The organism is Halopseudomonas sp. T1L2 (assembly GCF_055397385.1).
The window spans coordinates 561,921-674,487 of sequence record NZ_AP040865.1; the positions used below are offsets into that span (position 1 = coordinate 561,921).

Genomic DNA, 112,567 nt, shown 5'->3' on the forward strand with positions numbered 1-112,567 from the left:
GTGTGGGACTGGTACACCTCAACGGCTTACACCCGTCTGGCCCCAGGCGGCGGCGTGCTGCTGATCCTGACTCGTTGGCATGACGACGATCTGGCCGGCCGGTTGCTGCGCAAGATGGCTGAGGGTGAGGGCGACGAGTGGGTTGTGGTTGAGTACCCGGCTGAGGCGGTGCATGACGAGCTGTTCCGCAAGAAGGGCGAGGCGCTGCACCCGGCGCGTTATGACGAGGTGGCGCTGGCACGCATCAAGCGTGCAGTCGGCCCGCGTGACTGGCAGGCCCTGTACCAGCAGAACCCGACCCCTGACGAGGGGGACTACTTCAACACGACCATGTTTAAGTGGTACGGGCCAACGGAGCTGCCGCCGTACTCGGACATGAACTTCTACACCGCGTGGGATTTGGCCATCGGCGAGAAGGAGCAGAACGACTACTCGGTCGGCATCACGGTAGGTGTGGACCAGCACGACCGCACCTATGTCGTTGACATCCAGCGCGGGCACTGGGGGCCGTTGGAGCTGGTGGACAAGATGCTTGAGGTCTATAAGACGTGGCGCCCGGCCATCACCGGCATCGAGCGCGGTCATATTGAAATGACCTTGCGCCCGTTCCTCGACAAGCGCATCCGCGAGGAGCGCCTGACCAGTTTCTTCATCGAGGAGCTGAATCCGGGCAAACGCGACAAGGTAGCCCGCGCTCGATCCATTCAGGGTCGCATGCAGCAGGGGCTGGTGTACTTCCGCAAGGGTTGTAACGCCACGGCACAGCTGGTGGCGGAAATGATGCGCTTCCCCAACGGGGTGCATGATGATGGTGTAGATGCGATGGCGTGGCTGGGTCAGATTCTGGCCCTGATGGTTCGCCCCCGTGAGCAGCCGGCACCGCCGAAGAAGAGCTGGAAAGACAAGCTGAACAAAATTGCCCGAGGCACGAGCGGACGGCGCAACTACATGAGCGGATGAGGAATGCCCAGATGGATAGTTCATTTGTTGATCGTTTGGAAGCAGAGCAGGCTCAGTTGGCAGAACGGGTTACCAAGCTGGCGGCGTTCATCACCGACAACGAGCTGTACCTTACCCTGTCGGACGAGCACCGCAGTCTGATGAATGACCAGCTACGGGCGATGGAGGAGTATCTGATGATCCTTGAACGCCGCTGCCGGCTACACGCCCGCAATAGCGCGTGATAATATAAGCACTGCTGATATTCGAGGATTTGTCAATGGCCGTTTCTGACCCTATCTCTGTTGCGCGACACAATACTGCTCGCTATGTCCGCGCTCGCGATAGCGGCCACATCGACTACACCACGCAGGCCAAGAAGTTTGATGGCATGTACACCGGCGACGGGCAGTGGGACGAGGCGGTTAAGGCCAAGCTGGAGAAAGAGGGTCGCCCTGCGCTGACCTTCAATATGATCCTGGCTGTGATCAACGCGGCACTCGGCGAGCAGATTCGCCGGGATGTCGCGATTTCCTTCAAGCCGCGCCGCAATGCCTCCCGTGAGGTGGCCACTATCCTCAGCAAGTTGACCATGCAGATTCAGCATGCCAACCGCTATCGCTTCCTTGAAACCTCGGTCATGGCTGACGGCCTGATTCAGGATCGTGGTTTTTTCGATGTGCGCATGGATTTCAGCAACCACATGCAGGGTGACGTGAAGATCACGTCGCTCGACCCGCTTACTGTGGTACTCGACCCGGATGCGAAGGAGTATGACCCGGCCACCTGGAACGAGGTGACGGTCACCCGCTGGATGTCACTGGAGGAGATTGCCGGCCTCTACGGGCAGGACAAGGCGGATGAAATCAGCACGATGGCGCTTTCCGGTGAGTACAACCGGTTTGACAGTATTCGCTTTGAGGAGGCCAGCTTTGGCGAGACCTCTGGCACAACCTTCGTCTATGACCAGGACGACAAGGACAACCGCGACATTCGATCGGTTCGGGTCGTAGAGCGTCAGCACTATCGCTGGACGATGGAGCAGATGTTCGTTGACCCTGAGACAGGCGATATGTCTGAGGTGCCGAGCGGCTGGAGCAAGAAGAAGGCGGCGGCCTTTGCCAAGAAGATGGGCCTGTTCCTGCACAAGCGCCCTGGCCGGCGTGTCCGCTGGACGGTATCCGTCGACTCTGTACTACTGTTCGATGACTGGTCGATCTACAAGACCTTCACCATCGTGCCGTTCTTCCCGTATTTCCGCCGGGGCAAGCCCTTCGGCATGGTGCGCAACCTCGTCGGCCCGCAGGAATACCTGAACAAGACCCGTAGCCAGGAGCTGCACATCGTCAACACCACCGCCAACAGCGGCTGGAAGGTTGAGGAAGGCACTCTGGTCAATATGACGGTGGACGAGCTGGAGCTGCGCGGGGCCGAGACTGGTTTGATCATCGAGTACGCCCGTGGCGCCCAGGCACCCGAGAAGATCACCCCGAACTCTGTCCCGAGCGGTTTGGATCGCATCAGCGAGAAGGCGGCGTTCGCCATCCGTGAAATCAGTGGCGTCAATGATGGCATGCTGGGCTTCGCCGCAGCATCCGTGTCGGGTGTTGCGCTCGACCGCAAGACGCAGCAGGGCCAGGTCCAGCTGGAGGTTGTTGCGGCCAACATGGAGCTGACCCGGCATCTGGTGGCGAGCAAGATTCTGGAGTTGATTCAGGACTTCTATACCGAGGAACGCATCGTTCAGGTCACTTTCGATCCGAACCCGAACATGGACCCTGAGGAGCTGGTGATCAATCAGATCGACGCTGCCGGCCGCATCGTAAACGATGTGACCGAGGGCGAGTATGACATCGCCGTGACCACTACCGCCCGCCGCAACAACTATGACGAAGGTCAGTTTGCCTCGCTCATGGATATGCGCCTCAACGGTCTGGCGATCCCGGATCAGGTCATCATTCGCCACAGCGATCTGGCCGAGCGCGACGAGATTGCGGCCCAGGTGGAGAAACTGCTGGGTCAGGCGGCGCCGACCGAGCAGGAAATGGAACTGATGATGATCCAGCAACAGCTGGCTATCGAGACTGCTCGCGGCGAGCTGGACAAGCTGATGGCCCAGGCCGAGAACCTGCGTTCGTCCACCGCTGTGAATATGGCCAAGGCCAGTCAGCTGGCCGGCGGCGACGAGGCCCCGGAGATTCAGCTGGAGCGCGACCGCCTGGAAGCGCAGATCGTGCTCAAGCGCGAAGAACTCCAAACCCGTCTGATGCTGGCGCAGATGACCCACGGCGCTCGGGCGCGTGGCGAGCAGACCCGCATCGCCGCCGATCTGGCCCGTACCAAGTTCCAAGGCGACGTTCAGGTGGCTACTGCCGCTATGGCTCGCCAAAAGCAATCCCCAACGGAGTAAACAGGAGTCCTTATGGATACCAACAACGGCCCGGCTATTGATATGGGCGATTTCCTCGAAACAGGCAACATTGAGGAGCTGCCAGATACCCTCGACTTCGGCCTTACCGGCGATGAGCCTGAGGTAGAAGAACCTGATACGGGTGAGTCCGATGCAGACGAGTCCGATGCAGACGAGTCCGATGCAGACGAGTCCGATGCAGACGAGTCCGATGCAGACGAATCCGATGCAGACGAGACCGATGCAGACGAGACCGATGCAGACGAGACCGATGCAGACGAGGCCGATGCAGACGATCAAGACGGTGATGGCGAGGACGAGGACGAGGGCGAGGACGAGGACGAGGGCGGTAAGCCCAAGGCCAAGGGCAAAGCGCCGATGGTGCCGAAGGCCCGCATGGATCAGGCCCTGCGCCGAGCCCGTATGGAAGCGCAGCGCGTCCAGGAGCTTGAGCAGGAGCTTGCCCGCGTTCGTCAGGAGGCAGCTGAGGCGAGTCGGCCCAAACCGCTGACCCGTGAAGAGATTGCAGCCCGCATGGCGGAAGCCAATGAGGCGCTGGTTGCTGGCGACTCAACCAAGGCGGCTGAGATTCAGGCTGATCTGATGGCCTCACTGACTCCGCAGCAGGCCGCGGAGGCTTCGCGTGACGCCGGTATGAGCGAGGACGTAATCAGCCAGGTCGAAGAGCGCCTGGAAATGAAGGCCACGCTGCGCGAAATCAACGAGCGCTTCCCGGAGCTGGACGATAACGGTGAGGCTTTCAACGAGGATATCTCGGCCGAGGCTGTGATGTACCAGCGCACTTATATGGCCAACGGGTACACCTTGGCCGAGGCCACTCGTAAAGCTGCCGATACCGTCGCCAAGCTGCATGGTTTGCAGGACCGCAAAGCCCCGGCTCCGCAGCCCCGGACGAAGCCTGATGTGGCTGCCACTCGCCGCGCGGTCAAGACCAAAGCCAAGGTGGAGAAGGCCACTCGCGCAGCGCCTGAGTTGACCGGTAATCGCGGCGAGGACGATGCGGCCGCTTCCTTCGACGTGTTCAAGGCAACGCCGGAGGAGTTTATGGCTCTGCCCAAGTCTGTCCAGGATAGGCTTTTGGGTATCGCATAATTCCCTTGCAAGCCCCGGCCATCCGGGGCTTTTCTTTGGGTATCAGCAGTGCTAATATTTAGGCATCTTCGGGTGTCTCCACGATAGCGAGACGGGGTACGCCACCCTCAAGGGCGCACATTTCGGTAGCTCCCACGACACGGGCGCAGGCAAGCAAATCAACTTTTTTGCTGCCGCGCTGGCTGTGCGCGGTAGAGGGGAAACCAAAATGGCAATGACCGATTTTGCTGCTCTGACGAACGAGCAGAAAACAGCGTGGAGCCTCAAGTTCTGGCACCATGCCCGCACTCACTCTTTCCTGAACCGTTTCACCGGTAAAGGCCCGAACGCCATGATTCAGATGGTCACTGAGCTGACCAAGACGAAGAAAGGCGCCCGAGCAGTAATGACCCTGCTGGCTGACCTGCAAGGCGACGGTGTTACCGGCGACTACCAGCTGATCGGTAACGAAGAAGCCCTCAACAGCTTCGAAGACGTGATCCAGATCGACCAGCTGCGTCACGCCAACCGCAACACCGGTAAGCTGAGCGACCAGAAGTCCATCGTCAATTTCCGTAACGCCTCCTCTGATGCGCTGGCGTACTGGATTGCAGACCGTATGGATCAGCTGGGCTTCCTTACCCTGTCGTCCCTGCCGTACACGCTGAAAACCAACGGTGCTCTGCGTCCGGTACTGCCGACTGGTCAGAACCTGGCCGACCTGGAGTTTGCTCCCGATCCGGCTACCGTCGCACCGACCGCCAACCGTTGCTTCTACCTGACTTCCAACGGTCTGAGCCGTGGTACTGGTGACAACGCCGCTGATGGCGTGATCATCCCGCTGACCTACAAGGCGCTGGTGCAACTGAAAGCTGCCGCCAAGGACAGCTTCATCCGCGGTATCAAGGGCAAGGGCGGCGAGGAGGTTTACCACGTCTTCGTAACCCCGATGGGCATGGCTGACCTGCGTCTGGACCCGGACTTCCTCGCTAACGTCCGCGCTGTCGGTGTTCGCGGCTCCGGTAACGAGCTGTTCTCCGGCGTTTCCAGCGTGATGGTCGACGGCATGATGATCCACGAGTATCACCACGTTTTCAGTAACGAGGGTGCTGCTGCGGGTTCCCGCTTCGGTCTCACCGGTAACGACATCGGCCAGCGTGTACTGCTCTGCGGTGCGCAGGCTATGGGTATGGCTGACATCGGCATCGCCGAATGGGAAGAAGAGGATTTCGACTACAAGAACTCCTACGGTATTTCCATCGGCAAGATGTTCGGTCTGAAAAAGCCGCAGTACAAGGGCAACCTGTCCAGCTACAACACCAAGGAAGACTTTGGTGTTCTGACCATCGACACTGCGGTATCCGCACTGTCTTGATTGGGGATTGGCCCCCTCCGGGGGGCCTTTTTTCACTGATGGAGAATCCCGATGTCTGACAAGCAGTACGTTTCCCCAAAAACACAGATGATCACCCACTTCGGCAAGCAATTTCGCATGGTGGCAGGCGAGCCTTACACGCTGCCCGAGGGGCTGATCGCCCCGGCCTTGGCAAAAGGCGTTCGTGAATACGACGCAGAATCTTCCGCCGAAGAGCCCGTTGATACCGAGGCCCCGGCGGGTATCGAAGATGTCATCGGCGCTATCAAGGCGTTGATGGAAAGCGGTGACCCCAAAGCGTTCAGCGAGCGCACTGGCGAGCCCAGTCTGGTCGCGCTGCGTAAGCAGCTGGGTCGCCAAGTGACTGATGCCGAGCGCGATGCGGCCTGGGCTTCTGTCAAAGCAGAGGAGTAAACCATGCCGATTTTGGCCAGTTCGATTATTGATCGCGCACAGACCATTGTGCAGGACAAAACAGGCGTCCGCTGGCCATATCGGGAGCTTCTCGACTGGCTGAATGATGGTCAGCGTGAGGTGGCGATCTACAAGCCGAGTGCGACGGCGCAGAACGTAGCGCTGCCGCTCCAGCAGGGTACTCTCCAGTCCATCGGCCCCGGTGGACTGGCGTTGCTGCGCGTCATCCGCAACCTGAAAACACCGGTGACCAACCCGCGTGTGGGTACTCGTGCCTGCCGCCTGGTCGCGCGTGAGGTGCTCGATGCGCAGCATCCCTCTTGGCATGACCCGTCCGTGTTTCCCTACGAGCAGAACGTGAAGCACTTTTGCTTCGATGAAACCGACCCGACCCACTTCTACGTCTTCCCCGGTAACAATGGGGCTGGCGCGGTCGAGGCGGTTGTGTCTGTTAGCCCGGACGATGTGACCTTGGCTTCTGGTGCAGACGAGAATCTGCTGGAGTCGTACCGAGTGGGAATCCGCATCCCGGATATCTACTCCAACTGCCTGCTGGATTACGTCCTGTTCCGCGCGTACTCGAAGGATGCAGACTATGCCGGCAATGCAGAGCGCAGCGCCACGCACTACACCCTGTTCGTGAACACGCTGACTGCCAAGACCACGAACGAGGCCACGTTCAACCCGAACGCTGGTCAGTCTACCGGTGAGCGAGCGATCCGATGAACTACGTCGAGGAGCTTCTCGCCGAGGCCCTGATCACGGCCCCCCAGTGTCCCGAGACAATCGTTGAGCGGATGCTGCGGGTTGCCTGCGTCGATTTCTATCGCGAGACGAAAGCGTGGCGGATCACTACCGATCCGCTTGCTGTCATTCAGGGTGTGCAGGAAGTTGACCTGGAGCTGCCGGCCGACACCAAGCCTGTCCACATCTACTGGTCGCGACTTGATGGTGTTGACCTCCGCGCTGTGTCCCCGCGCTCGCTGAAAAGTATTGTGGGGGAGCCGGAGGGTTTTGCGTTTTCGGGATACGCCCCTGTGTTGACGCTGGATCGAATCCCGGAGCGCACTTACACCGTCGATGGCCTGGTCGTTCACATGGCGGTGGCACCGACAAACAAGCTGGATGTCCTGCCGGACGAGCTGTATGAGTCGCACCGTGACGGCATCCTCTATGGCGCCCAGGCTCGGCTACTGGCCATGCCCAATGTGCTTTGGGGCAATTTGCAATCGGCGATGGCGATGGCTTCGTTGGCCAGTGCCGAGCAGCTCAAGGCCAGCCGTGAGGCGGAGTCGATGCAGGCGAATGTTACCCGGGTTGTGAAGTACGGAGGTTATTGATGAGTGGCGGCGGCAGCAAACCGGAGGAGGTGCAGGCCTCGGCCGGCGAAAAGATGCAAGCTCAGCTGGCTAAGGATCAGATCGCGCATTACCGATCTACTTACGCTCCGCTTGAGGCTCAGTACCGGGATGTGGCCGGCCAAGACCCTTCTGCCCGTTTTTCCGGCCAGAATGCGACGGCATCGGCCCGCGAGGTGACCGATCTGTACCGCGCCACCGGTATGACTGGCTCCAGCATGGATACCACCAGTTTGGCTGAGGCCATGACCACCAGCCGTGTTTCGGGTTTGGCGCAGGGTCGGCGAGAGCGTGACGATGGCCGCCTGGACTCGCTTGAGGTGGGCCTCGGGGTGAGTGCTGACGCCACCAAATCGCTGTCGCAGGCAGGCATGATCCAGACCCAGGCTGCTATCGACAAGACCCGCGAGGAAATTGCCAAGCAGCAGGCTAAGGCCGATATGAAATCAGCGGTGGTTGGCGCAGCTGCAACCCTTGGCGGTGCCTATGCGGCCCCCAAGCTGGCGGAGTACAAGCAGCGCCTTACTGATCAGCGCGAAGTCTCTACCTTGCGCAGCGCCAATCCGCAGTTTGCTGATGCCGAGCGTCGGCTTGGCACTTCAACCGCGCTGATGCTTGCTCGCGGCGAGCAACTGGGCGCCGCTAAGGCACTTGGCGGCACCCGCAATATGTACCGGGGGCGTTAATCCATGAGCCAGACACCTCTAGCTGACGAGTTGGGCCGTATTTCGCGGGATGAGTTTGAGCGGTATCTGAACGAGTTCCGCCCGGTCGAACAACAGGTCATCGGTTCGCTTGGCGAATCTACTGTGGGCGCGTCGATGGATGCGGCCCAGGCAGATGCTGTGCGCAGCCGGGCGTCGCTTGAACGCATGCGCGAACGCTACGGCACTACCGTTACACCGGCGGCAGCAGCCGGCGAAGCCCGCCAGCAGAACCTCGGCTCGACGCTTAACACCGTGACCGCAGGCAACCTCGCAGCGGATGCAGACCGCGACAACAAACGCCAGACGCTCGCCGGGTTGATGAACGCAGGGCAATCGCTTCGCCAGAACGCACTTAACGGCTTTGGCTCGGCAGCGCAGATGGAGGGCGCTCGGGCGTCGGCCAATAGCGCGAACAAGGCCGCATATACCCAGCAGAAGTCCCAGCAGCGGACACAGATGATTGCCAGTGCCGCCAGCCTGGGCGCAGCACTGCTGTTTATGTAAACGAGGGTCACTCGATGAGCAATGCACTATCAGCCGTACTGCAAGGCCTTGAGCGCGGCAGCACTATCGGCCTGAACTACTATCAGGCGATGAAGGACGAGGCCCGGGCGAACCGCAACGAGGCCCGTACTCTTGCGCGGGATGCTGAGAGCGACCGCCGCTATGAGCAGGAGTTTACCTACCAGGTCGGCCGCGACCGCGTGGCTGACGACCAGTGGGAGCGCAATTTCACCCGCGAGGGCGAGCAGTGGGAAAAGGATTACGAGGTTTCCAAGCGGCAAGTGGCAGTAAGTGAAGGTAACCTTCGCCTGGGCCGTGATCAGTTCAACTACAACCGGGATACTGCCGAGCGTCAGCGCCGCGAGGCGAACGATACTGCTTTGTTCAAGACCTCGTTGATCGGTGACGACGGGCAGTACATTACTGACCAGTACGCTTATGCGGAGCGGGCGAACAACAACCCGCAGATAATCAAATCTATGATAGGGGTGGCTGTTGCCAACGGGATGATCAGTGCCGAACGGGCCGCCATGCTTACCGGCGGACAGGTGGTGCCGACTCCCAACGGCCTGGTGCTCCGTGTTGCGGGCCGTGATGCCACCGGTGCCCCGATCAAGCCCGGCGGGGCACCGCTGACCGTCAATGGCACCAGCGACCCGGATGATCTGGTCGTCGAAATCAACATGACCCAGTTGCGTAATCTGGCCGATCCCAATTTCCGCGAAGCCCAGCGTTCCGCGTCGCTTGCCGATGCGCAGGTGCAGGGCCTCCAAACACGGGCCGAACAGGCACTGGCGGCTTCGGCCCCGGGCCAGCAACGCGCGTTGGCTCAACAGGATGCGAAGATTGAGCGTATTCAGGCTGAGCTGGATGCAGCGAAGCAGGATGAAGCCAGTTCGCGTGTTTCGCTTGGTGGCCCGAACGCATCGCATGTCCAGTTTTCTCCGGCTACCGGAAGGGCGCAAACGCTGTCTGCCGAGCTTGAACGGGCACAGTCGGAGCGGGCCAACTCTGCCCGGGAGTATGAGAACTCCAACAAGTACATTAGGGATTCTACGCAGGCCGGCATTGACAGTGTGCGTAGCCAGCACATGCTGTACGGTGAGGGCTATATCACCCGGCAACAGACGCTCAGCCAGGCGTTGCCGGGTCAACAGGATGCGGCCTACAAGAACTTCGACACTCGGATCAAGAACATCGCCGGGACGCTTCCGTCTTCGCGCAGTAAGAACTACGACGGGATGACGCGGAACGAAGCGATGACACTTCTGAGCCAGTTCCCGCCTGAATTTCAACTAAGGCTGGGCGACCCGACCAACCGGGAGGCCGACAGCGTACTGTACGGCATTATGGACACCATGGCCCGGACTGGATACAAGGGCAACCCGACATTCTTGCTGAACGCTGCCGAAGCTGGCGGTGATCTGGATGCCTATGCCCAGGCGGCGATGTCTCCGCAGCTGGCAGATCGGAAGCCGGAAGAGCGCGACGCCATTGCGCTGGAGATTTCCCGGCGGCTGAAAGCCAACCCCGAGCTGGATTTTGAGACCGTGGCAGGTGAGGTGGTGGCGGGGTTCGGTAAATAAGCAGTGCTGATAAAAGCCTCGCGTGGCCTTATAATGGGGCATCGACACGCGAGGTTTTTTTATGAGCGAACGCTTTTTCTGGTACGACGGGGACACCACCTACACTGGCGCGGGTGAAGGAACCCGTCTTGCCGGGGCAAACGCCCCCGAGGCGAAAGATGTCGGGGGCAGCTCCACCCGCGCACTTTCTACCCACGCTACCACGGTCGGCGGTTTTGAACGTCAAGGCACCGTCACTCAGGGCGTATACGGGCGGGATGTAGCCCAGTTCACTGACCCCAACGGCAATACGCTTTCTCAGACGTTGGTCGACGCAGGTATGGCATCGCCCATGTACGGCGAAATGTCGTCCGGAACCAACTCGATTCAGGGCGCAGTCCGCCGCACACTCGGCACAGCACCGACCGGCATCGAGGCCGATCCAGCCTTCCAGCAGCTCGCAGAATACGCTCGCGCCCAGCGCCTTGAGGCGATCAACGCCAAGATGGCAGCCGGCGGTTTTCGTATGGGCATGCCATATGTAGCTGACCCCCGCGAAGAGCGCGGCGTCATCGACCGTGCATGGGACCGCGGTGTCGATAACACCCAAGCGACGTTCTACGGCTTCGCCAATGCTCTCGGCAGCGCGACCGGCATCAACGCGCTGGAAAAGTTTGGCGAAGAGGGCATGGCGCGGAACATCTGGGAAGCGATGGCCAGCCCTGCCACGGTGTCGACGTATGAGGATATCGACAGTCTTGCCGATGCTGGTATCTACGCGCTGGAGGCACTGGTCGAATACTCCCCTCAGCTTGCGATGGATGCCGCGACGTATGCGGCCTCCGGCGCACTTGCATCCACGGGTGTCGGTGCTCCGGCTGCTGCCGGTCTGGTTTTGAGCCGGGCGGCACTGGCGGGGATTGGTAAGTCGGCTTTGCGCCGCTTCGGCGGTAGCCAGGCGGTGGCTCGGTCGTCCAGGCTCGCAGGTGAGGGGCTTTCCGCATTTGATCGGTTTCATGCTGGCGGTAAGTTCGGGACACTCGCCTCAATGTACATGCAGGGTGCTGGTGAATCGCAGATGCAGTTCGCCACCGAAGGTATCGACAACCCGGAATTGGCCCTCACCCTCGGCGTTGGTAAAGCGGCGCTCGACTATTACGGTTTTGAGAAGGTGCTGGGGCAGACGTTCAGGGGCTTGACCCGCGACGGCGTTACCCCGGACGGTGTAGCTGATCTGCTCAAGCGTACAGCCGCGTCTGTTGGCATTGCCGGGTCCGCCGAGTCTGTGACTGAGGCGACTCAGACGCTCATGGACGAAATGGCCATCAGCGCCCAGAAGCCTGATTACGAAATCGAGTGGGCGAACGTCATCGACGCCATGCTTAAGGGCGGCATCGCTGGTGGCGGCGTAGCCGGTGCCGGTAATCTGGCCGTTGGCGGTTTGCAACTGGCCAACAAGGGCTACGACGATATGCTTCCGGGTGCCAGTGACCCGGTACAGGACACGGCGCCTGAGCCGGAGCGCGACATCCGTGCACAGATCAGCTCTACCCCCACAGGCGAAGCCAACTGGTTCACCGCCGAGAACGCTGAGCAGGCTAAGGCGATTGCAGCGGAGGCTGGCAAGCCTGTCAAAGAGCTATCTGATGGCAGTGTTCTGGTCGCTGAACAGCAGGTACTCGACAGCATCCCGGATCAGCCGACCCAGGATGATTTGCGTCGTGCCAATGGCTACGCGCAGACCAAGGACGAAGCGGCGGCTGACCCTGAGGGGGTAGTGGTCGTCGAGACCCGCGATACTGATGGTGCGGTATTGCGAAATCAGCTCGTCGGCAAGTCTGTTGTCGATCAGGTGATCCTCGACCAGCAGGCCAAGTTTCCCGGGGCTACTGTTGAGACCAAGGCACCGGAGGTCGTCATTGCTGAGCGCAAACAGGCCGTTGAGGCAGAACGGGCAGAGAAGGCTGAGCTGCTGTCTCGTGAGGTCAAGCCCCATGAATGGCGCGGTAATCAAAAACTGGCCGAGCGTGATCGGCAGGCCTTGACTGAACAGGCGAAGAAGGTTGGCATTGAGGCGGAACGCTTTAAGAAAACCGGATTCGGCGAGGCGTTGCTCGCCCGCCTGACAGGTGGGTTGGCGACCCCCGTAACCAACAACAAGATGCGCCGTCTCGATGACGTGCAGGCGGTTGCCGATCTTCTCGGGCTGAGTGAAGCCGAGGCCACTGCCCGGTACTACAACTCCCGCAATCTGCTGAAAGGCCGCAACGAGCTGCACTCTGTAATCCAGGCGAAAATCAAGGAGCGTTTCGGCTCCACGCTGGCTTTCGCGAAGGCTATCGACGATCTGCCCTCGACAGAGGTGACGAAGATCGCGGAAGCCTTGGGTATGCCCCAACGTGGCGGCTTCAATGTCGGCGCTCTGGTGGCAGAGATTGCCCAGCGCCAACCGAAGGGGGTCGAAAGCGAGAGTTTCAGTGCAGCGTTTGACGAGCCTGGGCAGCAGGGCGAGGCGCCCCAAAAACCGACGCCGCCTTCCGAGCGCCCGGACAATCTGCTTGGCGCGTTGATGCAGGGCAAGCTGTTCAAGAAGGCGCTGTTCGGCAAGCGGGGTGAGGTTCTCACCGGTCAAGCGCTGGAGGACAACCTCAGCCGTCTGGAACCGAAGGAAATGCTGCTGCTGTTCAAGGAGCTTGAGAGCTGGGGCGTTGACCTCAACGGTGAACGTCGCGCCGAGTTTTTGGACATGCTCGGCTCCGTCGTGGGTGAACAGGCGACCTACGGTATCGGCAAATCCCGCTTTGACGACACGAACGTGGAGAGCGACGAGGATGTGGTCGCCACCGTGGAGTATGAGCCCTCGGCGATGGACTCCCCACTGACCCGGCTGTACAAGCTGATCGAGCAAACGCCGTTGACCGACCAGGCTGCGGATGGCTGGCCGGCGGGCACTGCATTGTATCTGGAAGGGATCGCGCAAGTGCTCAAGGCAGAGGGCCGACCGACCGCACTGTCCGAATCCGAGGCGGTGTCACTCCACTACGCCCGCGCTATGGCGTCGGTCGCTATCGGGGTGATGAAGGCGCTTCCGGGATATAACGCGCAGGCACTGATGCCCGCGATTGTTACCGAGTTCGGAATCACCGACGAAATGATGTCCCGTGCTGCCGGCCGGCAGGTGAGCGCGGAAGATGCCCTGCTGGCGATGGCAATGCGTGAAGACCCGCGCGTCTCCCGCATGTTGGCCCTGCAAGTCGCCAACCGCTATGGGCTGGAGGATGACGGCACGGCGCTGACCGAGGACGAGCTGCTGGAAGTGCTGGCCGAGGCGCTGGCAGATGACCCGGCACAGGCGCTGTCGGAAATGACCCGCGAGCTGTATTCAATCTACGGTGCCGATGGCGTGAATCGGATGACGTTGATCGGCGCCTATGAGCGCAGCCGTGGCGACCGCCCGTTGACGGCGACGGATAAAGGCCACGACTCTGGTCGTGGTGAAGATGGTGTCTCCATCGACCCCAACTCACCTTTTGGCGAGCAGTCCATGTCGGACGCGAGTTTCTTTGGGGCGCTGCGCAGCATGTCCCTCAAGCACTGGAACTTCGCCATACTCCCCAGCGCAGAGCAGCTGAAACAAGCCAGCTTTCCGCAGCGCGGCGGCGTTTCACAGGAAATCACCCGCCGCTTCGATGGCCGTAACCTGCTGGCGGTGCCGCGCGTACCCGGCTCGATTTACGGCTCCGTCGTGGATGCGGTCAGCTTGGCGCTGTACGCACAGGGCGGTGAGCGCGTACCAGCCACGGCGGTGGAGGCGGCCGGCAACCTGATGGAAAACCTGTCGCGCATCATGGCGGGTGCCCAGTCGAGTGAAATCCCGAATGCGTTCGGGGTTGCTCGCGGCTTTATCCGCACGATCCCTGATGACTTGATCATTTATGTCCGCCGCGAGAACGGGGAGCCTGTCACGTTCGGCGAGGCGATGGCCGCTATGCGCGAACAGCAGGATGCAGGCCATCTGGATCATGTGTTGACCCGACAGCTGGACGATGTTGTCGACCAAGCAAACCTGCTCGCCGACGAGCTTATCGACGCGCTGGAACCGGGCAGTGTTGTCGAGCAGGCGGTAGCCAAGTACACCAAGCGTGTCCCTAATATCAGGGAGGCTATCGCCCGCTGGATCGACATGGTGAACGGTGAAAAGGTCACTGTCGCTGGCCAGTCATCGTATGTCCGCAAGCCGAGCCCGAAAAGTGATAAGCCCCTGCGCGATGCCGTGGATGTAGTTGGCCGGGTAACGATTCCCAGCCTCGGCGTAACGCTGGATGAAGCATTCGGTCGATACCTCGGTTTGCGCGGTGAAACGAAGCAATTGGCTCGGCGTCGCCGCGACGCATTGAACTCCCGCGCCCGGATGGCAAGCAACCGCGATGACACGGATGCCATCGTGGAGCAGCTGGAAGATGCGGATTTGATGAATGGTGACGAGGCGAGTACCCGCCGAATTGATGAAGCAGAGCGCAGCGGTATCGGCACTCACTTCATGGCAGAGGATATCGACAATATCGACCATGTGGCCGAACGCGCTAATTCGCTTGATGAAATCGAGCCGGCCTATGACCCCCATGCGTTCGACCCTCTTGCCGGTTTGAGCGTTGAAGACCTGATGGATGGCGAGGATGCTGCGCAGGACGCCGCGATCCGCGCGTGGTACGAAGCCAATAAGGAAGTGCAGTCGCGCCTGAATGAGGCCAAAGAGCTGGCGGCGGCGCGTAATGATGCTGCTACCCAACGGGAGGCGCGTCTTGCTGAGATTGACGATGCCATTGCAGCCCACATGGCGAAGGTGAATCAGTGGCTCAAGGCGCGTATTGGGGAGACTGATGGTCTGAGCCGAGATCAGCTCCAAGCACTTCGACTGGAGAAAATTGAGCAGCTTCGTGCATCCAACAACAGGATCGACAAGAAGGCCAAAGCGCATCTGGCGGAGGTGGACAACCTGCGCGATGAGCGTCGTGAGGTTGCCGGCTCCAAGGATATTGACCCTACGCTCAAGACGCCTGCCGCGCCGCCGAGGGAGGATGCGGCAGCTGACGGTGCGCCCCTGACTGATCAGCGCAATGAGGCTACTACCCGCACGCTGAGCTGGCGTCGCGCCGAGCTGCCCCCGGCAAAGCCGCCGAAGTCCCATCCGCTGTTTCGCCTGGAATCCACAGTGTTTGGCGAGAAGCCCGAGACTTCGCTATCGGTTGAGGAAGTAGAGGCCATTGCCGAGGAGTTTGTGGCTGCGTATAACGGCAACATCGAGCTGGTGTTCACCGTGAAACAGACTCAGGAGGAAGTCTATGGCCCAGAATCACTCACCGACGAGAACGGACGCCCCCGAATCATCAAAGGGGCATACCATGCCGCAGGAGGCCGATTCAATGCGCGACTCGATAATGGACGCACCCTATCTCGAAACCCCAACTCGGTTCCGGGGCGAATGGTACTCATCGCCGAAAACGCCTCCAGCCGGGAAGATGTTCTGGAAACGCTTCGCCACGAAGTGCTCGGCCATTTTGGCCTCAATACGTTCCCAGCTCAGGTAAAGCGCCGCATCCTCGATGCAATCCTGGCATCAAAAAAGACGCTCGGCATGCGTTCTTTGTGGCGCGAAATCGAGACGCGGTACGCGGATAAAAGCGCCGATGAACAGGCGGAGGAAGTCTTTGCTCTGGTCACAGAGCGCGAGCCTTCGGCAGCGCGTTCCTTGTGGGATCGTCTGCTTGCACTGCTCGACGTTGCCCTGCGCAAGGTGGGGCTGCGTCATGGAGAGGTTGGTCGCACTGAGCTGGAGGCGCTCGCCAGACAGATCAGTGGCGGTATTCGTAGTGGCCAAGCCCGCCAGCGCAACTTCCCGCAAACCGATGGTGCGTCGTTTCGCCGCGCCGTACCGGATGCGGGCATGTTGGTCGCCCGTGGCCAGCGTTACTGGAAGCAGGGCGTTGGAGTTGTGGCTCCTGTCGTCAGCATGGTCTACAGCCGCATTGCCCGCTATTCCCCGGAACTCTCACGGATGCTGTTCCAACCGACGAACTCGGAGGCGTCAGTGCATGGCCGCAGCTGGCAGCAACAGTCCCGGGCCTTGCAGGATCGCATGATGGCGCACGTCGATAAGCTGATGATCGAGCTGCGCAAGCAGACCACTGGCAGCAAGGCACAGCGCCGTGCCCAGTTGCAGGCGATGTTTGAGGATGGCTATTCCGATTCGCCGAAGACAGAGCAGGGTAAGCGTATTCGGGCGTTGCTCAATGCGCTGTCGGCGGAGGCCAAGCGGGCGGGTTTGCAGTCCGTTGAGCTGGACGAGAAGTTTGCCCCGTTGGTATTCGACCGTCTTGCGGTTGGTGCCCGTCAGGCCGACCTGGAGAAGTTGATCGCGCAGAAGGTCACCAACCCTGACGGTACGCCAATCGAGCCGGCGGAGGTGAAAGAGATTATGCGCGGTATCCTCGACGGCCCCGGTTTCATGGAAGGCGTCATTGCCCCCGGCATGCCCGTGGGTATGCATGCCAACACGTCGCTCATTGTGGATGCCATCGGCAAAGAGCAATTGCTCAAGGATGGCTGGCTGCTGCGTCGCCATGAAGCAGCCCTGTTCCACTGGGTTAGTGGCATCAGCAAACGCGCCGCATGGGAAGGCCTCTTCGGCGATGAGGACTTGACCCGCTATGCGTTTCGCAATGGCCGCAAGGTTGCTGGCTTTTCGCCGAATGCCAAGTTCCACGAGCTTCTGGATGGTGTTCGCGAGCAGCATGGCGAGCAGGCAGCGCAGGAGATTCTGGTTCTGGTCAACGGCGCTTTGGGCCGACACCCTCAGGGCTACAGCATGCCGGGCTGGCTCCGCACCACGCAGGAGTTTGTTACCGGTTGGGTGGGGATGACTGTACTGGCGTTTTCCGGCATCGCGTCTATCCCTGAGCTGGCCTTGCCGTTTGTCCGTGCGGGCGGGCGAGTTGGTATCGGTGAGTTGTTCACCGACATGCAGCAGGCCAAGCGTTTTGCGCGTGATATGGGGATTGTGCTTTCGGATGCATCCGAGCAGGTGGTCTGGCAGATGACCGGGGAGCAGTATCGCAGCCCGCTGATTCAAAAGGCGCAGTCGATCTTCTTCAAGCTGAACCTCAACGACGCCATCGTCCGCACCAGCCGCACCTTTGCCACTGCAATCGGCATCCGCTACCTGCTGAACGCCGCTGCGACAGGTGACACGCAGGCATTGGCCCGGCTGAACATCGACGCAGGCACCATCCACGCCTGGGAGCAGGCCGGACGCCCAACTTGGTCACCTGACCTGGATGCAGTTACGGCAGACATTGCGGCCAAGGTGTCGGATGCGGTCAGTCAGTTTGTGAACGAGGCGACGCTTAACCCGAGCAAGTTCCAGGCTACCGGCTGGGGCAACAACCCGTGGTTCAAGATGATTTGGCACTTGAAGCATTTCCTGTACACCTACGCGGACAACGTGCTGCTGGGTATCTACCGGGATATGCGCCGCCGTTTCAAGCACATGGACCAGATGACCTTCGCTCAGTTTATGGCGGTGTCGATGCCGCTCATTGTGTTTGGTATTGCCGTACTGCCGCTGGCTGCCGCTTCCCTTGAGGCCCGCGATTGGGTTCGCCGCCTGAACGGTAAGCGCGGCCAGGAGTACGAGGATGCGCTGGAATATTTCAGCGCTGTCTTCACTCGTGCTGGCGGTTTTGGCCCGCTGGATGCCCTGATCAACATGAGGCAGCAGCAGGAATACGGGGTCAGCGTCTTTGGCGCCCTCGGCCCGGTGCCCGGTAAGATCGACATGCTGTTTGGTGGGGGCGAGTGGACATCCAAGGCCCGTCAGTTGATACCGGTCGTGAGCCAGAATCCGGGGCTGGCGCGGGTCTTGGAATGATGTAAAATATCAGCACTGCTAATTTATGCGCATGGCGGCGCCATCCTTGATGCTTTTGGAGGCCTCCCATGTCGGGTTTTTCTGACTATCTTGAAGATGCACTGTTCAACGCCACACTCCGTGGCGGCAGCTACACCGGCGGTGCCGTGTTCGCGGCACTGTTCACCAGCGATCCAACCGATGCCCGTACTGGTGCCGAGTTGGCGGACAGCGCTTATGTTCGTCAGCGGTGCCACGCTACTGTAGCCTCTGACGGCTTCACCGCGCCGGCCAACGGCAGCGGCAGCAATACCCGCACTCTGGTGTTCCCGGCCATTGCCAACACTCAGGTGACCATTACCCACTGGGGTCTGTTCGACGCCCAGACTGGCGGTAACCTGCTGTACCACGCTCCGCTGACTAACCCGAAGACACTTGACCCGTCCGACGTACTGTCGTTCCCGGTCGGTTCGCTCGTGGTCACGCTGAGCTAATCCAGCGATGCTATTTGGTCGCTCGCTTTTTGGTGGCGCTCTATACCCTCGGCAGGTAACTGCCGGGGGCGTAGTTGCGGCCACGAGCAGCGCCCGCGTAGTTGAATCTGCAAATCGTAAGTCTGGAGCCAGCGCGGCGGCGTCTGCCGTTGCTGCTCAGGCTTCGGCGGTAAGGGTCGTAATCCCTACGTCGCCGGTAGTCTCGTGTACTTCGGCCGCGACTTCGACGGCGAAGGTTAATTTCTCGGGCTTTGTCGATGGCCACGCCGCTTCTTCGGTGCTCGGCCAAGCCCGCGTTGATTTTACCGCTGATGCGGTTGCATTGGCGGTTGCAGGTGCGCTGCCCAATCCCGAGCGCCGGGTGCGCATCAACTTTCCGTCTGTTGCCCAGGGTGTTGCCCTCGGCGAAGCGGAAGGTGCCGCTTGGGTTTATGCCAGATTGGCGGCAGTCGCGGCGAAGGCCTTTACCTTCGGTACGCATTGGTACGTCGGACGTGGCTGGGCTGTAGCGGCTGCATCCGTTGAGGCCACGGCTACCCAGAATCTCAACGCCGAGGGTCATGCCACTGCCTCTGCCACGCCGACTGCGCTGGCCCAGTTGGAGGCCTACGGTCAGGGTGTTGCAGAACCTGCCCAGGCTCTGCTCGATAGCGATCCCATCCTTGAGTCCGACGGGGTGTTGTACCGGTTCGGTCGTTCCAACGTCCGCGCTGCTGCCGAGCCTACGGCGACCTGCTACGTCTACTCGGTAATGCTGGCTGTCGGCTTTGCGAACGTAAGCGCCCAAGCCCAGGCCCGGCGGGCTGCTTCCGGTCGCACTTCGGGCGTTGCGCTCGGGGTTGCGGATACCGAGCGTGTGGTTCCGTTTGAAGGGGCAGTTGTCGTCGGCGCTGCGGCTCATGGCTCGGCCCGCGCCAAAGCCAGTGTGCTCGGCCGCGTGAGAACCAACACCCGCGCTGAGGTTGCTCCGGCGAACATCGTCTACATCGTGAGCGGTTCTGTGAACGTCGATTCGCAGGCCGGCGCGGTATCCACGCGCGTTGTGATCGAGACCGCCCCCGGCACTGCCGGTGGCACTGCGCTGGCCGCACCGGCCAAGGCAGCAAATGCCGCTGTTGGCAGAGCCCAGGCGACAACTTCGGGCGCTGCCGGGACTGGCGCAGTTGTTGCCCGCTTTGCGGCAATCGGCGCATCGGGCGGGCATTCACTCCCTTCGGCTACTGCGGCGTTGCATCCGAAGATTCCTGTTTCTGGTACGGCTACCGCAGAAGCCTTCTGCGAGGGCACCAATGTCGTCGGCTTTGCCGATCAACCGTTGGGCGCTCGGGTGATCCGCGTCGAGTCTGCACTCCGAACTACCACAGTCCAATCCTCCACGCGCGTGGTCGCGGTGGCGGGCTTTAATCGTCAGCTTGCGGCGTGATGGAGGCGTATGAGCGTTTTCAATAAGCAACCCGGCGACGTGCTGGATTACGACGTGGATATGAGCGGCTGGTTCGCTGATATCCCTGGCGATGATATCCAGAGCGTTGACATCACCATTACCAGTCGCACCGAGCCCGTACCGGCGTTGGTTGTCGGCCCCGCACCGCATCCAGATGTGGTGCTGGTCGGCGAGCAGCCCACGCGCTTCAAGGTGTGGCTCGGCGGTGGCACGGATTTCACTGATTACAAGGTTACCTGCCTCGTCCGAACTGAGCAGGATCGCGCCAAGGAGGTCGAGTTCCAGATTAAGGTACGAAATAAATGAGCCGAGCGAACTTTGTTCAGGTACAGCTGGCTGCGGCTGCTACCGACACCCAAACCACGCTGTCTGTCAAAGCGCCAGTGGGCGGCTTCAAGGCACCTCCGGTTGACGGCGGTCGCCTGGTACTGACTGATTCTCCCGGTCGCCCTATGGCGTTTGAGGTGATCACCTATACCGGGCGCACTGGCACTGGCCCTTATACCCTGACCGGGGTGACCCGCGGTCTGGAGGGTACAGTCGGCTTGGCCTGGGGCATCGACACCTTCGCGATGATGACTCTCACCGTGGCGGAGTTCGATGCGGCGATCCAGGCGGCGATTGACGGTCTTACTGCGGCTGATATCCCTGCACTCGATGCATCGAAAATCACCACTGGAGTGCTGGCGGCGGCTCGTATCCCGACGCTAAACCAGGATACCACCGGGTCTGCTGCGAGGCTGACGACTGCCCGCACGATCAACGGCACCTCTTTTAACGGCACCGCAGATATTACAACCCAGAAGTGGGGTACGTCGCGCTCACTGGTATTTACTGGCGATGTATCTGGGGGGGCGTCAGTTGACGGCTCAACTGCGGTAGCTTTCGCAATGACTCTCGCTAACAGCGGTGTAACGGCGGGCACATATCCGAAGGTGACGGTTGACGCCAAAGGGCGAGTGACTGGCGGGGCGGCGTTGTCGGCGTCCGACATCCCATCGCTCGATGCCTCCAAGATTGTCTCCGGCACCCTCAATGCCGCTCGCATCCCAACGCTGAACCAGAACACCGCCGGATCAGCCGGCGCCTTGGCCCGGAAGGACACACGGAGCCAGGACCCAATCCCGGCTGAGTACGAAAACGATGGCGTTACGTATCACTTCAAGTACAACGCGACAACCGGCTTTACCGCTGGTGGCGGCACCTACCACCGGCTCCTAAACCTCGATGCGTGGGTCGGCACCAGCGGCGGTTTGTCCTCCCAGCTGGCGTTCGGAGACAACGGGGCGGTAGGCATTCGCACAGCCACCAGTGACACTGTTTGGGGGCCTTGGCACACTTTCTACACTACGGCCAACAAGCCAACCGCGGCTGATGTCGGTCTGGGTAACGTGGATAACATCGCTGACAATGAGAAGAGTGTGCTCAGCGCTGCAAAGCTGGCGACTGCTCGCACTATCGGCGGCGTGAGCTTCGATGGCTCTGCCAATATCAACCTGCCGGGTGTGAATGTTACGGGGAACCAGAACACCACAGGTAACGCGGCGACTGCGACCAAGCTGGCGAGCATCGGCACCTCGTTTTCTGGCGAATACCCGCTGACGATCAATGCCGGTGGCGTCATCTACAGCCATACCGATATCACGTTCAAAGGGTCAACAGGCGTTCTTACTGCGCCGAAGTTCTCGGGTGACGGTAGCCTGCTGACTGCGATCAACGCGAGCGCTCTCACCGGCACAATCGACACCGCGCGACTCCCGGCTGCCGCTTTGATCGGCGACACAACCTATTCAGCCGGCACTGGGTTGTCGCTTGCCGGCACCACTTTTTCTCTCGCAAGACCGCTGTTCCCTATCGGTCTGGCAAGCTATTCGACCTCGACCGCTGACGTGTCGGCCGCAGGTGGCTTTAGCGTGAATTACCTGTCGTCCGGCGCGACTGATAAGCCTACCGGCACCGATCATGCCCTGCTTACTATGGCCTACAACTCTTCCTTCATGTTCCAGTTTGCCGGCGACTGGAGGACGAACAAGCTGTACACCCGAACCAAGAACTCAGGGGTGGTTAGCTCTTGGAAGGAGCTTCTGACGACCGATGGTGATGGCAGTCAGTTGACCAACATTAACGCCTCCAACATCGCGACCGGAACCATCAGTGCTGCGCGTATCCCGACACTGAACCAGAATACTACCGGCAATGCAGCGACAGCGACCAAGCTGGCGACTGCTCGCACTATTGGCGGCGTGAGTTTTGACGGCACGGCAAATATCAACTTGCCGGGTGTGAATACTGCGGGGAACCAGAACACGACTGGCTCTGCTGCATCGCTGACTACCGCTCGCAGCATCACAGCGACGGGCGACGGCAGCTGGACGGTATCCTTCAACGGGTCGGCCAACGTGTCAGCAGCGTTCACTTTGGCGAGCACTGGCGTGGTCGCGGGCACCTACCCGAAGGTGACTGTGGACGCCAAAGGGCGTGTTACTGCCGGCGCTGCGTTGGTTGCTGGGGATTTGCCCTCGCATGGCCATAGCGCATCAGACATTACCTCCGGCGTACTTGACCCTGCGCGTTTGCCCGCTGAGGCACTTGTCGGCGACACCACATATTCAGCGGGTGTTGGTCTGTCGCTGTCCGGCACCATATTTTCGATTGCTCCGGCTACTGCGGATAACCCCGGCGGCGTAAGGCTTGGCTCTGATGTGGAGCAGACTGTCGCGCCTGTCGCGGTGACATCCAGCGCATCGCGTACTTACGCGGTTCAGATGAACGCGGATCAGCGGCTGGTGGTCAACGTACCGTGGTCGAACACCACTTACAGTGAAATCAGTGAAGCGGAAATTACCACTGGTACGGCGTCTACTGCCCGAGCTATTAGTGCTCGCCGGTTGACGTTTGCTTTGGCGGGTAAGGCGGATGCTTCACATACCCATGACTATCTGCCGTTGGCCGGTGGCACTGTGACGGGTGACGTAGTGCTCTCCAGCGCTACCGCTTCGACCAGCCCGACTACCGGTGCGCTGAAAGTCACTGGCGGTGTTGGCGTAGGCGGCGCTATCTACGCGGCAGGAAACATCGGTGGCTTGTCCGATATTCGGGTGAAGACCAACATTGAGGTGATCGAGAACGCGCTGGATAAGGTAGATCAGCTGCGCGGTGTGGTGTTTGACCGTACCGATATCGACCTCCGTCAGACCGGTGTGATCGCCCAGGAGGTGCAGGCTGTACTGCCAGAAGCCGTAAGTGACGACGGTGAGCACCTCACGGTGGCTTACGGCAACATGGTCGGCCTGCTGATCGAGGCGGTGAAAGAGCTGCGGGCGGAAGTGAATCGCCTCAAGGGAGGTGCGTGATGGCACTTCCCAGTTCTGGGCAGATCACGTTTCAGGACATTGCTACGGAACTGGGGCTGACCGGCCCCATTTCCCTCGATCAGGCCGAGGTGCGAGCGCTGGCCGGCATTCCCTCTGGCCCGATTAGCTTGGCGGACTTGCTCGGGAAGAGTGCTTTGCTCTTCTCCGGCACTCTGACTATTGGCTACCAGCCCTATGTGGCCGACAAGCTCTCTACACCGGAAATGCGTGGGTGCTTTAGCCGCTACAGAAGTCCGTTCTACGTCCCCAACAACAACCCGATAGGCGCTATCGCCCCTTCGACCGTAGAGGGTTCTAGTGTCTACATACTGGGTGAGGAGCACAACGATCTAGCGGCAACTAAGCTGTTCATTTTTGCCGTGTCGGGGCAGACAATCCCGCTGGATTTCTTCTCCGTACTTCGCGTTAAGAACGGGTCTACGGTAGTCGCAGAGCTGCTGCCGGCCAACGCGACCGCTGAGCGGGTTAATTTGGCTCAGATAAATGATAACCAAACGCTCTATCCGGCAACCCGGTGGACTTGGACGCTAACTAGCAAGGGGCAAATCCTCCCCACCTCCGGCACACGAACCATTGAAATTGGATAACCTCAAATGACCCAGAAAGGCACCTTTATGACGCTGATGCAGCTTGGTCTGCTGGCGTTTATCCCTTACGCGGTGGCCACGGGCACCGCAGCACACTGGCTGTTGGCCGTTTCCATGTACGCCCTCTACGCCGGTGTCGGAACCGTAGTCACTATGCACAGGTTGCTGGCTCACCGGGCTTTTGAAGCGCCGCTGTGGTTCCGCTGGTTTGGTACGTTTTTTGGCACCGTGGGCAGCCTGCTGACGCCGCTGGAGTGGGTGCAGCAGCACGTTGACCATCACCGTTACGTCGATACACCGAAAGACCCCCATTCACCCGTGATCCTCGGCTGGAAGGCGCTGTTCTTCTGCTTCCACAGCCAAGGCACCGGGACGATTGCCGTGATGCGTTTGGCCAAGGAGCCGTTTATGCGCTTCATGCACCGCTGGTTTTACCCCATCCTGGCCGGGTATGTCGCGCTGCTTTGGCTTTTTGGCGGTCTTGAGCTGGTGACCTTTGCGTGGGCTATCCCGTGCCTCGGCGCTCTATGGGGACAAATCCTGATCGTGTTCGCCCATGATGACATGGGGCCGAAGAACTCGGGTTCGTTGAACGGCCTGCTGACGTTTGGTGAGAACCGCCATGTCCGCCACCACGAAGACCCGAGGGACATCACCCAGGATGGCTTGGCCTACTGGTTCATCCAAAAAATCAGGACTGACAAATGATTACTGAGCTGCGTCGAATGCCGGTTGTAGATTCCGCCGGGAAAAAGGTCTGGATTATCCCCGACCTTTGGCTTGCCTGCCTGCGCGTGGAGCTTGCTGTCGGGGAGCCATACGAGGTCTACAACCCGGACGGTCATCCGTTCGTGTCTTCCGGTTTTGCCGATGGTGATATCGGGCCTTTGCGCTCGGCCACGGTTATTGCCCCCGGCGGTCGTATCAAGGTGCATAACGCGCTGCTGGAGGGGCCTACGATCTGGGAAGGCTCGCTTAACCCCGTCTGCAACGGCGTTTTTATCAAGGCGAGGGTCGAGTTTGAGGCCGAAGTGCCCAGCCTACTGCTTTGCGCCAGCCCCGCGCCTGACCTCACTCGGTTTGAGGGCAAAATCTTGGAGCGATTGATCATCCGCGCGGGGGAAAGCTACACCTTCGCCCCGGGTGCTGTTGGTTTTGCTGTGGTTTACGGTCCAGATGAAATGCGCGGCTTCGGCGTTTTGCCGGGTGATACCCTGGCCCCTGACGAGGACATGGTTATTGCGCTTGTGAGTGAAGGGGGTGCGTAATGGCGTTGTCACTGCGGCGTTTGGACATTGCGGCTGGCGATCAGGTTGTGTTGGCTTACGCAGAGGGTGCTCGCGCGGTTTACCTTATCCACGGCGAGCACCCACAGCTGATTTACGGTAACCCGGCTCCACTTAGTCCGGGCGAAGTCAGGACTGTTACTGCTGACACTGCCATCGGGATCGGCGTATTTGAGGAGCAGGGTGATGGCGTTCGTTGACCCTACGGCGCATCCTTTCACCCGGGAGTTATGCGCCGAGCTTACCGGCGAGCTGGAGCCGCTTCGGCAGGCCGCTGCGGCAATGCGCTTTATCGAGTGGCCTGAGCCGATCTATTCAGGCCAGTGGGATGTGTCTTCGTTCAAGTACAGGCATCGGCTTTTTTCTGACGAGTTCGGGGCTGTTGACCCCGGCCAGTTTGCCGCGATTCAGCGCCCTGAGATTCAGACTTTCGGCTTTTCGCTACTCGGCGCAGGGGCCGAGATTCGTTGGCATCAGGGCAATGCCGGGGATATCTGGCGTTTGCACCTCGGGCTGGACTGCCCGGACGGTGATTGCGCATTACAGGTGATGGGTGAGATTCGTCATTGGTGCAACGGTGAGTTTTTGATGTTCAACGACCAGGACGCGCACCGCGCCTGGAACCGGACGGATCGTGATCGCCTCATTCTGCTCGTGGATATCTCGAAGGCCGCATTGGCTCTATAGCTGGCGGCGTCATTTCGTGTAAGGTAGAATATCAGCACTGCTAATATGCGCAGGGCGGCGCGTTATGACGAGGTGCCCTGTGGCTATCCCAGCATTGCTTCTACCTATCCTTTCGCAGCTTGCATCCAACGGATTGCAAGTCGTGGCGGATGCTGTGCAGGCGAAGGGGAAGGCGTTTGTCGAGGACAAGCTCGGCGTCGAACTCAAGCCTGACATGACCGCCGAGGAGCTGGCGGCTATCCGTAGCGCTGCACTGGCGCACGAAGCCGAACTGACTCGGGCTCTGGAGCAGGCGATTACTGCTCGACATCAGGCCGACATGACCAGCGACAGCCGTCTGTCGAAGAACATCCGCCCCATTTCCCTCATTTACCTCATGGGCCTTTTCACGATGGCCTTTCTCATTGATGTCCCCGAAACCGTATTGACCATGTTGCGTGACCTGCTGATGTCCGTGTTCATGTTCTATTTCGGCAGCCGCACCGTCGAGAAACTGTTTTTGAATTACCGGAGCAATCGCAATGATCGAGCATGAAGGTCGAACGTATTTCACCGACAAGGAACTGGGTTGCAAGCACTGCGGCAAGGTGATTCTTGCTGACGGGTTCGCTGAGGCGCTGCTCGATCTGCGTCTGGAGTATGGCAACGCGATGATTCCCAGCTCCGTGTGCCGGTGTAAGGAACACAACAAGGCTGTGGGTGGTCACCCGCGCAGCCTGCACGTCTGCGATTTCCCTGCGCATCCCACTGGCGGGTGCTGCGCGATGGACGTTCGCTGGCGACATATCCCCGACGAAGACAAGTTGAAATTCGCCCGCCTCGCGTGGAGCAAAGGGTGGGCTGTTGGCTTGCACGATGGCTTTTGTCATATCGACCGCCGCGCTGACCACGGTCTGCGTAAGGCTTGCTTCCTCTACGGCGCCTGGTCGCGCGGTTTTGGCCCTGCGGAGGTCGTGCGCTGATGGAAAGCGGATGGATGGACAAATTCTGGAACCTGGTCTCGGCCACCCACATTGGGTGGATGTGGTTCCTTCTTATCGCGGCGTGGGGCGGCACCGCGAACTATATCTCCCGCCTCAAGCGGCAGGGGGCGCCTTTTAGCCTTATGGAACTCATCGGCGAGTGGACAGTATCAGCCTTCGCGGGCGTGATCACTGCATACGTCTGCATGGAAATGAACTTCTCGTTCTACGCCACGGCAGCATTGGTGGGTGTAGCCGGCCACATGGGTGGTCGCGGCATCGCCCTGATGGAATTGTTCATCGAGAACGAACTCCAGCGTCGTTTTGGTGGTAAGAAATGAGGTTGCGACTCGTTGACTTCGGCGGCATGGCTCCGGCGATTGAACCCCGCCGATTGGCCGATAAACTGGGCACTTTGGCTCGGAACACGGGGTTTGAGTCAGGCACTCTCGGCCCCGCAACCATTGGCGTTCAGCCTTCGGCGGCTTTCTCGCCGCTGACATCTTCCGTGCGCAGTATTTTGCGTCCGGCCAACGGTGATACCCGGTTGGCGTTCACTACCGACACCACAGGCGAGGCGTTCGCTTCTATCGTGGCCCCGAGCGACGCCTGGGGGCGGGTCTACTACACCACGGCTGCTGGGCCGCGCTTTACGGTGGCGGAGAACTACATTCAGGGCGGGCTGAAAATCAACCCGGTCAGCTACAAGCTGGGGATGAAAACGCCGCAGGTGGCGGTAATCGTCGGGGTGCCCCAGTTCACGCTGGACGAGGGGGTTACTGCCGACACTGTGCGGGTGGCTTACATCTATACCTATGTCGACAAGTTCGGACATGAGGGTGCCCCGTCGCCGGCTTCTACCCTTGTGGAGCTGCCGTACAACGCTGATTTCTCGTGCAAGCTGACTTTCACCGCTGAATCGTTGCCCGACACCAACGTCACCGATGGCAAGCGGCGGATTTACCGCGCGGCCTATGACGGCACCGCTTCGCGTTGGCAGTTCATCGCGGATGTCCCGCTGCCGACGCTGGAGTGGAACGATACCGTCGCGCTGGGTGAGGAGGGCGAGGAGCTGATCAGCATGGATTGGGTGCCGCCGCCTGTATTGGCGCAGATGGTGCCGGTCGCTTCCAATTTTGTCGCGGGCTTCCACGACAACATCCTGTGTTTCAGTTCGCTTCGCCTGCCGCATGCTTGGCCGGAGGCGTATCGCTACCCGCTCAAGTACCGCATTGTTGGGCTGCGGCCTACCCAGAACGGTTTGCTGGTGGCCACTTCGGGCAAACCATACTGGGCGTTCGGTGCCGACCCCGAGTCGGCCGTGCCGGTTGAAATCGACGCGAACCACCCATGTTTGTCGGCCAAGAGCATGGTGGATATGGGCAGTTATGTCGTTTACGCCAGCACTGATGGGCTGGTCGCGGTTACCGGCCAGGAAGCCCAGGTGCTGACCAAGGATTTCATCGACCGCAACACCTGGCTGCGTGATTTCAACCCGAGCGCGATTGTTGCCTTTGCCTACGAGGGCCGCTATGTGTTCAGCGTCGGCTCGGCATGGTGGATGTTTGATCCGAATGACGGCAATGGTTTCTCGACCCTAACCGATATCCCGGTGGCACCTACTCAGCTGCGCCAAGCGTATTACGACGCCAAGCGCGACGTGACTGTGCTGCTGGACACTTCGGGCAAGGCCTTTGATGTCGTGTCGAAAGATGGCGGCAGTTTCACTTGGGCGTCGAAGCTGTTTGAGACGCCGCCGGTTAATTTCTCCCGCGCTCGCGTGTTGAGCACCCGGTATCCGGTGACACTGACTGTTCGCGGTAGCGCCGAGCATTCCTATCAGGTCCAGAATGAGCAGCCGATTGTGCTGCATGGCGGTCAGCCTTCGCGCACTTGGCAGGTTCAAGTGTCAGGTGACGGGCGTGTCACCGAAATCGGGCTTGGGCAGAATCCGAGGGAGCTGCTGGAATGATCAAGAAGCCTTTGGCGTCTATCCCGGAGCCACCGCGCAATACCGATCCGGCGCTGCGCAACATGCTTATGGCGATCAAGGAGGCGGTCGAGGTGCGTCTCGGTCGCCGCGGTGACCCCCTGGAAGAAGGGGTTACCAAGCGGGATTTGATCGAGTCTGGCATTGCCAAACTGGGCTCGCCGGCCAGGGCTTCGTTGGAACCGGTTGTGGTGGTGGACGAGGGGACACGGATTGTTCCCCCGGCCCCGCTTGGCTTTACCGCCGAGCCGGCTTTCGGCGGTATCCAGTTGTCGTGGGAGGACCCGTTCGCTGCATACGGTGTGCATGGCTACACCGAGATTTGGCGAGCGGAGAGCAACAATCCGCTGGAGCGAGTGTTGCTTAACAGTTCGCGCGGGTCGGCGTACTTTGACCGCTTGCCGGATACCGAAATCACCGAGTATTGGTACTGGATTCGGTTCGTCAGCATCCACAATCGCATGGGCGCATTCTCGCTGCCTTTTAATGTACAGCGCCTTGAAGACATCGGCTACCTGATTGAACAGTTGAGCGGCCAGATCGACCAGTCGATGCTGGCGGAGGAGTTCAACCAGAGCGTTTCGCTGCTCCAGAATAGTTGGTCGATCAAACTCGATCCGAGCGGCAATTACGCTTCCGGGTTTATCACTTACAACGATGGGCTCTCGTCCAGTTTTGCTGTTTTGGCTGACGAGTTTTCAGTCGGCTCGCCTGCGGTGGGTAAGGTGAAGCCCTTCATCATTTCCGGCGGTACGGTCTACATCGACACGGCGATGATCCGCGATGCTTCTATCCAGCAGGGTAAGCTCGGGCCTATCACGTTCGGCAAGATCACTGACGCCGCCGGCAACCCGGTCACTACTTTGTCGGGCAAACTGCGGGCAGATGCCATTGACGTTGAAAATCTGCGCGTGACTGACGCCAATATTGCCGGGGTGATCAAATCCAACACGGTGGCGAGTAATGGTCAGCCTCGCTGGCTGCTGGACAAGAACGGCGGCATGACCTTGAACGGCTCCGGCGCTGGCGGGCGCATGGAGATTCGTGACTCGGTGATCAAGGTGTTCGATGCGCGGGGGCGGTTGCGTGTGCAGATCGGGGATATGAACGCATGAATCTTGCGTCGATTACGACTTGGGATGCCGCAGGCAATGTCACATTCTCCACGGAGATTCGCACTGTCCGCCTGACTGGCGTTCTGGACATCCCATCCGGTAGCACTGGTTCGGTGCCACTCAGCGATTTGCCCAGTGGGCTGGAAGGTCTTGGGTTGTTCCCTTCGAACCCATCGCTTGCATCGAATATGGCTCCCTATTGCTGGACGGCGAACGGTAATTTCAACTGGCGCGGGGGCGTCGGGGATTTCTACTTGGCGGTGCTCGACATTGCCGGTCTGGGCGGTTCCCTCGATATCAGCAACACGGGGGGTTGAGGATGACGTTCGGCCTCTTGATCGAAAATCCGAACATTAACCGCGTGATCTTGGACGAAAACCATCCGATCTATGTGGCCCCGCCACTGCGGGTGGTGAACTACAAGTCGTGGGATAGCTTGTTTGGCGATTGGAAATACTCGCCGTCAGGTGGTAGGTGGGGGCAGTGGCAGCAGTTCGAGTTGAGGTTCCAATTCCCTCTTACCGGCGAATTACCGCCCATGCTTATGGTCAGCAGTAATCATCCGCTTCCGGCAGTGGAGGGTAACTCTAGCTGGTCGGTCTCCCGTCCGTGGCCTGCGACGTTTGAGGCGTGGCCACTTGGTGTGCCGGGCGCCTGGAATGGATTTTTCGTCCGTACTTGTCACCCGCGACTGAACCTTGGCGCCGGCCGCCTCCCTAACCTGAGTCGGTATTTTATGGTTGTCGGGTATGGAGTGGAACCTCGCCCTGGCGATTATGGGATTCTGGTCCGCAACGCCGACGGGGTGGTTGTGTTTAACTCCAACTCGAACGTTGTTTTCGGCGCTGGTGCCAGTTCCGACTGGCGGTACATCCAGCGTACCGGGGCCGGGAGCATTGGGTACACCGCGACTTATCAACTCCCAGTGTCTATCCCGAGCGATTGCTATTGTTCAGTGATCCCTACCCAACGCTACCGACGCTACAACGGGGAGTACGGTGAAGTCGGCATGTTTACCTACCGTGGACGCACCCAGCGATACATCTGGGGCGGTCGCTCCGGCACTCCGGCCTTTACCCCAATGATCTGGGTAAGGCCGTCTCGTCCTGTCGAGTGGTGGTGATCGGCTCGTACCAATTTTTGTACCAAAAGAGGGTGCCGGGGGGCGATCAAGGGTGAATCCCCTCCTGGGAACCCTTGACTAGATACCCCCCGACACCCGAACATACCCATCTGAGGACGTACACGGTCTCGCAGATGGTTCCATAACCGATTGATTATGAAGCGGTTTTCGAGTTGTTGCTGTTGTCCTGTACCAAATCCGTACCAAAATAGCTGTTTTCCAGCTTTTCGACCTCGGCCCAGTCGTCAACTGTATTGATCCATTTCGCGTAATGACGCAGCAAAGTTCGGACGCTGTGGCCGAGCTGTTGAGCGATAAAAGCGGGCTTGGCTCCAGCCATCAAAGCGAGCGTTGCAAATGTGTGGCGAGTGTCTCGTTGGCGGCGGTCGCGCAGGCCGAGTTTTCGCAACGCTTTTTTGAAGTTGTACCGGGTCAATTCTGTGTTCGTGAAATAGCCTTCATCCCTCGCCAAATGTTGATTGGTTATTGGCGGGCAAAAAACGAACTCGCTGCGCATCATTGACAGGGGCTTCATTACTTGCAACGCATGCAGTGCTCTGCCGAGCAATCTGACTGTCCGTACACGCTTGGTTTTTGTCCGCTGGTGAATCTGTTTTTCAGCGAGGATTGCGCGAACCGTAACAGTGCGGCTGGCGAAGTCCACATCGGCCCAGCGTAAGGCGAGTAATTCTGTGATCCGCATGCCGGTGAAAAACGCGAACTCGAAAAAGGCCCCGTAGGTCGGGTCAGAGTTTGCGTAAAGCCACTCGATAATTTTGTCGCGTTCCTCAACCGTGAATGGGTCGATGTCGCGCTCGGGTTCGGGTGTTTGCGTGAGCACCCGCATCGGGTTGTTGTCGATGATCCCGTCTACGACAGCCGAGTTGAACACCTGCTTGGCGACGGTCAGCGCCCGGTTGGCCACATTGCCTGAGTACCAGTCGTTTGCGGTGAACACCTTGCGGGCGTCCACTGGGGTTATCTGGTCTATGCGTGTTTTGGCCCACGCCGGAATCCAGTGGGCGTTGAGGAGCTGTTTGTACTTTTTCCGGGTGCCCGGGGTCACTTTCAGGCTATCGAGCCAGATTTGGGCATATTCCAGGAAAGTGGGGGTGGTGTGCTGGAGCTTGCTGCGCGAACGGGGGAACAGCTCGGCATATTTGTCCTGGTCAAATACACCGAGCTTGATCAGTTGGATTACCTGAGTTCTAAGGGCTGCGGCGGCCTTGATCCCGGCGGGAGTTGCCGGGTAGGGGAGCGTCTCGCAGTACCGTTTCTTGTTCCAGGTGAAGCGGATACGGAGACTTGCCCCCACCGTTTCGACGCCGGCCACTGACTTTCTACCCATTCGTCATACCGTTTGAGGCTGTATGTGATACGGCCGTCAATTAAAGCATAGACGCCTTCCGGGATCACCCCGCGCTGGCGCTTTCGCTCCAGTGCTTTTGGGGTGCTGCCAATGAGTTCTGCGAGCTGGGCCTCTGTCACTTTGTCGATTGGCGCCTGCACGATCAGCAGTTTATCGGTTGCCTCAGCCATTTGCCGCGTCCTCAAGGTAGTCGGCCATCGCTTCGGCTTGGAAAAACATCCGCGCTTCCAGACTGTGTGCCCGCATGTGCCCCCACCCGCCGGTGATGAACATGCAGGCGCTGACCAGTTCCATGTACCAATCGCGCAGGAAGAACGCCCAGCCACGCCAGTTGGCATCCTTGTAGCGTTCCAGAGTGTTGGCATCCAGCCAGCTGTTGACGCCGGCCACCATCAGCGGGTGCAGGAACGACTGGTTCTGGGCGTAGAACGGGTCTGTCGGTAGCACGAGAAGCGCTCGCGTGAACGCATCGTTGATGTCGCTATCGTCGATGGGCTTGTCGCGGTCGATCAGGTCGTCCCACACTTCGGCTATTTGAAAGAGGTTGAGCAGGAAGCGCACTGCGGTTGCGTCATCACACATCCAGGCGAGCAGCTTGGCGTCGCGCGTTTCCCGCCACTCCGGGCTGTCAAAGGGCGTGTTCATTCGATTGGTTTCCTTATGCGCTGCCAACCTTGGCAAATGGTGCAGAAAATCCAGCCGGTGCTTTGGTAAAAAACGGCACCCGTACCCGCGAGCTTATGATCGCACTCGCAGGTTTTGTGGTCCTTCGGGGGTTCGGTGGTATATCCCGGTTCCTTGCTCATTTCGGTGCCTTCGCCGAGAAGTATTTTTGCCAAAGGTCGGGGTGGTCTTGCTTAAACCGCGCAATGCGGATGGACAGGACGCTTTGCGCACTGGCTGCGGTCTGAAACCGCAGGTCCAGTTCTGCCAAGGCTTGCCTACATCTGCCGCAACGGTGGGGTTTTTTCCCGAACAGGCGCAGCAGGAGTGCTTTCATTGGGTCAGCTCCTTGTAGGGGAAGATCACAGCAATTACCTCAGCGATGGCCAACGCGATATCGCGGTGTTCAGCTTGAGTACCGTTGGCACCGCGCAGCTCCAGGTAGTGAATCCACGACCGGATGCTCATTTTCATGTGCAGGTCGGTGAGGGTCAGGCCTTCCGGCAGCACTACACGGGCGCACTCTTTGGCGATCTTGTTACGACGCGCCCATTCGTAAGCGCGGCGGGCAGCGGAGAGCACTTCCATCTGATACAGCGCCCACTCGTTGTCCAGCTCAGGGTTGTTGGTCGGGACGCTGGACTGGCGGTCGGTCGGATGCTCAAGGCGAGCTTCGCGCAGACAATGGCGATCACCCTCGACGTTGGCATAGCGCTGGCTGAACTCTTGGAACACCGCAGAGCGGTGACGCAGTTGCTGACGCGAGATATCGCGGGCTGTGGTGATTTCGAGGGTCGCATCGACCATTTCTAGCGGTGACCATTCTTTGCGGTTGATCAGGCTGCGGATCAGTTTGGCTGCTGTCGCGCTGTTGAGCTGGTTTGCCGGGTTGCTGACGCGGGCACAGAAGGCGATCAGTTCGAGCGGGGTATTGACCCCGAGTTTGCTCATTTCTTCTGTGGGCCGGGTGTAGCTGATGAGTCGGATTTTCGGGGACAGATAATCGGGGAGTTCGATGTCCATTTTATTAGCTCTGCTGATATGGTTTGGCAATAGAAAGCCCGGGGGTGCCGGGCTTTTTTCCTATTCGGCTGCTTTGGCCCGCAGTCGAATAGGGCGATTCACAATGGGGCGTTCGACGCTGACGATGGGGTCGAGCGTGGTTACCCTGCCGGCATCCAGCTCTTCGACTTCCTCTGAGGTCAGGCCTTTGACCACGATAACGCCGCGGGCGTTGTCAGTGGCTACAAAGCGCTTGATCAGGTGGATGTCTTTCTCGCCCATTTTGTAGACGATGAACACTTCGTCTCCCGAAATGGGTTCTTCGTCAGTGCTGACAATCAGGTGCGATCCTTTTTTGGCAAAAGGCTCAAACCCGTCAATGTCGACAGAAACGCTATACATTTGCCTTGTCATCCTGGTAACTATCTCCACTGTCTCGGATGCGCCGGGGGCAGCCCCCGACATAGTTGTTACCACTCGGACCCGTGTTCGGCGTAAGGTCGCGTCCGCAATGCCGAAAGTCCCAAGGGTCGGGTCGATTTCGCTTGCGGGCACTTGCAGCAAATGCGCCCATTTGAGGATGGCCTCGGTGTTCAGGGCCACTTTGCAGTGCAGTTGCTGGCTGACCATCGACTGAGAAGCGTAACCCAGCAGGGATGCTGCTTTTTTCTGGTCGAGGTTCAACGGTCCTTTCTTCGCCTTCCACAGCATGAAAAGACGACGGGCGTTTTCACGGTCTTGGTCGGTGGTGGTTCGGTTGATCATGTCCCCTCCTGGGCGGTGCAGTTACGAATGCATCTGTTTGGATGCAGTATCCACAATATAGGCGAGCACTTTGTCTTTATCAACACTGCGAATGCAGAAATCTTCCCTGCTTATGCGGGTTTCCCACTCCAGATTTTCCAGAATGAGACTTCCTTGGTCGGAGCCCACGATTACAGCTACCTTTCTTCCTTGCCTGTGACGAGCCGCGAGCCAAAGCAGCTGGAGCTGGCTGAGGCCGAGGTTTATCACGGTGTCGGCGCGTTTCGGCAGCTTGACATATTTGTACTCTACCCAGTGATCAGACGAACCTGAGTAATAGGCGTCCGCTACGCCCCCTTGGTAGTTGTCATTGATTTTCCACGCATAGATGGAGGGGTGCTTGGTGGCGAGGGAACGATGTATGGATCGGACGTAGGAGTGTTCGTTCATGCGTAGGAGTCGCCCCCTCCCTGGGGCGTTCCCTGTCAGTGGACGGCGTTGCCAGCGATGCCTTGATAGAGCTTCTTGGCTTCCTGGTACAGCTCGTCGCCTGCCCAGCCGGCGAAAGTGATCTTGAGGTTCTGATACGGCTGACCCTGACGGTTCTTCTCGCCTACCGCCGAGAGGGTCCACACAGAAGCGAAGCGATCCGCCCGTGGGTCTTTCAGCGTGATTTCCGAGTTCCATGCACGGCTTACCTTCTGCTTGGAACCGCTCATGTAGATGATTGCCGGGGACTGCGGCATACCGGTCTCGTCGAGCAGCAGAACCTTGTGGATACCGGTTTCCGACACGTCATACTGATCACGCGGCAGGCCTTGGGAATCCAGGTGGGCCAGTGCTTCCGCTTCGGTGTCGAAGCTGCCTTCAAAACCGCCACCAAACTTGCGCTTCTTGAAAATCTGGTACTTGGTTTCGTAGTGCAGGTTGACGACAAAGCAGTGGTCGTACAGGTCACCGGTCAGGCTGTTGAAGATATGGCCCAGCTTGGCGCCCTCGATGTAGCGAGCATCGCTCGGGTCCAGTTGAGGGGACAGTTGCTGGATCACGTCCAGTCGCGGGATCGACATATCGGAGGTCGATACGTTCTCGTTCCCGGCGCCAGTGCCGCGTTGCAGGTGTTCGGGGAGTTGGTCACCGGCTACGAAGCCGACGATGGATTTGGTTTCAGCGGTAGCTACTTCGTTCTTGGCCATAATGGCGTCTCCTTCGTGGCCCTTTCGGGCATTTTTTAGTGCAGCCTTTGCAGGCGTCGGTCGGAATGACCTGTTAATTATATCAGCAGTGCTGATATTGTCACGCGCTCGCGCGCATGTTGATGGAGCGTTTTACGAACGGCACAACGCCGGGGAGGTCGTTCCCGTCGTCGAGCATTTCCTTGAACGCCGCGTTGGCGAGGCGGCGTTGGAGCAGGTAAAACGCGTCGTTTTCCTTGATGTACTCGTACACCTTGTCCCAGTCTTCGACGCTGCCGACGACGTTCTCGCTGACTGAGAAGCTCAGCTTGCCGACTGCGAAGCGCTTCATGCCGAGGGCATCTGCAACCTCAAGAATCTGGATTTCGTTTTCGTCCAGCTCGCGGTCGATCTCGGCGATCTCATTGTTCAGGGCGCGTTTCCTTTCGCGCAGCTCGAAGCGCTGCTGTGCCAGGTCGTCGAGCCGGGGTAGGGTTTGGTTGCTCATGGATAATTCACCGTGCTTTGGATGCAGTCGTATACCCAGCCCCAGTAGTCTTCTTCGGTGTCGCATTCCTGCCACATGCTCCGAGTAAACACTGGGTGTCCGTCTGGATACGCCTGCTGGAGTTCCCGGGGCGACCGCTCAGTGTCGATCCCGAGGATGAATGGGGGCGGGGTGATGGCCCCGTACCCCTCGCTTCGCTGGTACATCAGTTGTCCAGTGCGCGAATCTGCACCGAGACTTCGGCCAGTGTGTCGCGGACTGTATCCACACCGGTGCGCAGGGTCTCCAGCAGCTTTTCGCGTTGCTCGATGGTCTTGTCCAGCTTGTTGTTCAGTTGCTGGAAGGTTTTGATGGCGGCTTTGAAGTCGCCGTTCGTGTCCATCGCTTCGGTGACAGCTTCTCGCGCGGCTTTGACCTTGAGGTGCATGTCGGCCAGTGTGTCGTCCATGCCCTCCAGCTTGTCTACGACCTTGGCTACGGCTTTGGCCGAGTCCAGCAGGGCTTGGGTCGGGCGGATGGTGTCAGTGGCGATGTCAGTCATTGCGTTCATGGGTATTTCCTTTCGGTTGGGGATTACAGGTTGAGAGCCAGGTGGAGCAGGTTGTCCATCCGGCCGAGTTTGCCTTGCAGCTTTTCGTACATGAGGATTTCCCGTGTATCGCGGGCTGCAATGCAGATGGTTTCGGTACGTTGCGTTTGGCCGGCGCGGTAGATGCGGCGGTCGAATTGACGGAAGTGTTCTGCGTTGGGTGTTGGGCTGACCCAAATCGTGGCTGTGCCCCGGGTGAGGGTGAGGCCGTGACTGGTGCTCTTGGGTTGGCAGAACAGGGTTTGCAGGTCGCCTTGCTGGTAGCGTTCGACGAGGACATCGCGTTCTTTCGGCTTAACGCTGCCGTCGATGACGGCGTAGCGAATGCCGCGTTGCTCGGCGCCGCGCACAAGCAGGTCTCGCTGGTGCCGCCAGATGAACGCCGTGACACTGTGCTGGCGTTGCTCGATCAGATCGAGGGCGAGGTCGGTACGGCTGGTGTCGAACACCTTGTATTCGCCTTCGCCTTCATCATCGCCATCCACATAGACGGCCCCGGCGCACAGTTGCAGCAGTTTGTTGCCTTTGGACGCAGCGTGTACCGCGGTGACCCGGGCACCCGACTCGTGCAGCAGCGCTGCTTCGCGCATCAGCTCGTTGTACTGCACCCGCAGCTTCTTCGGCAGCTCGACTTCCAGCGTGTGGAAGGTGTGCTCGGGCATATCCAGACAGTCTTCCAGACAGACGCGGAAGGTGATGTCCTTGAGCCGGTCGGCGACGATTTCCTCGGCGTGGGGCTTGTCCTGCCACTGGATGTACTCGCCGCGCGGGCCAGTCGGCATGGGGGTGCAGACCTGTGAGCGGAAGCCGGCGAACGAGCGGCCGAGACGAGCGCCGTCGTCGCACAGGAACGCCGGGTGCCAGATGTCACAGATACCGTTCGGGTTTGGCGTACCGGAGAGCAGCCAGCGGATATCGAACAGCGACCGCATTTTCGCCATCGCCTTGCTGCGCTGGCTGGTGCGGTGCTTGTACACCGTGAACTCGTCGATGCACAGCGCCCAGCGGCCTGTCGGCTTCCACTCTTGCAGCCACCGCACACTGTCGTGGTTGGTGACGAACACTTGCCCTGTGGCTGTTGGCGGCAGGCCATTGAACTTGTTCTTCGCCGTTACGACCTGACACCTGAGGTGCGGGGTGAACGACGCGCAGTCTTTGGCCCAGCTTGGGTTGAGGATCGACAGTGGTGCCAGCACCAGCAGGTAGTCGACTTCCCCCGCTTCGTGCAGGCGCGAGAACGCTTCCAGCACGGTGCGGGTTTTCCCAGTGCCCGGGTCAGATTCATCGAGCACTCGCGGGTGTTCGACTTTGAATTGGACACTGGCCTCTTGGTGATCGAACAGAGGCGGGATATCAGCTCTGCTGATTCTGTCGGGCGTAGGGAAAGTGGTCATGGTTATTCAGCGTCAGGCAACGCTGCCTCCATTTCGGCTTTCTCGTTACGGTGGATGGCTTGCTTAGCCGAGAACTTTTCCGGGTATCGGGCTTTGAGCTTGTTGATGTTCGCTTCCAGCACACCGTCGAAGTCTGGGTAGTCGCTGAGTTGGGCACGGCATTCGCGGGTTACTACGGTCAGGCCAATGACCATTTCCAGCAGGATGGTTTTCAGCCCTTCCTTGTCGAGGGTAGCGCCGTAAGCATAGGCCTTTTTCACTTTGCTCACGAAAGCGTGGATCATCTGCGGCAGCGGTCTCAGACTTCCCAGCTGGATGTCGTCCAGGCCGTCGATGCGTTTGGCTGCGGTGAAGGGATCGTAGTCGAGGGTTTTGCCGGCCAGGGCTATGAACCAGCACAGATCGCCGCTTTCGGTAGCTTGCTCTTGCCAGTTTTCGGCCATGTGCAGCTCGAACAGCTCGTCGGTCATACCGAGCGTTGCATGGATCAGGTCTGGCGAAATGCCGAAAGTGCCGGTCAGTGGGGAGTTGGTGCGCATTGCGTTGTCGATATAGTTCATGGTTTTAGTCCAGAAATGCGTAGATCGCGGAAGTGTCGAGGGTTGACCCGTCTCGGAAAGCCCAGGCATGCAGCTTGTCCCAGTGGGCTTGCAGCGCTTGGGCGCGTTCTTGCTTATGGAGGTGGAAGTGGTGCCATACCAGGCGGTTCAACGCCATCAATGTAACTGCCACCCCGAATGATTCGGCGTCCATGTCGTTGTTTTCGTAGTAGTTACCTTCGCAGGACACGGCCACCGAGTCGCAGTCCGGCACCCAGTAGCCCACTTCACCGTTGGAGTGGAAATGCCAAACACCCCCTTCGTAGTCGGGGCAGCAGGCGGCTGCCAGATTGAAAATCGTCGGCTCGATAGACATGGACTCGCCCCCATAAATCGCATGGATGGCGTTCATCATCTGAAAAGAGCGGTCGGGGGTGTACGTCTGCATGGTTGTCAGTCCTTTCCTAGAGAGTGTGGCTGTCCGCATAACGGCAAGCTGGTTCGTCCCGGCCTTCCTGAATCTTGGCGTGGGGGCACCAGCGGCAGGCATGGAACGAGGGTTTGGGTTCAAAGTCGGTGCAGGTAGTGAACTTGTCCGCGCGGGTTGTCAGGCCGGGGCGCAGCAACTCGGCCTGGGCACGGGTATAGCTGCCTTCCAGCGTGTCGTTCTTGTCGAGGTACACGAACTTCACCTTGACAAACTCCAGCTCGGGGTACAGTGCGAAGGCTGAAATGGCGTAACCCATACCCTGTTGGTTGTGCTTCATTTCGTTGCCAAACTTGCGACCGGTTTTCCAGTCGTAGACGATGGCGGAAGTGGGCGATTCCGTGTGGAATGCATCGAGCTTGAAGCGGCCCCAGGCGTCTTTGGCATTCCACTCGGTTGGCGTCCAGTCGCGCTTGACGGCCCAGTCACCTTCCAGCTGCACTTCACCGGCGTTGTAGCCGTCGCGCAATTGGTCGATCAGCTTCTGGAAGCCGTGCATTTCCTTGATCACATCGCTGTGATTGCCGTTAATGTAGTTCTCGATGTGGTCGTGGATTTGGGTGCCGCGCTCGGCTGCCGGCCCGCTTGGGTCCGGCATTTTTTCGACCTTGGAGAGGTACACCTTGTAGGGGCATTCTTCAAAATCGAACAGGCGGCTCATCGACCACGTTGGGACAGGCCCAAGCGGCGCGGTGCGTAGGTCGACGAGCTGCTGCTTTTTTTCCTGCATCTTGGCGTTGATCGCCTGCGGGTTGAACTGGGTTGTGTCCCGTTCTACCGGCGCCGGGGTTACTTTCCCGGAGCCGAACGCAGACGGGTCGAATACAGGTCGATCAGTCATGGGATGTCCTCAATGGAAATTGGCGTGTGCCGGTTTTGCGCCGGGGGGCGCGGTCAAGGCGTCAATGTCTTCCTGGCTCAGCGTCGTGTACCACTCGATATCCACGCAGCTCAGCTTGGAGTTGCCCAGTTTCTTGCGCTCTACGTTCACGTCATTGCGCCCGAGCATCTGGGTGAACTTGGTCTGGGTCATGCCCTTGGAGTCATGCAGGGCGATGTACACCGTGAACAGGTCAGACGTGGGAATGCGCGTCTTGCCTGAACCCGAAGAACCAAGCCAGGAGCGGACGTATTTCTGCGCAGTGGTGATCTGGGTGGATTTCGTCAGGTCGTTGGCGATATCCATGTCGAACACGTCGAGGAAGTAATCGAGCTGGCCATGGCGTACCGCCATGCAGAAGCGGGCGTTGTAACCCATCGCCAGCTGTTTCATCCTGGCCTTGTGTTCGTTTTCGATGCAGGTACGCGCGTCATGCTCGCTGATGTTGAACGCCATCAGGAAGCCGGCGAACGTGCCCAGCTCGGTGTCGATCAGATCAAGCTCTTCCGTGATCTTGGGCCACACTTGGCGCAGCGGCACCAGCTGCGGCGGCGCTACGTTGAAACGCCGGTCGCCATCCTCAATCCGCATCACGTCGTGGTGGTTGGAGAAGAAGATGTAATTGGTGAAGTTGGCCTTGTCGACCACATCGGTACGCATCGCCCGGATGTTGCTGGTCGCCCCGGTGATTTCGTCTTTGAGCTTGTTCAGCAGCCGCTCGTCATGCTTTGAGTCGGACAGGCGGAACTCGTCATAGACGAGGAACAGGGTCTCTTCCAGGTAGGCGTTGAACTGCTCTTCCAGATGGTCGATGCGTTTGCGTGTCGCATAGCGGTCGCCGATCAGCGGGCGCAGGATGCGCTCGAAGAACAGCCCTTTACCGGTGCCGGGTACGCCGCTGAAAATCCACGCGGTGTGCGCTTTCTTGCGGGTCTGCACCGTGTAGGCCAGCCAGTTGATGAACCACTCGTATTCCAGATCACCGTTGCCGCAGATGTGGTAGAGCAGCCGGTGAATGTTCGGGCATAGCTGCGGGAGCAGTGTGACCGTCTCACCGATCTTGCACTTGCTGTACTGCGGCAGGACTGCTGGCGGGTTACGGATCAGATCAGTCGGTTGGAACGTGTTGAGGATATGGTTATCCCAGTCGATCACCGTGGTGGACTGGGGGTTGAACGTCAAATCCCATTGCGGCAGTGGATCGGGTGCGGGCACCCCGTAGGATGCGCACCAGTCGCCAATGTTGGGTTTGGCGATTTTGGCAATGCGGATGATCAGGTCGTCGCGCGGGTTGTACTCCACCGCGTAGTGCTGGTCGCTGGTCTGCTCGCGGAAAACCAGAGGTCGCGGGTCGCTGGTCTGGCGAATCTGGGTTTTGAACTGCTCGCAGTACCAGTTGTAGACATCCTCGTTCGCCCGGCGCAGCTCAAAGGGCGGTTCACCCTTGAAGTTGTAGATGATTTCCGGGTTGCCGATGGGGTTGTAGTAGGCATTGGAGTCGCCACCGTTGATATTCCAGTAGGCGAAGGCATCCGTTGTCCGTACCAGGGTCATTTGCAGCTGATCCGGGTTGGTCAGCACCTGAATACGCTCGCCGTCTACTTCCAGTCGGCGGTAGCGGGGCACGATCTTTTTCAGTCCGACGCTGCGGCGGGCCTCGGCCAGTCGCTTTTCGGCAGCGGCTTGCACTGCTGCCGGCATGGTGTCATCCAGCAGGGGTTGCAGGTCGGTTACCCAGCGGTCCCCCTCCAGCATCACCCAGCGGTCGGCGTCGGACGCGAAGGAATCGGTTACGCCGTCGGCCAGTTGCGGCGGGGCGATGTAGATGATCTGCGCGTTACGGGCGACTACCGGGTCAACGACGTACTTGAGGCTGATACCGCTGCGGTTCAGGCCGACCTGTTGGTTGAATGCGTCGATGGAGAAGTTAAGCCAGGTCAACCAGTGGCTCAGCTGACTCGGGGATACCGGGCGTTCCAGGATGAAAAACAGGTGCATGCCGATCTTGCCGCCGTGTTTGAAGCCAGTCGAGGCCGAGGCGTTGGCTATGCAGGCGGTGGTGTTCAGTGGTTCCGGGAGGTATCCGCGGATTTCCCTCGCCAGTTCGGCCAGATCGGTGGCGGTGGTCGGGGTCGGCAGCTTGGTCTGCGGGATGAAATCATCTACGTCGATCACCAGCAGCGCAGTCGGGGCGTTGGCATCGGCCTTCCCGCGGCGCGGCTCTTTGATGATCGGCTCTTTCAGCACACCCTTGTGGATCGCATGACCCATCGAGGCATGTTTTTGCATGGCGGCGAACGCTTCTCGCAAGCCCGCCTCGTCGGGCGAAAGATACAACTGGTGGCTGGTGAATCGCTTCGCCAGCGGGTACGGCAGCGACCCGTCTTTGGTGATGGTTTTTGCTAGCCGTAGGTTGCGGGCAGGCTCAAGGAAGACGAGAGGCACTGACATCTGGAAACTCCTATATTAGCAGTGCTGATATTAAAGGGGGTGGCCTTCCTTGGCTAGGGCAGTACGTCAGCGGGCATCACTTGCTATAACTGAAATCAAAACCGCCTTCGGAGTCGAGAGGCAGGTCTGGCGCCCATTCCGGCGGGGTGCGCATGATTCGCAGCATGTCCGAAAAAAGTGTGTCCGCACCTTCGCTGTCGATCCAGACATCTTTACCCTTGGCATCTTTCCCCACCCATTTGGCACCGAACGAGGGGCCGACAGTGATCACTTCGTCGTGGACGTTCAGTGCCACCCGGCCATCGTGCTCTTGGAACAGGTCGTCGATGTCGAGCATCTGCCCAAACAGGGCGATTCGCGACAGCGCCTGGATGATGTTCTCCACCAGCTTGCCGCCGTAGATGTTGGTCCAGAACTTGCCGTTCCAGTATTCCCACCCGCCGAAGGTGGTGCCGTCTTCGCTCGGTTCGACCGGGCGCAGGCCGGGGTACTGGAGCGCCATCCCGTTGGGCATGACCAGGCAGTTTTTGTGGATGGTCAGGACACCCCACTGGCGGGTGTTGCCGAGGTACATATCGGCAATGGCGGCGTCGGCTTCGCGCCAGAAGTTGACGATGGCCTGGTTGGCCGCGCGGTAGGTGTTGACCGCGTTCTGGGCCTCGACCTCGGAGAAATACACCGGCGGGCCGCCCAGTGCCCCGGCGGCCAGGGTGTCGCGGAACTTGCGCCACCCCATACCGTAGCCGAGGCCGAGCACACAGACCTTGCCGATGAATCGCTCAAGCGGGTGGTCATGTTTGTTGACCGGGAAACCGAACAGGATCGAGGCGAAGTTCGAGTACACGTCACCGTTGTTGCGAAAAATCTCCAACAGGTTGTCCTGGCCGGCAACCCACGCCAGCATGCGGGCCTCGATGTTGGAGGAGTCTGCGACGTAGATCAGCTCGTCGCCCGTGATGTAATAGTCGAGGACTTCATCTACCAGTGTTGTGTCAAAGGGGACGGTCATCGGGTGTCTCCGGTGTAATGGTGAAGTCGTTTCGGTTAAAGGCATGCCAGCCGAAGCCCATGCGATCTCCGCCCCATGTCAGGTTGCGGTCGTCGAATTGAGCCAGCAGCAACCCGTGGTTGCCCCCTTCACAGGTCACGGGGTCATCTCGCAGCAGGGCGGTCTTACCCCGCAGCAGTGCTACGAGGCCGCAGTAGGTTCCGTGCTTCACCATTTCACTCTCCGCGAAGGTACGCTCAGTGATCGACGCAGCTCAGAGCCACGGCCGAGGTTTTGTAGGTTGAGCTTCTCGCCCCCGCCATACCGCCCGGTGTGCGCCGAGTAGTAGATCAGGGGCACCGGCATCATGCCGTTGCACTGCTCATGGGTTTCGAGGAAGCGTTCTGCTCGGGCGATTTCGCCAACACTTTTGGCGGCGACCCGCGCTGCCCAGATCGGTTCCATGTCCGGGTAGGTGCGGCGCAGGTCGAGGAACCCGAGGTCACTTTTTCCGAGTGCCGCGATCATCACCGGTTCGTCCGTGGGGTTGCCGTTTTCGTCCTTGACCTTGGCGGTTGGCGATGGCTTCAATGGGATGGGGATATCCCGGTCGCGCAGGAACTTCTCGAACTGGGTGTTGGACGACAGCACTGACTCCGCTACGCCCGACGCGCGGATCACTTCCTCGCGCTTGGTCGAGGCTTCCCGATGGCAGTTTTCGACCCGCTCCTTGTCGATGTACAGCACAGGCTCGCACATCATCCGCAGGGTCAGGTCGATCAGCCGCAATTCGTCGTCGGGGTAGAACTCCACCATCCGCATGAATGCGGCGTGGGTCAGGCCAACGTCACCCAGCGAGCGGTTGTTGCCTATGCAATAGACCCGCATGGTGTCTTCCAGCGCCGGCGTGGACCACAGCTGTTCGGTGGTGACCCCCTTGAACTGCACCAGCTCCTTGCCTTTGCGCATCTTGGGGTCATTCGGCCAGAGCCGCTCGGCCAGTGCCCCGAGCCCCGCTGATTCTGTCGGGAACATCCCGCGTGACATGCACATGGTGTCCAGGTACAGATCGGGGTGCCAGTCGAACAGGTGGTGGAGAATCCAGCCGTCGAAATAGGTGTTGTGGCACAGCAGGGCAATGGGCAGGTTCTGCTCGTTCAGACTGTCGATGTAATCGAGCGCATCCTGAGTGTTGCGGAACCACTGGCGCGGGTAGGTTTCGACCTGGACTCCGACGCCATGGATCGAGAACAGCGGGTGTGCGACGTAGGCGAAGGTATTCATTACGGTGAGGCTGTACTTCGGGGCGTAAAACGTCTCGAAGTCCAGCGTCACCAGTAGGTAGTCTTGGTCGAAAATGCGCATCAGTGGACAACCTCCGGTCGTGCGTGTTCAGCTGCCAGGGCTTCCACGTCGATGCTCATAATGTCGGTGATGATGGTATGCATCAGGTGAGCAATTGGCTCCCGACCCTCGGGCCGTGCCATTGCTGCCGCGGCAGCGGCTGCGTGGAATGTCAGCGCCATGACGGTGGCGATCTGCGGTTGGATATCGGCCGCTTTGGCCGCTTCGATGATGCTGGTGGTCAGTCCATCGCACTGGCTGACGATCTGCTCCTGCTGGAGCAATTCTTTTACGGCGGGGGACAACGCGACCAGGGTGAGTGAGGTCATAAGGCTCATGGTGATACTCCTTTATGGCGGTCGATATCAGCCCTGCTGATATCGGCGGGTACGGTTTTACCGGGATACGTCTTGGGTGGTGAAGTGTTTCGGGTTTTTCCCGGAATGCAGCTGTTTGAGCCGCGCGACGTGCGGCGTCAAACGGGTGACCAGTTCACGATAGCCGGGTGTTTCGGCGTACATGCGGTCATCGACCAGCTTTTCGTTGGCGTCGGCGTCAACGAGGATGGCCAGACAGGCCAGAGCATGTGCAAGGTGGGGCAGGCCGCTGTCGGGGTCGAAGTCTTCGCCTTCAAACCATGCGTTGAGGTGCCGTTTGCAGGCGTCAACGTAGATGGAGGCGCGTACTCCGCTTTCCCGCCAGTTGCTGCGGCCGTACTTGAGCATGCCGTCGAGCAGCCCAAGGCAACCCATCAACGTGGCGGTTTCCGGCCACAGGTGCAGTGGCAGTTTGTCGCAGCCGATCAGGTCTTTCGGGTTGGTCGGTTTGGACTTATGCGCCGCCATATCCTTGTCGGCGTTTTCGAGCGGGTCGGTTACACCGTCGATCATGCGTTTGCTTCCGTGTGGGTGGACAGGGGGGCCAGTGCCTTGAGGGTGGCCATTACAATGCGGGCTTGGAAACGGGCATCATCGAGGGCGTTGTGATGGGTGCCTGCACGCTCGACATTTACCTCCACGCCAAGGCGCAGGTGCAGGTCACGCAGAGTGCGCATGTCGCGTACTTTGCGGAAATCCCACGGTACGAACGGGCCGCGTTCTTTGTAGGCGTGTTCCAGGATGGCTACGTCGAATGCCGCCCCGTTGCCCCACGGGTAAATGTCGTGGGTTTCGCCGATATCGCCGAGCCACTGGGTAAAGGCATCCAGCGCTTCGTCGAGGCTGGGTGCGTTTGTCGATTTGGCCTGGTCGAGCACTTCACGGGCTTGGTCGGATTGGGATTCCCACCAATCCAGTGTGGATTGGCTGACATGGCGATGCGGTTGTGATTCGAGATTGCAAACGGTGTAGAACGCAATCTCGTTCCCTTGGGTTTCGCAAACGGCTACTGCCCCGATGGACAGTATCGTGGCCGCAGGGGAGGTGCTGAGCGTTTCGAGGTCAATCGAGACGTGGGCCTTGGGCTTCATCATGGAGTTCCTTCAATGCAATGTTGATCACCCGCCTCGGGTCAGACGACATCTGCACGATGGCGCATATCCCGCGCTGGCTTTTGGGGAGTCGCCGGGCGACCCTGCGGGCGACCCAGCGGATTTTTTCTGGTGACGTGTGGAAATGGGCTGCTAGCGCGAGGCACAGCAACCCATCCAGCAGGGAATACTGGCGTTTCACTGTTCTACGAGTAGTTCGGTTCGAATGATCTTGATGTTACGCGGTGCCAGCACCATGACGCGGTAGGTGGCGTTGGCGTCTGGCCGGTGCTTGCGCAGCTCGACTACGACGTTGGGCATTACTTCAACGGGCTGGTCAGGCCTGATCGGGGTCGTTTTTCCCCCTTCGGGGGTTTCGACTTTGATGCACAGCCCACTCTGGTTGCGTAGCAGGGTGACTTTGTGGGTATCGCCTACCAGGAAACTTTCGCCGATGCGGCGGGTGATGATCAGGCGGCTTACATCCGCTGGTTTGGGGGTCATGGTCGATCCTCGCTGTGACATACCGCCCAATATATCAGCAGTGCTGATATCGTGCGAGGGTTTTTGGTGGATCATGGGACTCCTTTCTTTGACAAACGGTAATTGTTGGTTGCTTATTGTAGGGCGAGGCCCGGCCGGGTTTATGAAGGTTCCGCCTTTCATCCCCCAAAGGGCCGGGCCTCGGTTACAGGTCAGCTGTCCAGATCGGCGAGCTGCTGGCGCAGTTGGTCCGCAGACAGGGCGTGGATTGCCTCGTTTTCCTTGGCTTCCAGCGCTGCCAGCAGCTGCTGGCGCTTGACCGCTTTCTGCGCCTGTTCGGCCTTGGCGGCGTTCTCGGCCATCTTCGCTGCGATGATGTGCTTGATCAGCTCCATGCGCAGGGACAGCTCGGGGTTGGCCTTCTTCGGCGCGACGAAGCTGTCGTCTTCCTGGTCGCGCAGGGCACGGGAGGTGGCTTTCGCCAGTGTGTCCAGGTCGAAGCCGGATTTGGATTGCAGCGGCATGTCCCACAGCTGTTCAACCATCAGGTCACCTTTGGGGCTGGGGAAGCGCAGTTTGGTGCGGCAGGCTTGTTCGAAGATGTTCACCGGCTTACTCCTTGTCGAGGATGGCAACGACGTTTTTCAGCATGCCGTTGAGTTCATCAATACGGGCGTTGATCGCCTTGGACGGGGTGCGGATCGCTTTGAGGTTGTCGATTTCCGCTTCCAGGTTCTTGATCGCACTGATCAGTTCGCCTTGGGTCATTTTGCTGGCGTCTTGGCCGAAGATCATGTGCTTGGTTTCAAATGCTGGTGCAGTGTTGGTCATGGTTTTTTCCTGTTCGTTCGTGTCGAGTTCGGTGCAGGCCACTCCAGGCGGGAGCATGGTGCATAGTTCAGGTGGGATTGGCGGTGTTGGTGGCGGGAAAAGATCCAAGTACGTTCCCCATTCGGTCATCCCGCCGTTCTTTCGAAAGTCCATCAGCGGGTGACCCTCGTCCATCCACATGCGAGCGAGGATGTACGGCCAATCGAGCTTGTCCGGGTTATCATGGAGCCCCGTTCGTAGCTTTTGCACATACGGCCAGGTAATGGTGCGGAAACGGCTTAGGGCTCTTTCCTCGACGGCGGCTCGTGTATCGCGATACCAATTGCCGTCATTTTTCAGGGACAAGATGTACTGGGTCTCCAGCCAGTCTTTACGGGCTTGGCTGAGTTTTGCCATCAGGCCTCCTAGAAGTTGATCTGGTAGGTGCGCTCACGCTGTTCCTTAATCACTGCTGACATGGGCTTGCTCCTTCACCAGGTTGATATGCGTTTTTGCTGCGGCGGCTCTGAGCAGTGCGTCGTTAATCAGGCCGACGTCAGCCACGATGTGCTTTGCACCGGGGAGCAGGTTCTCGATGGCTTTGGCACACAGCTCCAGTGCGTTTCGGGCGGCGTCGAGCGCGGTGGCGGTTTCCACCGGAGGGGCTGCGCTTCGCAACTCCGCGAACATGGCTGCTTCCGCTGCGGAAACCTCATCAAACTCGTTCCACTTTGCAACGGCCCCATTCAAGTGGTAGCCGGCCACGCCCGTTGAGTCTGAGACGATTGCCAGAAAGCCGGACAACGCTGCTTCTAACTCGGCGATCCGCGCCTTGTCTGCTTGCTTGCTCATGGCATGCGGCCCTCCGCGTTAACTAGGAGCATCTGCTCCATTTGCTGTTCGGTCATGCTGATGACCTTCCGGTTGTTCACTTCCGTCAGCTCGGCGCCGAACGCCATCGCCAGGTCTTTGGTACTGACGGATCGCGGTGGCAGGCCGTTTTCGTTCCAGTCGAGGAACACGATTTGGCCTTTGGCGATGCCCAGGACGCCAACTGACGTGGGGTTGCAGTTCCACTTCTCCGCTGCTTTACGCACAGCGAAGTACATCGCCAGCTCAGGGGTCAGCGTTTTTACCGACTGCACATGCACACAGTCGGTCATCCTGTGGAACAGGACGACCACATAGTCGGTGTTCCCCGTTGCCGGGGCGTTGCGCAGTGGCAGGTTGTTGTCCCGTGCCCACTTTTTGATGAGGGCGTCGAGGTTTTCCGGCAACTTGTAGTTGGTCGCCAGCTCGATCCACTCATCGTCGTCCATCCACCGTAACAGGACGTGGGGTAGGGCGGCCGTGCTGTCCAGTTCGCAGTAGTCGTAGGCGAAGACGCCATCACACAGGGCCGTGTCGACCGTCTCGTACACCAGTTCGATCGTTCTGTGGGCCAGTCGCAGGCAGGCAGCGGCCAGGTGGTCGCAGCCGAAGTGGTTACCGACCAGCTCCTTGTTGCGCTGATCAGCGACCGGCGAGTTCCACCAGCCGAATAGGGCGGCGAACAGGATGCTCACCTCCCGGTCGTTGCGGGGCGTCAGTTCATACGCGTAAGTCATCAGTCGAGTCCTCGGTAGGGGTTGTAGTCATCGACCGCGTTGGAGGGCAGGCCGGGGTAGTCGTCAATGGCGTCGTCGGGCTCACCGTAGCGGTGCAGCTCGCGCTCAAGGAAACCGCTGTCGTAGCCCAGGTCGCAGAGCAGCGCTGCTGTTTCGAACGGGAACTCCTCGATCAGAGCCACGATTTCGTGCAGCTCTGCTTCCCCTGCGCTGAGTTGTTTTCCGCCGAGCCGGTAGTTGTTCCAGTTGTAGAAATTGTCCGGGTCTTCCTCACCTGGCTCGCGTTTCTGCGGCAGAGCGGCGAAGTTGATTTCAATCAGGCGATTGACCAGGCGGGTGATGAACGTGATGTCCTGACACTCGTCCATGGTGTGCTGGTCGTAGTAACCCACCGACAGGTTGGTGCATTCCCCAATCAGGTCGATGTAGTTGGCGCTGTCGGTGAACGAGCCGCCGTCGTCGGCTTCGAAGTCGAACAGCCCATCGGCATTGAGCTGGTCGGCAAAGGCATCGGCGAAGTCGTCAGAGCAGCAGCGGCCGCAGCCCTGATGGGTGATGATGTCGCGGGTGCCCTTGCGGTCGAAGGCGATGCAGTGCTTGATACCCATGCCCGTGATGACCGGCGCATGGTGCTGGGCGATGTACGAAGAGCCCCGGCCACCGATTTCTTCGTCACGGTGGAAAATGTAGAGCCCCGGCACACCGGCCTTGATCAGGTTGAGCATGATCCACATGCCGGAGCCATCATCGGCGCCCAGCACCCCACCGCCTTTCACGCTCAGCCAGCCGTTGCGATACGACAGCTTGTAGGGGGTGTTCTCGGCCTTGGCCTTGTGAACCGTGTCAGTGTGCGAACTGAACATGGTCGAGGGCGGGGTGCCATCGGGGTTGTGGATGGTCAGCCAGTAGTTGCCGTGGGCATCCGGCGTGATGTCGGGGATGGTGGCGATGTACTGGTCGATGATGTACTTCTCGCCTGCCGAGCCGGCGAAACGGGGCCTGCGGCAAATGTCGAAGAGCACTTCGACCGGCACCGGTGTTTTTACCGGCTTGGCAAAGGCCGTCGACATTTCGGTCATTGAGGTGTTGAAAGCTCTCATGCGGCTTCCTCCTGAGCAGGGGTGATGTAGGCGGTGAGCATGCTGTACTCGTCGCTGTCGTTATCCACTTCTTCCAACGCTGAAATATCAACACTGCTGATTTCGACAGGCTCGTCGTCAACCAGGCAGTAGTCGTCGACCCGTTCCAGGTCGCCGTCCAGCATGAAAAGGCCCAGCTTGTCGATGTCCTCGTCGAGGATGTAAGTGCCGTCAGCGGCGTAGTAGGTTGCGTCATCACTGAGCGCGGCCTCGTTGCCGTAATACTCGCTATCGAGCGCGACGAAGCGATCGTTGTCGATCAGCACATGGTCGGCATAAGCGACGCGGCGGCTGGGGATATGTGATGTGCCGTAGAGGTCGGAGCTATCGTCTGGTACATACATGCAGCAGCCATCACTCGGGATATAGGCGTAGACGTAGTGGTCGCTGAGGCAGCAGTCGCAGACTCGATCACCGCTCTCTACCGTGGTCAGGTCATCCTCGCCGGTCGTTTCATCGCAATAGTCGCAGAGGGCTGAGTCGATGTCGTATGACTCAAGGCATCCCGTCGCGTGGTTGGCCTCATAACTACCGCCGATGATCAGGTGGTTGTCGTGTATCTCCACGCCGCGGTTGCCCGAGTCGATGTAGGGGCAGATGATCGCCTCGCTGTTGCGATCCGGGGACACCAGGAGGATTTTCTCGCCATCCAGCCCCTCACCGTCCTGGTAGAAGCCTTTCTCGCTCAGGTACTCGGTGAACTTGGAGTGCGCATTGTGCAGCCAGTCGCAGGCATAGATCGTCGGGTAGGTCTTGTTGCGCAGGTTGACCACCGCCCGGGCGGCGATCTTACCCTCGGACTCCATCCAGACGATGCGCAGGTTGTTCTCCGGGTGGGCATAGACCCGCACCGGGTGGAAAAACTCCCCGTTAACGTGCAGGTGGCCGAACTTCTCCTCGTCATACCCCATGCAGCTGCTCGGCCCGTGCATATAGACCCGGGCGAAGTCCTCCTGGTCATGGCTCATGTGGAAGGTCAGTTGGCCGATGCTCTCGAACATCGCCGTCAGTTCCTTGACATACTGGTCGCTCGCCTCGGGCAGCACCATGCGGAAGAAGCGGCCCGGTTTCATCACCTGCTGGCGGTCACGCACGCCGGCGTTGACGTTCTGGGTGAAGGCGATTTGCCCTGCGTTGCCGCTCTTTTCCGGCAGGTGCGGGAACAGGGTAAACAGCGCCTGGGCGGGCAACTGTGACTCCAGGTCCCGTGGCAGTCGGTCGTATCGGCCATACGTCAGCCGTGCGCCCTCGCGCAGACGCCAAGCCGCCACGTTGGGGGTTGCGCAGATGTATTCCAAGTTGCCAAAACCAATACCATCGACAAGCTCAGTCTGGTTGAAATTGTACCAGCTAATTTGCAGCGGGCTGCCGGCAAGCTGGCAGACCGCCGGGCAATCTGTCCATGCGGTCGGTTCAATGTTGTCGTCTATGGTCGGGCGCAGGTACAGCGGGCCTGTGCGGCTTTCCACAGGACGGGGGTCGAATGACTCAATGCAGTCGTCATCGAAGCCCAGTGTATGCAGCATTGCGATGGCTTCGGCTGTTTGCTCATCCATATTGCCGGCCAGCATTTCCCCAAATACCCGCAGCAATGGGCGATACAACATCAGCATAGTGCTGGGGATGCCGAGGTAGGCGTAACCACCGTGGTGGTTCAAATACATCCTTGAGCGGTGGTACACGTCGTCCCACGCGTTTGACTGACCCGTCAGGCTTTTGAAATGGATGCTGAACTGGCCGGGCGTGGCGCCACTGAGCCGGGTACTCGTGAAGTGCCGGGCATGCCATTGCAGTGTGCCCCTCAGATCAGAGGTGCAGAAATCACCCTCCAGCACTCGTGCTTTGATGGTGGCAAGCGCCGGGCTTTTCATCATGTCGCGGCAATACTCACGCAGCGCGTCCAGATAGCTGTACTCGGTCACTTTAAATTGGTCAGGTTGCATAGCTGAATATCCTTTCATAACTACAAGGCACCTGCGGCCTTGAGGAAGTGGTAGGCCAAGGCGGCGGTGAACACCGCCAAGGCCAGTGACCCGCAAATGGCATCGCGCATTACGCTACGCGGGCCATGCTGGGGTTGCGGGTGTTCGCTGCGGCTGTGGTGAACAGCTGATCCGCGGTGAGACTTGGCACCACGTCCTGTGCCGCGAACGCCTGCAACAGGGCACGGTTCTGTGCCAGTTCGGCCTGGATTCGATCCAGACTGTTCTGGATGGACGGGGTGGGGTTGGGGAAGGCGCGGTTGATGTCGTCGAGGAACACCTCGACTCGATCGAAGTCCACACGCTCCGGCTCAAAGCCGTAGGGGGTGAACAGCCGAGCGAGGCGGTACTGTTGCTCTGCGACCTTGATCGCGGCTTGGTTGACGATGATCTGCAACGGGTTTTCAGTGGTTTTCATGGTGATTCTCCGATGATTGTGTACAAAGGTGACAAGTGATGTTTATCAGCGGTGCTGATACGGTTAGGCACGCCGATCCCACACACGGGATTGGCGCGTGATTTCCTCAGCCAGTCGAAGGTCGATCTGGCTCAGGGTTTTACCTCTGCCGAGGTAAAAGGTGTCCCCAGCGTTGGGGTTGTTGAAGCGGGCTACGTCATGGAACTGATCAGACGTGACCTCCCGTAACGCAGCATTACCCCACAACAGGGTTTCGCTGGGGCTGTTGATCTTGTGGAACCAGTACGCGACCAGTCGCAAGGGCAGGTCGTGCTCGATGATGAACTCCTGCACTCTGGCAGGGTTCATCGTGGCGAGAGTGCGCTCCCACCATTCCTTTTTGTCCGCGTAGCTGGCCATGTTCAGGCGCATGCCCAGCTGGTACGCATGGTGTTGCAGCGAGCGGGTGTGCAGGTTGTGGCGGGCCGCATACAGATCGGGCGGTAACCCCGAGGCACGTTGAGCCTTTACATGCTGTTCTGGGGTGTTTCGCAACCGTTCCCGGTCACGCAGCGAGAGGCCATTGTCATTCAGCGCACGATAGATGCGCATGGGCTTTACATCCCAGCTTTCAGCCAGTTCTTTTACGGTCAGGCTCGGGTCCGCGATAAGGGCCGCGTGGGCCTGTCTGATTTCGTCACGCGTTAGCGGCATCGGTCTTCTCCACAAGGCGGATGAACTCGGCCAGGTCAACCGCCAGGTCAATGATTTGCTCGGCCTTGGCCTTGTCCTCGCCACAGGCCGCTTTCAACACAGGGGCTGACGGCTTTCCGTGCCGCCAGCACAGGATCAGGGCAGTGATGGTCTCCGCATCATCACTGCTGATATTCAGTCCCACAGGGTGACCTCCTCGCCATCTTTGTCGGTCAACGACCACCAAAGGAGGAAGGGTTCATAACTGGCGTGGAGTGCCCGGGCCTGTTTGAGGGTCAGCGGGCCGACCTCTTGCTCATTGCCGGGGTCGTCCATCAGCTCGAATGTTGCTATCAGGCCGTACATGGGGCGTACTCCACGCTGACGGTTGATGGGCGGGTGTCCTTTGGCACTTCGACGAGGGCCAGCATGAAGTGCAGCTGCCGGCCTTGTTTCAGCAGCATGGAGCGCAGGCGCATTTCAGCATCGAGCGGATTGGCCGCTTCGATGGTCTTGGTCTGCTTGCGAGGGGCGTCCGGGACGTAACGGTCCCGATGGGTGAACGAGGCGCGATATTTGGCCATGAGTCCTCCTGACTGAATGCGAAGGGGAATATAAGCCCTGCTGATATCTATATCAACAGGGCTGACTGGTAGGTGGCATTTTTGCCTGTGACGGTGGTTCTAAAAATGCCACCCTGAAACCCCCGTTCTAGAGCGGTTGACGGGGGACAGGGGGCACTTTGGGGGCAGCAGGGGGCACTTTGGTGGCAAATAAGTGCCACCGCTGGAGGCCGCGTGGTTACTGGGCTGTAGGGGTTTTAGGGGGTGTTTTTCTTAGTTTTTAACTAAGTTGAGCCACAAAATGATATTCAATCACAAAATATTGTTGTATGGCTCCGCCAACCCCATTGTGTGAAGTGGGGAATGCTATGCAATATTTTGTGATTTTATTCCCGTTGCTGGGCCAACTGGAAAAAAAAGTAGTCCAAGTGCCACCTTTTTCCCTGTAGCCCACGGATGGCGCGGGTTCTGGCGGTGGCATTGTTTTTTTGAAAGTGCCCCCAAAGTGCCCCCTAAATCTGGCGAAGGCTCTAGGACGGGCCTTTCCAGGGGGCAGTTTTGAACCCCTTAAAATTGGTAAGACCAATTTTTCCACGCATTTTGACGATTTACGTCTCGTCAATGAGACACTTTGGACTTTAGTATCGTCCCTTGCCGCAGGTCATCCCACTCCGGCACTCGCCAACTGACAGGGGGCAAGTGACCCTTGTCGAGCAGATAGCGATGAACGCCCTCTGCCTGCGCGTTGGCAGCCTCAAGGTGTATTGTACACCCGAAGGCCTTACCCTTCATCTGCACTTTCCACACGCCGTCTGTTTTGCTCCAGGTGACGCCTTTCGCGGGTCGGATGTCCCCTGTATCGGGTTTAGGTTTACCCATCGTCTGTACCCCGCTGCGTTCGCTTGGTTGGCAGCAACCGCCAAAGGTCACGGGCCAATGCGGGCCAGAGCACCCGCCGTGGGACACCGTACAATCGTGCCAGCCGGTAGCAGGCCAGCAGCACCCTGAGCTTACGACTCATCGACCACCTCGCAATACTCGTTGGTGATTTCGTACCAGAGCGCCCATTCGTGCTGGGCGAACACCTGAGCTTCTTCCAGTGTCGGGAAGGTGGCGCTCTGTTCCCCAACGCCATCAACTGCCTGATATCTGACAGTGTATTCAGGTTGCATGGTCTTTCTCCTGTGATCTGTGATCTGTGATCTGTGATCTATGCCAAGTGGCAAGTGACCCGTGATTCAGGGCAAGTGGCAAGTGGCAAGTGTCGAGTGCCAAGTGACCCTCGTCCGTCCACCCAGTGAAGCCAAGTGACTATTGACATTCGTCATCTGACAGCGCACACCTGTCCCATCACGAATGGCAATACAACCCGACGCAGACGCAGACGCAGACGCAGACGCAGACGCAGACGCAGACGCAGACGCAGACGCAGACGCAGACGCAGACGCGGACGCGGACGCAGACGCGGGTGTTAGGGGTTAATCGGAGGGGTTAGCCCGCACTCACGCGGCGGTCGCGGCACTGACATGGCAGACCGGGCCAGCGCCTCGCACCCGCCCGAGGTAGAAGGCCATGTCTCGTGCATCGAGACGACCCTTGCCGTTGCAGCGGAAGCACCGCTCGTTCCGGCGAGGGTCTGTGTGGAACAGGTAGCGCCCTGTCCCGTGGCAGTGGGGGCAGCTGCCACCCTCGTGGTGGTCAGCGACCTTACTTTCCAGCCAGCGGGCCAACTGGCCCACTGCCTTCGGCTTGAGGCCAAGTGCTTCGCGCAGCATGTCCTCGGTGACGGTGCCGCCGGACACCACGCGGATGCGCGGCTTGGCGGGCTTGGCGGGCTTGATTGGCTCAGCTGCTACAGCAGCCTTGAGCTTTTGGACACGCTGCTTGGATGCAGCCATTCGATCTTGCATAGACATAGAACCTCCTGCCCGGGGCATGTGCCCCGGGACTTGGTGAGTGAGTTGATTACTTCGAAGCCAGCATCAGCTGGATTGCAGCGAGGGCCGCATCGTCATCCATCATGCGGGTCTTGGCCTTCCACTCAGCCTGCTCGACGAGCAGTGCATCCTGAGCTTCTTGCTCGGTCAGATACCAGCCGTGCTTGTTCCAGTACACCGGCGGTGCAACCGGCATCGCGTCGCGGGCGAACAGCTCCCACATCTTGGCCAGCGACAGGTCAAGCTCGCGCAGCTCCTTGTACACCGGGGTGATTGCATCGCGCTGTGCCTCGCAGGCCTCGATCACCGCGTTGAACCAGGCGCGGTCACGATCTTCCTGAGTGCCAGTGTCCAGTTGATGCCCACCACCAGTGTGGAAGTGAACGCCATCCGCCCCCAGATGCGGCATGGAGTCGATTACCGCGCTCGCGGACCCGTCCCCGAACACTGACATCCGTACCAGCTCGGAGCCGAAGCCCACATCCGCCTCGCTGATATCGCCGAAGGGCAGGTATTGCACCCGCGACAGCTCAGTCGCTTCGCCCATGCCCACGCGAGTGACGCTGGCCGGTGCGTTGTAGCGTTCCTCGGCGAATGCCTGACGATCCAGACGCTCCAGCTGCTGCTCAAAGCGTTCCTTGGTCATCTTGAGAGCCTGAATGTCACGCCATACCCGGCGGGTGACGTGGTTGATGGCCCAGCGGGCGTACATCGGCTTGCTGTGAAGATCATCGAGCGAAGTCATGCGGCGCTCGATCTTCTTCTGCATTGCCTCCTTGTCGTCCGCGTACTCCAGCGCTGCGGCCCAGCTATCAGCGAGGCGATCTAGCACCAGGTCCCAGGCAACGCTTGGCTGCGGCCACTGCTTCCCGATCAGTGCGACCTTGGCCGTTGCGGCCTCGATCCAGTCGATATCGGTGAACTCCATATCCCAGAGCTGGCTAGGATCGTGAATTGCGGTGATCAGCTTGCCTTCGTCCTCGGACATGCTGCCTGCCCGTTCCCCGCTGTTGTGCGAGGCGAGCGCGGCTTCCTGCATTTCGAGGATTTCTTCGATCTGCTCGTAGTCGTAACCCGACTCCAGCAGCTCCTCCTCTGTATACAGCTCGGGAGCCCCCGATGTGGCTTCATCGAAGCAGCCATCCTTGACTGCCAGCGTGACCTCAGCGAGCACCAGCTCGCGGTGGTTCTCACCCCGGTGGGCAGCGAAGCCCATCGAGACCTTCTCAATCAAGCGGTGCGCATCGCGCATGTGCTTGACTGCCTTGGTGTATGGCAACAGCCCCAACTCATTGGCTGCACGAAGCGCCAATGCGATGTTGGTCATCGCCATTTGGCTCTTGAACATGGTGTCCCGGAACAGGGACATCTCATATCCGTTGCGTGTTGTGACGCTCTGGCCGAGCATCGGTTTTACCCATTCAAGCAGGTCAGCGTCCTTGGTCAGGACAGGCAACCATACCTCGCTACCGTAGGCAGTGGACATTACATCGTTAACAGTGATAGTTTTCATATCGTGACTTCTCCAAGTTACAAGTGGTAGGCCCATCACCGGCTGCAACCAGTGATGGGCTTTTTTATGGCAGATGCGGGCACACAGCCATTGCCGTGCGACGCGTACTGCGAACTGCTGTTTGGCAGACTCATCAGTAGCGGCATGCCAAGCCGCTAGACACCACATCCTTGTGGTGTTTCGTCTTACATCCAGTCCTTTTCCTGCTGGATGTCGAACCTGTGAACGGAAGACCCGTCGGCTCCCTCCCACCACCAGTCCACGTCGATACCGCCCTCGCGGGCGATGGCCAACGCCTCTCTGTGTTTCCCCTCATCGAGGAGATACTTCATTTCGCTTATCTCCCCCTCACTGCCCCCGTGCAGGTGGAATGACTCTGTGCTGGAGTCGTTCTGGTTCTTGATGCTTACTACGGTCATGTTTTTCATCGTGTATTCTCTCGTGTAAAAGTGGCAGACTCATCAGTGGTGGCATGCCAAGCCACCAGACACCACGTCCTTGTGGTGTTTCGTCTTATGCGCTGAGTACAACCCACCCCTGTGAGGTGGACATGATGCGGGCATAGCGCCCAGTCATGCGTAGCTCGCTGCACAGTGCGCGAGCCACGGCTTGCGATGACACTGGGAAGAGCTTCATACTGCACCCCCCAGTATTGCGCCCAGCACTGCGACGCCTATCACCAGCGCCGGTATCCCTACCAGCTGACCCAAGCCCATGTGCGCTTGGCGCATGGCCTTGGCTTTGGCATAGCGGTTAGCCCTGTGCGCTACCATGTAGAGGTGGGCCACGCCTACTGCGGCAGCAGTGAAGTAGATCGCGATGAGCACAAGCGCGAAGATGATGTGTGTTGCGTACATAGGTATCTCCTAACCCCCCGGGGAGGGGGTAAAACAAGGTTCCTTGGGTTTGAAACTGGAATCGCCGGAACCTGAGAAGCGAATCCAATCGGGAGTCCCTGAACCGCGCACCCCCATACCCCCCTGCCACCCGCGCCCTGTGACAATTGCCACTCGACTTTCACCCCTTGCCCCCCGCCCCTTGCCCCTTGCCTTGGCCAGGACAAATCGACTTTTGCCCCTTGACTTTTTTCCCCGGGAAATCGACCCTTTTCGAAAAAGCGAAACGGAATTTTTTTCTATGAAATTTTTGCTAGGCCTTTTCCTCCTGACCGCCGCCACTTCGACCGTTGCCGAGAGCTACAACGGCGCCCCTTACCCGACGCTCAACGGGGGCGTCCCTGACCACGGTTCGGATGGCTACCGCCAATACCGGCTGCACGAGCAGCAGCGCTTAAACGACTCGCTAAACCAGCAGAACATGGCGGCTGCACAGGCTCGGGAGGCAGAGGCGAATGCCCAGCGCCGCCACAACGAACTGATGCAGCAGCTTCAGCAGCTTCAGTCACCGGCCCAGGAAGAAGGCTGGCGCCCGCGCTGACCTGATAAGGGTCCAAGTGGCCCTTTTCTTTACCGGCCAATATCAGCAGTGCTAATATTCCCGGCATGGCTGCTACCCCAATCCTTGACCCTGACGCTCAGCTCGCCTCGATAGAGGCCGACGAGAAGCTCAACCTGCTTGATCTGCCCCGCATCACTGCGCAGCAGAAGGTGTACGTCGCTGCCCGTGTTTCAGGGCTCAGTTCCCGCGCTTCCGCCGAGAGGGCGGGCGCTTGCCGCGCTACCGGGTTGAAGTGGGAGCGCGACGAGGTGATCCAGGCCTACATCGCCAAGTATGAGGAGGAAATGGAGAAGCAATCGCTTCCCCGAGTCCGCTTCGGCATTGAGGATGCGCATGCGATGTACATGCAGGCGTACCACATGAGTGCCACCGCCGCTGAAATGGTCAAGGCCACCGACTCGCTGGTGAAGCTGCACCGCCTCAATGAGGTTCCGACCAAGGAGCTGCCGACCGACGTGACCCCGCAGCAGCTGGCCGACTTGCCGGTATCCGAGCTGATGCGCCTCGCAGGCTTGAAGGTCCAGAGTTTGCAGCCAGAGCTTCTCGAAGGGCAGTTTGAGGAGGTCGAAGATTGACCGTCGTTGCCCGAGGTAAGCGCGTCGAGCTGCGCGAGTGCCCGAAGTGCTCCAAATCACATCCCCATACCCTGTTCAATGCACAGGGATTTTGCATCTACTGTGTGCAGAACGCAGTTCAGGCCACCAACGAGGAGGTGGCGAAGCAGACCTTCACAGACCCGGGCGATTCGCTGGCCAAGAAAAGGGCCGAGTATCAGCGCATTCAGCGTGAGAAGAAGAAGGCGCTAAAACGGATCAAGCAGGATCGCGAGGACAAGGTTGCCGAAGCCGCTGCTATGAGCGCAGCAGAAGCGGCCAAGCAGGAGCTGGCCCGCCGCGAGCTGGCCCGCAATCACTTGTTGCCCTTCATCCTGCGTTTCAATGACAGCTATGACCCGGGCTGGGTGCATCAGGACATTTGCGACAAGCTGGAGTGGTTCAGCGCCCAGGTTGCAGCCCAGCAGTCCCCGCGACTGATGATTTTCATGCCGCCGCGTCATGGGAAATCGGAAATTGGCTCCCGGTCCTTCCCCGCGTGGCACCTCGGCAATTACCCGAAGCACGAGTTCATCGGCTGTTCCTACGGCTCTGACCTGGCGAACGGCTTTTCGCGCAAAGTCCGTGACCTTGTGCGCGACCCTGCGTACTCGGCGGTTTTCCCGGAGTGCCGTATCAACAAGGACTCTCAGTCGGTTGAGAACTGGCTGACGACCGAGGGCGGCGGCTATGCGGCGGCGGGTGTTGGCGGCCCCATCACTGGCCGGGGCGCACACGTCCTGGTAATCGACGACCCGATCAAGAACCGAACCGACGCTGAGTCCGCCACCAACCGCGAGGCGGTGTGGGACTGGTACACCTCAACGGCTTACACCCGTCTGGCCCCAGGCGGCGGCGTGCTGCTGATCCTGACTCGTTGGCATGACGACGATCTGGCCGGCCGGTTGCTGCGCAAGATGGCTGAGGGTGAGGGCGACGAGTGGGTTGTGGTTGAGTACCCGGCTGAGGCGGTGCATGACGAGCTGTTCCGCAAGAAGGGCGAGGCGCTGCACCCGGCGCGTTATGACGAGGTGGCGCTGGCACGCATCAAGCGTGCAGTCGGCCCGCGTGACTGGCAGGCCCTGTACCAGCAGAACCCGACCCCTGACGAGGGGGACTACTTCAACACGACCATGTTTAAGTGGTACGGGCCAACGGAGCTGCCGCCGTACTCGGACATGAACTTCTACACCGCGTGGGATTTGGCCATCGGCGAGAAGGAGCAGAACGACTACTCGGTCGGCATCACGGTAGGTGTGGACCAGCACGACCGCACCTATGTCGTTGACATCCAGCGCGGGCACTGGGGGCCGTTGGAGCTGGTGGACAAGATGCTTGAGGTCTATAAGACGTGGCGCCCGGCCATCACCGGCATCGAGCGCGGTCATATTGAAATGACCTTGCGCCCGTTCCTCGACAAGCGCATCCGCGAGGAGCGCCTGACCAGTTTCTTCATCGAGGAGCTGAATCCGGGCAAACGCGACAAGGTAGCCCGCGCTCGATCCATTCAGGGTCGCATGCAGCAGGGGCTGGTGTACTTCCGCAAGGGTTGTAACGCCACGGCACAGCTGGTGGCGGAAATGATGCGCTTCCCCAACGGGGTGCATGATGATGGTGTAGATGCGATGGCGTGGCTGGGTCAGATTCTGGCCCTGATGGTTCGCCCCCGTGAGCAGCCGGCACCGCCGAAGAAGAGCTGGAAAGACAAGCTGAACAAAATTGCCCGAGGCACGAGCGGACGGCGCAACTACATGAGCGGATGAGGAATGCCCAGATGGATAGTTCATTTGTTGATCGTTTGGAAGCAGAGCAGGCTCAGTTGGCAGAACGGGTTACCAAGCTGGCGGCGTTCATCACCGACAACGAGCTGTACCTTACCCTGTCGGACGAGCACCGCAGTCTGATGAATGACCAGCTACGGGCGATGGAGGAGTATCTGATGATCCTTGAACGCCGCTGCCGGCTACACGCCCGCAATAGCGCGTGATAATATAAGCACTGCTGATATTCGAGGATTTGTCAATGGCCGTTTCTGACCCTATCTCTGTTGCGCGACACAATACTGCTCGCTATGTCCGCGCTCGCGATAGCGGCCACATCGACTACACCACGCAGGCCAAGAAGTTTGATGGCATGTACACCGGCGACGGGCAGTGGGACGAGGCGGTTAAGGCCAAGCTGGAGAAAGAGGGTCGCCCTGCGCTGACCTTCAATATGATCCTGGCTGTGATCAACGCGGCACTCGGCGAGCAGATTCGCCGGGATGTCGCGATTTCCTTCAAGCCGCGCCGCAATGCCTCCCGTGAGGTGGCCACTATCCTCAGCAAGTTGACCATGCAGATTCAGCATGCCAACCGCTATCGCTTCCTTGAAACCTCGGTCATGGCTGACGGCCTGATTCAGGATCGTGGTTTTTTCGATGTGCGCATGGATTTCAGCAACCACATGCAGGGTGACGTGAAGATCACGTCGCTCGACCCGCTTACTGTGGTACTCGACCCGGATGCGAAGGAGTATGACCCGGCCACCTGGAACGAGGTGACGGTCACCCGCTGGATGTCACTGGAGGAGATTGCCGGCCTCTACGGGCAGGACAAGGCGGATGAAATCAGCACGATGGCGCTTTCCGGTGAGTACAACCGGTTTGACAGTATTCGCTTTGAGGAGGCCAGCTTTGGCGAGACCTCTGGCACAACCTTCGTCTATGACCAGGACGACAAGGACAACCGCGACATTCGATCGGTTCGGGTCGTAGAGCGTCAGCACTATCGCTGGACGATGGAGCAGATGTTCGTTGACCCTGAGACAGGCGATATGTCTGAGGTGCCGAGCGGCTGGAGCAAGAAGAAGGCGGCGGCCTTTGCCAAGAAGATGGGCCTGTTCCTGCACAAGCGCCCTGGCCGGCGTGTCCGCTGGACGGTATCCGTCGACTCTGTACTACTGTTCGATGACTGGTCGATCTACAAGACCTTCACCATCGTGCCGTTCTTCCCGTATTTCCGCCGGGGCAAGCCCTTCGGCATGGTGCGCAACCTCGTCGGCCCGCAGGAATACCTGAACAAGACCCGTAGCCAGGAGCTGCACATCGTCAACACCACCGCCAACAGCGGCTGGAAGGTTGAGGAAGGCACTCTGGTCAATATGACGGTGGACGAGCTGGAGCTGCGCGGGGCCGAGACTGGTTTGATCATCGAGTACGCCCGTGGCGCCCAGGCACCCGAGAAGATCACCCCGAACTCTGTCCCGAGCGGTTTGGATCGCATCAGCGAGAAGGCGGCGTTCGCCATCCGTGAAATCAGTGGCGTCAATGATGGCATGCTGGGCTTCGCCGCAGCATCCGTGTCGGGTGTTGCGCTCGACCGCAAGACGCAGCAGGGCCAGGTCCAGCTGGAGGTTGTTGCGGCCAACATGGAGCTGACCCGGCATCTGGTGGCGAGCAAGATTCTGGAGTTGATTCAGGACTTCTATACCGAGGAACGCATCGTTCAGGTCACTTTCGATCCGAACCCGAACATGGACCCTGAGGAGCTGGTGATCAATCAGATCGACGCTGCCGGCCGCATCGTAAACGATGTGACCGAGGGCGAGTATGACATCGCCGTGACCACTACCGCCCGCCGCAACAACTATGACGAAGGTCAGTTTGCCTCGCTCATGGATATGCGCCTCAACGGTCTGGCGATCCCGGATCAGGTCATCATTCGCCACAGCGATCTGGCCGAGCGCGACGAGATTGCGGCCCAGGTGGAGAAACTGCTGGGTCAGGCGGCGCCGACCGAGCAGGAAATGGAACTGATGATGATCCAGCAACAGCTGGCTATCGAGACTGCTCGCGGCGAGCTGGACAAGCTGATGGCCCAGGCCGAGAACCTGCGTTCGTCCACCGCTGTGAATATGGCCAAGGCCAGTCAGCTGGCCGGCGGCGACGAGGCCCCGGAGATTCAGCTGGAGCGCGACCGCCTGGAAGCGCAGATCGTGCTCAAGCGCGAAGAACTCCAAACCCGTCTGATGCTGGCGCAGATGACCCACGGCGCTCGGGCGCGTGGCGAGCAGACCCGCATCGCCGCCGATCTGGCCCGTACCAAGTTCCAAGGCGACGTTCAGGTGGCTACTGCCGCTATGGCTCGCCAAAAGCAATCCCCAACGGAGTAAACAGGAGTCCTTATGGATACCAACAACGGCCCGGCTATTGATATGGGCGATTTCCTCGAAACAGGCAACATTGAGGAGCTGCCAGATACCCTCGACTTCGGCCTTACCGGCGATGAGCCTGAGGTAGAAGAACCTGATACGGGTGAGTCCGATGCAGACGAGTCCGATGCAGACGAGTCCGATGCAGACGAGTCCGATGCAGACGAGTCCGATGCAGACGAATCCGATGCAGACGAGACCGATGCAGACGAGACCGATGCAGACGAGACCGATGCAGACGAGGCCGATGCAGACGATCAAGACGGTGATGGCGAGGACGAGGACGAGGGCGAGGACGAGGACGAGGGCGGTAAGCCCAAGGCCAAGGGCAAAGCGCCGATGGTGCCGAAGGCCCGCATGGATCAGGCCCTGCGCCGAGCCCGTATGGAAGCGCAGCGCGTCCAGGAGCTTGAGCAGGAGCTTGCCCGCGTTCGTCAGGAGGCAGCTGAGGCGAGTCGGCCCAAACCGCTGACCCGTGAAGAGATTGCAGCCCGCATGGCGGAAGCCAATGAGGCGCTGGTTGCTGGCGACTCAACCAAGGCGGCTGAGATTCAGGCTGATCTGATGGCCTCACTGACTCCGCAGCAGGCCGCGGAGGCTTCGCGTGACGCCGGTATGAGCGAGGACGTAATCAGCCAGGTCGAAGAGCGCCTGGAAATGAAGGCCACGCTGCGCGAAATCAACGAGCGCTTCCCGGAGCTGGACGATAACGGTGAGGCTTTCAACGAGGATATCTCGGCCGAGGCTGTGATGTACCAGCGCACTTATATGGCCAACGGGTACACCTTGGCCGAGGCCACTCGTAAAGCTGCCGATACCGTCGCCAAGCTGCATGGTTTGCAGGACCGCAAAGCCCCGGCTCCGCAGCCCCGGACGAAGCCTGATGTGGCTGCCACTCGCCGCGCGGTCAAGACCAAAGCCAAGGTGGAGAAGGCCACTCGCGCAGCGCCTGAGTTGACCGGTAATCGCGGCGAGGACGATGCGGCCGCTTCCTTCGACGTGTTCAAGGCAACGCCGGAGGAGTTTATGGCTCTGCCCAAGTCTGTCCAGGATAGGCTTTTGGGTATCGCATAATTCCCTTGCAAGCCCCGGCCATCCGGGGCTTTTCTTTGGGTATCAGCAGTGCTAATATTTAGGCATCTTCGGGTGTCTCCACGATAGCGAGACGGGGTACGCCACCCTCAAGGGCGCACATTTCGGTAGCTCCCACGACACGGGCGCAGGCAAGCAAATCAACTTTTTTGCTGCCGCGCTGGCTGTGCGCGGTAGAGGGGAAACCAAAATGGCAATGACCGATTTTGCTGCTCTGACGAACGAGCAGAAAACAGCGTGGAGCCTCAAGTTCTGGCACCATGCCCGCACTCACTCTTTCCTGAACCGTTTCACCGGTAAAGGCCCGAACGCCATGATTCAGATGGTCACTGAGCTGACCAAGACGAAGAAAGGCGCCCGAGCAGTAATGACCCTGCTGGCTGACCTGCAAGGCGACGGTGTTACCGGCGACTACCAGCTGATCGGTAACGAAGAAGCCCTCAACAGCTTCGAAGACGTGATCCAGATCGACCAGCTGCGTCACGCCAACCGCAACACCGGTAAGCTGAGCGACCAGAAGTCCATCGTCAATTTCCGTAACGCCTCCTCTGATGCGCTGGCGTACTGGATTGCAGACCGTATGGATCAGCTGGGCTTCCTTACCCTGTCGTCCCTGCCGTACACGCTGAAAACCAACGGTGCTCTGCGTCCGGTACTGCCGACTGGTCAGAACCTGGCCGACCTGGAGTTTGCTCCCGATCCGGCTACCGTCGCACCGACCGCCAACCGTTGCTTCTACCTGACTTCCAACGGTCTGAGCCGTGGTACTGGTGACAACGCCGCTGATGGCGTGATCATCCCGCTGACCTACAAGGCGCTGGTGCAACTGAAAGCTGCCGCCAAGGACAGCTTCATCCGCGGTATCAAGGGCAAGGGCGGCGAGGAGGTTTACCACGTCTTCGTAACCCCGATGGGCATGGCTGACCTGCGTCTGGACCCGGACTTCCTCGCTAACGTCCGCGCTGTCGGTGTTCGCGGCTCCGGTAACGAGCTGTTCTCCGGCGTTTCCAGCGTGATGGTCGACGGCATGATGATCCACGAGTATCACCACGTTTTCAGTAACGAGGGTGCTGCTGCGGGTTCCCGCTTCGGTCTCACCGGTAACGACATCGGCCAGCGTGTACTGCTCTGCGGTGCGCAGGCTATGGGTATGGCTGACATCGGCATCGCCGAATGGGAAGAAGAGGATTTCGACTACAAGAACTCCTACGGTATTTCCATCGGCAAGATGTTCGGTCTGAAAAAGCCGCAGTACAAGGGCAACCTGTCCAGCTACAACACCAAGGAAGACTTTGGTGTTCTGACCATCGACACTGCGGTATCCGCACTGTCTTGATTGGGGATTGGCCCCCTCCGGGGGGCCTTTTTTCACTGATGGAGAATCCCGATGTCTGACAAGCAGTACGTTTCCCCAAAAACACAGATGATCACCCACTTCGGCAAGCAATTTCGCATGGTGGCAGGCGAGCCTTACACGCTGCCCGAGGGGCTGATCGCCCCGGCCTTGGCAAAAGGCGTTCGTGAATACGACGCAGAATCTTCCGCCGAAGAGCCCGTTGATACCGAGGCCCCGGCGGGTATCGAAGATGTCATCGGCGCTATCAAGGCGTTGATGGAAAGCGGTGACCCCAAAGCGTTCAGCGAGCGCACTGGCGAGCCCAGTCTGGTCGCGCTGCGTAAGCAGCTGGGTCGCCAAGTGACTGATGCCGAGCGCGATGCGGCCTGGGCTTCTGTCAAAGCAGAGGAGTAAACCATGCCGATTTTGGCCAGTTCGATTATTGATCGCGCACAGACCATTGTGCAGGACAAAACAGGCGTCCGCTGGCCATATCGGGAGCTTCTCGACTGGCTGAATGATGGTCAGCGTGAGGTGGCGATCTACAAGCCGAGTGCGACGGCGCAGAACGTAGCGCTGCCGCTCCAGCAGGGTACTCTCCAGTCCATCGGCCCCGGTGGACTGGCGTTGCTGCGCGTCATCCGCAACCTGAAAACACCGGTGACCAACCCGCGTGTGGGTACTCGTGCCTGCCGCCTGGTCGCGCGTGAGGTGCTCGATGCGCAGCATCCCTCTTGGCATGACCCGTCCGTGTTTCCCTACGAGCAGAACGTGAAGCACTTTTGCTTCGATGAAACCGACCCGACCCACTTCTACGTCTTCCCCGGTAACAATGGGGCTGGCGCGGTCGAGGCGGTTGTGTCTGTTAGCCCGGACGATGTGACCTTGGCTTCTGGTGCAGACGAGAATCTGCTGGAGTCGTACCGAGTGGGAATCCGCATCCCGGATATCTACTCCAACTGCCTGCTGGATTACGTCCTGTTCCGCGCGTACTCGAAGGATGCAGACTATGCCGGCAATGCAGAGCGCAGCGCCACGCACTACACCCTGTTCGTGAACACGCTGACTGCCAAGACCACGAACGAGGCCACGTTCAACCCGAACGCTGGTCAGTCTACCGGTGAGCGAGCGATCCGATGAACTACGTCGAGGAGCTTCTCGCCGAGGCCCTGATCACGGCCCCCCAGTGTCCCGAGACAATCGTTGAGCGGATGCTGCGGGTTGCCTGCGTCGATTTCTATCGCGAGACGAAAGCGTGGCGGATCACTACCGATCCGCTTGCTGTCATTCAGGGTGTGCAGGAAGTTGACCTGGAGCTGCCGGCCGACACCAAGCCTGTCCACATCTACTGGTCGCGACTTGATGGTGTTGACCTCCGCGCTGTGTCCCCGCGCTCGCTGAAAAGTATTGTGGGGGAGCCGGAGGGTTTTGCGTTTTCGGGATACGCCCCTGTGTTGACGCTGGATCGAATCCCGGAGCGCACTTACACCGTCGATGGCCTGGTCGTTCACATGGCGGTGGCACCGACAAACAAGCTGGATGTCCTGCCGGACGAGCTGTATGAGTCGCACCGTGACGGCATCCTCTATGGCGCCCAGGCTCGGCTACTGGCCATGCCCAATGTGCTTTGGGGCAATTTGCAATCGGCGATGGCGATGGCTTCGTTGGCCAGTGCCGAGCAGCTCAAGGCCAGCCGTGAGGCGGAGTCGATGCAGGCGAATGTTACCCGGGTTGTGAAGTACGGAGGTTATTGATGAGTGGCGGCGGCAGCAAACCGGAGGAGGTGCAGGCCTCGGCCGGCGAAAAGATGCAAGCTCAGCTGGCTAAGGATCAGATCGCGCATTACCGATCTACTTACGCTCCGCTTGAGGCTCAGTACCGGGATGTGGCCGGCCAAGACCCTTCTGCCCGTTTTTCCGGCCAGAATGCGACGGCATCGGCCCGCGAGGTGACCGATCTGTACCGCGCCACCGGTATGACTGGCTCCAGCATGGATACCACCAGTTTGGCTGAGGCCATGACCACCAGCCGTGTTTCGGGTTTGGCGCAGGGTCGGCGAGAGCGTGACGATGGCCGCCTGGACTCGCTTGAGGTGGGCCTCGGGGTGAGTGCTGACGCCACCAAATCGCTGTCGCAGGCAGGCATGATCCAGACCCAGGCTGCTATCGACAAGACCCGCGAGGAAATTGCCAAGCAGCAGGCTAAGGCCGATATGAAATCAGCGGTGGTTGGCGCAGCTGCAACCCTTGGCGGTGCCTATGCGGCCCCCAAGCTGGCGGAGTACAAGCAGCGCCTTACTGATCAGCGCGAAGTCTCTACCTTGCGCAGCGCCAATCCGCAGTTTGCTGATGCCGAGCGTCGGCTTGGCACTTCAACCGCGCTGATGCTTGCTCGCGGCGAGCAACTGGGCGCCGCTAAGGCACTTGGCGGCACCCGCAATATGTACCGGGGGCGTTAATCCATGAGCCAGACACCTCTAGCTGACGAGTTGGGCCGTATTTCGCGGGATGAGTTTGAGCGGTATCTGAACGAGTTCCGCCCGGTCGAACAACAGGTCATCGGTTCGCTTGGCGAATCTACTGTGGGCGCGTCGATGGATGCGGCCCAGGCAGATGCTGTGCGCAGCCGGGCGTCGCTTGAACGCATGCGCGAACGCTACGGCACTACCGTTACACCGGCGGCAGCAGCCGGCGAAGCCCGCCAGCAGAACCTCGGCTCGACGCTTAACACCGTGACCGCAGGCAACCTCGCAGCGGATGCAGACCGCGACAACAAACGCCAGACGCTCGCCGGGTTGATGAACGCAGGGCAATCGCTTCGCCAGAACGCACTTAACGGCTTTGGCTCGGCAGCGCAGATGGAGGGCGCTCGGGCGTCGGCCAATAGCGCGAACAAGGCCGCATATACCCAGCAGAAGTCCCAGCAGCGGACACAGATGATTGCCAGTGCCGCCAGCCTGGGCGCAGCACTGCTGTTTATGTAAACGAGGGTCACTCGATGAGCAATGCACTATCAGCCGTACTGCAAGGCCTTGAGCGCGGCAGCACTATCGGCCTGAACTACTATCAGGCGATGAAGGACGAGGCCCGGGCGAACCGCAACGAGGCCCGTACTCTTGCGCGGGATGCTGAGAGCGACCGCCGCTATGAGCAGGAGTTTACCTACCAGGTCGGCCGCGACCGCGTGGCTGACGACCAGTGGGAGCGCAATTTCACCCGCGAGGGCGAGCAGTGGGAAAAGGATTACGAGGTTTCCAAGCGGCAAGTGGCAGTAAGTGAAGGTAACCTTCGCCTGGGCCGTGATCAGTTCAACTACAACCGGGATACTGCCGAGCGTCAGCGCCGCGAGGCGAACGATACTGCTTTGTTCAAGACCTCGTTGATCGGTGACGACGGGCAGTACATTACTGACCAGTACGCTTATGCGGAGCGGGCGAACAACAACCCGCAGATAATCAAATCTATGATAGGGGTGGCTGTTGCCAACGGGATGATCAGTGCCGAACGGGCCGCCATGCTTACCGGCGGACAGGTGGTGCCGACTCCCAACGGCCTGGTGCTCCGTGTTGCGGGCCGTGATGCCACCGGTGCCCCGATCAAGCCCGGCGGGGCACCGCTGACCGTCAATGGCACCAGCGACCCGGATGATCTGGTCGTCGAAATCAACATGACCCAGTTGCGTAATCTGGCCGATCCCAATTTCCGCGAAGCCCAGCGTTCCGCGTCGCTTGCCGATGCGCAGGTGCAGGGCCTCCAAACACGGGCCGAACAGGCACTGGCGGCTTCGGCCCCGGGCCAGCAACGCGCGTTGGCTCAACAGGATGCGAAGATTGAGCGTATTCAGGCTGAGCTGGATGCAGCGAAGCAGGATGAAGCCAGTTCGCGTGTTTCGCTTGGTGGCCCGAACGCATCGCATGTCCAGTTTTCTCCGGCTACCGGAAGGGCGCAAACGCTGTCTGCCGAGCTTGAACGGGCACAGTCGGAGCGGGCCAACTCTGCCCGGGAGTATGAGAACTCCAACAAGTACATTAGGGATTCTACGCAGGCCGGCATTGACAGTGTGCGTAGCCAGCACATGCTGTACGGTGAGGGCTATATCACCCGGCAACAGACGCTCAGCCAGGCGTTGCCGGGTCAACAGGATGCGGCCTACAAGAACTTCGACACTCGGATCAAGAACATCGCCGGGACGCTTCCGTCTTCGCGCAGTAAGAACTACGACGGGATGACGCGGAACGAAGCGATGACACTTCTGAGCCAGTTCCCGCCTGAATTTCAACTAAGGCTGGGCGACCCGACCAACCGGGAGGCCGACAGCGTACTGTACGGCATTATGGACACCATGGCCCGGACTGGATACAAGGGCAACCCGACATTCTTGCTGAACGCTGCCGAAGCTGGCGGTGATCTGGATGCCTATGCCCAGGCGGCGATGTCTCCGCAGCTGGCAGATCGGAAGCCGGAAGAGCGCGACGCCATTGCGCTGGAGATTTCCCGGCGGCTGAAAGCCAACCCCGAGCTGGATTTTGAGACCGTGGCAGGTGAGGTGGTGGCGGGGTTCGGTAAATAAGCAGTGCTGATAAAAGCCTCGCGTGGCCTTATAATGGGGCATCGACACGCGAGGTTTTTTTATGAGCGAACGCTTTTTCTGGTACGACGGGGACACCACCTACACTGGCGCGGGTGAAGGAACCCGTCTTGCCGGGGCAAACGCCCCCGAGGCGAAAGATGTCGGGGGCAGCTCCACCCGCGCACTTTCTACCCACGCTACCACGGTCGGCGGTTTTGAACGTCAAGGCACCGTCACTCAGGGCGTATACGGGCGGGATGTAGCCCAGTTCACTGACCCCAACGGCAATACGCTTTCTCAGACGTTGGTCGACGCAGGTATGGCATCGCCCATGTACGGCGAAATGTCGTCCGGAACCAACTCGATTCAGGGCGCAGTCCGCCGCACACTCGGCACAGCACCGACCGGCATCGAGGCCGATCCAGCCTTCCAGCAGCTCGCAGAATACGCTCGCGCCCAGCGCCTTGAGGCGATCAACGCCAAGATGGCAGCCGGCGGTTTTCGTATGGGCATGCCATATGTAGCTGACCCCCGCGAAGAGCGCGGCGTCATCGACCGTGCATGGGACCGCGGTGTCGATAACACCCAAGCGACGTTCTACGGCTTCGCCAATGCTCTCGGCAGCGCGACCGGCATCAACGCGCTGGAAAAGTTTGGCGAAGAGGGCATGGCGCGGAACATCTGGGAAGCGATGGCCAGCCCTGCCACGGTGTCGACGTATGAGGATATCGACAGTCTTGCCGATGCTGGTATCTACGCGCTGGAGGCACTGGTCGAATACTCCCCTCAGCTTGCGATGGATGCCGCGACGTATGCGGCCTCCGGCGCACTTGCATCCACGGGTGTCGGTGCTCCGGCTGCTGCCGGTCTGGTTTTGAGCCGGGCGGCACTGGCGGGGATTGGTAAGTCGGCTTTGCGCCGCTTCGGCGGTAGCCAGGCGGTGGCTCGGTCGTCCAGGCTCGCAGGTGAGGGGCTTTCCGCATTTGATCGGTTTCATGCTGGCGGTAAGTTCGGGACACTCGCCTCAATGTACATGCAGGGTGCTGGTGAATCGCAGATGCAGTTCGCCACCGAAGGTATCGACAACCCGGAATTGGCCCTCACCCTCGGCGTTGGTAAAGCGGCGCTCGACTATTACGGTTTTGAGAAGGTGCTGGGGCAGACGTTCAGGGGCTTGACCCGCGACGGCGTTACCCCGGACGGTGTAGCTGATCTGCTCAAGCGTACAGCCGCGTCTGTTGGCATTGCCGGGTCCGCCGAGTCTGTGACTGAGGCGACTCAGACGCTCATGGACGAAATGGCCATCAGCGCCCAGAAGCCTGATTACGAAATCGAGTGGGCGAACGTCATCGACGCCATGCTTAAGGGCGGCATCGCTGGTGGCGGCGTAGCCGGTGCCGGTAATCTGGCCGTTGGCGGTTTGCAACTGGCCAACAAGGGCTACGACGATATGCTTCCGGGTGCCAGTGACCCGGTACAGGACACGGCGCCTGAGCCGGAGCGCGACATCCGTGCACAGATCAGCTCTACCCCCACAGGCGAAGCCAACTGGTTCACCGCCGAGAACGCTGAGCAGGCTAAGGCGATTGCAGCGGAGGCTGGCAAGCCTGTCAAAGAGCTATCTGATGGCAGTGTTCTGGTCGCTGAACAGCAGGTACTCGACAGCATCCCGGATCAGCCGACCCAGGATGATTTGCGTCGTGCCAATGGCTACGCGCAGACCAAGGACGAAGCGGCGGCTGACCCTGAGGGGGTAGTGGTCGTCGAGACCCGCGATACTGATGGTGCGGTATTGCGAAATCAGCTCGTCGGCAAGTCTGTTGTCGATCAGGTGATCCTCGACCAGCAGGCCAAGTTTCCCGGGGCTACTGTTGAGACCAAGGCACCGGAGGTCGTCATTGCTGAGCGCAAACAGGCCGTTGAGGCAGAACGGGCAGAGAAGGCTGAGCTGCTGTCTCGTGAGGTCAAGCCCCATGAATGGCGCGGTAATCAAAAACTGGCCGAGCGTGATCGGCAGGCCTTGACTGAACAGGCGAAGAAGGTTGGCATTGAGGCGGAACGCTTTAAGAAAACCGGATTCGGCGAGGCGTTGCTCGCCCGCCTGACAGGTGGGTTGGCGACCCCCGTAACCAACAACAAGATGCGCCGTCTCGATGACGTGCAGGCGGTTGCCGATCTTCTCGGGCTGAGTGAAGCCGAGGCCACTGCCCGGTACTACAACTCCCGCAATCTGCTGAAAGGCCGCAACGAGCTGCACTCTGTAATCCAGGCGAAAATCAAGGAGCGTTTCGGCTCCACGCTGGCTTTCGCGAAGGCTATCGACGATCTGCCCTCGACAGAGGTGACGAAGATCGCGGAAGCCTTGGGTATGCCCCAACGTGGCGGCTTCAATGTCGGCGCTCTGGTGGCAGAGATTGCCCAGCGCCAACCGAAGGGGGTCGAAAGCGAGAGTTTCAGTGCAGCGTTTGACGAGCCTGGGCAGCAGGGCGAGGCGCCCCAAAAACCGACGCCGCCTTCCGAGCGCCCGGACAATCTGCTTGGCGCGTTGATGCAGGGCAAGCTGTTCAAGAAGGCGCTGTTCGGCAAGCGGGGTGAGGTTCTCACCGGTCAAGCGCTGGAGGACAACCTCAGCCGTCTGGAACCGAAGGAAATGCTGCTGCTGTTCAAGGAGCTTGAGAGCTGGGGCGTTGACCTCAACGGTGAACGTCGCGCCGAGTTTTTGGACATGCTCGGCTCCGTCGTGGGTGAACAGGCGACCTACGGTATCGGCAAATCCCGCTTTGACGACACGAACGTGGAGAGCGACGAGGATGTGGTCGCCACCGTGGAGTATGAGCCCTCGGCGATGGACTCCCCACTGACCCGGCTGTACAAGCTGATCGAGCAAACGCCGTTGACCGACCAGGCTGCGGATGGCTGGCCGGCGGGCACTGCATTGTATCTGGAAGGGATCGCGCAAGTGCTCAAGGCAGAGGGCCGACCGACCGCACTGTCCGAATCCGAGGCGGTGTCACTCCACTACGCCCGCGCTATGGCGTCGGTCGCTATCGGGGTGATGAAGGCGCTTCCGGGATATAACGCGCAGGCACTGATGCCCGCGATTGTTACCGAGTTCGGAATCACCGACGAAATGATGTCCCGTGCTGCCGGCCGGCAGGTGAGCGCGGAAGATGCCCTGCTGGCGATGGCAATGCGTGAAGACCCGCGCGTCTCCCGCATGTTGGCCCTGCAAGTCGCCAACCGCTATGGGCTGGAGGATGACGGCACGGCGCTGACCGAGGACGAGCTGCTGGAAGTGCTGGCCGAGGCGCTGGCAGATGACCCGGCACAGGCGCTGTCGGAAATGACCCGCGAGCTGTATTCAATCTACGGTGCCGATGGCGTGAATCGGATGACGTTGATCGGCGCCTATGAGCGCAGCCGTGGCGACCGCCCGTTGACGGCGACGGATAAAGGCCACGACTCTGGTCGTGGTGAAGATGGTGTCTCCATCGACCCCAACTCACCTTTTGGCGAGCAGTCCATGTCGGACGCGAGTTTCTTTGGGGCGCTGCGCAGCATGTCCCTCAAGCACTGGAACTTCGCCATACTCCCCAGCGCAGAGCAGCTGAAACAAGCCAGCTTTCCGCAGCGCGGCGGCGTTTCACAGGAAATCACCCGCCGCTTCGATGGCCGTAACCTGCTGGCGGTGCCGCGCGTACCCGGCTCGATTTACGGCTCCGTCGTGGATGCGGTCAGCTTGGCGCTGTACGCACAGGGCGGTGAGCGCGTACCAGCCACGGCGGTGGAGGCGGCCGGCAACCTGATGGAAAACCTGTCGCGCATCATGGCGGGTGCCCAGTCGAGTGAAATCCCGAATGCGTTCGGGGTTGCTCGCGGCTTTATCCGCACGATCCCTGATGACTTGATCATTTATGTCCGCCGCGAGAACGGGGAGCCTGTCACGTTCGGCGAGGCGATGGCCGCTATGCGCGAACAGCAGGATGCAGGCCATCTGGATCATGTGTTGACCCGACAGCTGGACGATGTTGTCGACCAAGCAAACCTGCTCGCCGACGAGCTTATCGACGCGCTGGAACCGGGCAGTGTTGTCGAGCAGGCGGTAGCCAAGTACACCAAGCGTGTCCCTAATATCAGGGAGGCTATCGCCCGCTGGATCGACATGGTGAACGGTGAAAAGGTCACTGTCGCTGGCCAGTCATCGTATGTCCGCAAGCCGAGCCCGAAAAGTGATAAGCCCCTGCGCGATGCCGTGGATGTAGTTGGCCGGGTAACGATTCCCAGCCTCGGCGTAACGCTGGATGAAGCATTCGGTCGATACCTCGGTTTGCGCGGTGAAACGAAGCAATTGGCTCGGCGTCGCCGCGACGCATTGAACTCCCGCGCCCGGATGGCAAGCAACCGCGATGACACGGATGCCATCGTGGAGCAGCTGGAAGATGCGGATTTGATGAATGGTGACGAGGCGAGTACCCGCCGAATTGATGAAGCAGAGCGCAGCGGTATCGGCACTCACTTCATGGCAGAGGATATCGACAATATCGACCATGTGGCCGAACGCGCTAATTCGCTTGATGAAATCGAGCCGGCCTATGACCCCCATGCGTTCGACCCTCTTGCCGGTTTGAGCGTTGAAGACCTGATGGATGGCGAGGATGCTGCGCAGGACGCCGCGATCCGCGCGTGGTACGAAGCCAATAAGGAAGTGCAGTCGCGCCTGAATGAGGCCAAAGAGCTGGCGGCGGCGCGTAATGATGCTGCTACCCAACGGGAGGCGCGTCTTGCTGAGATTGACGATGCCATTGCAGCCCACATGGCGAAGGTGAATCAGTGGCTCAAGGCGCGTATTGGGGAGACTGATGGTCTGAGCCGAGATCAGCTCCAAGCACTTCGACTGGAGAAAATTGAGCAGCTTCGTGCATCCAACAACAGGATCGACAAGAAGGCCAAAGCGCATCTGGCGGAGGTGGACAACCTGCGCGATGAGCGTCGTGAGGTTGCCGGCTCCAAGGATATTGACCCTACGCTCAAGACGCCTGCCGCGCCGCCGAGGGAGGATGCGGCAGCTGACGGTGCGCCCCTGACTGATCAGCGCAATGAGGCTACTACCCGCACGCTGAGCTGGCGTCGCGCCGAGCTGCCCCCGGCAAAGCCGCCGAAGTCCCATCCGCTGTTTCGCCTGGAATCCACAGTGTTTGGCGAGAAGCCCGAGACTTCGCTATCGGTTGAGGAAGTAGAGGCCATTGCCGAGGAGTTTGTGGCTGCGTATAACGGCAACATCGAGCTGGTGTTCACCGTGAAACAGACTCAGGAGGAAGTCTATGGCCCAGAATCACTCACCGACGAGAACGGACGCCCCCGAATCATCAAAGGGGCATACCATGCCGCAGGAGGCCGATTCAATGCGCGACTCGATAATGGACGCACCCTATCTCGAAACCCCAACTCGGTTCCGGGGCGAATGGTACTCATCGCCGAAAACGCCTCCAGCCGGGAAGATGTTCTGGAAACGCTTCGCCACGAAGTGCTCGGCCATTTTGGCCTCAATACGTTCCCAGCTCAGGTAAAGCGCCGCATCCTCGATGCAATCCTGGCATCAAAAAAGACGCTCGGCATGCGTTCTTTGTGGCGCGAAATCGAGACGCGGTACGCGGATAAAAGCGCCGATGAACAGGCGGAGGAAGTCTTTGCTCTGGTCACAGAGCGCGAGCCTTCGGCAGCGCGTTCCTTGTGGGATCGTCTGCTTGCACTGCTCGACGTTGCCCTGCGCAAGGTGGGGCTGCGTCATGGAGAGGTTGGTCGCACTGAGCTGGAGGCGCTCGCCAGACAGATCAGTGGCGGTATTCGTAGTGGCCAAGCCCGCCAGCGCAACTTCCCGCAAACCGATGGTGCGTCGTTTCGCCGCGCCGTACCGGATGCGGGCATGTTGGTCGCCCGTGGCCAGCGTTACTGGAAGCAGGGCGTTGGAGTTGTGGCTCCTGTCGTCAGCATGGTCTACAGCCGCATTGCCCGCTATTCCCCGGAACTCTCACGGATGCTGTTCCAACCGACGAACTCGGAGGCGTCAGTGCATGGCCGCAGCTGGCAGCAACAGTCCCGGGCCTTGCAGGATCGCATGATGGCGCACGTCGATAAGCTGATGATCGAGCTGCGCAAGCAGACCACTGGCAGCAAGGCACAGCGCCGTGCCCAGTTGCAGGCGATGTTTGAGGATGGCTATTCCGATTCGCCGAAGACAGAGCAGGGTAAGCGTATTCGGGCGTTGCTCAATGCGCTGTCGGCGGAGGCCAAGCGGGCGGGTTTGCAGTCCGTTGAGCTGGACGAGAAGTTTGCCCCGTTGGTATTCGACCGTCTTGCGGTTGGTGCCCGTCAGGCCGACCTGGAGAAGTTGATCGCGCAGAAGGTCACCAACCCTGACGGTACGCCAATCGAGCCGGCGGAGGTGAAAGAGATTATGCGCGGTATCCTCGACGGCCCCGGTTTCATGGAAGGCGTCATTGCCCCCGGCATGCCCGTGGGTATGCATGCCAACACGTCGCTCATTGTGGATGCCATCGGCAAAGAGCAATTGCTCAAGGATGGCTGGCTGCTGCGTCGCCATGAAGCAGCCCTGTTCCACTGGGTTAGTGGCATCAGCAAACGCGCCGCATGGGAAGGCCTCTTCGGCGATGAGGACTTGACCCGCTATGCGTTTCGCAATGGCCGCAAGGTTGCTGGCTTTTCGCCGAATGCCAAGTTCCACGAGCTTCTGGATGGTGTTCGCGAGCAGCATGGCGAGCAGGCAGCGCAGGAGATTCTGGTTCTGGTCAACGGCGCTTTGGGCCGACACCCTCAGGGCTACAGCATGCCGGGCTGGCTCCGCACCACGCAGGAGTTTGTTACCGGTTGGGTGGGGATGACTGTACTGGCGTTTTCCGGCATCGCGTCTATCCCTGAGCTGGCCTTGCCGTTTGTCCGTGCGGGCGGGCGAGTTGGTATCGGTGAGTTGTTCACCGACATGCAGCAGGCCAAGCGTTTTGCGCGTGATATGGGGATTGTGCTTTCGGATGCATCCGAGCAGGTGGTCTGGCAGATGACCGGGGAGCAGTATCGCAGCCCGCTGATTCAAAAGGCGCAGTCGATCTTCTTCAAGCTGAACCTCAACGACGCCATCGTCCGCACCAGCCGCACCTTTGCCACTGCAATCGGCATCCGCTACCTGCTGAACGCCGCTGCGACAGGTGACACGCAGGCATTGGCCCGGCTGAACATCGACGCAGGCACCATCCACGCCTGGGAGCAGGCCGGACGCCCAACTTGGTCACCTGACCTGGATGCAGTTACGGCAGACATTGCGGCCAAGGTGTCGGATGCGGTCAGTCAGTTTGTGAACGAGGCGACGCTTAACCCGAGCAAGTTCCAGGCTACCGGCTGGGGCAACAACCCGTGGTTCAAGATGATTTGGCACTTGAAGCATTTCCTGTACACCTACGCGGACAACGTGCTGCTGGGTATCTACCGGGATATGCGCCGCCGTTTCAAGCACATGGACCAGATGACCTTCGCTCAGTTTATGGCGGTGTCGATGCCGCTCATTGTGTTTGGTATTGCCGTACTGCCGCTGGCTGCCGCTTCCCTTGAGGCCCGCGATTGGGTTCGCCGCCTGAACGGTAAGCGCGGCCAGGAGTACGAGGATGCGCTGGAATATTTCAGCGCTGTCTTCACTCGTGCTGGCGGTTTTGGCCCGCTGGATGCCCTGATCAACATGAGGCAGCAGCAGGAATACGGGGTCAGCGTCTTTGGCGCCCTCGGCCCGGTGCCCGGTAAGATCGACATGCTGTTTGGTGGGGGCGAGTGGACATCCAAGGCCCGTCAGTTGATACCGGTCGTGAGCCAGAATCCGGGGCTGGCGCGGGTCTTGGAATGATGTAAAATATCAGCACTGCTAATTTATGCGCATGGCGGCGCCATCCTTGATGCTTTTGGAGGCCTCCCATGTCGGGTTTTTCTGACTATCTTGAAGATGCACTGTTCAACGCCACACTCCGTGGCGGCAGCTACACCGGCGGTGCCGTGTTCGCGGCACTGTTCACCAGCGATCCAACCGATGCCCGTACTGGTGCCGAGTTGGCGGACAGCGCTTATGTTCGTCAGCGGTGCCACGCTACTGTAGCCTCTGACGGCTTCACCGCGCCGGCCAACGGCAGCGGCAGCAATACCCGCACTCTGGTGTTCCCGGCCATTGCCAACACTCAGGTGACCATTACCCACTGGGGTCTGTTCGACGCCCAGACTGGCGGTAACCTGCTGTACCACGCTCCGCTGACTAACCCGAAGACACTTGACCCGTCCGACGTACTGTCGTTCCCGGTCGGTTCGCTCGTGGTCACGCTGAGCTAATCCAGCGATGCTATTTGGTCGCTCGCTTTTTGGTGGCGCTCTATACCCTCGGCAGGTAACTGCCGGGGGCGTAGTTGCGGCCACGAGCAGCGCCCGCGTAGTTGAATCTGCAAATCGTAAGTCTGGAGCCAGCGCGGCGGCGTCTGCCGTTGCTGCTCAGGCTTCGGCGGTAAGGGTCGTAATCCCTACGTCGCCGGTAGTCTCGTGTACTTCGGCCGCGACTTCGACGGCGAAGGTTAATTTCTCGGGCTTTGTCGATGGCCACGCCGCTTCTTCGGTGCTCGGCCAAGCCCGCGTTGATTTTACCGCTGATGCGGTTGCATTGGCGGTTGCAGGTGCGCTGCCCAATCCCGAGCGCCGGGTGCGCATCAACTTTCCGTCTGTTGCCCAGGGTGTTGCCCTCGGCGAAGCGGAAGGTGCCGCTTGGGTTTATGCCAGATTGGCGGCAGTCGCGGCGAAGGCCTTTACCTTCGGTACGCATTGGTACGTCGGACGTGGCTGGGCTGTAGCGGCTGCATCCGTTGAGGCCACGGCTACCCAGAATCTCAACGCCGAGGGTCATGCCACTGCCTCTGCCACGCCGACTGCGCTGGCCCAGTTGGAGGCCTACGGTCAGGGTGTTGCAGAACCTGCCCAGGCTCTGCTCGATAGCGATCCCATCCTTGAGTCCGACGGGGTGTTGTACCGGTTCGGTCGTTCCAACGTCCGCGCTGCTGCCGAGCCTACGGCGACCTGCTACGTCTACTCGGTAATGCTGGCTGTCGGCTTTGCGAACGTAAGCGCCCAAGCCCAGGCCCGGCGGGCTGCTTCCGGTCGCACTTCGGGCGTTGCGCTCGGGGTTGCGGATACCGAGCGTGTGGTTCCGTTTGAAGGGGCAGTTGTCGTCGGCGCTGCGGCTCATGGCTCGGCCCGCGCCAAAGCCAGTGTGCTCGGCCGCGTGAGAACCAACACCCGCGCTGAGGTTGCTCCGGCGAACATCGTCTACATCGTGAGCGGTTCTGTGAACGTCGATTCGCAGGCCGGCGCGGTATCCACGCGCGTTGTGATCGAGACCGCCCCCGGCACTGCCGGTGGCACTGCGCTGGCCGCACCGGCCAAGGCAGCAAATGCCGCTGTTGGCAGAGCCCAGGCGACAACTTCGGGCGCTGCCGGGACTGGCGCAGTTGTTGCCCGCTTTGCGGCAATCGGCGCATCGGGCGGGCATTCACTCCCTTCGGCTACTGCGGCGTTGCATCCGAAGATTCCTGTTTCTGGTACGGCTACCGCAGAAGCCTTCTGCGAGGGCACCAATGTCGTCGGCTTTGCCGATCAACCGTTGGGCGCTCGGGTGATCCGCGTCGAGTCTGCACTCCGAACTACCACAGTCCAATCCTCCACGCGCGTGGTCGCGGTGGCGGGCTTTAATCGTCAGCTTGCGGCGTGATGGAGGCGTATGAGCGTTTTCAATAAGCAACCCGGCGACGTGCTGGATTACGACGTGGATATGAGCGGCTGGTTCGCTGATATCCCTGGCGATGATATCCAGAGCGTTGACATCACCATTACCAGTCGCACCGAGCCCGTACCGGCGTTGGTTGTCGGCCCCGCACCGCATCCAGATGTGGTGCTGGTCGGCGAGCAGCCCACGCGCTTCAAGGTGTGGCTCGGCGGTGGCACGGATTTCACTGATTACAAGGTTACCTGCCTCGTCCGAACTGAGCAGGATCGCGCCAAGGAGGTCGAGTTCCAGATTAAGGTACGAAATAAATGAGCCGAGCGAACTTTGTTCAGGTACAGCTGGCTGCGGCTGCTACCGACACCCAAACCACGCTGTCTGTCAAAGCGCCAGTGGGCGGCTTCAAGGCACCTCCGGTTGACGGCGGTCGCCTGGTACTGACTGATTCTCCCGGTCGCCCTATGGCGTTTGAGGTGATCACCTATACCGGGCGCACTGGCACTGGCCCTTATACCCTGACCGGGGTGACCCGCGGTCTGGAGGGTACAGTCGGCTTGGCCTGGGGCATCGACACCTTCGCGATGATGACTCTCACCGTGGCGGAGTTCGATGCGGCGATCCAGGCGGCGATTGACGGTCTTACTGCGGCTGATATCCCTGCACTCGATGCATCGAAAATCACCACTGGAGTGCTGGCGGCGGCTCGTATCCCGACGCTAAACCAGGATACCACCGGGTCTGCTGCGAGGCTGACGACTGCCCGCACGATCAACGGCACCTCTTTTAACGGCACCGCAGATATTACAACCCAGAAGTGGGGTACGTCGCGCTCACTGGTATTTACTGGCGATGTATCTGGGGGGGCGTCAGTTGACGGCTCAACTGCGGTAGCTTTCGCAATGACTCTCGCTAACAGCGGTGTAACGGCGGGCACATATCCGAAGGTGACGGTTGACGCCAAAGGGCGAGTGACTGGCGGGGCGGCGTTGTCGGCGTCCGACATCCCATCGCTCGATGCCTCCAAGATTGTCTCCGGCACCCTCAATGCCGCTCGCATCCCAACGCTGAACCAGAACACCGCCGGATCAGCCGGCGCCTTGGCCCGGAAGGACACACGGAGCCAGGACCCAATCCCGGCTGAGTACGAAAACGATGGCGTTACGTATCACTTCAAGTACAACGCGACAACCGGCTTTACCGCTGGTGGCGGCACCTACCACCGGCTCCTAAACCTCGATGCGTGGGTCGGCACCAGCGGCGGTTTGTCCTCCCAGCTGGCGTTCGGAGACAACGGGGCGGTAGGCATTCGCACAGCCACCAGTGACACTGTTTGGGGGCCTTGGCACACTTTCTACACTACGGCCAACAAGCCAACCGCGGCTGATGTCGGTCTGGGTAACGTGGATAACATCGCTGACAATGAGAAGAGTGTGCTCAGCGCTGCAAAGCTGGCGACTGCTCGCACTATCGGCGGCGTGAGCTTCGATGGCTCTGCCAATATCAACCTGCCGGGTGTGAATGTTACGGGGAACCAGAACACCACAGGTAACGCGGCGACTGCGACCAAGCTGGCGAGCATCGGCACCTCGTTTTCTGGCGAATACCCGCTGACGATCAATGCCGGTGGCGTCATCTACAGCCATACCGATATCACGTTCAAAGGGTCAACAGGCGTTCTTACTGCGCCGAAGTTCTCGGGTGACGGTAGCCTGCTGACTGCGATCAACGCGAGCGCTCTCACCGGCACAATCGACACCGCGCGACTCCCGGCTGCCGCTTTGATCGGCGACACAACCTATTCAGCCGGCACTGGGTTGTCGCTTGCCGGCACCACTTTTTCTCTCGCAAGACCGCTGTTCCCTATCGGTCTGGCAAGCTATTCGACCTCGACCGCTGACGTGTCGGCCGCAGGTGGCTTTAGCGTGAATTACCTGTCGTCCGGCGCGACTGATAAGCCTACCGGCACCGATCATGCCCTGCTTACTATGGCCTACAACTCTTCCTTCATGTTCCAGTTTGCCGGCGACTGGAGGACGAACAAGCTGTACACCCGAACCAAGAACTCAGGGGTGGTTAGCTCTTGGAAGGAGCTTCTGACGACCGATGGTGATGGCAGTCAGTTGACCAACATTAACGCCTCCAACATCGCGACCGGAACCATCAGTGCTGCGCGTATCCCGACACTGAACCAGAATACTACCGGCAATGCAGCGACAGCGACCAAGCTGGCGACTGCTCGCACTATTGGCGGCGTGAGTTTTGACGGCACGGCAAATATCAACTTGCCGGGTGTGAATACTGCGGGGAACCAGAACACGACTGGCTCTGCTGCATCGCTGACTACCGCTCGCAGCATCACAGCGACGGGCGACGGCAGCTGGACGGTATCCTTCAACGGGTCGGCCAACGTGTCAGCAGCGTTCACTTTGGCGAGCACTGGCGTGGTCGCGGGCACCTACCCGAAGGTGACTGTGGACGCCAAAGGGCGTGTTACTGCCGGCGCTGCGTTGGTTGCTGGGGATTTGCCCTCGCATGGCCATAGCGCATCAGACATTACCTCCGGCGTACTTGACCCTGCGCGTTTGCCCGCTGAGGCACTTGTCGGCGACACCACATATTCAGCGGGTGTTGGTCTGTCGCTGTCCGGCACCATATTTTCGATTGCTCCGGCTACTGCGGATAACCCCGGCGGCGTAAGGCTTGGCTCTGATGTGGAGCAGACTGTCGCGCCTGTCGCGGTGACATCCAGCGCATCGCGTACTTACGCGGTTCAGATGAACGCGGATCAGCGGCTGGTGGTCAACGTACCGTGGTCGAACACCACTTACAGTGAAATCAGTGAAGCGGAAATTACCACTGGTACGGCGTCTACTGCCCGAGCTATTAGTGCTCGCCGGTTGACGTTTGCTTTGGCGGGTAAGGCGGATGCTTCACATACCCATGACTATCTGCCGTTGGCCGGTGGCACTGTGACGGGTGACGTAGTGCTCTCCAGCGCTACCGCTTCGACCAGCCCGACTACCGGTGCGCTGAAAGTCACTGGCGGTGTTGGCGTAGGCGGCGCTATCTACGCGGCAGGAAACATCGGTGGCTTGTCCGATATTCGGGTGAAGACCAACATTGAGGTGATCGAGAACGCGCTGGATAAGGTAGATCAGCTGCGCGGTGTGGTGTTTGACCGTACCGATATCGACCTCCGTCAGACCGGTGTGATCGCCCAGGAGGTGCAGGCTGTACTGCCAGAAGCCGTAAGTGACGACGGTGAGCACCTCACGGTGGCTTACGGCAACATGGTCGGCCTGCTGATCGAGGCGGTGAAAGAGCTGCGGGCGGAAGTGAATCGCCTCAAGGGAGGTGCGTGATGGCACTTCCCAGTTCTGGGCAGATCACGTTTCAGGACATTGCTACGGAACTGGGGCTGACCGGCCCCATTTCCCTCGATCAGGCCGAGGTGCGAGCGCTGGCCGGCATTCCCTCTGGCCCGATTAGCTTGGCGGACTTGCTCGGGAAGAGTGCTTTGCTCTTCTCCGGCACTCTGACTATTGGCTACCAGCCCTATGTGGCCGACAAGCTCTCTACACCGGAAATGCGTGGGTGCTTTAGCCGCTACAGAAGTCCGTTCTACGTCCCCAACAACAACCCGATAGGCGCTATCGCCCCTTCGACCGTAGAGGGTTCTAGTGTCTACATACTGGGTGAGGAGCACAACGATCTAGCGGCAACTAAGCTGTTCATTTTTGCCGTGTCGGGGCAGACAATCCCGCTGGATTTCTTCTCCGTACTTCGCGTTAAGAACGGGTCTACGGTAGTCGCAGAGCTGCTGCCGGCCAACGCGACCGCTGAGCGGGTTAATTTGGCTCAGATAAATGATAACCAAACGCTCTATCCGGCAACCCGGTGGACTTGGACGCTAACTAGCAAGGGGCAAATCCTCCCCACCTCCGGCACACGAACCATTGAAATTGGATAACCTCAAATGACCCAGAAAGGCACCTTTATGACGCTGATGCAGCTTGGTCTGCTGGCGTTTATCCCTTACGCGGTGGCCACGGGCACCGCAGCACACTGGCTGTTGGCCGTTTCCATGTACGCCCTCTACGCCGGTGTCGGAACCGTAGTCACTATGCACAGGTTGCTGGCTCACCGGGCTTTTGAAGCGCCGCTGTGGTTCCGCTGGTTTGGTACGTTTTTTGGCACCGTGGGCAGCCTGCTGACGCCGCTGGAGTGGGTGCAGCAGCACGTTGACCATCACCGTTACGTCGATACACCGAAAGACCCCCATTCACCCGTGATCCTCGGCTGGAAGGCGCTGTTCTTCTGCTTCCACAGCCAAGGCACCGGGACGATTGCCGTGATGCGTTTGGCCAAGGAGCCGTTTATGCGCTTCATGCACCGCTGGTTTTACCCCATCCTGGCCGGGTATGTCGCGCTGCTTTGGCTTTTTGGCGGTCTTGAGCTGGTGACCTTTGCGTGGGCTATCCCGTGCCTCGGCGCTCTATGGGGACAAATCCTGATCGTGTTCGCCCATGATGACATGGGGCCGAAGAACTCGGGTTCGTTGAACGGCCTGCTGACGTTTGGTGAGAACCGCCATGTCCGCCACCACGAAGACCCGAGGGACATCACCCAGGATGGCTTGGCCTACTGGTTCATCCAAAAAATCAGGACTGACAAATGATTACTGAGCTGCGTCGAATGCCGGTTGTAGATTCCGCCGGGAAAAAGGTCTGGATTATCCCCGACCTTTGGCTTGCCTGCCTGCGCGTGGAGCTTGCTGTCGGGGAGCCATACGAGGTCTACAACCCGGACGGTCATCCGTTCGTGTCTTCCGGTTTTGCCGATGGTGATATCGGGCCTTTGCGCTCGGCCACGGTTATTGCCCCCGGCGGTCGTATCAAGGTGCATAACGCGCTGCTGGAGGGGCCTACGATCTGGGAAGGCTCGCTTAACCCCGTCTGCAACGGCGTTTTTATCAAGGCGAGGGTCGAGTTTGAGGCCGAAGTGCCCAGCCTACTGCTTTGCGCCAGCCCCGCGCCTGACCTCACTCGGTTTGAGGGCAAAATCTTGGAGCGATTGATCATCCGCGCGGGGGAAAGCTACACCTTCGCCCCGGGTGCTGTTGGTTTTGCTGTGGTTTACGGTCCAGATGAAATGCGCGGCTTCGGCGTTTTGCCGGGTGATACCCTGGCCCCTGACGAGGACATGGTTATTGCGCTTGTGAGTGAAGGGGGTGCGTAATGGCGTTGTCACTGCGGCGTTTGGACATTGCGGCTGGCGATCAGGTTGTGTTGGCTTACGCAGAGGGTGCTCGCGCGGTTTACCTTATCCACGGCGAGCACCCACAGCTGATTTACGGTAACCCGGCTCCACTTAGTCCGGGCGAAGTCAGGACTGTTACTGCTGACACTGCCATCGGGATCGGCGTATTTGAGGAGCAGGGTGATGGCGTTCGTTGACCCTACGGCGCATCCTTTCACCCGGGAGTTATGCGCCGAGCTTACCGGCGAGCTGGAGCCGCTTCGGCAGGCCGCTGCGGCAATGCGCTTTATCGAGTGGCCTGAGCCGATCTATTCAGGCCAGTGGGATGTGTCTTCGTTCAAGTACAGGCATCGGCTTTTTTCTGACGAGTTCGGGGCTGTTGACCCCGGCCAGTTTGCCGCGATTCAGCGCCCTGAGATTCAGACTTTCGGCTTTTCGCTACTCGGCGCAGGGGCCGAGATTCGTTGGCATCAGGGCAATGCCGGGGATATCTGGCGTTTGCACCTCGGGCTGGACTGCCCGGACGGTGATTGCGCATTACAGGTGATGGGTGAGATTCGTCATTGGTGCAACGGTGAGTTTTTGATGTTCAACGACCAGGACGCGCACCGCGCCTGGAACCGGACGGATCGTGATCGCCTCATTCTGCTCGTGGATATCTCGAAGGCCGCATTGGCTCTATAGCTGGCGGCGTCATTTCGTGTAAGGTAGAATATCAGCACTGCTAATATGCGCAGGGCGGCGCGTTATGACGAGGTGCCCTGTGGCTATCCCAGCATTGCTTCTACCTATCCTTTCGCAGCTTGCATCCAACGGATTGCAAGTCGTGGCGGATGCTGTGCAGGCGAAGGGGAAGGCGTTTGTCGAGGACAAGCTCGGCGTCGAACTCAAGCCTGACATGACCGCCGAGGAGCTGGCGGCTATCCGTAGCGCTGCACTGGCGCACGAAGCCGAACTGACTCGGGCTCTGGAGCAGGCGATTACTGCTCGACATCAGGCCGACATGACCAGCGACAGCCGTCTGTCGAAGAACATCCGCCCCATTTCCCTCATTTACCTCATGGGCCTTTTCACGATGGCCTTTCTCATTGATGTCCCCGAAACCGTATTGACCATGTTGCGTGACCTGCTGATGTCCGTGTTCATGTTCTATTTCGGCAGCCGCACCGTCGAGAAACTGTTTTTGAATTACCGGAGCAATCGCAATGATCGAGCATGAAGGTCGAACGTATTTCACCGACAAGGAACTGGGTTGCAAGCACTGCGGCAAGGTGATTCTTGCTGACGGGTTCGCTGAGGCGCTGCTCGATCTGCGTCTGGAGTATGGCAACGCGATGATTCCCAGCTCCGTGTGCCGGTGTAAGGAACACAACAAGGCTGTGGGTGGTCACCCGCGCAGCCTGCACGTCTGCGATTTCCCTGCGCATCCCACTGGCGGGTGCTGCGCGATGGACGTTCGCTGGCGACATATCCCCGACGAAGACAAGTTGAAATTCGCCCGCCTCGCGTGGAGCAAAGGGTGGGCTGTTGGCTTGCACGATGGCTTTTGTCATATCGACCGCCGCGCTGACCACGGTCTGCGTAAGGCTTGCTTCCTCTACGGCGCCTGGTCGCGCGGTTTTGGCCCTGCGGAGGTCGTGCGCTGATGGAAAGCGGATGGATGGACAAATTCTGGAACCTGGTCTCGGCCACCCACATTGGGTGGATGTGGTTCCTTCTTATCGCGGCGTGGGGCGGCACCGCGAACTATATCTCCCGCCTCAAGCGGCAGGGGGCGCCTTTTAGCCTTATGGAACTCATCGGCGAGTGGACAGTATCAGCCTTCGCGGGCGTGATCACTGCATACGTCTGCATGGAAATGAACTTCTCGTTCTACGCCACGGCAGCATTGGTGGGTGTAGCCGGCCACATGGGTGGTCGCGGCATCGCCCTGATGGAATTGTTCATCGAGAACGAACTCCAGCGTCGTTTTGGTGGTAAGAAATGAGGTTGCGACTCGTTGACTTCGGCGGCATGGCTCCGGCGATTGAACCCCGCCGATTGGCCGATAAACTGGGCACTTTGGCTCGGAACACGGGGTTTGAGTCAGGCACTCTCGGCCCCGCAACCATTGGCGTTCAGCCTTCGGCGGCTTTCTCGCCGCTGACATCTTCCGTGCGCAGTATTTTGCGTCCGGCCAACGGTGATACCCGGTTGGCGTTCACTACCGACACCACAGGCGAGGCGTTCGCTTCTATCGTGGCCCCGAGCGACGCCTGGGGGCGGGTCTACTACACCACGGCTGCTGGGCCGCGCTTTACGGTGGCGGAGAACTACATTCAGGGCGGGCTGAAAATCAACCCGGTCAGCTACAAGCTGGGGATGAAAACGCCGCAGGTGGCGGTAATCGTCGGGGTGCCCCAGTTCACGCTGGACGAGGGGGTTACTGCCGACACTGTGCGGGTGGCTTACATCTATACCTATGTCGACAAGTTCGGACATGAGGGTGCCCCGTCGCCGGCTTCTACCCTTGTGGAGCTGCCGTACAACGCTGATTTCTCGTGCAAGCTGACTTTCACCGCTGAATCGTTGCCCGACACCAACGTCACCGATGGCAAGCGGCGGATTTACCGCGCGGCCTATGACGGCACCGCTTCGCGTTGGCAGTTCATCGCGGATGTCCCGCTGCCGACGCTGGAGTGGAACGATACCGTCGCGCTGGGTGAGGAGGGCGAGGAGCTGATCAGCATGGATTGGGTGCCGCCGCCTGTATTGGCGCAGATGGTGCCGGTCGCTTCCAATTTTGTCGCGGGCTTCCACGACAACATCCTGTGTTTCAGTTCGCTTCGCCTGCCGCATGCTTGGCCGGAGGCGTATCGCTACCCGCTCAAGTACCGCATTGTTGGGCTGCGGCCTACCCAGAACGGTTTGCTGGTGGCCACTTCGGGCAAACCATACTGGGCGTTCGGTGCCGACCCCGAGTCGGCCGTGCCGGTTGAAATCGACGCGAACCACCCATGTTTGTCGGCCAAGAGCATGGTGGATATGGGCAGTTATGTCGTTTACGCCAGCACTGATGGGCTGGTCGCGGTTACCGGCCAGGAAGCCCAGGTGCTGACCAAGGATTTCATCGACCGCAACACCTGGCTGCGTGATTTCAACCCGAGCGCGATTGTTGCCTTTGCCTACGAGGGCCGCTATGTGTTCAGCGTCGGCTCGGCATGGTGGATGTTTGATCCGAATGACGGCAATGGTTTCTCGACCCTAACCGATATCCCGGTGGCACCTACTCAGCTGCGCCAAGCGTATTACGACGCCAAGCGCGACGTGACTGTGCTGCTGGACACTTCGGGCAAGGCCTTTGATGTCGTGTCGAAAGATGGCGGCAGTTTCACTTGGGCGTCGAAGCTGTTTGAGACGCCGCCGGTTAATTTCTCCCGCGCTCGCGTGTTGAGCACCCGGTATCCGGTGACACTGACTGTTCGCGGTAGCGCCGAGCATTCCTATCAGGTCCAGAATGAGCAGCCGATTGTGCTGCATGGCGGTCAGCCTTCGCGCACTTGGCAGGTTCAAGTGTCAGGTGACGGGCGTGTCACCGAAATCGGGCTTGGGCAGAATCCGAGGGAGCTGCTGGAATGATCAAGAAGCCTTTGGCGTCTATCCCGGAGCCACCGCGCAATACCGATCCGGCGCTGCGCAACATGCTTATGGCGATCAAGGAGGCGGTCGAGGTGCGTCTCGGTCGCCGCGGTGACCCCCTGGAAGAAGGGGTTACCAAGCGGGATTTGATCGAGTCTGGCATTGCCAAACTGGGCTCGCCGGCCAGGGCTTCGTTGGAACCGGTTGTGGTGGTGGACGAGGGGACACGGATTGTTCCCCCGGCCCCGCTTGGCTTTACCGCCGAGCCGGCTTTCGGCGGTATCCAGTTGTCGTGGGAGGACCCGTTCGCTGCATACGGTGTGCATGGCTACACCGAGATTTGGCGAGCGGAGAGCAACAATCCGCTGGAGCGAGTGTTGCTTAACAGTTCGCGCGGGTCGGCGTACTTTGACCGCTTGCCGGATACCGAAATCACCGAGTATTGGTACTGGATTCGGTTCGTCAGCATCCACAATCGCATGGGCGCATTCTCGCTGCCTTTTAATGTACAGCGCCTTGAAGACATCGGCTACCTGATTGAACAGTTGAGCGGCCAGATCGACCAGTCGATGCTGGCGGAGGAGTTCAACCAGAGCGTTTCGCTGCTCCAGAATAGTTGGTCGATCAAACTCGATCCGAGCGGCAATTACGCTTCCGGGTTTATCACTTACAACGATGGGCTCTCGTCCAGTTTTGCTGTTTTGGCTGACGAGTTTTCAGTCGGCTCGCCTGCGGTGGGTAAGGTGAAGCCCTTCATCATTTCCGGCGGTACGGTCTACATCGACACGGCGATGATCCGCGATGCTTCTATCCAGCAGGGTAAGCTCGGGCCTATCACGTTCGGCAAGATCACTGACGCCGCCGGCAACCCGGTCACTACTTTGTCGGGCAAACTGCGGGCAGATGCCATTGACGTTGAAAATCTGCGCGTGACTGACGCCAATATTGCCGGGGTGATCAAATCCAACACGGTGGCGAGTAATGGTCAGCCTCGCTGGCTGCTGGACAAGAACGGCGGCATGACCTTGAACGGCTCCGGCGCTGGCGGGCGCATGGAGATTCGTGACTCGGTGATCAAGGTGTTCGATGCGCGGGGGCGGTTGCGTGTGCAGATCGGGGATATGAACGCATGAATCTTGCGTCGATTACGACTTGGGATGCCGCAGGCAATGTCACATTCTCCACGGAGATTCGCACTGTCCGCCTGACTGGCGTTCTGGACATCCCATCCGGTAGCACTGGTTCGGTGCCACTCAGCGATTTGCCCAGTGGGCTGGAAGGTCTTGGGTTGTTCCCTTCGAACCCATCGCTTGCATCGAATATGGCTCCCTATTGCTGGACGGCGAACGGTAATTTCAACTGGCGCGGGGGCGTCGGGGATTTCTACTTGGCGGTGCTCGACATTGCCGGTCTGGGCGGTTCCCTCGATATCAGCAACACGGGGGGTTGAGGATGACGTTCGGCCTCTTGATCGAAAATCCGAACATTAACCGCGTGATCTTGGACGAAAACCATCCGATCTATGTGGCCCCGCCACTGCGGGTGGTGAACTACAAGTCGTGGGATAGCTTGTTTGGCGATTGGAAATACTCGCCGTCAGGTGGTAGGTGGGGGCAGTGGCAGCAGTTCGAGTTGAGGTTCCAATTCCCTCTTACCGGCGAATTACCGCCCATGCTTATGGTCAGCAGTAATCATCCGCTTCCGGCAGTGGAGGGTAACTCTAGCTGGTCGGTCTCCCGTCCGTGGCCTGCGACGTTTGAGGCGTGGCCACTTGGTGTGCCGGGCGCCTGGAATGGATTTTTCGTCCGTACTTGTCACCCGCGACTGAACCTTGGCGCCGGCCGCCTCCCTAACCTGAGTCGGTATTTTATGGTTGTCGGGTATGGAGTGGAACCTCGCCCTGGCGATTATGGGATTCTGGTCCGCAACGCCGACGGGGTGGTTGTGTTTAACTCCAACTCGAACGTTGTTTTCGGCGCTGGTGCCAGTTCCGACTGGCGGTACATCCAGCGTACCGGGGCCGGGAGCATTGGGTACACCGCGACTTATCAACTCCCAGTGTCTATCCCGAGCGATTGCTATTGTTCAGTGATCCCTACCCAACGCTACCGACGCTACAACGGGGAGTACGGTGAAGTCGGCATGTTTACCTACCGTGGACGCACCCAGCGATACATCTGGGGCGGTCGCTCCGGCACTCCGGCCTTTACCCCAATGATCTGGGTAAGGCCGTCTCGTCCTGTCGAGTGGTGGTGATCGGCTCGTACCAATTTTTGTACCAAAAGAGGGTGCCGGGGGGCGATCAAGGGTGAATCCCCTCCTGGGAACCCTTGACTAGATACCCCCCGACACCCGAACATACCCATCTGAGGACGTACACGGCGCCGCAGAAGAAGTTTCGTGCCCGCGACGAGGCCGAAGTGCTGGACGAGATTCGCCGGGTTGGCGAGCGCTATATCGTGAATCGCATTTTTCTCGCCGACGGGGATGCGATGGTCCTGCCGACCCATCGTTTGCTGCGGATTCTCGAAGCCATTGCCGAGCACATCCCGAGCGTCGAGCGGGTGACCTCGTACTGCCTGCCGCGCAATCTCAAGCGCAAATCGGTTGAAGAGCTGAAAGAGTTGCGTGAGGCCGGCCTGGCGATGCTGTATGTCGGTGCCGAGTCAGGCGATGACGAGGTGCTTGAGCGGGTTAACAAGGGCGAGACAGCCGCTTCGACAGCCGATGCCTTGATCAAGGCGGGGGAAGCTGGCTTGAAGCGTTCGGTGATGATCCTCAATGGCCTAGGCGGTCTGTCGCTTAGCAAGCAGCACGCGCTGAACTCCGCCAAATTGCTGAACCAGACCCAGCCGGAGTTCGTGTCGACGCTGGTCGTCAGTTTCCCCCAGGGGATGGAGCGATTCCGTGAGCGTTATCCGGATTTTGTCGAGTTGAATCAGCAGCAACTGTTCTCCGAGCTGCGCCAGTTCGTTGCCGAGCTGGCGCTGGACAACAGCACGTTTCGCAGCGACCATGCATCCAATGCCCTGGTCTTGAAGGGCGAGCTGGGGCAGGACAAGGACCGGTTGCTGGCGCAGATCGATCACGCCATCAGTCGGCCTGATCAGGCGGGCCTGCGTCCAGAATGGATGCGCGGACTCTAGGAGATGCTATGCGCTACGCATTGATGCTGTTGGCAGTGTTGCTACTGTCGGGCTGCATGAAGCCCTCCGATCTGCAGGATCAGGCCGGCTACTATCTGGGTGATGCCGGCGTGCTCAACCATTACCGCATCAAGCGCAGCAGCACCTGGGTTATTCAATCCGACTCCAAGCTCTATATTGCCCAGGGGCATTTCCTGCCCGTCGGCAATCCCTATGCCCGTCCCAATGTGGTTGCCGAGGAAGCCTTTGCCGCAGCCGTCGAAGTCTTTCCTGTTGTGCGCCGTGCCCAGCAGCCGCTGGGGCTGGAGGAGGCGCTGGCCGAGGCTCGCAGTTTCGGATACGACTACCTGCTCTACACACGGTTTGCCGCAGCAGATGATGCCGTGGGCAGTATCGAAGAGTGGGAAGAGTCCGGCCAGTGGGGGGATCTCGGGCTGGATCGGGGCGTGCTGCAACTGATGCTGCTGGAGGTCGGTACTCGCCACCTGGTCGATTTTGCCCGTATCGAGACACGCGGTGGCTTCCTGCAGTTTTACAAGGCCTCGCCCGAAGACCTGCTGCGCCCGCCGCTGCAGGATTATACCGGTCAACTGCTGGGACGCTGAGGGCGTCCGGTCAGGAGGAAAAATGTCCGATCGTGCACCGCCGCCGCAGTCGCTGCTCAATAGTCTGCCGCAGCGCGGAGAGTTGCAGCGCCGTGAGCCTGCGCCCGTGCATTTGTGGAATCCGCCGCTCAGTGGCGAGATGGATATGCGTATCGCCCGTGACGGCACCTGGTATCACGAGGGTGATCCGATCCGGCGCCTGGCGCTGGCGCAGCTGTTCTCAACCATCCTCAGGCTTGACGAAGACGCGCGCTACTACCTGGTAACGCCGGTGGAGCGCTGGGCGATCCAGGTCGACGACGCGCCCTTTGTCGCCGTCCGCCTGTCTGTCAGTGGCGAGGGTGAGCAGCAGCAACTGCTGTTTCATACCAGCCTCGAGGATGAGGTCCCGCTTGATGGGGAGCATCCATTGCGCGTTGAGCTTGATCCGCAATCCGGGGAGCCGTCTCCCTACATCAGAGTTCGCGCCAATCTGGACGCACTGATAAGTCGCACGGTGTTCTACGAATTGGCCGACCTGGCGGTTGAGGCCGAAGTCGCAGGTGTGCAGCGAATCGGTGTATGGAGTGGTGGCCGCTTCTTTCCGATAGACGGCGCCGATTAGGTGCGCGATCTGCGCCGGCGTGCCAGTACAGGGCACGCCGGGACAGTACTCTCCTGTTGTTAACGCTCTGCCTGGTTGTCAACCCGGAAAACACAAAAAAGCGTGTTTTTTTGATGTTGATATTTACCATATGTGGGTCTAGCATTGCCCGGAATGCACAACAAATAGTGTTTTGTCGGCCGGGATGCGTACAGGTCAAAAGCCTTTGCGTCAAGCCCTAGATGGTGGTTCAGGTCGCGTTTTCAGGAGACAGAAATGAGTCAAACAGCCAAGGTGCAGCGCCTGCATAATGTGGTGACCAGCATCCCTTTGCAGCCCGCGTCAGAAGACATTTGGGATACCAAATACCGCCTCAAGACCAAGGATGGCAAAGCCATCGACAAGTCGGTTGACGAGACGTTTCAGCGTGTCGCTCGTGCCCTGTCCGAGGTGGAAGCACCGGAGCTGCGCGAGGAGTGGTACGAAAAGTTTCTCTGGGCACTGCGTCACGGCGCGATTCCGGCTGGCCGTATTACCTCCAACGCCGGGGCACTTGAGCACAAGCCGGCGACCTCGACGATCAACTGCACCGTGTCGGCGACCATCGGCGATTCGATGGACGACATTCTCGCCAAGCTGCACGAAGCGGGTCTGACTCTCAAGGCCGGTTGCGGTATCGGTTACGAGTTCTCCACCCTGCGTCCGAAGGGCGCCTACGTCTCCGGCGCCGGTGCCTATACCTCGGGCCCGCTGTCGTTCATGGATATCTACGACAAGATGTGCTTCACCGTGTCCTCTGCCGGTGGCCGCCGTGGAGCCCAGATGGCGACATTCGATGTCGGTCATCCGGACGTGATGGACTTTATTCGCGCCAAGCGCGAAGGCGGCCGTCTGCGCCAGTTCAACCTGTCATTGCTGATCACTGAAGAGTTCATGAAGGCGGTTGAGGCCGATGCCGACTGGCAGCTGGCGTTCCCGCTGAATCAGGCCGAGATGGAAGCCGATGGCGTTGACGTCAACGATGCGGAACAGGTGATCTGGCGCGAGTGGCCGAGCAACGAGCGCTATGTCAGCCGCGCGGATGGCCTGGTTGCCTGCCGTATCTTCCGCACCATGAAAGCGCGTCGTATCTGGGACATGATCATGAGTTCCACCTACGACTTCGCCGAGCCTGGCTTCATCCTGATTGACCGTGTCAACGAGATGAACAACAACTGGTTCTGCGAGGAGATTCGCGCAACCAACCCCTGTGGTGAACAGCCGCTGCCGCCCTATGGCGCCTGCCTGCTGGGTTCGATCAATCTGACGCTGTTCGTTCGTGACCCGTTCACCGAAAAGGCCCGGTTTGACTGGGACGAGTACCGTCGCGTTGTCGACATCTTCACCCGTATGCTGGACAACGTGGTCGAGATCAACGGCCTGCCGCTGGAGCAGCAGCGCAACGAGATCTACCGCAAGCGCCGTCACGGTATGGGCTTCCTGGGCCTTGGCTCGGCCATGACCATGCTGCGCATGAAATACGGTGAGGCCGCCTCCCTGGAGTTCACCGAGCAGGTGTCCCGCGAGATGGCCATGCAGGGCTGGCGTACCGGTCTGGCGCTGGCAGAGGAAAAGGGCGCCGCGCCGATCATGGACGAAGAGTTTGTGGTGACCGAGGCGATGCTGGCCAAGCGTCCGGAAATGGTTGCTGACGGTATCAAGGCCGGTGACAAGGTCGCTGGCAAGGTGCTGTGGGCCAAGTACAGCCGCTATATGCAGCAGGTGGCAGGCGAAGATGCCGAGCTGGCCGCTGCACTGGCCGAGAAAGGTTCGCGCTTTACCCACCACAGCTCTATCGCGCCTACCGGTACTATCTCGCTGTCGCTGGCCAATAATGCTTCCAACGGTATCGAGCCGAGCTTCGCGCACCACTATTTCCGCAATGTGATCCGCGAAGGCAAGAAGTCGAAAGAGAAAGTTGACGTGTTCAGCTTTGAACTGCTGGCGTACCGTCATTTCATCAATGCTGATGCGCTGCCGAGCATGGACGCCGAGTCGCGCAACCTGCCGGAGTACTTCATCGCCGCTGATGACGTGTCCCCGACTCAGCACGTTGACGTCCAGGCCGCGGCTCAGAAGTGGATTGACTCGTCGATCTCCAAGACGGCGAACGTGCCGACCGACTACCCGTATGAGTCCTTCAAGGACATCTACATGTACGCCTTCCACAAGGGGCTGAAGGGTTGCACGACCTTCCGTTTCAACCCGGAAGCATTCCAGGGCGTACTGGTCAAGGAACAGGATCTGGCCAACACCACCTACCGCTTCAAGCTGGACGATGGCACCTTCATCGAGGCCAAGGGTGGCGACGAGATCGAGTATGATGGCGAGCTGCACACCGCCGCCAACCTGTATGACGCCCTGAAAGAAGGCTACTACGGCAAATTCTGAACCCGTGCCGCTGCGGCGGCACACGGTAGTTCGCAAACCTGATGAACCGGCCACGCCCAGGCGTGGCGAGGAAGTGAAAGACATGGCACTGAAGATCAACAGCAAGATTGTCGACTATGCTGTAGTCAAACCCGATGAACCGGCCAAGGCCCCGGAAGCCAAGGCTGCTCCGGCGATCGAGGAAATGCACGAGAAGCTCAAGCGCCCCGAGTTTCTTGAGGGCTCGACCTACAAGATCAAGACTCCGACCTCGGAGCACGCGATCTATGTCACCATCAATGACGTCGTGCTCAACTCCGGCAGCGACCACGAGAGTCGTCGTCCCTTCGAAATCTTCATCAACTCCAAGAACATGGAGCACTATCAGTGGATTTCAGCCCTGACGCTGATTATCTCTGCTGTGTTCCGCAAGGGCGGTGACTGCACCTTCCTGGTTGAAGAGCTGCGCAGCGTGTTTGACCCCAAGGGTGGTTATATGAAGCGCGGTGGCCGCTGGAGCCCCTCGCTCGTCGCTGAAATCGGCGACGTGCTGGACCAGCACCTCAAGCGCATCGGCATGATCAAGGACGAGATGGACGATCACCAGCAGGCGTACCTTGAGCAGAAGCGCGCCGAGTTCGCCAATCTCAAGCCCCAGGCGCAAACTGAAGCCGACTGCGACGACAGCGCCAACGCCTATCCTGAAGGTTCGCAGATGTGCGGCAAGTGCCACACCAAGGCCGCGATCCAGATGGACGGCTGCCTGACCTGCCTGGCTTGCGGCGACAGCAAGTGCGGTTGATCAAACCTGCTCGCAGTGTCTGAAAAACGCGCCCTCAGGGGCGCGTTTTTTTGACCTGAAAGCAGCAAGCAGCAAGCAGCAAGCAGCAAGCCGCAAGCTGCAAGCTTCAAGCCAAAAGCCAAAAGCCAAAAGCCAAAAGCCAAAAGCCAAAAGCCAAAAGCCAAAAGCCAAAAGCCAAAAGCCAAAAGCCAAAAGCCAAAAGCCAGGGTTTGGTGTGGTAGCCTGGCTGCCATCGGGTGCTGCCCAAACTGAAAGTCAGGGTCTGCCGTGCAACAGGCGGTAAGGTCTTGCTCTTTCCGCAACCACAAACGCAAACTCTTGGCTTCCAGCTTGTTTTTGCTTGAAGCTTGTCGCTTGTCGCTTGTCGCTTGTCGCTTGTCGCTTGTCGCTTGCAGCTTGCAGCTTGCAGCTTGCGGCTAGCCTCAGCCGCTTGCCGCTGTAGCCATCCATTCATCCTCCCCATATCCCCCAACAGGGGGGCTGAACCTGCAGGGTTCCTGACCCTAGCATCAGGCTCCGACATTCAACGCGGGGTCTGGTCATGGCTTACCTGACGGTAAATAACGTTCGTCTGCACTTCGAGCGCTTCCCCCAGCCGGGCAAGCCGGTTCTGGTTCTGAGCCATTCACTGTTTTTTGACTGGCGGATGTTTGAGCCGCTGATCGAGTTGCTGCACCCGTATTTCGAGATCATTGCCTACGATCACCGGGGGCAGGGCTTGAGTAGTCGCAGCGGGCCGCTCGACATGGATTCGCTCACCGAGGATGTGGCAGCTCTCATCGATCTTCTTGACCTTGCGCCCTGTTACGTTGCAGGCAACTCCATGGGGGGCTTCGTTGCCTTGCGCCTTGCTGCCCGTTATCCCGAGCGTCTGGCGGGGTGCATAGTGATGGGCAGCAGCGCCGATCGGGAGCACCAACTGGCCGAGTTCGAGCCGCTGGTCAATCAGCTGGCTGCCGAAGGTGCCGCCGATCAGGTCGATACCCTGATGTACATCATGTTCGGGGATCAGACCCTGCGCAGCCCCGAGCACGCGGCGCTGTGCGCTCGGTGGCGTACGCACATGCGCAAGTTGGGGCCGGATATCGGCGTAGCTGCCAGGGAGGTCATCCATCGCGCCTCCGTACTCGATGAACTTGCCGGCCTGCGTGTGCCGCTGCTGGTCCTGGCTGGCGCTGAAGACCATGCCTACAGCACGGCGCTATCCGAGCAGATAGTCGAACGCAGTGGGCGCGGGCAGTGCAGGGTGATTTCGGCGGCCGGTCACTCGCTGGCGCTGGAGCAGCCGGCACAGGTTGCCGATGCGATTCGCCAGTTCGCTGCCGATGCCGTCTGAACGTCAATAAACAGATCTACGACAACAATAACGACAACAGAAGAGTCATGCCCATGAAGAAGTTGATTGCCTTTCCCCTGGTGGCGTCATTATGTGTGCTGGCGACTGCCGCACCCGCGGTTACAGTGGATAACGCCGCGATGCTGACGGTAGAAACCGATGGCAGTGAGTGGTTGAGCTACGATCGGACCTGGTCGCAGCAGCGCTTCAGCCCGCTGCAGCAGATCAATACCGGCAATGTTGATCAGCTTGGGCTGGCGTGGTCCATTGATCTGGACAATACCCGCGGGCTGGAGGCGACACCGCTGTATCACGATGGCGTGCTGTACACGTCGCTCTCCTGGAGTCGAGTAATGGCGGTGGATGCCGAGAACGGCAGCATTCTGTGGAGCTATGATCCCGGCGTAGACCGTGCACGGGGGCGCCAGGCGTGCTGTGACGCGGTCAATCGCGGCGTCGCACTGTGGAAGGGCAAGGTATACGTCGGTACGCTCGACGGCAGGTTGATCGCGCTGGATGCCAAAACCGGTAAGCCGGTCTGGACCCGGGAAACAGTCGACAGGGAGAAGCCCTACACCATTACCGGCGCGCCCCGTGTACTCAATGATATGGTCCTGATCGGCAACGGTGGCGCAGAGTTTGGTGTGCGCGGCTATTTCTCGGCCTATGATGCGGCGACCGGCGACATGCGCTGGCGTTTCTACACCGTACCGGCAGACCCGGCCCAGGGGCCTCAAGCCTCGCCTGCGCTGGAAAAGGCGCTGCCGACCTGGAGCGAGAAAACCCGCTGGGATCTCGGTGGCGGCGGCACCGCCTGGGACAGCATGGCCTATGATCCGGCATTGAATCTGCTGTATGTGGGCACCGGCAATGGCTCTCCGTGGAATCGCGAGGTTCGCAGCCCTGGCGGCGGCGACAATCTGTATCTGTCATCCATCCTGGCCCTGCGCCCCGAGACAGGCGAACTGGTATGGCACTACCAGACTACCCCGGGGGATAGCTGGGACTATACCGCAACCCAGCAATTGACCCTTGCCGAGCTGGAGATCGACGGCAAGCCGCGTCAGGTCATCATGCAGGCCCCGAAGAACGGCTTTTTCTATGTGCTTGACCGGGCGACCGGAGAGCTGCTGTCTGCCGAGAAGTTCGGCAAGGTGACTTGGGCAGAGCGTATTGACATGGCAACCGGGCGTCCTGTCGAGGCGCCAAATGCGCGTTACGAAACCGAGCCGGCACTGATCTGGCCAAGCCCTTTCGGCGCACACAACTGGCATTCGATGTCCTACAGCCCGCTCACCGGACTGGTGTATCTGCCCTATCAGGAGATACCTGCGACCTACGCCAACGAGGGCGGAAACTTCGTTGTACGTAATGCCTTCAACACCGGAGCCGGCCTGGAAAACCGGGGGCTTCCGCGCGAGTATGCAACCGGTGCCCTGATTGCCTGGGACCCGGTCAAACAGGCACCAGCCTGGCGGGTGGAACGGCCCAACCACTGGAACGGTGGCACTCTGGTGACCGCAGGTAATCTGGTTTTTCAGGGTACCTCGGCAGGTCAACTTGAGGCCTACAGTGCTGACGCGGGGCAGCCGCTTTGGCAATTCTCTACACAGACCGGCGTCATTGCCGCGCCCATGACCTATCGTCACAACGGCGAACAGTACATTGCCCTGATGGCAGGATGGGGCGGCGCTGCGGCGTTGTTTGGTGGCGATGCAGCCGTTGCTGTCGGCACGCGGAACGTCAGTCGCATGCTGGTGTTCAAGCTGGGTGGCAAGGCCGCGTTGTCGCCGGCACCGCTGCAGCAGCAGGTCGATCGGGTCCCGCAGCCGGTGGTCGCTGCCGCCACTGACATCAGCGCAGGGGCCGACCTGTATGCCACTTACTGCATGGTCTGTCACGGCGCTGGAGCAGTTGGCGGCGGCGTCATCCCGGATCTGCGTCATTCTTCCGACGCCGTTCGCGATGCCTGGGAAGCCATCGTTTTGCAGGGTGCGTTCAGCGGCAAGGGTATGGCCTCGTTTGCGGACAGCCTGTCAGCAGAGCAGGCCCGCCAGATCAAGCTGTACGTGATGCAGCGTGAATACGAGAGCGCCTTGCCAACCACTCAGGTCGAAACCGAGTGAGCCGTTGGCGTTCAGTCTGTGACTGGTGATGCTGATTGAGTATTTACTCTAAACAGTGCCGTTCGTATGATGGGGTGGCTGGCAATGGCGGTCACCCCTTCTCTCTGGCGCTGTTGCCGTGCGCTGTGCTGCCGCTCTGCTAGGGTAGGTAGTGGAATAACAAAAAGAGGCTGTCGCAGGCAGCCCGTGCTCGGCATGGATCGAATTCATGAACAGGAATCGCGTGGAATGGATTGCTCCGCAATCCTCCCCCGGGCAGGACGGGGGCAACGATCTACCGGTGTTGCTGACGACCAAAATCACCCCACCGCGTCGTGGCCGAGGCGTTCTTCCTCGCCCGCGTCTTGAGCAGCTTGCCGAGCGACTGACCGAGCGTCGCGTCGCCATTGTCGAAGCGCCACCGGGGTACGGGAAAACCACGCTAGCCGGCATCTGGGCCGAGCGTCTCAGCGGTCTGGGTCATGGGGTTGCCTGGTTGTCGCTGGATACCGAAGACAACAGCGCCCACCGTCTGCTGTATTACCTGTGTGGCGCTATCAATCATGTGTTCCCGTCGATTGCCAATCACTGTCTGGCGTGCGCTGCCCCCCTCTCAACCTGCAGTGCGCAGTGTCTGGCAAGCCTGCTGCTCGCCGATCTGGAGCAGCATGCGCAACCGCTGACGATCTTTGTCGATGATTATCACTGCATTGCGGATGATGTGCTGATCGAGGCGCTGCGTTTTCTGGTTCAGCGCGCGCCCGAGCACGTTCATCTGGTGTTTATTGGTCGCAAGGATTTGCCGGAGGCGATAGTCGAGCATTGTTATGCCGATGATCGGCTGGATATCGACGCGGCGCTGCTGCGGTTCGATAGCGATGAAACCCGCGATCTGCTGCGCAAGGGCGGACTGCAGCCCGAGCAGGGCGGTGACCTGTACAGCATCCAGCAGGCCGCTGATGGCTGGATAGCGGCATTGCGAGCGTACCTGCTGGCGCCGGCACCGGGTAGCGGGCGCTATATACCACGCAGTATCAGCAATCTGTTCGACGAGTTGCTGGGCCAGCTGGATGTCGATACCTGTCGAGCGCTCTGCTCGGTTGGGCTGCTGGAGAAGTTCAGCCTGCCGTTGCTGCGCAGCCTGCTGGGTGACTCTGCGGCAGAGGCGCTCCTGCAGCTTTTGCGGCGACGTCAATTATTCCTCAATGTGCTGGATGAACAGGACAGCTGGTTCAGCCTGCACCCGTTATTTCGTGAGCACCTGCGCAGCGCCTGTCTGGCCCGGGATGACGTTGCGGCGCGGCAGTTCCTGCTTGGCGCAGCCCGATGGTTCGCCGAGCGCCAGCTCTGGTTTGATGCGATCCAGCTTGGGATGTTGAGCGGCGATGTGGAGCAACTGCGAGAATGGATTCAGGAATGTGCTACCACCCTGATGGAACAGGGTGACTTCAGCACCCTGGTACTGATGGAAAAACGCTGGAAGATGCAGTCGGGTAACAGCTCGCTGGCACTCAAGGTAACCCGTGCGTGGGCCATGGGGCTGGCGCTGGAATACGCGTCGGCCATGCGTATTGCCGAGGAGCTGGAGGCAGAGATTCAGCAGCTTGAGCCGGGAGAGGACGCGGCGGCGCTGCATTGGGAAGTACAAGCGATCAAGGCCATGCTCTGGGCGCTCGACGATCGCTACGGACTGGCTGCGCCGGTTGCCGATGCCTGCATCAGGTCAGGCCTTGGCAGCCCGTGGGCTCGCAACGTGTTGCTCAATATCCTCTGTGGCGCGCACATGCGCGCCTGCCGCTGGGACCAGTTATACGCATTGCCACCGACCCAACTCCTGCAGCAGGGAAATGGTGGCTACTTCGTGCATGAGTGCTACCGCAAATCGCTGTATGCCCTGAGTGAGTTCTATCAAGGACGCATCGTTCAGGGCATGGCGACGCTGGACGAACTGCTGGAGCAGGCCGACGAGTTGTTCGCCCCGGATTTGCGTCGGCCCAATCCGGTATTGACGGCATTGCCCAAGGGTTTGGGAGCGTTCGGTCATTACCTGCGCGCAGAGTATGCAGAAGCAGACATAAAGCTGCAGGAGGCGTTGCCTTACATCAAGACCGGCAGCTTTATCGAGTGCACCGCATTTGCCTGCATGACGCAGGTTCGGCTGCTGGCTCATCAGTCGCGTTTTGCCCAGGCTCGGCGGGTGCTGGATGAGCTTGAGTCGCTGGCATTGGAGCGTCGCTGGCCCAGGTTGCAGGCGCGTGCGCTGCTGGAGCGGGTCAGACTGCACCTGATTGAGCGCAAGCCGCGTGAGGCCAATGTCTGCAGTGCCATGCTGCAGCAACTTGCGCGGCTCGATTGGCCCGACCAATGGGTTGATCGAGCCTACTTTGCATTATTGTCGCGTCTCTGGCTGGCGCTGGATCTGGAACGTTGTGAACCCGCGCTGTTGGATGAGGCGCTGGCTATGCTGCAGCAGATGCGCACCAGCGAGATCTGGATGTATTACGTTGAACTGGGCATCGTTACTGGCGTGCTGTTGAGCCGCGAGCGCGGTATCGCCAGTGCCGCTGCGCTGCTGGAGTCGGTCGTTGGCATTGTCCGGGACACGGGGATGGTAAGTCTGCTTGCCGACCTGCCCGGGCATGATATTGGCGCTTTGTTCGCGCGTTACTGCCCGCCTGATCTGCAGCTTCAGCTTGCCGACATGCTGGGGCTGGATACGCCGGTGGAGGAAGGCGGCGGAAACGGTGCGTTGCTGACGCTGACCGTCAAGGAGCGGCAGGTTATTCAGTTGGTGGCCGAAGGTAAGTCGAACAAGCAGATAGCGCGTGATCTCAACGTCACACCCGAGACGATCAAGTCACACATGAAGAACATCTTCGCCAAACTCAAGGTCGACAATCGCGCCCAGGCTGCGGTGATGGTGCAGCAGGCTTAGTGGCGACAGCCGCTAGCCGCAAGCCGCAACAGAAGCAGAAGCAAAAAGCCGGCAGCGGTGGCTGGCAGCAGGAGCAGTGCGGTGGAGTGGAGGCGATCAGCTTGCCGCTTGAAACTTGCGGCTTGCAGCTCCGAGAGGAGCCCCCTGTCGCCCGGAGCAGCGGAAACGACAGGGGGAGAGGGTGGATATCAGCGGATACCCGAGGCGCGCAGTGCGTTGGGAGTGAAGTCGGCAGACGACGCCTTGAAGCTGAAGTCGTAGGGCTTGGGTTCTTCGTTGGTCATGCCCAGCGCCATGTAGCGTCCGTTCTGCAGGTCGTACAGCGTTTCCAGAGCGTATCCGGGGATTTTCAGATCGAAGCGTTGCAGAGCCATCGCTTCCGCTACGCGCCACAATCCCCCGCGGCCATCGTAGTGGTCGATAGCACCAGCTAGCCAGTTATCCTCGTCGATAAAGAAGTGGCGCTTGGCGTAGACGTGACGCTGGCCTTCCTTGAGGGTGGCTTCCACTTCCCAGACGCGGTGCACTTCGTAGCGCACCAGATCCTGGTTGATATGGCCCGCCTGGATGATGTCATCGTACTTCAACTCGCGTGAGGCAAGAGCGAGGTTGTTGTACGGGATCAGCAGTTCACGCTTGCCAACCAGTTTCCAGTCGTAACGGTCGGGCGAGCCGTTATACAGGTCGTAATTATCGGAGACCCGGGTGCCGTCCGCACCGAACGCCGGTCCGTCATAGGCCACCTGGGGTGCGCGACGCACGCGGCGTTGGCCGGCGTTGTAGATCCAGGCGGCGCGCGGCTCCTCGACCTGGTTGATATTCTCGTGCACCAGCAGTACGTCACCGGCCAGGCGTGAGGGCGACAGGATACGCTGGGTGAAGTAGAACATCAGGTTATCGGAGATCTTCGGGCCGTAATCGGTCAGTGCGGTAGCAAAGCTGTACGCATCCTGCAGAATCACCATGGTGTTCGAACCATTGGCCTGCGGGGTTGCCTGCGCGATAACGCGGGTAAAGCTGCCACCGCGATAGCGGGTGATGTGGTTCCAGATAACCTCCACACCGTTTTGCGGAATCGGGAAAGGATAGGCCGTGTCGAAGTTTTCTAGGCCGTTTCCGCCCTCGGCCAGTTGTGTATTGACGGCGTTGCGGGCGACCGCGTCAAACACCTCTTGCGGCACGGTAGCGCTGCGGTTGGTTTGGAAGACCCGCATGCGATAGGTATCAGGGTAGCGTCTGAGCATGGCCTTCTGGCCTTCGGTCAGCATGTCCGCATACTGATCCATGTTCGCCGCAGTGATGGTGTATTGCGGCTGCTCGCCGGCGAAGGGGTCGCCAAAAAAGCCGTCGGCGTCGACCGGCGCCGCATCGGTTGCCATGCCGCCGGTCCAGGCGGGAATGGTGCCACTGGCGTTGCCGGCACGTTCCGCGCCCATCGGGGTCAGTGTGGTTTGCAGCTTGGCCGCCTCTTCCGGAGAGACGGCTGCGCTGACCGACAGCGCAAGGGCGCTGAGCATGGCGCCACCGAGAATCTGCAGGGATCGTTTGTGAATCGGTTTCATCGCTTGCTCCGTTTCTTATTAGAAGTTAACGCCGACGCTGACAGCAACGAAGTCGCGGTCAGTGTTGGGGTTGTAGTCGCCACCGAAGGAGTTGGTGTAGTTGATGCTGGCGTTGTACTTGTTGTTGTACACCCCGGTCAGGCCGACGCTGGCGGCCATGGAGCCTTCAACAAAGTTCGGACCGGTGCCGTCAACATCGTGTGAGAACGCGAAGCTGGGCTTGAGCGCCACGCCCGCGAAGCCCTCGTATTCCATGTTGACCAGGGCGCGGTAACCCCAGGAGCTGCTGGTGTAGAAGCCGTCATAAGTGCAGTCCGACGGGTTGGCGGTGTTAAGTACGCCCTCGCACGCTCCAAACGGCAATGGCCCGGAGCCATACAGTGAGTCACGCCCGTAGCGCAGTTCATCCAGGCCTTTCTTGATGCCGCTGACGTGGTTGTAACCGACTTCGCCGATGACGGTCATGCTGCGCGCGCCGAGGATATTGTCAAAGATACGGACCGCCGTAACCTGCGCCTGGGTGACCGGCAAACGCTTATAGCCCTGAATGATGGTGCCGGGGGGAATGGCTACGCCGAAAACAGCTCCGGGCACGTGGCCACTGGTGTTCAGCGGCGTAACGGCGGTACCGAGGGCTGCACCGGTCAAATCGTTGGAGCTGATCTGGACTGGCTGGTTTGGTCGGTAGCTGAGTTCACCTGACAGCGCAGTACCGCCAACGTTGGTCTGGAAGCTTACGCCGTAGATACGGATGTCTTCCGGGTAGGCGAGGAAGTAGTTACCCAACAGGGCCACGTCAACTTGCCCGGTCTGGGAATTGGGCTCTGCACCAATGACCGTCTGGCCGCCAGCTGCGATAGTGTTATAGGTTGGCAGGCGGCTGTGAATGTTCATGAAGTACAGGCCGAACTCGGTCTGATTCAACTCCTCCGCGTAGTAGCGGAACGATACGCCAAATTGTCCGTCGTCCCTGGCGTCTACGTCGCCGGCGCGCGGTACATAGACAAAGGTTGGATCGCCGTTGGCACCGTTTTGGCTTCCCCCAACGCCGACCTGGTAGCAACCGTCAGCCAGGGTATCGCCCGGCGCGAAGAAGGTACCGCAGTTGTCGATGACCGTCTGATCCCACTCCAACTGGTAGAAGGCTTCCATCCCGAGATTTTCAGTCAGGCTCTGGGACAGGTAGAGCATGTTGACCGGAATAAGGCCTTCCTTGATCTCCGCGCCGGGTCGACGGAAGGCGGCCGCGTCGATCGGGTTGATGCTGTTGATGCCATTCTGAATGAAGGTACTTTCACCCCAGCTCACCACCTGCCTGCCGATGCGGACCGAGCCCGGCATGTCGCCAATGGCATAGTTGTGGTAGAGGAACGCATCGAGCAGCTGCACGCCGGAGGCCTGGGCCGCGGTCTTGCGATTGTCATCGTCGATGTCGTACAGATCCTGGTGCCCGTCCTTAAGCTCGAAGTCGTACCAGTATTTTCCGCGCAGGAAGACGCCGGTATTACCGTATTGCAATGACAGGTCGTGGATGCCTTTGAAAATGGTCGAGAAGGCATCGCCCTTGTCGAAGTTCAGGCGATTGTCGTCGGTGTTGGCGGCGTTGGCGTTGCCACCGTTGTTGGCCCAGATCAGGTCCTTGTCCGGGCTGGCGGTTGCCCAGCTGGAGCCGATGGAAATGCTGGAGTCGAATTGGCCTTCGATTTCACCGATGTCGAATCGCACCGCATGCGCAGGCAGTGCGGAAGCCATTGCGATGGCGACAACCATGGGTTTGAGGCTGCAGGTCAGAAACGTTCTTGTTGTTATGTTCTTCATGTTGTCCTCGCGCCGGGCGCTTGTTGTTATTGAGGATCCCAGGCTCGCAGCAGTGACGGGACGCCGTTCTGCCGCAGGATCTCATTGTAGTCCGATAGGTTTCGTGTTTATACCCCCCCTAATGGGGGGTGATGGGGCGTGGGGCGAGGTGCGTTCGGCCTGCAACGGGTAGGTCAGCTTGCGTCGCTGGCGACCTGGTTCATAATGCCTGCGGGGCGTCCGTCCCGGTTACCAGGAGAGAGGCTGATGACTATTTCCCCGCTGCTGATAGGTGGCAATCAGGCTGGCGGCGTGGCGATTGAGCCGCGCATGGCCAATCGTCACGGGTTGATTGCGGGCGCGACCGGCACCGGTAAGACCATTACGCTGCAGGTGTTGGCGCAGGCCTTTTCGCAACTGGGTGTCCCGGTGTTGGTGCCCGATATCAAGGGTGACTTCTCGGGCATCGCGAAACCGGGTGTGGTATCGGAAAAGCTGCAGCAGCGCGCCCTGCGTGTAGGTATTGACGCTCTGGAGCCAAAGGGTGCGCCGGTGGTGTTTTGGGATGTGTATGGCGAGAAGGGGCATCCGCTGCGTCTGACCATTTCCGAGCTTGGCCCGCAACTGCTGTCGCGGTTGTTGGGGCTGAATGAAACCCAGAGCGGCATCATCGATATTCTGTTCCGGGTCGCTGATGATCAGGGCTGGCTGCTGCTCGACATGAAAGACCTGCGGGCGATGCTCAATCATGTCCACGAGCTCCGTGCCGAACTGGGGCCGCGTTACGGCAATATCTCACCGGCCAGCGTCGGCGCTATCCAGCGCTCGTTGCTGCGTCTGGAACAGCAGGGCGGGGAGCCGTTGTTTGGCGAGCCTGCCGTCTCGCTGGATGACTTTCTCCAGGTCGACGAGCACGGTCAGGGCGTGGTCAATATCCTGCATGCCGAGCGCCTGTATAGGGAGAGCCCGCTCGGCTATGCCTGTGTCCTTCTGTGGCTGCTGTCCGAGCTGTTTGAGCAGCTGCCGGAGGTTGGTGATGCCGACAAGCCCCGGTTTGTGCTGTTCTTTGATGAGGCGCACCTGCTGTTCAATGACACCCCTAAGGCGCTGCTGGATCGGATTGAACAGGTCGTGCGGCTGATCCGCTCCAAGGGTGTGGGCGTGTACTTCGTTACTCAAAGCCCGCTCGACCTGCCGGATGCCGTGCTGGCGCAGCTAGGCAACCGGGTGCAGCACGCGCTGCGCGCGTTTACTCCGCGGGACCAGAAAGCAGTCCGTGCTGCGGCCCAGACTTTCCGCACCAACCCGGATCTGGATACCGAAGCCGTGATCACTGCTCTGGGCGTGGGTGAGGCGCTGGTCTCGGTGCTGGATGAAAAAGGCTCGCCGTCCATCGTGCAGCAGATCTGGGTGCGACCGCCGGACAGTCAGATGGGGCCGATTACGGACGCCGAGCGCGCTGCCATGCTCGCCTCCTCACCGCTCAAGGGCGTGTACGACGAGCCGGTTGATCGCGAGTCTGCCTATGAATTGCTGCAACAGCAGGCCGAGCGTTCGATGTCGGAAGAAAAACCGGAAACGCGCAAGCAGGGCACCACGCGCAGCCGGCGTGAAAAGAGCATGGCCGATGAAGTGACGGACATGATCACGTCGTTTGGCCGCAGCGCCATGCGTTCCATCGGCACTCAGCTTGGTCGACAGATTGTGCGCGGGCTGCTGGGGTCGCTGCGCAGCCGCTAAGGCGGTTACATTCCAGTGCGCGCGCAGGGATAATGGCGGCAGTTAAAGGAGAATTGCATGCCCGCGCTTGATCTGACTTTGTTGTTACCTGTGCTTTCCCTCGCATTGCTGGCTGGCTGGGGGCTCACTGCCTGGCTGTTGATGCGCCGCAGCAGCGCGCTGCAGGAGCAGCTTGCCGAGGTGCAGGCGCAGCTCGGGGAGGCGCAGATTACCGCGCAGCAGGCCCAGCTGGAGCTGCATCAGCAGGGCAGTGAGCGCGGCGCGCAGCTGACTCGCATTGAGCATCTTCAGGAGTCCCTGGCCGAGCTGCGTGAGCAGCAAAAGTTGCTGCAATCAAGGCTCAGCGAACAGCAGGCCCAGCAGCAGCACTGGCAACTTCAGGCCGAGCGCGCACAGACGCTGGGGGTAGAGCAGGGGCGTCAGCTGGATGAGCTGCGCAGCGAGCGTCAGCGTCTGCAGGGCCGTTTGGATGCAGTGCAGAGTGAGTATGAAGACCTCAAGGTTCGTCACTCGACCCTCGAAAGCTCCCTCGAGCAGCGCCAGCAGCACTTTGCCGAGCAACAGCAACTGCTCAAGGACAGCCGTGAGCAGCTGAAGATGGAGTTCGAACAGCTGGCGGGCAAGATCTTCGAAGCCAAGGGGCAGGCCTTTTCCCAGACCAGTCAGCAGTCGCTGGATGCGCTGCTGAAACCCTTCCGTGAGCAGATCGACCAGTTTCGCGCGAAGGTTGAAGACATCCATCACAAGGACACCCAGCAGCAGGCCACCCTGGCGGCAGAGCTCAATCATCTCAAGGAACTGAACCGTCAGATTACCCAGGAAGCGCATGATCTCAGCACCGCGCTGCGCGGCCAGAAAAAGACTCAGGGTAACTGGGGTGAGCTGATTCTGGAGAACGTGCTGGAACGCTCGGGGCTGCGTGCCGGCAAGGACTTCCAGCGTGAGGTCAGCATCAACAACGCCGAAGGCAAACGCCAGCGCCCGGACGTGCTGGTCTACCTGCCGCAGGACAAACACCTGATCATCGACGCCAAGGTGTCGCTCAACGCCTACACCCGCTATATCAACAGCGAGGACGAGGCCGAGCGGCGCATTGCCCTGGGTGAGCACGTGCAGTCGGTCAGTGATCGTATTCGTGAGCTGTCGGATCGCAACTACTTTGAGCTGCCGGGGCTGAATGCGCCGGAGATGGTGTTTATGTTCATCCCCATCGAATCGGCCTTTGTTGAGGCGCTGAAAGCGGATGAGAGCCTGTTCCAGAAGGCGATTGAACAGAATGTGCTGGTGGCGACTCCAACCACGTTGCTGACCAGTCTGAATATCGTGCGCCAGCTGTGGCGCTTTGAAGACCAGAACCGGCACACCGCGGAGCTGGCCGACCGCGCCGGCAAGATTCACGACAAGCTGCGCACCTTTCTGTCCAGCATGGACGGCATTGAAAGCAGTCTGGACAAGGCCTCGCAGGCCTATCGCAAGGCGCGGGACCAGCTGGTCGACGGACGCGGCAACCTGGTCAAGCAGGTCAACGAGTTCAAGGAACTGGGCGTCTCGGTCAAGGCGGAACTCAGTGAAGAGTGGACCGATCGCGCTGCGCTCGAGTTGTCCCATGAACGCAGCGAAGAAATGCCCTGATACGGTGCATTGCCCCGGTCAGGGGCAATCACTCAGAGGTGGAAGTCACCGTTGGCTTCCGGCTGATAGAGCACATCAATGATCTTCAGGCGCAGGGGGCGGCCGGCCGGACCCTGCCAGTTGATGCTCTGGCCGATCTTCAGGCCGAGCAGCGCCATGCCAACCGGTGCCAGCACGGAAATGGTGCCGGGACGGCCCGCCTGATCCGGGTAGACCAGGGTCAGCACAAACTCCCGATCGCTGGCCTCGTCAATGAAACGCACCGTCGAGTTCATCGTAACCACGTCCTTGGGGATCTGCTTGTGGCTGATGACGCGTGCGCGCAGCAGTTCGTCCTCAAGCGCTTCGAGCATTTCCAGCGGGGCCGGTATATCGGCCATTACCTTTTCCAGGCGTTGAACATCCAGACGGGTCAGGACGATTGCAGGGGATTTGTTCATGGCGAACGGCACTACTCCTTGATCAGAGTTGGGTAAAAATGAGGTAAGGGAAAACGTCGACAGGACGCCGACCCGTCGACCCTACCAGATTGGCGCGCAGTTGCAAGGCGGTGAGTGTTTCTAATTGTGCTTCATAATGGTGCATGCAAAAGCTGTCCAAATGGTCAGTGATTCATATCGGTGCACTGATGGCTGCGCTGTCCTCGTGCGTCCCCCGGAACCCGGGACTCCTTATGTGGCATGGCACTTGCTCTGTAAATCGGGATTATTGATTGGGAATGAGCACGCATGACACACGCCTGGCACCTGGAGCAGCATGACAGCGCTTTGAACTGGCAGGCCGGTTTGCGGCTGGGCTTTGTGCGTTCCGGTGCGCGTACACAACTTGCCCATACCAGTCATCGAGGCCCGCTGCGCGTGCAGCGTCCGTTTACCCCGGAAGGGTTGGACTGCCCGCATCTGTATATTCTGCATCCGCCGGGTGGGCTGGTCAGTGGTGACAATCTGCGTCTGCAGGCCGACATGCAGGAGAACGCTTGTGCTGTCCTGACTACGCCATCCTCCGGCAAGTTCTACCGTGCCCGTGATAACGGCACCCTGCAGGTACAGCACAATCGCTTTACGTTGGCGGCTGGCAGCAGTCTGGAGTATCTGCCGCAGGACACCATCGCCTTTGAGGGCTGCCACGCGCGCATGATTACCCGCATCGATCTCGCCGTGGACGCTCGCTGCGTGGCTTGGGATCTGCTCTGTTTGGGCCGCCCTGCAGCGGGAGAGGGCTTCAGCTATGGTCAGGTAGACCAGCGGCTGGATGTCTGGCGCGATGGCCGGCCGATCTATATCGAGCGCAACCAGTTCATTGGTGGCGACCCGCTGCTGGAAGCCCGCTGGGGGCTTGGCGGCTGTGGCGTCAGTGGTACCTGGCTGGCGACCGTGCAGCTGGACCGCCAGCAGATGGATGATCTGCGTGACAGCCTGACCGACTGCCCGGAGCTGGCGCTGACCCAGCGCAACGGGCTGCTGATCGGCCGTTATCTTGGCCTGCATGCCGAGCATGCGCGTAATACCTTTATTCGTCTGTGGCGGCAGTTGCGTCCGTTGATCAACGGGCGGGAACCCTGCGCACCACGCATCTGGAACACTTGAGATGGAGCCCTCTTCATGGAGCTGACCCCCCGCGAGAAAGACAAGCTGCTGTTGTTTACCGCCGCGCTGCTGGCCGAGCGCCGGCTGGCCCGTGGCGTAAAGCTGAATTACCCCGAGTCGATGGCCTATATCAGCGCTGCCATCATGGAAGGCGCGCGCGATGGTCGCAGCGTAGCCGAGATGATGAGTTATGGCCGCACGCTGCTGACCCGCGAGCAGGTGATGCCCGGTGTGCCGGAGCTGCTCGCCGAGGTCCAGATCGAAGCCACCTTCCCGGACGGCACCAAGCTGGTCACCGTTCATAACCCGATTCCCTGAGGAGCTCGTCATGATTCCAGGAGA

113 protein-coding genes (2 of these 113 only partly in view) are annotated in these 112,567 nt (G+C 59.8%); 71 read left to right on the forward strand and 42 right to left on the reverse strand.

All coding sequences use genetic code 11. The annotated features are described in order from the left end of the window. The 28 genes from terL (ACZ5WQ_RS02695) to ACZ5WQ_RS02830 form a co-directional block, all read left to right on the forward strand. Window positions 1–960, forward strand: partial view of a phage terminase large subunit gene (gene terL / locus ACZ5WQ_RS02695; protein ID WP_464383100.1) — the 3' portion only. The gene continues 825 nt to the left of window position 1, outside the view; only the last 960 of its 1,785 coding nucleotides appear in the window; the start codon falls outside the window, past its left edge; its stop codon occupies window positions 958–960. A gap of 11 nt (window positions 961–971) precedes the next feature. Then, window positions 972–1,184: a crAss001_48 related protein gene (locus ACZ5WQ_RS02700; RefSeq protein WP_464383101.1), complete on the forward strand. Its 213-nt coding sequence runs from the start codon at window positions 972–974 to the stop codon at window positions 1,182–1,184. 35 nt (window positions 1,185–1,219) lie between these two features. Beyond that, entirely contained in the window at window positions 1,220–3,349 is a 2,130-nt protein-coding gene (locus ACZ5WQ_RS02705) for a portal protein (protein ID WP_464383102.1), read from the forward strand. Between the two features lie 12 nt (window positions 3,350–3,361). Next, entirely contained in the window at window positions 3,362–4,462 is a 1,101-nt protein-coding gene (locus ACZ5WQ_RS02710; protein WP_464383103.1) for a hypothetical protein, read from the forward strand. Between the two features lie 208 nt (window positions 4,463–4,670). Continuing rightward, window positions 4,671–5,816, forward strand: coding sequence for a phage capsid family protein (locus ACZ5WQ_RS02715; protein WP_464383104.1), 1,146 nt, complete (start codon window positions 4,671–4,673; stop codon window positions 5,814–5,816). A gap of 51 nt (window positions 5,817–5,867) precedes the next feature. Then, window positions 5,868–6,230, forward strand: a complete 363-nt coding sequence (locus ACZ5WQ_RS02720; RefSeq protein ID WP_464383105.1) for a hypothetical protein — start codon at window positions 5,868–5,870, stop codon at window positions 6,228–6,230. Window positions 6,231–6,233: 3 nt separating this feature from the next. Further along, window positions 6,234–6,956 (forward strand): phage adaptor protein, encoded by a 723-nt coding sequence (locus ACZ5WQ_RS02725; RefSeq protein ID WP_464383106.1) that lies wholly within the window; start codon window positions 6,234–6,236, stop codon window positions 6,954–6,956. Beyond that, entirely contained in the window at window positions 6,953–7,570 is a 618-nt protein-coding gene (locus ACZ5WQ_RS02730; RefSeq protein ID WP_464383107.1) for a hypothetical protein, read from the forward strand. The genes ACZ5WQ_RS02725 and ACZ5WQ_RS02730 overlap by 4 nt, the downstream gene beginning before the upstream one ends. After that, window positions 7,570–8,274, forward strand: a complete 705-nt coding sequence (locus tag ACZ5WQ_RS02735; protein WP_464383108.1) for a hypothetical protein — start codon at window positions 7,570–7,572, stop codon at window positions 8,272–8,274. The genes ACZ5WQ_RS02730 and ACZ5WQ_RS02735 overlap by 1 nt, the downstream gene beginning before the upstream one ends. Window positions 8,275–8,277: 3 nt before the next feature. Next, window positions 8,278–8,799: a hypothetical protein gene (locus tag ACZ5WQ_RS02740; protein ID WP_464383109.1), complete on the forward strand. Its 522-nt coding sequence runs from the start codon at window positions 8,278–8,280 to the stop codon at window positions 8,797–8,799. Between the two features lie 14 nt (window positions 8,800–8,813). Then, on the forward strand, window positions 8,814–10,385 hold the full coding sequence (locus ACZ5WQ_RS02745; RefSeq protein ID WP_464383110.1) for a hypothetical protein: 1,572 nt from the start codon (window positions 8,814–8,816) through the stop codon (window positions 10,383–10,385). A gap of 61 nt (window positions 10,386–10,446) precedes the next feature. Next, window positions 10,447–18,291, forward strand: coding sequence for a hypothetical protein (locus ACZ5WQ_RS02750; RefSeq protein ID WP_464383111.1), 7,845 nt, complete (start codon window positions 10,447–10,449; stop codon window positions 18,289–18,291). 68 nt (window positions 18,292–18,359) lie between these two features. Continuing rightward, entirely contained in the window at window positions 18,360–18,764 is a 405-nt protein-coding gene (locus ACZ5WQ_RS02755; protein ID WP_464383112.1) for a phage tail fiber protein, read from the forward strand. 277 nt (window positions 18,765–19,041) lie between these two features. After that, window positions 19,042–20,187, forward strand: coding sequence for a hypothetical protein (locus ACZ5WQ_RS02760; protein WP_464383113.1), 1,146 nt, complete (start codon window positions 19,042–19,044; stop codon window positions 20,185–20,187). 9 nt (window positions 20,188–20,196) lie between these two features. Continuing rightward, window positions 20,197–20,514 carry a phage fiber-tail adaptor protein gene (locus ACZ5WQ_RS02765; protein WP_464383114.1) on the forward strand — a complete coding sequence of 106 codons (318 nt, stop codon included), beginning with the start codon at window positions 20,197–20,199 and terminating at the stop codon, window positions 20,512–20,514. After that, complete coding sequence (locus ACZ5WQ_RS02770) at window positions 20,511–23,561, forward strand: tail fiber domain-containing protein (RefSeq protein WP_464383115.1); 3,051 nt, start codon at window positions 20,511–20,513, stop codon at window positions 23,559–23,561. Before ACZ5WQ_RS02765 ends, ACZ5WQ_RS02770 begins: the two co-directional genes overlap by 4 nt. Beyond that, window positions 23,561–24,169 (forward strand): hypothetical protein, encoded by a 609-nt coding sequence (locus tag ACZ5WQ_RS02775; protein WP_464383116.1) that lies wholly within the window; start codon window positions 23,561–23,563, stop codon window positions 24,167–24,169. Before ACZ5WQ_RS02770 ends, ACZ5WQ_RS02775 begins: the two co-directional genes overlap by 1 nt. 6 nt (window positions 24,170–24,175) lie before the next feature. Beyond that, a complete protein-coding gene (locus ACZ5WQ_RS02780) occupies window positions 24,176–24,877 on the forward strand; it encodes a fatty acid desaturase (RefSeq protein ID WP_464383117.1) in 702 nt (233 codons plus the stop codon). Continuing rightward, the gene (locus tag ACZ5WQ_RS02785; protein WP_464383118.1) at window positions 24,874–25,437 is read left to right on the forward strand and encodes a hypothetical protein; all 564 of its coding nucleotides are present in this window, start codon (window positions 24,874–24,876) and stop codon (window positions 25,435–25,437) included. The genes ACZ5WQ_RS02780 and ACZ5WQ_RS02785 overlap by 4 nt, the downstream gene beginning before the upstream one ends. After that, entirely contained in the window at window positions 25,437–25,655 is a 219-nt protein-coding gene (locus ACZ5WQ_RS02790) for a hypothetical protein (RefSeq protein ID WP_464383119.1), read from the forward strand. The genes ACZ5WQ_RS02785 and ACZ5WQ_RS02790 overlap by 1 nt, the downstream gene beginning before the upstream one ends. Continuing rightward, window positions 25,642–26,142, forward strand: coding sequence for an aspartyl/asparaginyl beta-hydroxylase domain-containing protein (locus ACZ5WQ_RS02795; RefSeq protein WP_464383120.1), 501 nt, complete (start codon window positions 25,642–25,644; stop codon window positions 26,140–26,142). Before ACZ5WQ_RS02790 ends, ACZ5WQ_RS02795 begins: the two co-directional genes overlap by 14 nt. A 142-nt stretch (window positions 26,143–26,284) precedes the next feature. Then, window positions 26,285–26,677, forward strand: coding sequence for a hypothetical protein (locus ACZ5WQ_RS02800; RefSeq protein ID WP_464383121.1), 393 nt, complete (start codon window positions 26,285–26,287; stop codon window positions 26,675–26,677). Further along, window positions 26,664–27,104 carry a D-Ala-D-Ala carboxypeptidase family metallohydrolase gene (locus ACZ5WQ_RS02805; RefSeq protein ID WP_464383122.1) on the forward strand — a complete coding sequence of 147 codons (441 nt, stop codon included), beginning with the start codon at window positions 26,664–26,666 and terminating at the stop codon, window positions 27,102–27,104. Before ACZ5WQ_RS02800 ends, ACZ5WQ_RS02805 begins: the two co-directional genes overlap by 14 nt. Before the next feature lie 14 nt (window positions 27,105–27,118). Beyond that, window positions 27,119–27,445 carry a phage holin family protein gene (locus tag ACZ5WQ_RS02810; protein ID WP_464383123.1) on the forward strand — a complete coding sequence of 109 codons (327 nt, stop codon included), beginning with the start codon at window positions 27,119–27,121 and terminating at the stop codon, window positions 27,443–27,445. 26 nt (window positions 27,446–27,471) lie between these two features. Beyond that, entirely contained in the window at window positions 27,472–29,076 is a 1,605-nt protein-coding gene (locus ACZ5WQ_RS02815; protein WP_464383124.1) for a hypothetical protein, read from the forward strand. Continuing rightward, window positions 29,073–30,209, forward strand: a complete 1,137-nt coding sequence (locus tag ACZ5WQ_RS02820) for a phage tail tip fiber protein (protein WP_464383125.1) — start codon at window positions 29,073–29,075, stop codon at window positions 30,207–30,209. The genes ACZ5WQ_RS02815 and ACZ5WQ_RS02820 overlap by 4 nt, the downstream gene beginning before the upstream one ends. Beyond that, window positions 30,206–30,526: a hypothetical protein gene (locus ACZ5WQ_RS02825; RefSeq protein WP_464383126.1), complete on the forward strand. Its 321-nt coding sequence runs from the start codon at window positions 30,206–30,208 to the stop codon at window positions 30,524–30,526. The genes ACZ5WQ_RS02820 and ACZ5WQ_RS02825 overlap by 4 nt, the downstream gene beginning before the upstream one ends. A gap of 638 nt (window positions 30,527–31,164) precedes the next feature. Then, window positions 31,165–31,332, forward strand: coding sequence for a hypothetical protein (locus ACZ5WQ_RS02830; RefSeq protein WP_464383127.1), 168 nt, complete (start codon window positions 31,165–31,167; stop codon window positions 31,330–31,332). A gap of 154 nt (window positions 31,333–31,486) precedes the next feature. Here ACZ5WQ_RS02830 and ACZ5WQ_RS02835 read toward each other — a convergent pair whose 3' ends face one another. The 38 genes from ACZ5WQ_RS02835 to ACZ5WQ_RS03020 form a co-directional block, all read right to left on the reverse strand. Next, window positions 31,487–32,665, reverse strand: coding sequence for a tyrosine-type recombinase/integrase (locus ACZ5WQ_RS02835; protein ID WP_464383060.1), 1,179 nt, complete (start codon window positions 32,663–32,665; stop codon window positions 31,487–31,489). Between the two features lie 198 nt (window positions 32,666–32,863). Further along, a complete protein-coding gene (locus ACZ5WQ_RS02840) occupies window positions 32,864–33,346 on the reverse strand; it encodes a hypothetical protein (protein WP_464383061.1) in 483 nt (160 codons plus the stop codon). Window positions 33,347–33,503: 157 nt separating this feature from the next. Next, the gene (locus tag ACZ5WQ_RS02845) at window positions 33,504–33,701 is read right to left on the reverse strand and encodes a hypothetical protein (protein ID WP_464383062.1); all 198 of its coding nucleotides are present in this window, start codon (window positions 33,699–33,701) and stop codon (window positions 33,504–33,506) included. Further along, window positions 33,698–34,387: an FAD-dependent thymidylate synthase gene (thyX, locus tag ACZ5WQ_RS02850; protein WP_464383063.1), complete on the reverse strand. Its 690-nt coding sequence runs from the start codon at window positions 34,385–34,387 to the stop codon at window positions 33,698–33,700. The genes ACZ5WQ_RS02845 and thyX overlap by 4 nt, the downstream gene beginning before the upstream one ends. A 60-nt stretch (window positions 34,388–34,447) precedes the next feature. Then, on the reverse strand, window positions 34,448–35,131 hold the full coding sequence (locus tag ACZ5WQ_RS02855; RefSeq protein ID WP_464383064.1) for a hypothetical protein: 684 nt from the start codon (window positions 35,129–35,131) through the stop codon (window positions 34,448–34,450). A 21-nt stretch (window positions 35,132–35,152) separates the two neighbouring features. After that, on the reverse strand, window positions 35,153–35,560 hold the full coding sequence (locus ACZ5WQ_RS02860; RefSeq protein ID WP_464383065.1) for a hypothetical protein: 408 nt from the start codon (window positions 35,558–35,560) through the stop codon (window positions 35,153–35,155). A 35-nt stretch (window positions 35,561–35,595) separates the two neighbouring features. Next, complete coding sequence (locus ACZ5WQ_RS02865; protein WP_464383066.1) at window positions 35,596–36,306, reverse strand: hypothetical protein; 711 nt, start codon at window positions 36,304–36,306, stop codon at window positions 35,596–35,598. 100 nt (window positions 36,307–36,406) lie between these two features. Then, entirely contained in the window at window positions 36,407–36,793 is a 387-nt protein-coding gene (locus ACZ5WQ_RS02870) for a gp33 family protein (RefSeq protein ID WP_464383067.1), read from the reverse strand. A gap of 205 nt (window positions 36,794–36,998) precedes the next feature. After that, complete coding sequence (locus tag ACZ5WQ_RS02875) at window positions 36,999–37,343, reverse strand: hypothetical protein (protein WP_464383068.1); 345 nt, start codon at window positions 37,341–37,343, stop codon at window positions 36,999–37,001. Window positions 37,344–37,366: 23 nt separating this feature from the next. Further along, the gene (locus ACZ5WQ_RS02880) at window positions 37,367–38,674 is read right to left on the reverse strand and encodes an SNF2-related protein (protein ID WP_464383069.1); all 1,308 of its coding nucleotides are present in this window, start codon (window positions 38,672–38,674) and stop codon (window positions 37,367–37,369) included. 104 nt (window positions 38,675–38,778) lie between these two features. Next, the gene (locus ACZ5WQ_RS02885) at window positions 38,779–39,336 is read right to left on the reverse strand and encodes a hypothetical protein (protein WP_464383070.1); all 558 of its coding nucleotides are present in this window, start codon (window positions 39,334–39,336) and stop codon (window positions 38,779–38,781) included. Between the two features lie 4 nt (window positions 39,337–39,340). Next, on the reverse strand, window positions 39,341–39,763 hold the full coding sequence (locus ACZ5WQ_RS02890; RefSeq protein ID WP_464383071.1) for an antirestriction protein: 423 nt from the start codon (window positions 39,761–39,763) through the stop codon (window positions 39,341–39,343). A gap of 16 nt (window positions 39,764–39,779) precedes the next feature. After that, window positions 39,780–40,643: a PD-(D/E)XK nuclease family protein gene (locus ACZ5WQ_RS02895; protein ID WP_464383072.1), complete on the reverse strand. Its 864-nt coding sequence runs from the start codon at window positions 40,641–40,643 to the stop codon at window positions 39,780–39,782. 9 nt (window positions 40,644–40,652) lie between these two features. Beyond that, entirely contained in the window at window positions 40,653–43,133 is a 2,481-nt protein-coding gene (locus tag ACZ5WQ_RS02900; RefSeq protein WP_464383073.1) for a primase-helicase family protein, read from the reverse strand. A 76-nt stretch (window positions 43,134–43,209) separates the two neighbouring features. After that, on the reverse strand, window positions 43,210–44,142 hold the full coding sequence (locus tag ACZ5WQ_RS02905; RefSeq protein WP_464383074.1) for a DNA polymerase: 933 nt from the start codon (window positions 44,140–44,142) through the stop codon (window positions 43,210–43,212). Then, on the reverse strand, window positions 44,126–44,356 hold the full coding sequence (locus ACZ5WQ_RS02910) for a hypothetical protein (protein ID WP_464383075.1): 231 nt from the start codon (window positions 44,354–44,356) through the stop codon (window positions 44,126–44,128). Before ACZ5WQ_RS02910 ends, ACZ5WQ_RS02905 begins: the two co-directional genes overlap by 17 nt. After that, window positions 44,350–45,486, reverse strand: coding sequence for a hypothetical protein (locus ACZ5WQ_RS02915; RefSeq protein ID WP_464383076.1), 1,137 nt, complete (start codon window positions 45,484–45,486; stop codon window positions 44,350–44,352). The genes ACZ5WQ_RS02910 and ACZ5WQ_RS02915 overlap by 7 nt, the downstream gene beginning before the upstream one ends. Next, window positions 45,486–45,803, reverse strand: coding sequence for a hypothetical protein (locus ACZ5WQ_RS02920; RefSeq protein ID WP_464383077.1), 318 nt, complete (start codon window positions 45,801–45,803; stop codon window positions 45,486–45,488). The genes ACZ5WQ_RS02915 and ACZ5WQ_RS02920 overlap by 1 nt, the downstream gene beginning before the upstream one ends. Window positions 45,804–45,860: 57 nt before the next feature. Further along, on the reverse strand, window positions 45,861–46,355 hold the full coding sequence (locus ACZ5WQ_RS02925) for a dATP/dGTP diphosphohydrolase domain-containing protein (protein ID WP_464383078.1): 495 nt from the start codon (window positions 46,353–46,355) through the stop codon (window positions 45,861–45,863). Continuing rightward, window positions 46,352–46,936, reverse strand: coding sequence for a 3'-5' exonuclease (locus ACZ5WQ_RS02930; protein ID WP_464383079.1), 585 nt, complete (start codon window positions 46,934–46,936; stop codon window positions 46,352–46,354). Before ACZ5WQ_RS02930 ends, ACZ5WQ_RS02925 begins: the two co-directional genes overlap by 4 nt. Further along, window positions 46,905–47,135, reverse strand: coding sequence for a DUF7740 domain-containing protein (locus ACZ5WQ_RS02935; protein WP_464383080.1), 231 nt, complete (start codon window positions 47,133–47,135; stop codon window positions 46,905–46,907). The genes ACZ5WQ_RS02930 and ACZ5WQ_RS02935 overlap by 32 nt, the downstream gene beginning before the upstream one ends. After that, a complete protein-coding gene (locus ACZ5WQ_RS02940) occupies window positions 47,132–47,437 on the reverse strand; it encodes a hypothetical protein (RefSeq protein WP_464383081.1) in 306 nt (101 codons plus the stop codon). The genes ACZ5WQ_RS02935 and ACZ5WQ_RS02940 overlap by 4 nt, the downstream gene beginning before the upstream one ends. Before the next feature lie 191 nt (window positions 47,438–47,628). Beyond that, on the reverse strand, window positions 47,629–48,024 hold the full coding sequence (locus ACZ5WQ_RS02945; RefSeq protein ID WP_464383082.1) for a hypothetical protein: 396 nt from the start codon (window positions 48,022–48,024) through the stop codon (window positions 47,629–47,631). 4 nt (window positions 48,025–48,028) lie between these two features. After that, entirely contained in the window at window positions 48,029–48,643 is a 615-nt protein-coding gene (locus ACZ5WQ_RS02950; protein ID WP_464383083.1) for a hypothetical protein, read from the reverse strand. A gap of 45 nt (window positions 48,644–48,688) precedes the next feature. Beyond that, window positions 48,689–49,078 carry a hypothetical protein gene (locus tag ACZ5WQ_RS02955; protein WP_464383084.1) on the reverse strand — a complete coding sequence of 130 codons (390 nt, stop codon included), beginning with the start codon at window positions 49,076–49,078 and terminating at the stop codon, window positions 48,689–48,691. Continuing rightward, complete coding sequence (locus ACZ5WQ_RS02960) at window positions 49,075–49,833, reverse strand: hypothetical protein (RefSeq protein WP_464383085.1); 759 nt, start codon at window positions 49,831–49,833, stop codon at window positions 49,075–49,077. The genes ACZ5WQ_RS02955 and ACZ5WQ_RS02960 overlap by 4 nt, the downstream gene beginning before the upstream one ends. Beyond that, complete coding sequence (locus ACZ5WQ_RS02965; RefSeq protein WP_464383086.1) at window positions 49,833–50,933, reverse strand: hypothetical protein; 1,101 nt, start codon at window positions 50,931–50,933, stop codon at window positions 49,833–49,835. The genes ACZ5WQ_RS02960 and ACZ5WQ_RS02965 overlap by 1 nt, the downstream gene beginning before the upstream one ends. Then, window positions 50,930–52,915 (reverse strand): hypothetical protein, encoded by a 1,986-nt coding sequence (locus ACZ5WQ_RS02970; RefSeq protein WP_464383087.1) that lies wholly within the window; start codon window positions 52,913–52,915, stop codon window positions 50,930–50,932. Before ACZ5WQ_RS02970 ends, ACZ5WQ_RS02965 begins: the two co-directional genes overlap by 4 nt. 109 nt (window positions 52,916–53,024) lie before the next feature. Further along, window positions 53,025–53,372 carry a hypothetical protein gene (locus ACZ5WQ_RS02975; protein ID WP_464383088.1) on the reverse strand — a complete coding sequence of 116 codons (348 nt, stop codon included), beginning with the start codon at window positions 53,370–53,372 and terminating at the stop codon, window positions 53,025–53,027. A 63-nt stretch (window positions 53,373–53,435) separates the two neighbouring features. Beyond that, window positions 53,436–54,065, reverse strand: coding sequence for a hypothetical protein (locus ACZ5WQ_RS02980; protein ID WP_464383089.1), 630 nt, complete (start codon window positions 54,063–54,065; stop codon window positions 53,436–53,438). Continuing rightward, window positions 54,049–54,249, reverse strand: a complete 201-nt coding sequence (locus ACZ5WQ_RS02985; protein WP_464383090.1) for a hypothetical protein — start codon at window positions 54,247–54,249, stop codon at window positions 54,049–54,051. Before ACZ5WQ_RS02985 ends, ACZ5WQ_RS02980 begins: the two co-directional genes overlap by 17 nt. Then, window positions 54,240–54,410 (reverse strand): hypothetical protein, encoded by a 171-nt coding sequence (locus ACZ5WQ_RS02990; RefSeq protein ID WP_464383091.1) that lies wholly within the window; start codon window positions 54,408–54,410, stop codon window positions 54,240–54,242. Before ACZ5WQ_RS02990 ends, ACZ5WQ_RS02985 begins: the two co-directional genes overlap by 10 nt. After that, window positions 54,398–54,628 (reverse strand): hypothetical protein, encoded by a 231-nt coding sequence (locus tag ACZ5WQ_RS02995; protein ID WP_464383092.1) that lies wholly within the window; start codon window positions 54,626–54,628, stop codon window positions 54,398–54,400. The genes ACZ5WQ_RS02990 and ACZ5WQ_RS02995 overlap by 13 nt, the downstream gene beginning before the upstream one ends. A gap of 989 nt (window positions 54,629–55,617) precedes the next feature. After that, window positions 55,618–55,779 carry a hypothetical protein gene (locus tag ACZ5WQ_RS03000; RefSeq protein WP_464383093.1) on the reverse strand — a complete coding sequence of 54 codons (162 nt, stop codon included), beginning with the start codon at window positions 55,777–55,779 and terminating at the stop codon, window positions 55,618–55,620. A gap of 330 nt (window positions 55,780–56,109) precedes the next feature. Next, window positions 56,110–56,523, reverse strand: coding sequence for a hypothetical protein (locus ACZ5WQ_RS03005; protein WP_464383094.1), 414 nt, complete (start codon window positions 56,521–56,523; stop codon window positions 56,110–56,112). A 49-nt stretch (window positions 56,524–56,572) separates the two neighbouring features. Then, window positions 56,573–58,057, reverse strand: a complete 1,485-nt coding sequence (locus ACZ5WQ_RS03010) for a hypothetical protein (RefSeq protein WP_464383095.1) — start codon at window positions 58,055–58,057, stop codon at window positions 56,573–56,575. 185 nt (window positions 58,058–58,242) lie between these two features. Continuing rightward, entirely contained in the window at window positions 58,243–58,485 is a 243-nt protein-coding gene (locus ACZ5WQ_RS03015) for a hypothetical protein (RefSeq protein ID WP_464383096.1), read from the reverse strand. 204 nt (window positions 58,486–58,689) lie between these two features. Then, window positions 58,690–58,914, reverse strand: a complete 225-nt coding sequence (locus ACZ5WQ_RS03020; protein WP_464383097.1) for a hypothetical protein — start codon at window positions 58,912–58,914, stop codon at window positions 58,690–58,692. Between the two features lie 280 nt (window positions 58,915–59,194). Between ACZ5WQ_RS03020 and ACZ5WQ_RS03025 the strand changes: the two genes are divergently transcribed. From ACZ5WQ_RS03025 to ACZ5WQ_RS03195, 35 genes are all read left to right on the forward strand, one after another. Continuing rightward, window positions 59,195–59,494: a hypothetical protein gene (locus tag ACZ5WQ_RS03025; RefSeq protein WP_464383098.1), complete on the forward strand. Its 300-nt coding sequence runs from the start codon at window positions 59,195–59,197 to the stop codon at window positions 59,492–59,494. Between the two features lie 65 nt (window positions 59,495–59,559). Further along, window positions 59,560–60,090 carry a hypothetical protein gene (locus ACZ5WQ_RS03030; protein WP_464383099.1) on the forward strand — a complete coding sequence of 177 codons (531 nt, stop codon included), beginning with the start codon at window positions 59,560–59,562 and terminating at the stop codon, window positions 60,088–60,090. After that, window positions 60,087–61,871: a phage terminase large subunit gene (terL, locus tag ACZ5WQ_RS03035; protein WP_464383100.1), complete on the forward strand. Its 1,785-nt coding sequence runs from the start codon at window positions 60,087–60,089 to the stop codon at window positions 61,869–61,871. Before ACZ5WQ_RS03030 ends, terL (ACZ5WQ_RS03035) begins: the two co-directional genes overlap by 4 nt. Window positions 61,872–61,882: 11 nt before the next feature. Continuing rightward, window positions 61,883–62,095, forward strand: a complete 213-nt coding sequence (locus ACZ5WQ_RS03040; protein WP_464383101.1) for a crAss001_48 related protein — start codon at window positions 61,883–61,885, stop codon at window positions 62,093–62,095. Window positions 62,096–62,130: 35 nt separating this feature from the next. Beyond that, window positions 62,131–64,260: a portal protein gene (locus tag ACZ5WQ_RS03045; protein WP_464383102.1), complete on the forward strand. Its 2,130-nt coding sequence runs from the start codon at window positions 62,131–62,133 to the stop codon at window positions 64,258–64,260. A gap of 12 nt (window positions 64,261–64,272) precedes the next feature. After that, complete coding sequence (locus ACZ5WQ_RS03050) at window positions 64,273–65,373, forward strand: hypothetical protein (RefSeq protein ID WP_464383103.1); 1,101 nt, start codon at window positions 64,273–64,275, stop codon at window positions 65,371–65,373. A 208-nt stretch (window positions 65,374–65,581) separates the two neighbouring features. Next, complete coding sequence (locus ACZ5WQ_RS03055) at window positions 65,582–66,727, forward strand: phage capsid family protein (protein ID WP_464383104.1); 1,146 nt, start codon at window positions 65,582–65,584, stop codon at window positions 66,725–66,727. A gap of 51 nt (window positions 66,728–66,778) precedes the next feature. Then, entirely contained in the window at window positions 66,779–67,141 is a 363-nt protein-coding gene (locus ACZ5WQ_RS03060) for a hypothetical protein (RefSeq protein WP_464383105.1), read from the forward strand. Window positions 67,142–67,144: 3 nt separating this feature from the next. After that, a complete protein-coding gene (locus ACZ5WQ_RS03065) occupies window positions 67,145–67,867 on the forward strand; it encodes a phage adaptor protein (protein WP_464383106.1) in 723 nt (240 codons plus the stop codon). Beyond that, window positions 67,864–68,481: a hypothetical protein gene (locus ACZ5WQ_RS03070; protein WP_464383107.1), complete on the forward strand. Its 618-nt coding sequence runs from the start codon at window positions 67,864–67,866 to the stop codon at window positions 68,479–68,481. The genes ACZ5WQ_RS03065 and ACZ5WQ_RS03070 overlap by 4 nt, the downstream gene beginning before the upstream one ends. Further along, window positions 68,481–69,185, forward strand: a complete 705-nt coding sequence (locus ACZ5WQ_RS03075) for a hypothetical protein (RefSeq protein WP_464383108.1) — start codon at window positions 68,481–68,483, stop codon at window positions 69,183–69,185. Before ACZ5WQ_RS03070 ends, ACZ5WQ_RS03075 begins: the two co-directional genes overlap by 1 nt. A gap of 3 nt (window positions 69,186–69,188) precedes the next feature. Then, window positions 69,189–69,710, forward strand: coding sequence for a hypothetical protein (locus ACZ5WQ_RS03080; RefSeq protein WP_464383109.1), 522 nt, complete (start codon window positions 69,189–69,191; stop codon window positions 69,708–69,710). A gap of 14 nt (window positions 69,711–69,724) precedes the next feature. Continuing rightward, the gene (locus ACZ5WQ_RS03085; RefSeq protein WP_464383110.1) at window positions 69,725–71,296 is read left to right on the forward strand and encodes a hypothetical protein; all 1,572 of its coding nucleotides are present in this window, start codon (window positions 69,725–69,727) and stop codon (window positions 71,294–71,296) included. 61 nt (window positions 71,297–71,357) lie between these two features. After that, a complete protein-coding gene (locus tag ACZ5WQ_RS03090; RefSeq protein ID WP_464383111.1) occupies window positions 71,358–79,202 on the forward strand; it encodes a hypothetical protein in 7,845 nt (2,614 codons plus the stop codon). Window positions 79,203–79,270: 68 nt separating this feature from the next. Then, a complete protein-coding gene (locus tag ACZ5WQ_RS03095; protein WP_464383112.1) occupies window positions 79,271–79,675 on the forward strand; it encodes a phage tail fiber protein in 405 nt (134 codons plus the stop codon). A 277-nt stretch (window positions 79,676–79,952) separates the two neighbouring features. After that, on the forward strand, window positions 79,953–81,098 hold the full coding sequence (locus ACZ5WQ_RS03100; RefSeq protein WP_464383113.1) for a hypothetical protein: 1,146 nt from the start codon (window positions 79,953–79,955) through the stop codon (window positions 81,096–81,098). Window positions 81,099–81,107: 9 nt separating this feature from the next. After that, entirely contained in the window at window positions 81,108–81,425 is a 318-nt protein-coding gene (locus ACZ5WQ_RS03105; protein WP_464383114.1) for a phage fiber-tail adaptor protein, read from the forward strand. Next, window positions 81,422–84,472: a tail fiber domain-containing protein gene (locus tag ACZ5WQ_RS03110; RefSeq protein ID WP_464383115.1), complete on the forward strand. Its 3,051-nt coding sequence runs from the start codon at window positions 81,422–81,424 to the stop codon at window positions 84,470–84,472. Before ACZ5WQ_RS03105 ends, ACZ5WQ_RS03110 begins: the two co-directional genes overlap by 4 nt. Further along, entirely contained in the window at window positions 84,472–85,080 is a 609-nt protein-coding gene (locus ACZ5WQ_RS03115; protein WP_464383116.1) for a hypothetical protein, read from the forward strand. Before ACZ5WQ_RS03110 ends, ACZ5WQ_RS03115 begins: the two co-directional genes overlap by 1 nt. A gap of 6 nt (window positions 85,081–85,086) precedes the next feature. Further along, window positions 85,087–85,788 (forward strand): fatty acid desaturase, encoded by a 702-nt coding sequence (locus ACZ5WQ_RS03120; protein ID WP_464383117.1) that lies wholly within the window; start codon window positions 85,087–85,089, stop codon window positions 85,786–85,788. After that, entirely contained in the window at window positions 85,785–86,348 is a 564-nt protein-coding gene (locus tag ACZ5WQ_RS03125) for a hypothetical protein (protein ID WP_464383118.1), read from the forward strand. Before ACZ5WQ_RS03120 ends, ACZ5WQ_RS03125 begins: the two co-directional genes overlap by 4 nt. After that, a complete protein-coding gene (locus ACZ5WQ_RS03130; RefSeq protein WP_464383119.1) occupies window positions 86,348–86,566 on the forward strand; it encodes a hypothetical protein in 219 nt (72 codons plus the stop codon). The genes ACZ5WQ_RS03125 and ACZ5WQ_RS03130 overlap by 1 nt, the downstream gene beginning before the upstream one ends. Next, window positions 86,553–87,053, forward strand: coding sequence for an aspartyl/asparaginyl beta-hydroxylase domain-containing protein (locus tag ACZ5WQ_RS03135; protein ID WP_464383120.1), 501 nt, complete (start codon window positions 86,553–86,555; stop codon window positions 87,051–87,053). Before ACZ5WQ_RS03130 ends, ACZ5WQ_RS03135 begins: the two co-directional genes overlap by 14 nt. Window positions 87,054–87,195: 142 nt before the next feature. Then, window positions 87,196–87,588: a hypothetical protein gene (locus ACZ5WQ_RS03140; protein ID WP_464383121.1), complete on the forward strand. Its 393-nt coding sequence runs from the start codon at window positions 87,196–87,198 to the stop codon at window positions 87,586–87,588. Further along, window positions 87,575–88,015 (forward strand): D-Ala-D-Ala carboxypeptidase family metallohydrolase, encoded by a 441-nt coding sequence (locus ACZ5WQ_RS03145; protein ID WP_464383122.1) that lies wholly within the window; start codon window positions 87,575–87,577, stop codon window positions 88,013–88,015. Before ACZ5WQ_RS03140 ends, ACZ5WQ_RS03145 begins: the two co-directional genes overlap by 14 nt. Before the next feature lie 14 nt (window positions 88,016–88,029). After that, on the forward strand, window positions 88,030–88,356 hold the full coding sequence (locus tag ACZ5WQ_RS03150) for a phage holin family protein (protein ID WP_464383123.1): 327 nt from the start codon (window positions 88,030–88,032) through the stop codon (window positions 88,354–88,356). 26 nt (window positions 88,357–88,382) lie between these two features. Then, entirely contained in the window at window positions 88,383–89,987 is a 1,605-nt protein-coding gene (locus ACZ5WQ_RS03155; RefSeq protein ID WP_464383124.1) for a hypothetical protein, read from the forward strand. Continuing rightward, complete coding sequence (locus tag ACZ5WQ_RS03160; protein ID WP_464383125.1) at window positions 89,984–91,120, forward strand: phage tail tip fiber protein; 1,137 nt, start codon at window positions 89,984–89,986, stop codon at window positions 91,118–91,120. Before ACZ5WQ_RS03155 ends, ACZ5WQ_RS03160 begins: the two co-directional genes overlap by 4 nt. Further along, window positions 91,117–91,437 carry a hypothetical protein gene (locus ACZ5WQ_RS03165; protein WP_464383126.1) on the forward strand — a complete coding sequence of 107 codons (321 nt, stop codon included), beginning with the start codon at window positions 91,117–91,119 and terminating at the stop codon, window positions 91,435–91,437. Before ACZ5WQ_RS03160 ends, ACZ5WQ_RS03165 begins: the two co-directional genes overlap by 4 nt. A gap of 638 nt (window positions 91,438–92,075) precedes the next feature. Then, window positions 92,076–92,243: a hypothetical protein gene (locus ACZ5WQ_RS03170; protein WP_464383127.1), complete on the forward strand. Its 168-nt coding sequence runs from the start codon at window positions 92,076–92,078 to the stop codon at window positions 92,241–92,243. A gap of 74 nt (window positions 92,244–92,317) precedes the next feature. Continuing rightward, the gene (locus ACZ5WQ_RS03175) at window positions 92,318–93,133 is read left to right on the forward strand and encodes a radical SAM protein (protein WP_464383128.1); all 816 of its coding nucleotides are present in this window, start codon (window positions 92,318–92,320) and stop codon (window positions 93,131–93,133) included. An 8-nt stretch (window positions 93,134–93,141) separates the two neighbouring features. Continuing rightward, the gene (locus ACZ5WQ_RS03180) at window positions 93,142–93,738 is read left to right on the forward strand and encodes a DUF4823 domain-containing protein (RefSeq protein WP_233049428.1); all 597 of its coding nucleotides are present in this window, start codon (window positions 93,142–93,144) and stop codon (window positions 93,736–93,738) included. A 22-nt stretch (window positions 93,739–93,760) separates the two neighbouring features. Continuing rightward, a complete protein-coding gene (locus ACZ5WQ_RS03185) occupies window positions 93,761–94,342 on the forward strand; it encodes a DUF1285 domain-containing protein (protein WP_269687624.1) in 582 nt (193 codons plus the stop codon). A gap of 255 nt (window positions 94,343–94,597) precedes the next feature. After that, on the forward strand, window positions 94,598–96,751 hold the full coding sequence (locus ACZ5WQ_RS03190; protein WP_088275361.1) for an adenosylcobalamin-dependent ribonucleoside-diphosphate reductase: 2,154 nt from the start codon (window positions 94,598–94,600) through the stop codon (window positions 96,749–96,751). 82 nt (window positions 96,752–96,833) lie between these two features. After that, entirely contained in the window at window positions 96,834–97,532 is a 699-nt protein-coding gene (locus ACZ5WQ_RS03195; RefSeq protein ID WP_088275359.1) for a TSCPD domain-containing protein, read from the forward strand. Window positions 97,533–97,638: 106 nt separating this feature from the next. On the opposite strand, the gene ACZ5WQ_RS03200 is transcribed toward ACZ5WQ_RS03195, so the two are convergent. Further along, a complete protein-coding gene (locus ACZ5WQ_RS03200) occupies window positions 97,639–97,986 on the reverse strand; it encodes a hypothetical protein (protein WP_464383129.1) in 348 nt (115 codons plus the stop codon). 87 nt (window positions 97,987–98,073) lie between these two features. On the opposite strand from ACZ5WQ_RS03200, the gene ACZ5WQ_RS03205 reads away from it, so the two are divergent. The 3 genes from ACZ5WQ_RS03205 (at window position 98,074) to ACZ5WQ_RS03215 (ending at window position 103,908) form a co-directional block, all read left to right on the forward strand. Then, window positions 98,074–98,868 (forward strand): alpha/beta fold hydrolase, encoded by a 795-nt coding sequence (locus ACZ5WQ_RS03205; protein ID WP_269687622.1) that lies wholly within the window; start codon window positions 98,074–98,076, stop codon window positions 98,866–98,868. A gap of 53 nt (window positions 98,869–98,921) precedes the next feature. Beyond that, window positions 98,922–100,994 (forward strand): PQQ-dependent dehydrogenase, methanol/ethanol family, encoded by a 2,073-nt coding sequence (locus tag ACZ5WQ_RS03210; protein WP_269687621.1) that lies wholly within the window; start codon window positions 98,922–98,924, stop codon window positions 100,992–100,994. A 208-nt stretch (window positions 100,995–101,202) separates the two neighbouring features. Then, window positions 101,203–103,908 (forward strand): LuxR C-terminal-related transcriptional regulator, encoded by a 2,706-nt coding sequence (locus ACZ5WQ_RS03215; protein WP_464383130.1) that lies wholly within the window; start codon window positions 101,203–101,205, stop codon window positions 103,906–103,908. A 188-nt stretch (window positions 103,909–104,096) separates the two neighbouring features. On the opposite strand, the gene ACZ5WQ_RS03220 is transcribed toward ACZ5WQ_RS03215, so the two are convergent. Both ACZ5WQ_RS03220 and ACZ5WQ_RS03225 read right to left on the reverse strand, forming a co-directional pair. Continuing rightward, window positions 104,097–105,470, reverse strand: a complete 1,374-nt coding sequence (locus ACZ5WQ_RS03220) for a DUF1329 domain-containing protein (protein WP_464383131.1) — start codon at window positions 105,468–105,470, stop codon at window positions 104,097–104,099. A gap of 18 nt (window positions 105,471–105,488) precedes the next feature. Further along, window positions 105,489–107,288: a DUF1302 domain-containing protein gene (locus tag ACZ5WQ_RS03225; RefSeq protein ID WP_464383132.1), complete on the reverse strand. Its 1,800-nt coding sequence runs from the start codon at window positions 107,286–107,288 to the stop codon at window positions 105,489–105,491. 246 nt (window positions 107,289–107,534) lie between these two features. Here ACZ5WQ_RS03225 and ACZ5WQ_RS03230 point away from each other — a divergent pair, with 246 nt between their 5' ends. Both ACZ5WQ_RS03230 and ACZ5WQ_RS03235 read left to right on the forward strand, forming a co-directional pair. After that, window positions 107,535–109,007: a helicase HerA-like domain-containing protein gene (locus ACZ5WQ_RS03230; RefSeq protein WP_338213737.1), complete on the forward strand. Its 1,473-nt coding sequence runs from the start codon at window positions 107,535–107,537 to the stop codon at window positions 109,005–109,007. A gap of 57 nt (window positions 109,008–109,064) precedes the next feature. Beyond that, on the forward strand, window positions 109,065–110,639 hold the full coding sequence (locus ACZ5WQ_RS03235) for a DNA recombination protein RmuC (protein ID WP_338213736.1): 1,575 nt from the start codon (window positions 109,065–109,067) through the stop codon (window positions 110,637–110,639). Window positions 110,640–110,671: 32 nt separating this feature from the next. On the opposite strand, the gene rnk is transcribed toward ACZ5WQ_RS03235, so the two are convergent. Next, the gene (gene rnk / locus ACZ5WQ_RS03240; protein ID WP_228246225.1) at window positions 110,672–111,079 is read right to left on the reverse strand and encodes a nucleoside diphosphate kinase regulator; all 408 of its coding nucleotides are present in this window, start codon (window positions 111,077–111,079) and stop codon (window positions 110,672–110,674) included. 288 nt (window positions 111,080–111,367) lie between these two features. Between rnk and ACZ5WQ_RS03245 the strand changes: the two genes are divergently transcribed. The 3 genes in view from ACZ5WQ_RS03245 to ACZ5WQ_RS03255 are tightly spaced (at most 15 nt apart) and all read left to right on the forward strand, a layout consistent with a single transcriptional unit that may run on beyond the window. Then, window positions 111,368–112,225 carry an urease accessory protein UreD gene (locus ACZ5WQ_RS03245; protein WP_269687617.1) on the forward strand — a complete coding sequence of 286 codons (858 nt, stop codon included), beginning with the start codon at window positions 111,368–111,370 and terminating at the stop codon, window positions 112,223–112,225. 15 nt (window positions 112,226–112,240) lie between these two features. Further along, on the forward strand, window positions 112,241–112,543 hold the full coding sequence (gene ureA, locus ACZ5WQ_RS03250) for an urease subunit gamma (protein WP_088275341.1): 303 nt from the start codon (window positions 112,241–112,243) through the stop codon (window positions 112,541–112,543). A 10-nt stretch (window positions 112,544–112,553) separates the two neighbouring features. Then, on the forward strand, window positions 112,554–112,567 hold the 5' portion of the coding sequence (locus ACZ5WQ_RS03255) for an urease subunit beta (protein WP_088275339.1). 292 nt of this gene lie beyond the right edge of the window; the window shows 14 of its 306 coding nt (coding positions 1–14); the start codon lies at window positions 112,554–112,556; its stop codon lies beyond the right edge, outside the window.

Excerpts from the sequence above, each read along its gene's own strand:
- ACZ5WQ_RS02700 (WP_464383101.1), top strand. The coding sequence starts at position 972 with ATGGATAGTTCATTTGTTGATCGTTTGGAAGCAGAGCAGGCTCAGTTG.
- ACZ5WQ_RS02705 (WP_464383102.1), top strand. The coding sequence starts at position 1,220 with ATGGCCGTTTCTGACCCTATCTCTGTTGCGCGACACAATACTGCTCGC.
- ACZ5WQ_RS02710 (WP_464383103.1), top strand. The coding sequence starts at position 3,362 with ATGGATACCAACAACGGCCCGGCTATTGATATGGGCGATTTCCTCGAA.
- ACZ5WQ_RS02715 (WP_464383104.1), top strand. The coding sequence starts at position 4,671 with ATGGCAATGACCGATTTTGCTGCTCTGACGAACGAGCAGAAAACAGCG.
- ACZ5WQ_RS02720 (WP_464383105.1), top strand. The coding sequence starts at position 5,868 with ATGTCTGACAAGCAGTACGTTTCCCCAAAAACACAGATGATCACCCAC.
- ACZ5WQ_RS02725 (WP_464383106.1), top strand. The coding sequence starts at position 6,234 with ATGCCGATTTTGGCCAGTTCGATTATTGATCGCGCACAGACCATTGTG.
- ACZ5WQ_RS02730 (WP_464383107.1), top strand. The coding sequence starts at position 6,953 with ATGAACTACGTCGAGGAGCTTCTCGCCGAGGCCCTGATCACGGCCCCC.
- ACZ5WQ_RS02735 (WP_464383108.1), top strand. The coding sequence starts at position 7,570 with ATGAGTGGCGGCGGCAGCAAACCGGAGGAGGTGCAGGCCTCGGCCGGC.
- ACZ5WQ_RS02740 (WP_464383109.1), top strand. The coding sequence starts at position 8,278 with ATGAGCCAGACACCTCTAGCTGACGAGTTGGGCCGTATTTCGCGGGAT.
- ACZ5WQ_RS02745 (WP_464383110.1), top strand. The coding sequence starts at position 8,814 with ATGAGCAATGCACTATCAGCCGTACTGCAAGGCCTTGAGCGCGGCAGC.
- ACZ5WQ_RS02750 (WP_464383111.1), top strand. The coding sequence starts at position 10,447 with ATGAGCGAACGCTTTTTCTGGTACGACGGGGACACCACCTACACTGGC.
- ACZ5WQ_RS02755 (WP_464383112.1), top strand. The coding sequence starts at position 18,360 with ATGTCGGGTTTTTCTGACTATCTTGAAGATGCACTGTTCAACGCCACA.
- ACZ5WQ_RS02765 (WP_464383114.1), top strand. The coding sequence starts at position 20,197 with ATGAGCGTTTTCAATAAGCAACCCGGCGACGTGCTGGATTACGACGTG.
- ACZ5WQ_RS02770 (WP_464383115.1), top strand. The coding sequence starts at position 20,511 with ATGAGCCGAGCGAACTTTGTTCAGGTACAGCTGGCTGCGGCTGCTACC.
- ACZ5WQ_RS02775 (WP_464383116.1), top strand. The coding sequence starts at position 23,561 with ATGGCACTTCCCAGTTCTGGGCAGATCACGTTTCAGGACATTGCTACG.
- ACZ5WQ_RS02780 (WP_464383117.1), top strand. The coding sequence starts at position 24,176 with ATGACCCAGAAAGGCACCTTTATGACGCTGATGCAGCTTGGTCTGCTG.
- ACZ5WQ_RS02785 (WP_464383118.1), top strand. The coding sequence starts at position 24,874 with ATGATTACTGAGCTGCGTCGAATGCCGGTTGTAGATTCCGCCGGGAAA.
- ACZ5WQ_RS02790 (WP_464383119.1), top strand. The coding sequence starts at position 25,437 with ATGGCGTTGTCACTGCGGCGTTTGGACATTGCGGCTGGCGATCAGGTT.
- ACZ5WQ_RS02795 (WP_464383120.1), top strand. The coding sequence starts at position 25,642 with ATGGCGTTCGTTGACCCTACGGCGCATCCTTTCACCCGGGAGTTATGC.
- ACZ5WQ_RS02805 (WP_464383122.1), top strand. The coding sequence starts at position 26,664 with ATGATCGAGCATGAAGGTCGAACGTATTTCACCGACAAGGAACTGGGT.
- ACZ5WQ_RS02810 (WP_464383123.1), top strand. The coding sequence starts at position 27,119 with ATGGACAAATTCTGGAACCTGGTCTCGGCCACCCACATTGGGTGGATG.
- ACZ5WQ_RS02815 (WP_464383124.1), top strand. The coding sequence starts at position 27,472 with ATGGCTCCGGCGATTGAACCCCGCCGATTGGCCGATAAACTGGGCACT.
- ACZ5WQ_RS02820 (WP_464383125.1), top strand. The coding sequence starts at position 29,073 with ATGATCAAGAAGCCTTTGGCGTCTATCCCGGAGCCACCGCGCAATACC.
- ACZ5WQ_RS02825 (WP_464383126.1), top strand. The coding sequence starts at position 30,206 with ATGAATCTTGCGTCGATTACGACTTGGGATGCCGCAGGCAATGTCACA.
- ACZ5WQ_RS02840 (WP_464383061.1), bottom strand. The coding sequence starts at position 33,346 with ATGAACACGCCCTTTGACAGCCCGGAGTGGCGGGAAACGCGCGACGCC.
- ACZ5WQ_RS02845 (WP_464383062.1), bottom strand. The coding sequence starts at position 33,701 with ATGAAAGCACTCCTGCTGCGCCTGTTCGGGAAAAAACCCCACCGTTGC.
- thyX (WP_464383063.1), bottom strand. The coding sequence starts at position 34,387 with ATGGACATCGAACTCCCCGATTATCTGTCCCCGAAAATCCGACTCATC.
- ACZ5WQ_RS02855 (WP_464383064.1), bottom strand. The coding sequence starts at position 35,131 with ATGATCAACCGAACCACCACCGACCAAGACCGTGAAAACGCCCGTCGT.
- ACZ5WQ_RS02860 (WP_464383065.1), bottom strand. The coding sequence starts at position 35,560 with ATGAACGAACACTCCTACGTCCGATCCATACATCGTTCCCTCGCCACC.
- ACZ5WQ_RS02865 (WP_464383066.1), bottom strand. The coding sequence starts at position 36,306 with ATGGCCAAGAACGAAGTAGCTACCGCTGAAACCAAATCCATCGTCGGC.
- ACZ5WQ_RS02870 (WP_464383067.1), bottom strand. The coding sequence starts at position 36,793 with ATGAGCAACCAAACCCTACCCCGGCTCGACGACCTGGCACAGCAGCGC.
- ACZ5WQ_RS02875 (WP_464383068.1), bottom strand. The coding sequence starts at position 37,343 with ATGAACGCAATGACTGACATCGCCACTGACACCATCCGCCCGACCCAA.
- ACZ5WQ_RS02885 (WP_464383070.1), bottom strand. The coding sequence starts at position 39,336 with ATGAACTATATCGACAACGCAATGCGCACCAACTCCCCACTGACCGGC.
- ACZ5WQ_RS02890 (WP_464383071.1), bottom strand. The coding sequence starts at position 39,763 with ATGCAGACGTACACCCCCGACCGCTCTTTTCAGATGATGAACGCCATC.
- ACZ5WQ_RS02895 (WP_464383072.1), bottom strand. The coding sequence starts at position 40,643 with ATGACTGATCGACCTGTATTCGACCCGTCTGCGTTCGGCTCCGGGAAA.
- ACZ5WQ_RS02900 (WP_464383073.1), bottom strand. The coding sequence starts at position 43,133 with ATGTCAGTGCCTCTCGTCTTCCTTGAGCCTGCCCGCAACCTACGGCTA.
- ACZ5WQ_RS02905 (WP_464383074.1), bottom strand. The coding sequence starts at position 44,142 with ATGACCGTCCCCTTTGACACAACACTGGTAGATGAAGTCCTCGACTAT.
- ACZ5WQ_RS02910 (WP_464383075.1), bottom strand. The coding sequence starts at position 44,356 with ATGGTGAAGCACGGAACCTACTGCGGCCTCGTAGCACTGCTGCGGGGT.
- ACZ5WQ_RS02915 (WP_464383076.1), bottom strand. The coding sequence starts at position 45,486 with ATGCGCATTTTCGACCAAGACTACCTACTGGTGACGCTGGACTTCGAG.
- ACZ5WQ_RS02920 (WP_464383077.1), bottom strand. The coding sequence starts at position 45,803 with ATGAGCCTTATGACCTCACTCACCCTGGTCGCGTTGTCCCCCGCCGTA.
- ACZ5WQ_RS02925 (WP_464383078.1), bottom strand. The coding sequence starts at position 46,355 with ATGATCGACGGTGTAACCGACCCGCTCGAAAACGCCGACAAGGATATG.
- ACZ5WQ_RS02930 (WP_464383079.1), bottom strand. The coding sequence starts at position 46,936 with ATGATGAAGCCCAAGGCCCACGTCTCGATTGACCTCGAAACGCTCAGC.
- ACZ5WQ_RS02940 (WP_464383081.1), bottom strand. The coding sequence starts at position 47,437 with ATGACCCCCAAACCAGCGGATGTAAGCCGCCTGATCATCACCCGCCGC.
- ACZ5WQ_RS02950 (WP_464383083.1), bottom strand. The coding sequence starts at position 48,643 with ATGGCAAAACTCAGCCAAGCCCGTAAAGACTGGCTGGAGACCCAGTAC.
- ACZ5WQ_RS02955 (WP_464383084.1), bottom strand. The coding sequence starts at position 49,078 with ATGAGCAAGCAAGCAGACAAGGCGCGGATCGCCGAGTTAGAAGCAGCG.
- ACZ5WQ_RS02960 (WP_464383085.1), bottom strand. The coding sequence starts at position 49,833 with ATGACTTACGCGTATGAACTGACGCCCCGCAACGACCGGGAGGTGAGC.
- ACZ5WQ_RS02965 (WP_464383086.1), bottom strand. The coding sequence starts at position 50,933 with ATGAGAGCTTTCAACACCTCAATGACCGAAATGTCGACGGCCTTTGCC.
- ACZ5WQ_RS02970 (WP_464383087.1), bottom strand. The coding sequence starts at position 52,915 with ATGCAACCTGACCAATTTAAAGTGACCGAGTACAGCTATCTGGACGCG.
- ACZ5WQ_RS02975 (WP_464383088.1), bottom strand. The coding sequence starts at position 53,372 with ATGAAAACCACTGAAAACCCGTTGCAGATCATCGTCAACCAAGCCGCG.
- ACZ5WQ_RS02980 (WP_464383089.1), bottom strand. The coding sequence starts at position 54,065 with ATGCCGCTAACGCGTGACGAAATCAGACAGGCCCACGCGGCCCTTATC.
- ACZ5WQ_RS02990 (WP_464383091.1), bottom strand. The coding sequence starts at position 54,410 with ATGTACGGCCTGATAGCAACATTCGAGCTGATGGACGACCCCGGCAAT.
- ACZ5WQ_RS02995 (WP_464383092.1), bottom strand. The coding sequence starts at position 54,628 with ATGGCCAAATATCGCGCCTCGTTCACCCATCGGGACCGTTACGTCCCG.
- ACZ5WQ_RS03000 (WP_464383093.1), bottom strand. The coding sequence starts at position 55,779 with ATGCAACCTGAATACACTGTCAGATATCAGGCAGTTGATGGCGTTGGG.
- ACZ5WQ_RS03005 (WP_464383094.1), bottom strand. The coding sequence starts at position 56,523 with ATGTCTATGCAAGATCGAATGGCTGCATCCAAGCAGCGTGTCCAAAAG.
- ACZ5WQ_RS03010 (WP_464383095.1), bottom strand. The coding sequence starts at position 58,057 with ATGAAAACTATCACTGTTAACGATGTAATGTCCACTGCCTACGGTAGC.
- ACZ5WQ_RS03015 (WP_464383096.1), bottom strand. The coding sequence starts at position 58,485 with ATGAAAAACATGACCGTAGTAAGCATCAAGAACCAGAACGACTCCAGC.
- ACZ5WQ_RS03020 (WP_464383097.1), bottom strand. The coding sequence starts at position 58,914 with ATGTACGCAACACACATCATCTTCGCGCTTGTGCTCATCGCGATCTAC.
- ACZ5WQ_RS03025 (WP_464383098.1), top strand. The coding sequence starts at position 59,195 with ATGAAATTTTTGCTAGGCCTTTTCCTCCTGACCGCCGCCACTTCGACC.
- ACZ5WQ_RS03030 (WP_464383099.1), top strand. The coding sequence starts at position 59,560 with ATGGCTGCTACCCCAATCCTTGACCCTGACGCTCAGCTCGCCTCGATA.
- ACZ5WQ_RS03040 (WP_464383101.1), top strand. The coding sequence starts at position 61,883 with ATGGATAGTTCATTTGTTGATCGTTTGGAAGCAGAGCAGGCTCAGTTG.
- ACZ5WQ_RS03045 (WP_464383102.1), top strand. The coding sequence starts at position 62,131 with ATGGCCGTTTCTGACCCTATCTCTGTTGCGCGACACAATACTGCTCGC.
- ACZ5WQ_RS03050 (WP_464383103.1), top strand. The coding sequence starts at position 64,273 with ATGGATACCAACAACGGCCCGGCTATTGATATGGGCGATTTCCTCGAA.
- ACZ5WQ_RS03055 (WP_464383104.1), top strand. The coding sequence starts at position 65,582 with ATGGCAATGACCGATTTTGCTGCTCTGACGAACGAGCAGAAAACAGCG.
- ACZ5WQ_RS03060 (WP_464383105.1), top strand. The coding sequence starts at position 66,779 with ATGTCTGACAAGCAGTACGTTTCCCCAAAAACACAGATGATCACCCAC.
- ACZ5WQ_RS03065 (WP_464383106.1), top strand. The coding sequence starts at position 67,145 with ATGCCGATTTTGGCCAGTTCGATTATTGATCGCGCACAGACCATTGTG.
- ACZ5WQ_RS03070 (WP_464383107.1), top strand. The coding sequence starts at position 67,864 with ATGAACTACGTCGAGGAGCTTCTCGCCGAGGCCCTGATCACGGCCCCC.
- ACZ5WQ_RS03075 (WP_464383108.1), top strand. The coding sequence starts at position 68,481 with ATGAGTGGCGGCGGCAGCAAACCGGAGGAGGTGCAGGCCTCGGCCGGC.
- ACZ5WQ_RS03080 (WP_464383109.1), top strand. The coding sequence starts at position 69,189 with ATGAGCCAGACACCTCTAGCTGACGAGTTGGGCCGTATTTCGCGGGAT.
- ACZ5WQ_RS03085 (WP_464383110.1), top strand. The coding sequence starts at position 69,725 with ATGAGCAATGCACTATCAGCCGTACTGCAAGGCCTTGAGCGCGGCAGC.
- ACZ5WQ_RS03090 (WP_464383111.1), top strand. The coding sequence starts at position 71,358 with ATGAGCGAACGCTTTTTCTGGTACGACGGGGACACCACCTACACTGGC.
- ACZ5WQ_RS03095 (WP_464383112.1), top strand. The coding sequence starts at position 79,271 with ATGTCGGGTTTTTCTGACTATCTTGAAGATGCACTGTTCAACGCCACA.
- ACZ5WQ_RS03105 (WP_464383114.1), top strand. The coding sequence starts at position 81,108 with ATGAGCGTTTTCAATAAGCAACCCGGCGACGTGCTGGATTACGACGTG.
- ACZ5WQ_RS03110 (WP_464383115.1), top strand. The coding sequence starts at position 81,422 with ATGAGCCGAGCGAACTTTGTTCAGGTACAGCTGGCTGCGGCTGCTACC.
- ACZ5WQ_RS03115 (WP_464383116.1), top strand. The coding sequence starts at position 84,472 with ATGGCACTTCCCAGTTCTGGGCAGATCACGTTTCAGGACATTGCTACG.
- ACZ5WQ_RS03120 (WP_464383117.1), top strand. The coding sequence starts at position 85,087 with ATGACCCAGAAAGGCACCTTTATGACGCTGATGCAGCTTGGTCTGCTG.
- ACZ5WQ_RS03125 (WP_464383118.1), top strand. The coding sequence starts at position 85,785 with ATGATTACTGAGCTGCGTCGAATGCCGGTTGTAGATTCCGCCGGGAAA.
- ACZ5WQ_RS03130 (WP_464383119.1), top strand. The coding sequence starts at position 86,348 with ATGGCGTTGTCACTGCGGCGTTTGGACATTGCGGCTGGCGATCAGGTT.
- ACZ5WQ_RS03135 (WP_464383120.1), top strand. The coding sequence starts at position 86,553 with ATGGCGTTCGTTGACCCTACGGCGCATCCTTTCACCCGGGAGTTATGC.
- ACZ5WQ_RS03145 (WP_464383122.1), top strand. The coding sequence starts at position 87,575 with ATGATCGAGCATGAAGGTCGAACGTATTTCACCGACAAGGAACTGGGT.
- ACZ5WQ_RS03150 (WP_464383123.1), top strand. The coding sequence starts at position 88,030 with ATGGACAAATTCTGGAACCTGGTCTCGGCCACCCACATTGGGTGGATG.
- ACZ5WQ_RS03155 (WP_464383124.1), top strand. The coding sequence starts at position 88,383 with ATGGCTCCGGCGATTGAACCCCGCCGATTGGCCGATAAACTGGGCACT.
- ACZ5WQ_RS03160 (WP_464383125.1), top strand. The coding sequence starts at position 89,984 with ATGATCAAGAAGCCTTTGGCGTCTATCCCGGAGCCACCGCGCAATACC.
- ACZ5WQ_RS03165 (WP_464383126.1), top strand. The coding sequence starts at position 91,117 with ATGAATCTTGCGTCGATTACGACTTGGGATGCCGCAGGCAATGTCACA.
- ACZ5WQ_RS03180 (WP_233049428.1), top strand. The coding sequence starts at position 93,142 with ATGCGCTACGCATTGATGCTGTTGGCAGTGTTGCTACTGTCGGGCTGC.
- ACZ5WQ_RS03185 (WP_269687624.1), top strand. The coding sequence starts at position 93,761 with ATGTCCGATCGTGCACCGCCGCCGCAGTCGCTGCTCAATAGTCTGCCG.
- ACZ5WQ_RS03190 (WP_088275361.1), top strand. The coding sequence starts at position 94,598 with ATGAGTCAAACAGCCAAGGTGCAGCGCCTGCATAATGTGGTGACCAGC.
- ACZ5WQ_RS03195 (WP_088275359.1), top strand. The coding sequence starts at position 96,834 with ATGGCACTGAAGATCAACAGCAAGATTGTCGACTATGCTGTAGTCAAA.
- ACZ5WQ_RS03200 (WP_464383129.1), bottom strand. The coding sequence starts at position 97,986 with ATGAATGGATGGCTACAGCGGCAAGCGGCTGAGGCTAGCCGCAAGCTG.
- ACZ5WQ_RS03205 (WP_269687622.1), top strand. The coding sequence starts at position 98,074 with ATGGCTTACCTGACGGTAAATAACGTTCGTCTGCACTTCGAGCGCTTC.
- ACZ5WQ_RS03210 (WP_269687621.1), top strand. The coding sequence starts at position 98,922 with ATGAAGAAGTTGATTGCCTTTCCCCTGGTGGCGTCATTATGTGTGCTG.
- ACZ5WQ_RS03215 (WP_464383130.1), top strand. The coding sequence starts at position 101,203 with ATGAACAGGAATCGCGTGGAATGGATTGCTCCGCAATCCTCCCCCGGG.
- ACZ5WQ_RS03220 (WP_464383131.1), bottom strand. The coding sequence starts at position 105,470 with ATGAAACCGATTCACAAACGATCCCTGCAGATTCTCGGTGGCGCCATG.
- ACZ5WQ_RS03225 (WP_464383132.1), bottom strand. The coding sequence starts at position 107,288 with ATGAAGAACATAACAACAAGAACGTTTCTGACCTGCAGCCTCAAACCC.
- ACZ5WQ_RS03230 (WP_338213737.1), top strand. The coding sequence starts at position 107,535 with ATGACTATTTCCCCGCTGCTGATAGGTGGCAATCAGGCTGGCGGCGTG.
- ACZ5WQ_RS03235 (WP_338213736.1), top strand. The coding sequence starts at position 109,065 with ATGCCCGCGCTTGATCTGACTTTGTTGTTACCTGTGCTTTCCCTCGCA.
- rnk (WP_228246225.1), bottom strand. The coding sequence starts at position 111,079 with ATGAACAAATCCCCTGCAATCGTCCTGACCCGTCTGGATGTTCAACGC.
- ACZ5WQ_RS03245 (WP_269687617.1), top strand. The coding sequence starts at position 111,368 with ATGACACACGCCTGGCACCTGGAGCAGCATGACAGCGCTTTGAACTGG.
- ureA (WP_088275341.1), top strand. The coding sequence starts at position 112,241 with ATGGAGCTGACCCCCCGCGAGAAAGACAAGCTGCTGTTGTTTACCGCC.